Annotated in this window: 84 protein-coding genes (1 of these 84 cut by a window edge); 42 read left to right on the top strand and 42 right to left on the bottom strand. The window is 72.8% G+C overall.

Going from position 1 to position 92,963, the window contains the following annotated elements:
• Positions 1 to 124 precede the first annotated feature (124 nt).
• Positions 125 to 1,048 (bottom strand): type IV toxin-antitoxin system AbiEi family antitoxin domain-containing protein, encoded by a 924-nt coding sequence (locus tag ACVJ1F_RS10700; RefSeq protein WP_456886099.1) that lies wholly within the window; start codon positions 1,046 to 1,048, stop codon positions 125 to 127.
• Positions 1,049 to 1,189: 141 nt separating this feature from the next.
• Complete coding sequence (locus ACVJ1F_RS10695; protein WP_056043756.1) at positions 1,190 to 1,738, bottom strand: NUDIX hydrolase family protein; 549 nt, start codon at positions 1,736 to 1,738, stop codon at positions 1,190 to 1,192.
• A gap of 98 nt (positions 1,739 to 1,836) precedes the next feature.
• Between ACVJ1F_RS10695 and ACVJ1F_RS10690 the strand changes: the two genes are divergently transcribed.
• Complete coding sequence (locus tag ACVJ1F_RS10690) at positions 1,837 to 2,550, top strand: alpha/beta hydrolase (RefSeq protein ID WP_456886097.1); 714 nt, start codon at positions 1,837 to 1,839, stop codon at positions 2,548 to 2,550.
• A 51-nt stretch (positions 2,551 to 2,601) separates the two neighbouring features.
• Positions 2,602 to 3,279 (top strand): SIMPL domain-containing protein, encoded by a 678-nt coding sequence (locus tag ACVJ1F_RS10685; protein ID WP_456886095.1) that lies wholly within the window; start codon positions 2,602 to 2,604, stop codon positions 3,277 to 3,279.
• 41 nt (positions 3,280 to 3,320) lie between these two features.
• Here the strand turns inward: ACVJ1F_RS10685 and ACVJ1F_RS10680 are convergent, their stop codons facing one another.
• A complete protein-coding gene (locus tag ACVJ1F_RS10680; RefSeq protein WP_456886093.1) occupies positions 3,321 to 4,484 on the bottom strand; it encodes a GNAT family N-acetyltransferase in 1,164 nt (387 codons plus the stop codon).
• A gap of 126 nt (positions 4,485 to 4,610) precedes the next feature.
• Between ACVJ1F_RS10680 and ACVJ1F_RS10675 the strand changes: the two genes are divergently transcribed.
• From ACVJ1F_RS10675 to ACVJ1F_RS10665, 3 genes are all read left to right on the top strand, one after another.
• Positions 4,611 to 5,036: a DUF1810 domain-containing protein gene (locus tag ACVJ1F_RS10675; RefSeq protein WP_456886091.1), complete on the top strand. Its 426-nt coding sequence runs from the start codon at positions 4,611 to 4,613 to the stop codon at positions 5,034 to 5,036.
• A 119-nt stretch (positions 5,037 to 5,155) separates the two neighbouring features.
• Complete coding sequence (gene pip, locus ACVJ1F_RS10670; RefSeq protein ID WP_456886089.1) at positions 5,156 to 6,151, top strand: prolyl aminopeptidase; 996 nt, start codon at positions 5,156 to 5,158, stop codon at positions 6,149 to 6,151.
• Positions 6,148 to 7,005: an NAD-dependent epimerase/dehydratase family protein gene (locus tag ACVJ1F_RS10665; protein WP_456886087.1), complete on the top strand. Its 858-nt coding sequence runs from the start codon at positions 6,148 to 6,150 to the stop codon at positions 7,003 to 7,005. Before pip ends, ACVJ1F_RS10665 begins: the two co-directional genes overlap by 4 nt.
• A 237-nt stretch (positions 7,006 to 7,242) precedes the next feature.
• Here ACVJ1F_RS10665 and ACVJ1F_RS10660 read toward each other — a convergent pair whose 3' ends face one another.
• Complete coding sequence (locus tag ACVJ1F_RS10660; RefSeq protein ID WP_123571344.1) at positions 7,243 to 8,136, bottom strand: SDR family oxidoreductase; 894 nt, start codon at positions 8,134 to 8,136, stop codon at positions 7,243 to 7,245.
• Between the two features lie 134 nt (positions 8,137 to 8,270).
• Between ACVJ1F_RS10660 and ACVJ1F_RS10655 the strand changes: the two genes are divergently transcribed.
• A complete protein-coding gene (locus ACVJ1F_RS10655) occupies positions 8,271 to 8,843 on the top strand; it encodes a phosphatase PAP2 family protein (protein ID WP_056043774.1) in 573 nt (190 codons plus the stop codon).
• A gap of 27 nt (positions 8,844 to 8,870) precedes the next feature.
• Here the strand turns inward: ACVJ1F_RS10655 and ACVJ1F_RS10650 are convergent, their stop codons facing one another.
• Genes ACVJ1F_RS10650 through ACVJ1F_RS10640 form a run of 3 tightly spaced genes read right to left on the bottom strand, consistent with a single transcriptional unit; the run spans position 8,871 to position 10,791 of the window.
• Positions 8,871 to 9,869: an aldo/keto reductase gene (locus tag ACVJ1F_RS10650; protein ID WP_056043777.1), complete on the bottom strand. Its 999-nt coding sequence runs from the start codon at positions 9,867 to 9,869 to the stop codon at positions 8,871 to 8,873.
• A 50-nt stretch (positions 9,870 to 9,919) separates the two neighbouring features.
• Positions 9,920 to 10,096, bottom strand: a complete 177-nt coding sequence (locus tag ACVJ1F_RS10645) for a hypothetical protein (RefSeq protein WP_157485182.1) — start codon at positions 10,094 to 10,096, stop codon at positions 9,920 to 9,922.
• Between the two features lie 50 nt (positions 10,097 to 10,146).
• Positions 10,147 to 10,791 carry an FMN-dependent NADH-azoreductase gene (locus ACVJ1F_RS10640; RefSeq protein ID WP_123571490.1) on the bottom strand — a complete coding sequence of 215 codons (645 nt, stop codon included), beginning with the start codon at positions 10,789 to 10,791 and terminating at the stop codon, positions 10,147 to 10,149.
• Positions 10,792 to 10,919: 128 nt separating this feature from the next.
• On the opposite strand from ACVJ1F_RS10640, the gene ACVJ1F_RS10635 reads away from it, so the two are divergent.
• From ACVJ1F_RS10635 to ACVJ1F_RS10625, 3 genes are all read left to right on the top strand, one after another.
• Entirely contained in the window at positions 10,920 to 15,851 is a 4,932-nt protein-coding gene (locus ACVJ1F_RS10635; RefSeq protein ID WP_056043783.1) for an Lhr family ATP-dependent helicase, read from the top strand.
• 3 nt (positions 15,852 to 15,854) lie between these two features.
• A complete protein-coding gene (locus ACVJ1F_RS10630) occupies positions 15,855 to 16,631 on the top strand; it encodes an Fpg/Nei family DNA glycosylase (protein ID WP_123571347.1) in 777 nt (258 codons plus the stop codon).
• 301 nt (positions 16,632 to 16,932) lie between these two features.
• Positions 16,933 to 17,715 (top strand): peroxiredoxin-like family protein, encoded by a 783-nt coding sequence (locus ACVJ1F_RS10625; protein ID WP_456886083.1) that lies wholly within the window; start codon positions 16,933 to 16,935, stop codon positions 17,713 to 17,715.
• Positions 17,716 to 17,845: 130 nt separating this feature from the next.
• Here the strand turns inward: ACVJ1F_RS10625 and ACVJ1F_RS10620 are convergent, their stop codons facing one another.
• Positions 17,846 to 18,310, bottom strand: a complete 465-nt coding sequence (locus ACVJ1F_RS10620) for an MSMEG_6728 family protein (RefSeq protein ID WP_173153596.1) — start codon at positions 18,308 to 18,310, stop codon at positions 17,846 to 17,848.
• A gap of 197 nt (positions 18,311 to 18,507) precedes the next feature.
• Here ACVJ1F_RS10620 and ACVJ1F_RS10615 point away from each other — a divergent pair, with 197 nt between their 5' ends.
• Positions 18,508 to 19,200: a peroxiredoxin-like family protein gene (locus ACVJ1F_RS10615; RefSeq protein ID WP_456886081.1), complete on the top strand. Its 693-nt coding sequence runs from the start codon at positions 18,508 to 18,510 to the stop codon at positions 19,198 to 19,200.
• 230 nt (positions 19,201 to 19,430) lie between these two features.
• Here ACVJ1F_RS10615 and ACVJ1F_RS10610 read toward each other — a convergent pair whose 3' ends face one another.
• Complete coding sequence (locus tag ACVJ1F_RS10610; RefSeq protein WP_456886079.1) at positions 19,431 to 20,978, bottom strand: APC family permease; 1,548 nt, start codon at positions 20,976 to 20,978, stop codon at positions 19,431 to 19,433.
• A 110-nt stretch (positions 20,979 to 21,088) separates the two neighbouring features.
• Here ACVJ1F_RS10610 and ACVJ1F_RS10605 point away from each other — a divergent pair, with 110 nt between their 5' ends.
• Positions 21,089 to 22,897 carry a hypothetical protein gene (locus ACVJ1F_RS10605; RefSeq protein WP_456886077.1) on the top strand — a complete coding sequence of 603 codons (1,809 nt, stop codon included), beginning with the start codon at positions 21,089 to 21,091 and terminating at the stop codon, positions 22,895 to 22,897.
• 232 nt (positions 22,898 to 23,129) lie between these two features.
• Here ACVJ1F_RS10605 and ACVJ1F_RS10600 read toward each other — a convergent pair whose 3' ends face one another.
• Together ACVJ1F_RS10600 and ACVJ1F_RS10595 are read right to left on the bottom strand one after the other, a co-directional pair.
• Positions 23,130 to 24,287, bottom strand: a complete 1,158-nt coding sequence (locus ACVJ1F_RS10600) for a toll/interleukin-1 receptor domain-containing protein (RefSeq protein WP_456886075.1) — start codon at positions 24,285 to 24,287, stop codon at positions 23,130 to 23,132.
• Between the two features lie 433 nt (positions 24,288 to 24,720).
• A complete protein-coding gene (locus ACVJ1F_RS10595) occupies positions 24,721 to 25,521 on the bottom strand; it encodes an SDR family NAD(P)-dependent oxidoreductase (protein ID WP_456886073.1) in 801 nt (266 codons plus the stop codon).
• A 101-nt stretch (positions 25,522 to 25,622) separates the two neighbouring features.
• On the opposite strand from ACVJ1F_RS10595, the gene ACVJ1F_RS10590 reads away from it, so the two are divergent.
• From ACVJ1F_RS10590 to ACVJ1F_RS10570, 5 genes are all read left to right on the top strand, one after another.
• Positions 25,623 to 26,123 (top strand): MarR family winged helix-turn-helix transcriptional regulator, encoded by a 501-nt coding sequence (locus ACVJ1F_RS10590; RefSeq protein ID WP_456886071.1) that lies wholly within the window; start codon positions 25,623 to 25,625, stop codon positions 26,121 to 26,123.
• Positions 26,124 to 26,327: 204 nt separating this feature from the next.
• Positions 26,328 to 27,098 carry a hypothetical protein gene (locus ACVJ1F_RS10585; RefSeq protein WP_456886069.1) on the top strand — a complete coding sequence of 257 codons (771 nt, stop codon included), beginning with the start codon at positions 26,328 to 26,330 and terminating at the stop codon, positions 27,096 to 27,098.
• A 155-nt stretch (positions 27,099 to 27,253) separates the two neighbouring features.
• Positions 27,254 to 28,429 carry an amidoligase family protein gene (locus ACVJ1F_RS10580; protein WP_456886067.1) on the top strand — a complete coding sequence of 392 codons (1,176 nt, stop codon included), beginning with the start codon at positions 27,254 to 27,256 and terminating at the stop codon, positions 28,427 to 28,429.
• 10 nt (positions 28,430 to 28,439) lie between these two features.
• Positions 28,440 to 29,759, top strand: a complete 1,320-nt coding sequence (locus ACVJ1F_RS10575; protein ID WP_456886065.1) for a sensor histidine kinase — start codon at positions 28,440 to 28,442, stop codon at positions 29,757 to 29,759.
• Entirely contained in the window at positions 29,756 to 30,424 is a 669-nt protein-coding gene (locus tag ACVJ1F_RS10570; RefSeq protein WP_456886063.1) for a response regulator, read from the top strand. Before ACVJ1F_RS10575 ends, ACVJ1F_RS10570 begins: the two co-directional genes overlap by 4 nt.
• 9 nt (positions 30,425 to 30,433) lie before the next feature.
• On the opposite strand, the gene ACVJ1F_RS10565 is transcribed toward ACVJ1F_RS10570, so the two are convergent.
• Together ACVJ1F_RS10565 and ACVJ1F_RS10560 are read right to left on the bottom strand one after the other, a co-directional pair.
• Positions 30,434 to 30,910 carry an N-acetyltransferase family protein gene (locus ACVJ1F_RS10565; RefSeq protein WP_456886061.1) on the bottom strand — a complete coding sequence of 159 codons (477 nt, stop codon included), beginning with the start codon at positions 30,908 to 30,910 and terminating at the stop codon, positions 30,434 to 30,436.
• Between the two features lie 3 nt (positions 30,911 to 30,913).
• Positions 30,914 to 31,177, bottom strand: coding sequence for a hypothetical protein (locus ACVJ1F_RS10560; protein ID WP_159827947.1), 264 nt, complete (start codon positions 31,175 to 31,177; stop codon positions 30,914 to 30,916).
• A gap of 123 nt (positions 31,178 to 31,300) precedes the next feature.
• Between ACVJ1F_RS10560 and ACVJ1F_RS10555 the strand changes: the two genes are divergently transcribed.
• On the top strand, positions 31,301 to 32,959 hold the full coding sequence (locus tag ACVJ1F_RS10555) for an outer membrane protein assembly factor BamB family protein (protein ID WP_456886059.1): 1,659 nt from the start codon (positions 31,301 to 31,303) through the stop codon (positions 32,957 to 32,959).
• 42 nt (positions 32,960 to 33,001) lie between these two features.
• Here the strand turns inward: ACVJ1F_RS10555 and ACVJ1F_RS10550 are convergent, their stop codons facing one another.
• The 5 genes from ACVJ1F_RS10550 to ACVJ1F_RS10530 all read right to left on the bottom strand — a co-directional run bounded on the left by ACVJ1F_RS10550 (position 33,002) and on the right by ACVJ1F_RS10530 (position 40,099).
• Positions 33,002 to 35,023, bottom strand: a complete 2,022-nt coding sequence (locus ACVJ1F_RS10550) for a glycosyl hydrolase (protein WP_456886057.1) — start codon at positions 35,021 to 35,023, stop codon at positions 33,002 to 33,004.
• A gap of 179 nt (positions 35,024 to 35,202) precedes the next feature.
• A complete protein-coding gene (locus ACVJ1F_RS10545) occupies positions 35,203 to 35,934 on the bottom strand; it encodes an efflux RND transporter periplasmic adaptor subunit (RefSeq protein WP_056043811.1) in 732 nt (243 codons plus the stop codon).
• A complete protein-coding gene (locus tag ACVJ1F_RS10540) occupies positions 35,931 to 38,006 on the bottom strand; it encodes a glycosyltransferase family 2 protein (protein ID WP_235452281.1) in 2,076 nt (691 codons plus the stop codon). The genes ACVJ1F_RS10545 and ACVJ1F_RS10540 overlap by 4 nt, the downstream gene beginning before the upstream one ends.
• A gap of 538 nt (positions 38,007 to 38,544) precedes the next feature.
• The gene (locus ACVJ1F_RS10535) at positions 38,545 to 39,435 is read right to left on the bottom strand and encodes a hypothetical protein (protein WP_123571355.1); all 891 of its coding nucleotides are present in this window, start codon (positions 39,433 to 39,435) and stop codon (positions 38,545 to 38,547) included.
• Between the two features lie 25 nt (positions 39,436 to 39,460).
• Positions 39,461 to 40,099 (bottom strand): DUF2510 domain-containing protein, encoded by a 639-nt coding sequence (locus tag ACVJ1F_RS10530; RefSeq protein WP_456886054.1) that lies wholly within the window; start codon positions 40,097 to 40,099, stop codon positions 39,461 to 39,463.
• A 178-nt stretch (positions 40,100 to 40,277) separates the two neighbouring features.
• Here ACVJ1F_RS10530 and ACVJ1F_RS10525 point away from each other — a divergent pair, with 178 nt between their 5' ends.
• Positions 40,278 to 40,721 carry a hypothetical protein gene (locus tag ACVJ1F_RS10525; protein ID WP_043596785.1) on the top strand — a complete coding sequence of 148 codons (444 nt, stop codon included), beginning with the start codon at positions 40,278 to 40,280 and terminating at the stop codon, positions 40,719 to 40,721.
• Positions 40,722 to 40,790: 69 nt separating this feature from the next.
• Here the strand turns inward: ACVJ1F_RS10525 and ACVJ1F_RS10520 are convergent, their stop codons facing one another.
• On the bottom strand, positions 40,791 to 41,831 hold the full coding sequence (locus tag ACVJ1F_RS10520) for a glycosyl hydrolase family 18 protein (protein ID WP_123571357.1): 1,041 nt from the start codon (positions 41,829 to 41,831) through the stop codon (positions 40,791 to 40,793).
• 74 nt (positions 41,832 to 41,905) lie between these two features.
• Here ACVJ1F_RS10520 and ACVJ1F_RS10515 point away from each other — a divergent pair, with 74 nt between their 5' ends.
• The gene (locus ACVJ1F_RS10515; protein WP_056043833.1) at positions 41,906 to 42,235 is read left to right on the top strand and encodes a DUF3140 domain-containing protein; all 330 of its coding nucleotides are present in this window, start codon (positions 41,906 to 41,908) and stop codon (positions 42,233 to 42,235) included.
• Between the two features lie 75 nt (positions 42,236 to 42,310).
• On the top strand, positions 42,311 to 42,985 hold the full coding sequence (locus ACVJ1F_RS10510; protein ID WP_123571358.1) for an SDR family oxidoreductase: 675 nt from the start codon (positions 42,311 to 42,313) through the stop codon (positions 42,983 to 42,985).
• A gap of 139 nt (positions 42,986 to 43,124) precedes the next feature.
• Here the strand turns inward: ACVJ1F_RS10510 and ACVJ1F_RS10505 are convergent, their stop codons facing one another.
• Positions 43,125 to 43,337, bottom strand: a complete 213-nt coding sequence (locus tag ACVJ1F_RS10505) for a hypothetical protein (RefSeq protein ID WP_043596779.1) — start codon at positions 43,335 to 43,337, stop codon at positions 43,125 to 43,127.
• A gap of 87 nt (positions 43,338 to 43,424) precedes the next feature.
• On the opposite strand from ACVJ1F_RS10505, the gene ACVJ1F_RS10500 reads away from it, so the two are divergent.
• The gene (locus ACVJ1F_RS10500) at positions 43,425 to 44,873 is read left to right on the top strand and encodes a glucose-6-phosphate dehydrogenase (protein WP_456886051.1); all 1,449 of its coding nucleotides are present in this window, start codon (positions 43,425 to 43,427) and stop codon (positions 44,871 to 44,873) included.
• Positions 44,874 to 45,044: 171 nt separating this feature from the next.
• Here ACVJ1F_RS10500 and ACVJ1F_RS10495 read toward each other — a convergent pair whose 3' ends face one another.
• Entirely contained in the window at positions 45,045 to 45,875 is an 831-nt protein-coding gene (locus ACVJ1F_RS10495; RefSeq protein ID WP_456886049.1) for a transglutaminase-like domain-containing protein, read from the bottom strand.
• A gap of 113 nt (positions 45,876 to 45,988) precedes the next feature.
• Here ACVJ1F_RS10495 and ACVJ1F_RS10490 point away from each other — a divergent pair, with 113 nt between their 5' ends.
• Together ACVJ1F_RS10490 and ACVJ1F_RS10485 are read left to right on the top strand one after the other, a co-directional pair.
• A complete protein-coding gene (locus ACVJ1F_RS10490; protein WP_043596776.1) occupies positions 45,989 to 46,285 on the top strand; it encodes a hypothetical protein in 297 nt (98 codons plus the stop codon).
• Between the two features lie 62 nt (positions 46,286 to 46,347).
• The gene (locus ACVJ1F_RS10485) at positions 46,348 to 46,647 is read left to right on the top strand and encodes a hypothetical protein (RefSeq protein ID WP_456886047.1); all 300 of its coding nucleotides are present in this window, start codon (positions 46,348 to 46,350) and stop codon (positions 46,645 to 46,647) included.
• Between the two features lie 191 nt (positions 46,648 to 46,838).
• Here ACVJ1F_RS10485 and ACVJ1F_RS10480 read toward each other — a convergent pair whose 3' ends face one another.
• From ACVJ1F_RS10480 to ACVJ1F_RS10470, 3 genes are all read right to left on the bottom strand, one after another.
• Complete coding sequence (locus ACVJ1F_RS10480) at positions 46,839 to 47,735, bottom strand: aggregation-promoting factor C-terminal-like domain-containing protein (protein WP_456886045.1); 897 nt, start codon at positions 47,733 to 47,735, stop codon at positions 46,839 to 46,841.
• A 374-nt stretch (positions 47,736 to 48,109) separates the two neighbouring features.
• On the bottom strand, positions 48,110 to 49,318 hold the full coding sequence (locus ACVJ1F_RS10475) for an AI-2E family transporter (RefSeq protein WP_456886043.1): 1,209 nt from the start codon (positions 49,316 to 49,318) through the stop codon (positions 48,110 to 48,112).
• Positions 49,319 to 49,437: 119 nt separating this feature from the next.
• Positions 49,438 to 49,659, bottom strand: a complete 222-nt coding sequence (locus ACVJ1F_RS10470) for a DUF1653 domain-containing protein (RefSeq protein WP_456886041.1) — start codon at positions 49,657 to 49,659, stop codon at positions 49,438 to 49,440.
• A gap of 40 nt (positions 49,660 to 49,699) precedes the next feature.
• Between ACVJ1F_RS10470 and ACVJ1F_RS10465 the strand changes: the two genes are divergently transcribed.
• From ACVJ1F_RS10465 to ACVJ1F_RS10440, 6 genes are all read left to right on the top strand, one after another.
• Positions 49,700 to 51,106: a carboxylesterase family protein gene (locus ACVJ1F_RS10465; protein ID WP_456886039.1), complete on the top strand. Its 1,407-nt coding sequence runs from the start codon at positions 49,700 to 49,702 to the stop codon at positions 51,104 to 51,106.
• Between the two features lie 214 nt (positions 51,107 to 51,320).
• A complete protein-coding gene (locus ACVJ1F_RS10460; RefSeq protein WP_456886037.1) occupies positions 51,321 to 52,058 on the top strand; it encodes a DUF1275 family protein in 738 nt (245 codons plus the stop codon).
• On the top strand, positions 52,051 to 53,466 hold the full coding sequence (allB, locus tag ACVJ1F_RS10455) for an allantoinase AllB (protein ID WP_456886035.1): 1,416 nt from the start codon (positions 52,051 to 52,053) through the stop codon (positions 53,464 to 53,466). Before ACVJ1F_RS10460 ends, allB begins: the two co-directional genes overlap by 8 nt.
• Before the next feature lie 28 nt (positions 53,467 to 53,494).
• On the top strand, positions 53,495 to 54,226 hold the full coding sequence (locus ACVJ1F_RS10450; RefSeq protein ID WP_456886033.1) for an MBL fold metallo-hydrolase: 732 nt from the start codon (positions 53,495 to 53,497) through the stop codon (positions 54,224 to 54,226).
• Between the two features lie 211 nt (positions 54,227 to 54,437).
• A complete protein-coding gene (locus ACVJ1F_RS10445; RefSeq protein WP_173154896.1) occupies positions 54,438 to 55,328 on the top strand; it encodes a carbohydrate ABC transporter permease in 891 nt (296 codons plus the stop codon).
• Entirely contained in the window at positions 55,328 to 56,263 is a 936-nt protein-coding gene (locus ACVJ1F_RS10440; RefSeq protein ID WP_456886031.1) for a carbohydrate ABC transporter permease, read from the top strand. The genes ACVJ1F_RS10445 and ACVJ1F_RS10440 overlap by 1 nt, the downstream gene beginning before the upstream one ends.
• Positions 56,264 to 56,341: 78 nt before the next feature.
• Here the strand turns inward: ACVJ1F_RS10440 and ACVJ1F_RS10435 are convergent, their stop codons facing one another.
• Positions 56,342 to 57,703, bottom strand: a complete 1,362-nt coding sequence (locus ACVJ1F_RS10435; protein ID WP_456886029.1) for an ABC transporter substrate-binding protein — start codon at positions 57,701 to 57,703, stop codon at positions 56,342 to 56,344.
• 229 nt (positions 57,704 to 57,932) lie between these two features.
• Between ACVJ1F_RS10435 and ACVJ1F_RS10430 the strand changes: the two genes are divergently transcribed.
• Positions 57,933 to 58,814 carry a manganese catalase family protein gene (locus ACVJ1F_RS10430; protein ID WP_456886027.1) on the top strand — a complete coding sequence of 294 codons (882 nt, stop codon included), beginning with the start codon at positions 57,933 to 57,935 and terminating at the stop codon, positions 58,812 to 58,814.
• A 111-nt stretch (positions 58,815 to 58,925) separates the two neighbouring features.
• On the opposite strand, the gene ACVJ1F_RS10425 is transcribed toward ACVJ1F_RS10430, so the two are convergent.
• The 5 genes from ACVJ1F_RS10425 to ACVJ1F_RS10405 all read right to left on the bottom strand — a co-directional run bounded on the left by ACVJ1F_RS10425 (position 58,926) and on the right by ACVJ1F_RS10405 (position 65,200).
• Positions 58,926 to 59,774 (bottom strand): MurR/RpiR family transcriptional regulator, encoded by an 849-nt coding sequence (locus ACVJ1F_RS10425; RefSeq protein WP_371740448.1) that lies wholly within the window; start codon positions 59,772 to 59,774, stop codon positions 58,926 to 58,928.
• On the bottom strand, positions 59,771 to 61,093 hold the full coding sequence (locus ACVJ1F_RS10420) for an allantoate amidohydrolase (RefSeq protein ID WP_456886025.1): 1,323 nt from the start codon (positions 61,091 to 61,093) through the stop codon (positions 59,771 to 59,773). The genes ACVJ1F_RS10425 and ACVJ1F_RS10420 overlap by 4 nt, the downstream gene beginning before the upstream one ends.
• The gene (locus ACVJ1F_RS10415; protein ID WP_123571496.1) at positions 61,090 to 62,292 is read right to left on the bottom strand and encodes a pyridoxal-phosphate-dependent aminotransferase family protein; all 1,203 of its coding nucleotides are present in this window, start codon (positions 62,290 to 62,292) and stop codon (positions 61,090 to 61,092) included. The genes ACVJ1F_RS10420 and ACVJ1F_RS10415 overlap by 4 nt, the downstream gene beginning before the upstream one ends.
• A 111-nt stretch (positions 62,293 to 62,403) precedes the next feature.
• Positions 62,404 to 64,062, bottom strand: a complete 1,659-nt coding sequence (locus ACVJ1F_RS10410) for an AtzH-like domain-containing protein (RefSeq protein WP_456886023.1) — start codon at positions 64,060 to 64,062, stop codon at positions 62,404 to 62,406.
• The gene (locus ACVJ1F_RS10405) at positions 64,055 to 65,200 is read right to left on the bottom strand and encodes an acetamidase/formamidase family protein (RefSeq protein ID WP_456886021.1); all 1,146 of its coding nucleotides are present in this window, start codon (positions 65,198 to 65,200) and stop codon (positions 64,055 to 64,057) included. The genes ACVJ1F_RS10410 and ACVJ1F_RS10405 overlap by 8 nt, the downstream gene beginning before the upstream one ends.
• Before the next feature lie 113 nt (positions 65,201 to 65,313).
• Here ACVJ1F_RS10405 and pucL point away from each other — a divergent pair, with 113 nt between their 5' ends.
• Positions 65,314 to 66,207: a factor-independent urate hydroxylase gene (gene pucL, locus ACVJ1F_RS10400; protein ID WP_056043854.1), complete on the top strand. Its 894-nt coding sequence runs from the start codon at positions 65,314 to 65,316 to the stop codon at positions 66,205 to 66,207.
• Between the two features lie 50 nt (positions 66,208 to 66,257).
• Positions 66,258 to 66,734 (top strand): nucleoside deaminase, encoded by a 477-nt coding sequence (locus tag ACVJ1F_RS10395; protein WP_267659226.1) that lies wholly within the window; start codon positions 66,258 to 66,260, stop codon positions 66,732 to 66,734.
• Positions 66,735 to 66,752: 18 nt separating this feature from the next.
• Here ACVJ1F_RS10395 and uraH read toward each other — a convergent pair whose 3' ends face one another.
• Both uraH and uraD read right to left on the bottom strand, forming a co-directional pair.
• Complete coding sequence (uraH, locus tag ACVJ1F_RS10390) at positions 66,753 to 67,079, bottom strand: hydroxyisourate hydrolase (RefSeq protein WP_159827984.1); 327 nt, start codon at positions 67,077 to 67,079, stop codon at positions 66,753 to 66,755.
• Positions 67,076 to 67,729: a 2-oxo-4-hydroxy-4-carboxy-5-ureidoimidazoline decarboxylase gene (gene uraD, locus ACVJ1F_RS10385; RefSeq protein WP_456886019.1), complete on the bottom strand. Its 654-nt coding sequence runs from the start codon at positions 67,727 to 67,729 to the stop codon at positions 67,076 to 67,078. The genes uraH and uraD overlap by 4 nt, the downstream gene beginning before the upstream one ends.
• A gap of 348 nt (positions 67,730 to 68,077) precedes the next feature.
• Between uraD and ACVJ1F_RS10380 the strand changes: the two genes are divergently transcribed.
• Positions 68,078 to 69,013, top strand: a complete 936-nt coding sequence (locus ACVJ1F_RS10380; RefSeq protein WP_456886017.1) for an FAD binding domain-containing protein — start codon at positions 68,078 to 68,080, stop codon at positions 69,011 to 69,013.
• The gene (locus ACVJ1F_RS10375) at positions 69,010 to 71,781 is read left to right on the top strand and encodes a molybdopterin-dependent oxidoreductase (protein ID WP_456886015.1); all 2,772 of its coding nucleotides are present in this window, start codon (positions 69,010 to 69,012) and stop codon (positions 71,779 to 71,781) included. The genes ACVJ1F_RS10380 and ACVJ1F_RS10375 overlap by 4 nt, the downstream gene beginning before the upstream one ends.
• 267 nt (positions 71,782 to 72,048) lie before the next feature.
• On the opposite strand, the gene ACVJ1F_RS10370 is transcribed toward ACVJ1F_RS10375, so the two are convergent.
• The 4 genes from ACVJ1F_RS10370 to ACVJ1F_RS10355 form a co-directional block, all read right to left on the bottom strand.
• Positions 72,049 to 73,503, bottom strand: coding sequence for a nucleobase:cation symporter-2 family protein (locus ACVJ1F_RS10370; protein WP_456886013.1), 1,455 nt, complete (start codon positions 73,501 to 73,503; stop codon positions 72,049 to 72,051).
• A gap of 343 nt (positions 73,504 to 73,846) precedes the next feature.
• Positions 73,847 to 74,686, bottom strand: a complete 840-nt coding sequence (locus tag ACVJ1F_RS10365) for a 5'-methylthioadenosine/S-adenosylhomocysteine nucleosidase (protein WP_456886011.1) — start codon at positions 74,684 to 74,686, stop codon at positions 73,847 to 73,849.
• The gene (locus tag ACVJ1F_RS10360) at positions 74,683 to 75,135 is read right to left on the bottom strand and encodes an S-ribosylhomocysteine lyase (RefSeq protein WP_043597358.1); all 453 of its coding nucleotides are present in this window, start codon (positions 75,133 to 75,135) and stop codon (positions 74,683 to 74,685) included. The genes ACVJ1F_RS10365 and ACVJ1F_RS10360 overlap by 4 nt, the downstream gene beginning before the upstream one ends.
• 326 nt (positions 75,136 to 75,461) lie before the next feature.
• On the bottom strand, positions 75,462 to 76,391 hold the full coding sequence (locus ACVJ1F_RS10355; RefSeq protein ID WP_456886009.1) for an aldo/keto reductase: 930 nt from the start codon (positions 76,389 to 76,391) through the stop codon (positions 75,462 to 75,464).
• A gap of 130 nt (positions 76,392 to 76,521) precedes the next feature.
• Here ACVJ1F_RS10355 and ACVJ1F_RS10350 point away from each other — a divergent pair, with 130 nt between their 5' ends.
• The 6 genes from ACVJ1F_RS10350 (at position 76,522) to ACVJ1F_RS10325 (ending at position 84,044) form a co-directional block, all read left to right on the top strand.
• Positions 76,522 to 77,001: an SRPBCC family protein gene (locus ACVJ1F_RS10350; protein WP_056043870.1), complete on the top strand. Its 480-nt coding sequence runs from the start codon at positions 76,522 to 76,524 to the stop codon at positions 76,999 to 77,001.
• A 104-nt stretch (positions 77,002 to 77,105) separates the two neighbouring features.
• Positions 77,106 to 78,104 carry a LacI family DNA-binding transcriptional regulator gene (locus ACVJ1F_RS10345; protein WP_056043874.1) on the top strand — a complete coding sequence of 333 codons (999 nt, stop codon included), beginning with the start codon at positions 77,106 to 77,108 and terminating at the stop codon, positions 78,102 to 78,104.
• A gap of 248 nt (positions 78,105 to 78,352) precedes the next feature.
• The gene (locus tag ACVJ1F_RS10340) at positions 78,353 to 80,551 is read left to right on the top strand and encodes a beta-galactosidase (protein WP_456886007.1); all 2,199 of its coding nucleotides are present in this window, start codon (positions 78,353 to 78,355) and stop codon (positions 80,549 to 80,551) included.
• Positions 80,552 to 80,708: 157 nt separating this feature from the next.
• Positions 80,709 to 82,064, top strand: coding sequence for an ABC transporter substrate-binding protein (locus ACVJ1F_RS10335; RefSeq protein WP_456886005.1), 1,356 nt, complete (start codon positions 80,709 to 80,711; stop codon positions 82,062 to 82,064).
• A 58-nt stretch (positions 82,065 to 82,122) separates the two neighbouring features.
• Positions 82,123 to 83,082: a carbohydrate ABC transporter permease gene (locus ACVJ1F_RS10330; protein WP_056043881.1), complete on the top strand. Its 960-nt coding sequence runs from the start codon at positions 82,123 to 82,125 to the stop codon at positions 83,080 to 83,082.
• A complete protein-coding gene (locus tag ACVJ1F_RS10325; protein WP_082460077.1) occupies positions 83,079 to 84,044 on the top strand; it encodes a carbohydrate ABC transporter permease in 966 nt (321 codons plus the stop codon). The genes ACVJ1F_RS10330 and ACVJ1F_RS10325 overlap by 4 nt, the downstream gene beginning before the upstream one ends.
• A gap of 135 nt (positions 84,045 to 84,179) precedes the next feature.
• Here ACVJ1F_RS10325 and ACVJ1F_RS10320 read toward each other — a convergent pair whose 3' ends face one another.
• Positions 84,180 to 84,587, bottom strand: coding sequence for an arsenate-mycothiol transferase ArsC (locus ACVJ1F_RS10320; protein ID WP_123571378.1), 408 nt, complete (start codon positions 84,585 to 84,587; stop codon positions 84,180 to 84,182).
• Between the two features lie 126 nt (positions 84,588 to 84,713).
• Here ACVJ1F_RS10320 and ACVJ1F_RS10315 point away from each other — a divergent pair, with 126 nt between their 5' ends.
• The gene (locus ACVJ1F_RS10315; RefSeq protein WP_082460151.1) at positions 84,714 to 85,256 is read left to right on the top strand and encodes an RNA polymerase sigma factor; all 543 of its coding nucleotides are present in this window, start codon (positions 84,714 to 84,716) and stop codon (positions 85,254 to 85,256) included.
• Complete coding sequence (locus tag ACVJ1F_RS10310) at positions 85,246 to 86,523, top strand: hypothetical protein (protein ID WP_456886002.1); 1,278 nt, start codon at positions 85,246 to 85,248, stop codon at positions 86,521 to 86,523. The genes ACVJ1F_RS10315 and ACVJ1F_RS10310 overlap by 11 nt, the downstream gene beginning before the upstream one ends.
• A gap of 65 nt (positions 86,524 to 86,588) precedes the next feature.
• On the opposite strand, the gene nhaA is transcribed toward ACVJ1F_RS10310, so the two are convergent.
• The 5 genes from nhaA to ACVJ1F_RS10285 all read right to left on the bottom strand — a co-directional run.
• Positions 86,589 to 87,956 (bottom strand): Na+/H+ antiporter NhaA, encoded by a 1,368-nt coding sequence (gene nhaA, locus ACVJ1F_RS10305; protein ID WP_456886000.1) that lies wholly within the window; start codon positions 87,954 to 87,956, stop codon positions 86,589 to 86,591.
• Positions 87,957 to 88,029: 73 nt separating this feature from the next.
• Positions 88,030 to 88,203, bottom strand: a complete 174-nt coding sequence (locus ACVJ1F_RS10300; protein WP_157485188.1) for a hypothetical protein — start codon at positions 88,201 to 88,203, stop codon at positions 88,030 to 88,032.
• A gap of 340 nt (positions 88,204 to 88,543) precedes the next feature.
• Positions 88,544 to 89,056, bottom strand: a complete 513-nt coding sequence (locus ACVJ1F_RS10295) for an FBP domain-containing protein (protein WP_456885998.1) — start codon at positions 89,054 to 89,056, stop codon at positions 88,544 to 88,546.
• A gap of 521 nt (positions 89,057 to 89,577) precedes the next feature.
• Positions 89,578 to 92,211 carry an MMPL family transporter gene (locus ACVJ1F_RS10290; protein ID WP_456885996.1) on the bottom strand — a complete coding sequence of 878 codons (2,634 nt, stop codon included), beginning with the start codon at positions 92,209 to 92,211 and terminating at the stop codon, positions 89,578 to 89,580.
• Between the two features lie 111 nt (positions 92,212 to 92,322).
• Positions 92,323 to 92,963, bottom strand: partial view of a TetR/AcrR family transcriptional regulator gene (locus ACVJ1F_RS10285; RefSeq protein ID WP_456885994.1) — the 3' portion only. 52 nt of this gene lie beyond the right edge of the window; the window shows 641 of its 693 coding nt (coding positions 53-693); its start codon lies off the right edge, out of view; it ends in the stop codon at positions 92,323 to 92,325.

Genomic DNA, 92,963 nt, shown 5'->3' with positions numbered 1-92,963 from the left:
CCGGGGGGGGGGGGCGCGGGGGGGGGGCCCCCCCCCCCCCCCCCCCCCCCCCCCCCCCCGGGCCCCCCCCCCCGGGGGGCGGGGGGCCCCCCCCCGGTTCGGGGGTGTTGCGCTGCCAGCACCTTCAGCGCACCCCGGCGCGCGCGAGAGCACGCACCATGGGCTCGGCGCGCAGGGCGTCACCCCAGGTCCATCGGACGACGGTGCGCACGCCGGGCAGCGCCCGCAGATCGTCCTCGCGCCGCTTCTCGTCGATCACGACCTGCTCGGGGCTGCGCCCGGCCCGCATCCGTTCGTCGCGGTACTTCACCTCGCCGTCGAACTCGCCGATGATGCCGAACTGCGGCCACCAGAAGTCCACGAAGCCGATGAGGGGGCCCGTCACCGGGAACCGGGCCTGCAACTCGGGCCCCGTGAGCCCGGCGGCCCTCATGCCCGCCCGGCTCAACGACTCACCCGGTGACTCGGACCGCCCATCGGCGAACGCGACGGCGACCGCCGCCCGACGACGCCCGGGCACCCCGGGCCGTGCGGCCAGGGCGGCCTCGAGCTCGGACCGGTCGTACGCGCCCGCGTGCAGCCCGTGGTCGAGCACGACGGTCGCCCCGCGCAGGTCGCGCCGGCGCACGCTGTCGACTGCCGCGCGGGCGGCACCCACCACCGGCAACCCGTCGACCGTGTCGATCTCGCCGTCGCCGAGGGGCGCCGCGTGCTGGTGGACGGATCCGGTCACCTTGTCGCGAGCGCGCTGACGTGCCACGACGTGCACCCTTCGAGGCCACTCGCCCAGCAGCGGAAACCCCCGGACGGCGAGGGCGGACTCGTGGGAGACGACGGCGTCCGGTCCGAGCCGGGGCAGCACCGCGTGCACGCGGGCGGTGTGCTGCGACGCCGGGCCGAGCGACCGCCAGTCGTCCGTCCGGACGTACACGCCGGCGGCGAGCCTCACCGCGAGGCCACGTCGCGCGTCCCGCTCGATGGACGAGGCATCCACGCCGTCGTCGACGAGCCGGGACCGACGGATGAGCAGGCCTGACGTGTCGCGCATCGGTCCAGCCTGGCCGAGCGCCGTCAGGGACGGGGCCCGCGCCTCCTCGCCTGTGGAGAGGCGCTGGGCGACACCCCCGAACCGGCGAGACACCCCGCGATCCGAGGGTGTCACGCCGCGTCGGGGGTGTTGCGAGCGCCGCTAGTGCAGGGCGCCGACGGAGGCGAGGGCGCTGCGCAGCAGGGTGCCGCGCCCGCCCTCCATCTCGGCGGCGACCTCGTCGGAGGCGGCCTGGTGCGGCGTCAGCCAGGTGAGCTCGAGGGCGTCCTGCCGCGGGTCGCACGTGCCCGTGACGGGCACCACGTACGCGAGCGACACCGCGTGCTGACGCGGGTCGGTGTAGACCGAGGAACCGGGCAGCGGGAAGTACTCGGCGACCTGGAACGGCACCGGAGACGGCGGCAGCTGGGGGAAGGCCATCGGCCCCAGGTCTTTCTCGAGGTGGCGGAACAGCGCGGTGCGCAGGCTCTCGCCGTACATCACCCGGCCCGACACGAGCATGCGCGAGATCGACCCCTCGTCGGAGGCGCGGAGCAGCACCCCGACCTCGGTCACGACCCCGAGGCCGTCGGTCCGCACGGGCACGGCCTCGACGTAGAGGATCGGCAGGTGCTGACGCGCCTGGAAGAGCTCGTCCTCCGAGAGCCAGCCGGGATTGGGGTCGGGGTCGGGTGTCCGCACGGAGCTCATGGGCCATTCTTACCGGCTCGGGGGCCCGATCGCGTGACGTGACGCTACGGGCGAACAGCACCGGCCCCGATGTCGGCACCCGTCGCTAGGCTCGGCCCATGGTGCAGATCGACCCGTCCCTCGTCCAGTGGTCCGCCGTCGAGGCCGAGCGTGACGGGCGTCCCCTGCTCGTGTTGCTGCACGGCGTGGGCTCGCACGAGGGCGACCTGATCGCGCTCGCCCCCTACCTGCCGCAGCAGTTCGTGGTCGCGTCGCTGCGGGCACCACTGCCCCACGGCGACGGGTTCTCGTGGTACCCGCTGTCGACTCCCGGTGCGCCCGACACGGGCGCCGTCGACGACGCGGCCGAGGCCGTGCTCGCCTGGCTCGACTCGCTCGGGGCGCACCATCCGTCCGTCAGCCTGCTCGGGTTCTCGCAGGGCGGGTCGCTCTCGCTGCAGCTGCTCCGTCACGCGCCCGAGCGGTTCGCGTTCGCGGCCGTGCTCGCGGGGTTCGTGGTCCCCGCCGCGGGCGACAACGCCACGCTCGAGCGCGCGGCCGCACGCGACGACGCCGTCACGGCCGCCCGCCCCGCCGTCTTCTACGGTCGCGGCGACGTCGACCAGGTCATCCCGGCCGACGCCGTCGAGCGCACGTCCGCCTGGCTCGAGACGCACGCCGACGCCGAGCAGACCGTCTACCCCGGGCTGGCCCACGGCATCTCGCAAGAAGAACTCGACGACCTCAACGCGTTCATCGGTCGCGTCACCGCCGCGCCCGTGGTCGACGGCGGCGCCTCCGTGGTGGCCGGCGAGGTCGGCTCCGCCGACTGACCACGGGCTCCGCCCGGCCCCGCACCACCCGACGAACGAAGGAGGCGCGCGATGGCGACGCTCTCGGTGTCCGGTTCCGCCACCCACCGCCACCGTGCCGAGCGCGGCGTCGTCCACCTCACCGTGGGCTTCGACGGCGACGACCGCGAGGCGGTCGTCCGCGACACCGCCGCGGTGCACTCCCGCCTCACCGAACAGGCCACGGCCTGGCGCCGCCAGGAGGCCGCCACCTGGTGGAGCGCACAGAGCGTCACGGTCTCGGTCGAGACCGAGGCGACGACCGACCGGGGCGACGGGGCCGACGCGACCCGCGCCTCCTCGGTGGTGCGGTTCCGCACCCGGGCCGCCGTCGACGTGCGGTTCAGCGACTTCGACCGGTTGGCGTCGTGGGTGGGCGAGGTCGCCGTCGAGCCGGGCGTCACCGTCGAATGGATCGAGTGGTCGCTCAGCCACGACCGTCGGCCCGAGGTCGAGAAGGCCGTGCGGGTCGCTGCGATCGCCGACGCGGTCACCCGGGCCGGCGACTACGCCGGGGCGCTCGGGCTCGGTCGGCCGACGCTGCAGTCGGTCTTCGAGCCGGGGTTGCGGCCCGGCGCTCCCGGTGGGGGCAGCCCGTTCGGCCTGGCCCGTGCCGTCGCGACGTTCTCGTCGGGCGGCCCCGTGACGTTCGACCTGCACCCGGACGACATCGAGGTCACCGCCGAGGTCAGCGCCGACTTCGTCGCCTGACCCGTCTCGGGCACGACCGACCGGCAGGCCCGCCTCCCGCCTCACAGCAGCCGGTGCCACACTCCCTCGACGCCGATCGGCACGAACCCGACGGCCTCGTTGACCGCGAGCATGGGCCGGTTCTCCTCGGCGTTGAAGGTCAGCACGGACGGGCGTCCCGGCTTCTCCGCGATCAGTCGGTCGAGGTTGGCGACCTTGACGAGCCAGCCCAGCCGGTGCCCGCGGTGCTCACGCCGCACGAGGGTCATCTGCTGCATCGCGGGCCGCGACGCGTCGTCGGGCACCGCGAGGTCGGAGCACGCGACGAGTCGGCCGGTCGGCACGTGCTCGGCCGCCGCGGTCAGCGAGGCCCGCCCGCTCGCGGCGCGTCGCTGCTCGGCCTCGACCAGGCGGTCGACGGTCCAGACGTCCTCGGGCTCCGGCACGTCACCCATCGGTGCGTCGGTGCTCAACGCGGTCGCCATCGCCGCGACGTCGGACCGCCAGCGCGGAGGCGTGGGGCCGGACCAGGTGTGGACGCGGTACTCGTCCCCCGCCGCGGCGAGCGCCTCGGAGCGGATCGCGGCCAGCGCCTCCTCGTCGACCGGCAGGGGCAGGCGGCTGATGCGCTCGACCTGGCCGAGCGCGTAGCCGCGCGAGAGCGCGAACCGGACCTCCGAGGAGGCGCGGGGCACCCATCCGTGACCGGTCGAGGCCTCGAGGCGGTCGCCCGGGTCGGGGCGCGAGCCCTGGCCGGACGCGACGAAGGAGATCGCGTCGGTCCTGCCCGCCGCGCGGGCGACGGCCTCGACCTGGTCGAGCAGGGCCGTGCCGAGCCCCCGGCGGCGGTGCTCGGCGTCGACGGCGACCCAGAGCCAGCAGGTCGTGACGGTCGGGTCGGCGAGCGTCTCGTAGGTGGCCTGGCCGACGATGCGACCACCGGACCGCACCACGAACAGCCGCCGCGGCGAGAACCGGTCGTGCCACTGCGGCAGCTGTTCGGCCGGGCCGAAGTCTAGGTCGCCGAAGCCGAGCACCTCGGCCTGGACGGCGTTCTCGAGGCCGATGGCCTCGACGTAGGCGGCGACGCGTGCGGTGTGGCCAGCGCGGTCGGCGCGGTCGGCGTCGGCGTCGGCGTCGTGGCCGGCATCGGCGTCGGCTCCGGCGTCGGAACGGGGCTCGAGGGTGTCGGGCACGACGATCTCGTCGATCACGATGTCGGTCACGGGGGCTCCGGGGTCGAGGCGGGGACGTGGTCCGCCGCCCGGCAGGGCAGCCGACCAGGGTAGCGCCGTCCTCGGCCTCCGCGCCAGGGGGGAGACGGCACGACCCGCTGCGCGTAGAACGGGGCGATGAGCGACCCCTTCGACCTCGGACGGTACGTCGACGCGCAGGACGCCAGCGGCACCCACGACCAGGCCCTGGCCGAGCTGCGCCGCGGGCGGAAGACCTCGCACTGGATGTGGTTCGTCTTCCCGCAGATCGCCGGCCTCGGCCGCAGCGGCATGGACCGCACCTACGCGATCCGATCGCTCGACGAGGCGCGGGCCTACCTCGCCCATCCCCTGCTCGGCCCGCGCCTGCGCGAGGCGGCGGGCGTCGCGGCCCGGGCGGACGCCGCGAGCGCCGGCGAGCTGATGGGCGGGATCGACGGCCTCAAGCTGCGCTCGTCGATGACCCTGTTCGCACGGGCCGACCCGGCCGAACCCGAGTTCCGGGCCGTGCTCGATCGCTGGTTCGACGGCGTCGAGGACGACCTGACCGTCGCCCGCCTCTGAGCCCGTCCGCGACCGTCCGTCGGGCGACGGCTCCTCCCCGGACGAGGAGGCGCGGGTCGTCGCCCCCAGGCGCCGCGCCTCCCCTGCCGGTGTCGGCTCCCACGGCTACGCTCGTCCGCATGCGCCAGCTCTACCCCGAGATCGAACCCCACGACTCCGGCCTGCTCGACGTCGGCGACGGCCAGCAGGTCTGGTGGGAAGAATGCGGCGACCCCGACGGCAAGCCGGTGGTCTTCCTGCACGGCGGGCCCGGCAGCGGGTCGTCACCCGCGCACCGCCGCCTGTTCGACCCCGACCGGTACCGCATCGTGCTGCTCGACCAACGTGGGGCGGGTCGCAGCACACCCCACGCCGGCACGTTCGGCACCGACCTCTCGACGAACACGACCCGCCACCTCGTGGCCGACCTCGAGACCCTGCGCGAGCACCTGGGCATCGACCGCTGGCAGGTGTTCGGCGGCTCGTGGGGCTCGACCCTCGCGCTCGCCTACGCCGAGACCCACCCCGACCGCGTCACCGAGCTCGTGCTGCGCGGCATCTTCACCCTGCGCCAGAGCGAGCTCGACTGGTTCTACGAGGGCGCGGCGTCGAACGTCCTGCCCGACCGGTGGCAGGGCTACCTCGCCCCGGTGCCCCCCGACGAGCGGCGCCCCGGCGGGCTGATCGAGGCCTATGCGCGACTCCTCGCCGATCCCGACCCTGCCGTCCACGGGCCCGCCGCCGTGGCCTGGTCGTCGTGGGAGGCCTCGGCGATCACCCTGCTGCCCCGCCCCGACCTGGTCGAGCGGTACTCCGACCCGGCGTTCGCGCTGGCCTTCGCCCGCATCGAGAACCACTACTTCGTCCACCGCGGCTTCCTCGACGAGGGCCAGCTGATCCGCGACGCACACCTCGTCTCGCACATTCCGACGGTGATCGTGCAGGGCCGCTACGACCTGTGCACACCGGCGACGACGGCCTTCGACCTGCACGCCGCCCTGCCCGACGCCGAGTTCGTCCTGGTCGACGACGCCGGCCACTCGTTCGACGAGCCGGGCATCCTCGACGCGCTCATCGCGGCGACCGACCGCTTCGCGTCCGAGTCGACGCCCTCGCCTGACGAGGCGAGCCGATGACCGTCGTCCTCGCCGGCTGCGGCGACCTCGGCACCGAGGCGGCCCTGCGCTTCGCCGCCCTGGGGCACCACGTCCTCGGGCTTCGTCGCTCGGCCGAGAAGCTGCCCGCGTCGATCGACGGCGTGTCGATCGACCTCGGCGCCACCCGGCCCACGCTGCCCGCCGACACCGAGATCGTCGTCGTCGCCCTCTCGGCCGGGTCCCGCGACGTCGACACCTACCGGGCGTCCTACGTCGACGGCCTGCGGAACGTCCTCGACGCGCTCGACGAGGCGGGGGCCTCCGACGCCCGGGTGCTGTTCGTCTCGTCGACCGCCGTGTACGACGTCGACGACGGCAGCGTCGTCGACGAGACCACCCCGGCGACCGGGGCCTCCCCCACGGCCGAGGTCATCCTCGAGGCCGAGGCCCTGCTGCACGCACGTCGTCCCGACGGCATCGTCCTGCGCCTCGGCGGCATCTACGGCCCGGGCCGGGAGCGACTGATCACCCAGGTGCGCGACGGAGAAGCGCGGCTGGCCGAGCCGGCCGGCAGCTCTCCCCACACGAACCGCATCCACCGTGACGACGCGGCGGCCGCGATCGTGCACCTCACCACCACCTCGGCGCCGACCGACGTCCTGTACGTGGGGGTCGACGACGAGCCGTCGAGGCTCGACGACGTGCTGGCGTTCGTGGCCGACGAACTGGGGTCGCCCGTGCCGCCGAGCGCGCCTCCTCGGGGTCGTCAGGCGGGCGGCGACAAGCGGTTGTCGAACGCACGACTACGCGGCACGGGATTCACCTTCGAGTACCCGACCTTCCGCGAGGGGTACCGGGCCGTGATCGCGGGCGAGGGCGTGCGGCACCCCTGAGCCGGGCACGGACGGGCCGGGCGATGCGGGCCTGTCGGACCTGCCCCGCAGGTGCGGGCCGTGTGGACCACGCCCGCCGGTGCGGGCCGGGTAGACCCACGCCCGCCGGTGCGGACTGGGCGGTCACCTCGCCCGCCTCGCCAGCCTCGCGCGCGAGGACGCCGCCCAGCGAACGGGGCACCGCGTGGCGTCGCGGGGCCCCGTCCACTCGACGGCGTCCTCGAGGGCGGAGGGTGATCAGTGGATCGGCGTGCCACCCGTCACGGCGATGGTCTCGCCGCTGATGTAGCTCGACTCCTGGCTCGCCAGGAAGACGAACGACGGGGCGAGCTCGACGGCCTGGCCCGGGCGGCCGTAGGCGGCCTCCGAGCCGAAGCTCTCGATCTTCTCGTTCGGCACGAAGGCGGGCTGCAGCGGCGTCCAGACGGGGCCGGGCGCGACGCCGTTGACGCGGATGCCGCGTTCGGCCAGCTGCTGGGCCATGGCGCGGGTCCAGTTGGCGATGCCGGCCTTCGACACGGCGTACTCGGCGAGGTCGGGCGAGGGCTGGAAGCCCTGGATCGACGAGGTCGTGATGATCGAGGCCCCCGGCTTCAGGTGCGTCGAGGCGGCCTTGGTCAACCAGAACAGCGGGTAGATGTTGGCCTTGAGGACGTGGTCGAGCGTCTCGGTCTCGAAGTCGTCGATGCTGCTGACGGTCGGCATGACGCCGGCGATGATCGCCAGGATGTCGAGGCCGCCGAGCTCGGCGACCGTCTTCTCGACGACGTCGACGTTGGTCTGCTCGACCTGCAGGTCGCCGGGCAACAGCACGGCGGTGCGACCGGCCTCGCGGACGAGTGCGGCGACCTCCTCGGCCTGGGACTGCTCCTCGGCGAGGTAGCTCAGCGCGACGTCGGCACCCTCGCGGGCGAAGGCGATGGCCGTCGCGCGGCCGATGCCGCTGTCGGCACCGGTGACGAGGGCCTTGCGACCGGCGAGGCGACCGCTGCCGACGTAGCTGGTCTCGCCGTGGTCGGGCTCTGGCTTCATGGCGTGGACGTCGCCGGGAGCGCTCTGCTGCTGGTGCTCGAACGGAGGCTGGGGGTACTGGGTGACGGGGTTCTGCGGGGTGTACATGTTGTCTGCCATGCCCCCGGTGTACGCGGCGGAGTGGGCGCGCCGGCCCAGCTTGTACCCCGGTCGGGGGTGACGTCGGCGGCGCGGAGCGACGAGAGGAACCGAGGAGGCGCGGCACCACCCCCGGGGAAAGATACGGTGGTCGCGTGCCCCTGCTGCCACTGCCTTCCGAGACTCCCCGTCAGGTCCTGCCCGCCTGGGTGCTGCGCGCCGACCGACGGGCCGCGAAACGCATCAACTCGGTCAGGGGAGTGCCGGTCGTCGACCGCAACCTCAGCCGCCTCAGCCACTTCGCCGACCACGGACTGTTGTGGGCCGCGGTCGCCGCAGGACTCGCCCTCGTCGGCCAGCGTCGTGCCGCGGTGCGGGGCACCCTGTCGCTCGGTTTCGCCAGTGCCATGGCGAACATCGTCGGCAAGCGCATCTTCGGCGGCAACCGGCCCCTGATCGACGACGTCCCGATCGAGCGACGTCTGCGCAGCCAGCCGCTGTCCGCGTCGTTCCCGTCCGGCCACGCGGCCTGCGCCGCCGGCTTCGTGACGGGCGTCGCGATCGAGTCGCCGGGAGCCGCGGCAGCCCTGTTGCCGCTGGCCGGTGCGGTCTCGTGGTCGCGCCTCCACGTGGGGGCGCACTGGACGTCCGACGTCGTCGGCGGGCTGCTCATCGGGTCGGGCGTCGCACTGCTGGGCCGACTCGTGTCGGCACCGCGCGGGCGCTGACCCCGGGCCGGCCCGCCGGCACCCGCTCTACCAGCGGGGGTGGACGGCCTCGCGGAAGTACTGGTCGTAGATGCGGACGACCTCGCTGTCGAGCCCGTCGTCGAGCTCGCCGACGCTGCCGGCCGCGGCGTTCGCCGTGGCCTGCGCGACGTTGCGCGCTCCCGGGATGACCGTGCTGACGCCCGGCTGCTCGACGATCCAGGCGAGGGCGGCCTGCGGCACGGTGACGCCGTCGGGGACGGCCGCGGCGAACTCCTGCGCGGCGGCGACGCCCTGCTCGAAGTCGACACCGCTGAAGGTCTCGCCCTGGTCGAAGGCCTCGCCGTGACGGTTGTACGTGCGGTGGTCGTTCTCGGCGAACGTCGTCTCGGTCGTGTACTTGCCCGACAGCAGTCCGCTGGCGAGGGGGACGCGCGCGATGATGCCGACGCCGGCCCGTCGTGCGGCCGGCAGCACCTCGTCGAGGGGCTTGAGACGGAACGCGTTGAAGATGATCTGCACGGTCGCGAGGTTCGGTCGGGCGATGGCGGTCAGGGCCTGGGCGGTCTCCTCGACGCTGACGCCGTAGGCACGGATCGCACCGTTCTCGACCAGCTCGTCGAGGGCGTCGTAGACCGCATCGCTCTCGAAGACGGGGGTGGGCGGGCAGTGCAGCTGCACCAGGTCGAGCGTGTCGACGCCGAGGTTGCGACGCGAGCGGTCGGTCCACGCCACGAAGTTGTCGCGGACGTAGTTCGACGGCACCTGGTCGAGCCGACGGCCCATCTTCGTCGCGACCGTGAGGGGCACGTCGGGGTTCGACGCACGGAAGCGCCCGATGATCTGCTCGCTGCGCCCGTCGCCGTACACGTCGGCGGTGTCGAAGAAGGTCACCCCGGACTCGACGGAGGCGCCCAGCACGTCGAGCGCGTCGCTCTCGCTGACGTCGCCCCAGTCGGCACCGAGCTGCCAGGTGCCGAGACCGATGACCGAGACAGGACGGTCGGCGAGGAAGGGTGAACGGGTTCCGAGGGTGCGGCTCTGCATGCCGTCGAGCCTAGCCACGCCGCACGTCGACCCGCCCAGACTGCGAGGGCTCAGCGGCGCGACGCGTTCACGCTGCGGACCAGCGCGTAGGCGACGACGACCGAGACGAACGCCGCGAAGAGGAACGCCGCCCCGAACCCGGCCTGCCCCTGCAGGAGCCGGACGAGCCCGACGATCGCGAGAGCCGCGGCCAGCATGCCGAACACGCGCGCGACGACCGACTTCACGCGGCGTGCGGCCCCGGCCCGACGACCGCCTCGTCGACGCGACGACACGGTCACCCGAGGCGACGAGCCGAGGCGACCGCCGCCTCCTTCGCCTCTCGCAGTTCGCGCGTCGCTCGCTCGCGGGCGGCCTCGGGCATCGGCAGCCGGTCGCTGAGCGTGAGGTTCGTGGCGATCGTCTCGACGCGCATGCCGAGCGTGGCCCCCAGGACGATCTCGAGGACCGGGGTGGCGTGGTCCCAGCCGGCCGTGGGCGTGCCGTCGTCGTAGGCGCCGCCGCGGCTGGTCACCACGACCGCGGGTCGTCCGAGCATCGGCTGCTGGTCGTCGCCGTCGAAGGGCGCGGTGACGCCGGGCAGGTGGACGTTGTCGACCCAGGCCTTGAGCGTCGAGGGCAGCGAGTAGTTGTAGAGCGGGGCACCGATCAGGACGACGTCGGCGGCGACGAGCTCGGCGATCAGGGCCTGCTGCAGGGCCTCGTGGGCGGGATCGGGGGCGTCGCCCGGCTGCCGGAGCCGCGGCGGCCAGTGCAACGAGCTGTCGCTCAGGTGGGGCAGCGGGTCGACGTGCAGGTCGCGCCGGGTGACCGTGTGGTCGGCGCCGAGGTCGCGCCAGGCGTCGGCGAACGCCGCGGTGATCGCGCGTGAGCGGCTCGTCGTGAGGTCGGCGGACGAGTCGAGGTGGAGCAGGTTCGGCATGCGCCCACCGTAGCCGGGGCGACCGACACGGTCGGCGAGACGTCACGACCCGCCTCGCCCCTCCGGTCGTGAGCGGCACGTCGTGACGTCTCGGCGGAATGTCGGTGGTGCAGAGCAGGATGGCAACGATGACCGACGTGCTCGACCGCTTCTCCCCCGCGACCCGTGAGTGGTTCCGGGGGGCGTTCGCCGCGCCGACCAGGGCTCAAGAAGGCGCCTGGACGGCCATCAGCCAGGGCGACCACGCCCTCGTCATCGCGCCGACCGGGTCGGGCAAGACGCTCGCGTCGTTCCTCTGGTCGATCGACTCGTTGGCCTCGTCACCCCCGCCCGACGAGAAGCTGCACCGCACCCGGGTCCTCTACATCTCGCCGCTCAAGGCGCTCGGCGTCGACGTCGAACGCAACCTCCGTTCACCGCTGGTGGGCATCACCCAGACCGCTCGACGCCTGGGCACCGAGGCTCCCGACATCACGGTGGGCGTGCGCTCCGGCGACACGAGTTCGAGCGACCGCGGCCGTCTCGCCCGCACGCCGACCGACATCCTCATCACGACCCCCGAGTCGCTCTACCTCATGCTCACGTCGCAAGCGCGCGAGACCCTCAAGGGCGTGCAGACGGTCATCATCGACGAGGTCCACGCCGTCGCCTCGACGAAGCGCGGTGCCCACCTGGCCCTCTCGCTCGAGCGCCTCGACGCCCTGCTCGAGAAACCCGCCCAGCGCATCGGGCTCAGCGCGACCGTCCGCCCGCCCGAAGAGGTCGCGCGGTTCCTCGCCGGCCCGGCACCGGTCACCATCGTCAACCCCCGCGCCGACAAGAAGTTCGACCTGCGGGTCGTCGTCCCGGTCGACGACATGACCGAGCTCGGCACCGCCGCCCCACTCGAGGGCTCGGCCGCCGGCGCCGCGCCGCAGGGCTCCATCTGGCCCCACGTCGAAGAGGGCATCGTCGACCTGATCGCCGCGCACCGCTCGACCATCGTCTTCTCGAACTCGCGCCGCCTGGCCGAACGCCTCACGGCTCGCCTCAACGACATCTGGATCGAACGCCAGGGCGGCGACCTCGAGGCCGCCGAGCGTGCCACCGAGGAGGCGCGGGGCCAGCTGGTCACCGCCGGCCCGGTCGGCGACGACGCGGCCGCCGACGCCGTCGACCCCTTCGCCCCGGCACCCGCCGCGCAGCGCAACCCGGCCGTCGGCGGCGGGGCGCCGGCCCAGCTCATGGGCGGTTCGGGGCAGACCGCCGGCAGCGATCCCCTGCTCGCCCGGGCCCACCACGGCTCGGTGTCGAAAGACCAACGCGCCCTCATCGAGGACGACCTCAAGAGCGGCCGACTGCGCTGTGTCGTCGCCACGAGCTCGCTCGAGCTCGGCATCGACATGGGTGCGGTCGACCTGGTCATCCAGGTCGAGTCGCCGCCGTCGGTCGCCAGCGGCCTGCAACGCGTCGGCCGTGCCGGGCACCAGGTCGGCGAGACCTCCCGCGGCGTCCTGTTCCCCAAGCACCGGGCCGACCTGATCCACTCCGCCGTCGCCGCCGAGCGCATGGTCGCCGGGCTCATCGAAGAGCTGCGCGTGCCGACCAACCCGCTCGACGTGCTGGCCCAGCAGACCGTCGCGGCCGTCGCGCTCGACGAACTCGACGCCGACGCCTGGTTCGACACCGTGCGCCGCAGCGCCCCCTTCGCCACCCTGCCGCGCTCCGCCTTCGACGCCACCCTCGACCTGCTCAGCGGCAAGTACCCCTCCGACGAGTTCGCCGAGCTGCGACCCCGCATCGTCTGGGACCGCGTGCACGGCACCCTGACCGGGCGCCCCGGGGCCCAACGCCTCGCGGTGACGAGCGGGGGCACCATCCCCGACCGGGGACTGTTCGGCGTCTTCATGGTCGGCGAGAAGGCCGCCCGCGTCGGCGAACTCGACGAAGAGATGGTCTACGAGTCCCGGGTCGGCGACGTGTTCGCCCTCGGGGCCACGAGCTGGCGCATCGAGGACATCACGCACGACCGCGTGCTCGTCTCGCCCGCCTACGGCCAGCCCGGTCGCGTCCCCTTCTGGAAGGGCGACGGCATCGGCCGCCCGGCCGAGCTCGGCAAGGCCATCGGCGGCTACGTCCGCGAGCTGTCGAACTCGAGCGAGGCCGACGCCACCACGCGCGTCGCCGCCGGTGGGCTCGACGAGCGGGCGGCACGCAACCTCATCGCGTTCCTCGGCGAGCAGAAGGCCGCCACGTCGTACGTGCCGACCGACACCACCCTCGTGGTCGAGCGCTTCCGCGACGAGCTCGGCGACTGGCGCCTCATCCTGCACTCCCCCTACGGCATGCAGGTGCACGCGCCGTGGGCACTGGCGGTCTCGGCCCGCATCCGCGACCAGCTCGGGGTCGACGGCGGGGCCATGGCTGCCGACGACGGCATCGTCGTACGCATCCCCGACACCGACGCCGAGCCTCCCGGGGCCGAGCTGTTCTCGTTCGAGCTCGACGACCTCGACGAGATCGTCACCGAAGAGGTCGGCGGCTCCGCCCTGTTCTCGTCACGCTTCCGCGAGTGCGCCGCCCGGGCCCTGCTGCTGCCCCGGTACAACCCCGGCAAGCGGTCGCCGCTCTGGCAGCAGCGTCAGCGCTCGTCGCAGCTGCTCGACGTGGCCCGCAAGTACCCGCAGTTCCCGATCGTGCTCGAGGCCGTGCGCGAGGTGCTGCAGGACGTCTACGACCTGCCGGCCCTGATGAGCCTCACCCGCGACCTCGCCAGCCGCACCGTGCGCATCGTCGAGACCGAGACCGAGGTGCCCTCGCCCTTCGCCCGGTCGCTGCTCTTCGGCTACGTCGCGGCCTTCATGTACGAGGGCGACTCGCCGCTCGCCGAGCGTCGTGCGGCCGCCCTGTCGCTCGACTCGAGCCTGTTGCAAGAGCTGCTCGGCCGGGCCGAGCTGCGCGAGCTGCTCGACGCCGACGTCATCGACCAGCACGAGCTCGAACTGCAGCGCCTCGCCCCCGACCGCCGGGCCCGCGACATCGAGGGTGTCGTCGACCTGTTGCGTCTGCTCGGCCCGCTGACCACCGACGAGATCATCGACCGCAGCTGGCTCGCGGCGACCCTCGTCGCCGGCGACGTGGCCGCCCGCGACGACGCCCACCGCGCGCTCGAGACCGCCCTGACCGACCTCGCCTGGTCGAACCGCGTCCTGCGCTTCACCCACGCCGGCACGGTGCGCTGGGCCGGCATCGAGGACGCCTCGCGCCTCCGGGACGCCCTCGGCGTCGCTCTGCCGATCGGCGTGCCGACCGCCTTCGTCGAACCGGTCGACGACCCGCTGGGCGACCTCATCGGTCGGTTCGCCCGCACCCACGGCCCCTTCACTCCCGCCATGGTGGCCGACCGTCTCGGCCTCGGCACCGCCGTCGTGATGGACACCCTGCGGAAGCTCGCCACCCAGCGTCGCGTCGTCGAGGGCGAGTTCCGCCCCCGGCAGCAGGGCAGCGAGTGGTGCGACTCCGAGGTGCTGCGCCGACTGCGCGGCAAGTCGCTGGCCGCGCTCCGGCACGAGGTCGAGCCCGTCGCCCCCGAGACGCTCGGGCGTTTCCTGCCCGCCTGGCAGCACGTCGCCACCGGGCTCAAGGGGTCGGGGCTGCGCGGCCTCGACGGCGTCGTGCAGGTCGTCGACCAGCTCAGCGGGGTCTCGCTGCCCGCCTCGGCCTGGGAGTCCCTGATCCTGCCGGCGCGCGTGACCGACTACAACCCGTCGATGCTCGACGAGCTCACGGCCACCGGCGACGTCATCTGGTCCGGCACCGGCACCCTGCCCGGCAACGACGGCTGGGTCAGCCTGCACCTCGCCGACGGCGCCCAGGTCACCCTGCCCGAGCCGTCCGGAGCCGAGACCGACGACCTGCAACGCGAGGTGCTGGCGGCCCTGGCCGGTGGCGGGGCGTACTTCTTCCGCCAGTTGTCGGACGCCGTGGGCAGCACCGACGACGACGCCCTGGTCACCGCGATCTGGCAGCTCGTCTGGGCCGGGCAGATCACCAACGACACGTTCGCGCCCCTGCGCACCCAGGTGGGCGGCGGACGCACGCCGAGGCCGCGCACCCCGACGCGGTCGCGCTCGTCGTACCGCAGCCGCGGCCGGGTCGCCATGCCTCGACAGGCGGGCCCGCCCACCGTCGGCGGCCGCTGGTCGCTGCTGCCGCTGGCCGAACCCGACGGCACCGTGCGTGCCGCCGCGACGGCCGAGATCCTCCTCGAACGGCACGGCGTCGTCACCCGCGGCGCGGTCGTCAACGAGGGCGTCCGCGGCGGCTTCTCGACGGCCTACAAGGTGCTCAGCGGCTTCGAAGAGACGGGGCGGGCCCGACGGGGCTACTTCGTCGAGGGCCTCGGGGCGGCCCAGTTCGCGACCGGGCCCACGGTCGACCGCCTGCGGTCGTTCGTGCGCGACGAGGGCGACCGCCGCGACGACGACACCCTCGTCGCCGCGGGTCGTCAGCGCGACGTACCCGTGGTGACCCTGGCCGCCACCGACCCGGCGAACCCCTACGGGGCGGCCCTGCCCTGGCCCGGGCAGACGCTCGACGGCGCCTCCGCCGACGAGGCCGCGGCCGTGGCGAGCGCGGCGGCACGAGCCGCCACCGCGGCGGCGGCGACCACGGCGACCGGAGCCGGGGAGCGCGCCGAGGCGGGCTCCGCCGCCGGCTCGACCCGCGCCTCCTCAGGGGGCGACGACCGTGCGACGAGCGACACCCCAGGAGGCGCGGGCGGCAAGAAGAAGTCCGGTCACCGCCCGGGGCGCAAGGCCGGTTCGCTCGTGGTGCTCGTCGACGGGCGGCTCGTCGTCTACGTGGAGCGCGGCGGCAAGACGGTGCTGACCTTCGGTGAGCCGGACGAGCGCGAGCTCGCCCTGGCCGCGGGTTCGCTGGCCGCCACCGTGCGCAACCGCATCGGCAAGCTCGCGGTCGAACGGGTCGACGGCGAGTTCGTGCTGGGCACCGCGCTCGGCGACGCCCTGCGCGACGCGGGATTCGCACCGACGCCGAGCGGCATCCGGCTGAGGGCCTGACCGATGCCCGAAGGAGACACCGTCTACCGCGCCGCCAAGAACCTCGACGCGGTCCTGCACGGCCAGACGCTCACCGCCAGCGACTTCCGGGTGCCGGCGTTCGCGACCGTCGACCTCAGCGGTGAGGTGATCGACGACGTGATCGCCCGCGGCAAGCACCTGCTGCACCACATCGGCGACCTGACGCTGCACACGCACCTCAAGATGGAGGGCTCGTGGCACGTCTACCGGCACGGCACGAAGTGGAGACGTCCGGCCTACCAGGCGCGCGTCGTGCTCGAGACCGCCGACTGGGTCGCCGTCGGGTTCGACCTCGGCATCGTCGAGCTCGTGGCCCGCGACGACGACGACAGCGTGGTCTCGTACCTCGGCCCCGACCTCCTCGGCCCCGACTGGGACGCCGCGCGCGCCCTCGCCAACCTCGAGGCCGACCCGTCCCGCGAGGTCGGGCTCGCCCTGCTCGACCAGCGGGTGCTGGCGGGTGTCGGCAACGTGTACCGCAACGAGCTCTGCTTCCTGAGGGGCGTGCTCCCGACCCGTCCCGTCGGCGAGGTCGAGAACCGACCCAAGATGATCGACCTCGCGCACCGGCTGATCCAGGCCAACAAAGACCGCGTCGACCGCACGACGACCGGCAACCTCCGCGGCACGACCGACTGGGTCTACGGCCGGGCGGGCAAACCGTGCCTGCGCTGCGGCACCAAGATCAAGAGGGGCGAGCTCGGCGAGAGCGAACTCGAGCTGCGCGACACCTACTGGTGCCCTCACTGCCAGAGCTGACGGTCGCCTGCCCGACCGCCACGCCGGCAGGCCGCCACGCCGCCACGCCGCCACGCCGCCACGATGTAAACATCCCGCCACGCAATCGTGTGGCGGGATGTTTACATCGTGGCGGCTTGGGTCGGCGGCCGAGCAGCGCCGGGATGCAGGGTCGATCGGCAGGACAGGGTCCGAGCGCCCGAGCAGCAGGCCGCGTGTGACGCCCCGTGACGCGGCTCAGCGTCGGTCCGAGGCGACGTGCCTACGATCGGCGACACCCGACGGCCGTACCCGGCGAGCCCGTCAGCGTGAGAGGACGACCATGTCGAACAGCGACACCACCGACACCCGCACCACCACCGACACCGGCAACAGCACCAGCACCAGCACCAGCACCAGCACCAGCAACGACACCCGCAGCACCGCCAGCACCCCTGCTCCCACCACCATCGCCGAGCAGGTGACCGAGTTCAACGAGGGCTTCACCGCGCAGATCGGCCCCGACTTCTCGAAGGTCTTCGACGACGAGCAGAGCACCCTGCGCGAGGCCGGCGTACCCGACGACGCCGTGCGACCCGGCGACACGGTCGTCGAGGCGACGCTGCTGACGCCCCAGGGCACCGAGGTCTCGCTCGCCGAGACCGTCGGCGAGGGGCCCGCCGTGCTCGTCTTCTACCGCGGCGCCTGGTGCCCGTACTGCAACCTGACGCTGAAGACCTACCAGGCCGAGCTGCTGCCGCGCCTGCGGGAGCGCGGCGTCGCGCTCGTCGCGATCAGCCCGCAGACCCCCGAGGGCTCCGAGGCGTCGGTGACGAACGGCAGCCTCGAGTTCCCCGTGCTGTCCGACCCGGGCAACGTGCTGAGCGGCGCGCTCGGCATCCGCACCGAACCGAGCGCCGACGCCCGCACCGTCCACACCCAGCTCGGGTTCGACGTCGCCGACAGCAACGCCGACGCGACGGGCGACATCCCCTTCCCCACCGTGCTCGTCATCGACCACGACGGGGTCGTCGTCTTCGCCGACGTCCACACCGACTACACGACGCGGACCGAGGTCGACGAGATCGTCGCCGCCCTCGACCTGCTGGAGGCGCGCGCGGCCTGACCCCGCCGGTCACCCCGCCCGGTCACCGCGCGCCGCCTGACCCCGCCCGATCACCCCGTCCGGTCACCGCGCGCCGCCTGACCCCGCCCGGTCACCCCGCCCGGTCACCCCACCCGGTGACCCCGCGCGGTCACCGCGACGCGTCGCCCGAGGTCGGCACGGGCCAGACGTAGTCCAGGTCGGCGGGTTCGTCGCCGAACGCCGCGGCGTAGGCCTCGGGTGCCTTCGCCAGCAGCTTCGACCGGTGCGAGCGGTGGACGTCCTCCCGACCGAACCACGGAGGCAGCTCGAACTCGTCCGCGCGGAACGCCGCCGCGTCGGCGGGGACCTCGTCGAGGGTGGCCAGCGTCTTGTCCAGGCAGGTGTCGGCGAAGCCCCGAGCGACCCAGGCCGCGCAGGTCTCGACCTGGTAGGCCATCAGCGCCGGCCGGTACCCCCGCCACATCGCGGTGACCGGATGGCTCTGCCAGCCGTAGCCGGGCACGACGAGCGCCCGCATGACCTGGAGCGTCTCGACCCGCTGCTTGCCGAGCCGTTTGTCGTCGAGCACCTCGGCGCTGGCACGGAAGTCGGCGTAGGGGAGGAAGGTCTGCACCGCACCAGCCAACACGCCCGTGCGGGGCGCCGTGCGGCCGTCGAGGACGAGCGCGCGGCCGGTCCCGAGCCGGGCCGCGGCCGGACGATTGCGAACACCACCCCGCCCCGTGCGGTCCCCCGGGCGCGCATCCGCCTACCCTCGATCGAGGTGACCGGCCCGGACCCGGTGCACCCCGTCACGGTCGAGAGGACCCCATGTCGAACGCCGACTCCCCCATCCCCACCCGCATCGCCGACAAGGTGACCGAGTTCAACGAGGGGTTCACCGCCGAGATCGGCACGGAGGCCACGAAGGTCTTCGACGACGAGCAGTCGGCCCTCCGCGACACGGGCGTCCCCGCGGCCGCCGTCCGGGTGGGCGACACGATCGTGGACGCGACGCTCGTGACGACCGCCGGCGACGAGGTCTCGCTGTCGGAGACCGTCGGTGAGGGCCCGGCCGTCCTGGTCTTCTACCGCGGCGCCTGGTGCCCGTACTGCAACCTGACGCTCAAGACCTACCAGGCCGACCTGCTGCCCGAACTGCGGGAGCGCGGCGTCGCCCTGGTCGCGATCAGCCCCCAGACGCCCGAGGGCAGCGAGCGGTCCGTCGCGAACGGCGGCCTCGAGTTCCCGGTGCTGTCCGACCCGGGCAACGTGTTCGTCCGGGCCCTGGGCATCCAGACCGAGCCGGTCGCGGCCGCCCGTGCGGTGCACTCCGACCTCGGATTCGACGTCGCCGACAGCAACGCCGACGCGACCGCCGACGTTCCGTTCCCGACCGTCCTCGTCGTCGACCGCGACGGCAAGGTCGTCTTCGCCGACGTCCACGTCGACTACACGACCCGCACCGAGGTCGACGAGGTCGTCGCCGCCGTCGACGCGCTCGACACGCCCCCCGCCTCCTGACCGGCGCCGCGCCTCCTGCGCCGCGCCGCGCCTCCTGACCGGCACCGCGCCTCCTGAGCCGCACCGTGCCTCCTGAGGCCGAGGAGGCGCGCCCGGCCCGGCCCCGCCGGCCACGCCCCGCCGGTCACACCCCGGGCACACAGCGAAGGACCCCGTCCCCGACGACGGCCCCCGAACGATCGGGATGCACATCGTCCGGGACGGGGTCCTCCGTCGGTCGGCGGTGCCGCTCAGTGCGGACGGCCACCGGCGTCGACGGCGGGTGCCGGGGCGGCGGCGTCCTCGCCGAGACCGACCCGCGAGTGCCGACGCCCGTAGGCGAAGTACACGACGACGCCGACCACGAGCCAGACGGCGAACCGTGCCCAGGTGAGCGTGGTCAGGTTGAACATCAGCCAGACGCAGAGCACCGCCGACAGGATCGGCAGCACGGGCGACAGCGGCACCCGGAACGCCCGCGGCAGGTCGGGCCGGGTGCGCCGCAGCACGATGACGCCGATGCTGACCAGCACGAAGGCCGACAGCGTGCCGATGTTGATCATCTCCTCCAGGACGCCGACGTCGGTGAACCCGGCGATCAGGGCGACGAGCACACCGGCGATGACCTGGACGCGCACGGGCGTCTTGCGGACGGCCGAGGTCTTCGCGAGCCAGCGGGGCAGCAGGCCGTCGCGTGCCATCGAGAAGACGATGCGGGCGAGGCCGAGCAGCAGCACCATGATGACCGTCGTCAGGCCGATGAGGGCTCCGATGGCGATGACCTGGGCGGCCCAGCCGACGCCGACCAGGTCGAAGGCCGTGGCCAGGGTCGGGGCCTCGACGGCGGCGAGGTCGCGGTACGACACCATGCCGGTGAGCACGATGGACACCATGACGTAGAGCACGGTGACGATGGCCAGGCCCAGGAAGATGCCGCGGGGCATGGTCTTCTGCGGGTTCTTGACCTCTTCGGCGCTGGTCGCGACGACGTCGAACCCGATGAATGCGAAGAAGACGAGCGAGGCGCCGGCGAGCAGGCCGAAGACGCCGTACTGCGCGGGCTCGGCACCCGAGACGAACGAGAAGAGGGACTGCGTCCAGACGTCTCCCTCGCCGGCCGGGCGGGGCTGCGACGCCGGGACGAAGGGCGTGTAGTTCGACGACTTGACGAAGAAGAAGCCGACGACGATGACGAACAGCACGATCGCGACCTTGATCACGGTGAAGACGCTGCCGACGCGCGAGCTGAGCTGCGTGCCCAGGACGAGCAGCACGGTGAAGAACGCGACGATGACGAACGGCGCCCAGCTCAGCTCGAGCGGCCCGATCGACAGGGTGTCGGGCACGTCGAGACCGAAGCCGGAGAACACGGTGCTGAGGTAGATGCCCCAGTACTTGGCCAGCACGGCCGCCCCGGTGAGGGTCTCGAGGATGAGGTCCCACCCGATGATCCAGGCCAGGAACTCGCCGAGGGTGGCGTAGGTGAAGGTGTACGCGCTGCCCGCGACGGGGATGGTCGAGGCGAACTCGGCGTAGCACATGATCGCCAGGCCGCAGGTGACGGCCGCGAGGATGAACGACAGCGTCACGCCCGGGCCCGCGAAGTTCGCGGCGGCGTTGGCGCCCACCGAGAAGATGCCGGCCCCGACCGCGACGGCGATGCCCATGAGGGTCAGGTCGGTGACGCCGAGCGAGCGCTTCAGCCCGTTCTCGGGCCCCGTCGAGTCGGCGAGCGACGACTCGACCGACTTCGTGCGCCACAGGGTGCTGAGACCCCGGGCCTTGGGGACGGTGCTCATGCTGCCTCCTGGGTGGTGCGGGCGATGGGGTCGCCCCGTCTCGGGGGACGACGCGCCAGCATACCGGCGGACCGGCCGCGTCTCGTAGCATGGCGGGCGAGGGGGGCATCGTGGACGGACGACCGTGGCAGCCGACGCGTCCCGAGCGCCCGGCGGCAGCCCGGGAGGCGCGGGCCGGCTCCCCGGCGACGCCCGCCTCCGCGACCGGTCACCCCGACGAGCACGCAGCCGACGTCGATGCGCGCGACGGGTACGACGGGGTGGAGGCCACCGGAGCAGGACGGCGCGCGGGGCGACCCCCGCTGCAGGCGGTCGGACGCCGGACGGGTCGTGCGCTGCGCCGGGGGTGGAGCCGCGCCTCCCGGGCTCGCCGCCTCGGACTGACGGTCGGCGCCGTCGCCGTGGTGACCGCGCTCGTCGCCGGCGCGGGCCTCGCGATGCAGCCGCGGTACGACGAGCCGGTGCGCCCCGCGATGCTCGTCGACGACCTGCGGTCCGAGCCCACGGCGTCCGTCTGGCGGACCGACCTGGCCGGTGCGGCCACGCCCGGCATGCCCTCGGGGTGCGCCTACTACGCGTTCGCCGGGATGGTCGGCGACGACGCGCTCGTCACCGCCCAGTCGGCCGAGCAGTCCGACCGCTGCGGAGGTGCCGGAGGGCGCCTGGCCCGGGTCGACGGCGACACCGGTGACGTGGTGTGGAGCGCGAACGTGGCCACGGCCCTGGGGCGGGTGGTGCGGTCGGTCCGGTTGACGCCGGACGCCGACGGACGAACCGCCACCCTGGTCGTCGAGGTCGACGCGGGTTCGACCCTGGCCCGGCTGGACCTGCGGACGGGCGAGGTCACCGACTGGTCGGCGGCGGTCGAGTCGTCCGATCCCGACCAGGTGACGCGCATCGAGGAGGTCTCGTCGACGACCGTCCTCGTCTCGCACCAGCCCCGGACGAGGTTCGGGCCCGACGGCTCGGGTCCGACCACCGAGGAGGGCGACGTGACGGGGTACGAGCTCCGTGCCCTCGACGCCCCCGACGCCGTGTCGTGGCGAGCCGACGAACCGTCGCAGGCCACCGTGAGGCTCGTCGACGACGAGTTCTACGTGCTGACGACGGCCGGCGACGGATCACGGGTGATCGACGCCGCCACCGGTGACGTGCACCGCCTGCCGATCGACGACGACACCTACGGCTGGCCCGAGGCGGCCGGCGACCACGTCGTCGTGACGCTCGCCGCCCCCTCCGGGCAGCAGCTCGTCGCCTTCTCGCAGGACCGGCCGGGCACCGTGGACTGGTCCGCCGACCTGTCGGGCGACGCCTCGTTGATCGTGTCGGACCGGTGCGTCACGGTCACGGCCCCCGTCGTGAGCGGCGACCCGGTGGTCGCCGGGCCGAGGGGCTCCGACGACGCGGGCGACACCGACGCGGGCGGCACCGCCGACGCGGACGGACCCGTGGGTCGGAGCGCGGTCACCTGCCTGTCGCCCTCGACCGGCGAGACCGTGTGGTCGACCACGGTCCCGGTCGCCCGCGGACAGACGGTGCAGTCGGGGTGGAACCCCTCGCCGAGCTCCGCCTTCGACGACGTGCAGGTCACCGTCTCACCGTCCAGCGACTTCGGCGACGAGACCTCGACCGTGACGACGTTCGACGCGGGCGACGGGCGCGTGGTCTTCGAGGCGACCCTGCCGGGGTACTCGGCACCGTTGGCCCAGGGGCGCACGACCGTCTACCAGCAGACATTCGGGGTCGACGGGCGGTTGGCCGTCGTCGCCCTCGACCGCTCCAGCCACCGAGAGCTGTGGCGGACGTCCGGCGACGACGTGCTGACCTACCAGTTCTGGGGGCAGCACCTGGTCGTCGTGACCCAGGACGGCGTCGTCCGCCGGCTAGGAGACCGCACGGCGGTCGTCGACGGCAGCTGACGCGGCGATAGCTGATGATGCCTGATTGAACACCATCAGGACCCTGTGCGTCCTGCCGTCGCCGCACCCACCCCCGCCCCATCCCCTGGACGCTGACCCGATCCCTGGCAGGAGGCGATGGCTCGAAAAATTCTGTTTTCTGAGACCCAGTAGTCCAGGAGGCGTATGCCTTCCTCTGCCTGTCTGCAGTTTGTCGACATCGACTTTTCGACGCGCCTGCGCTAGCGAATTATTACCGCTGGCTCCGCATGGTTTCGGTTAGTCGAACCGTGTCTCGCACTGCGGTCAGGCCCCGGCGGGCCGGTCGCAAAGAATTCCTGATAGCTGCGGAGAAGGATTCGAGTGGAATAAATTTCGACATCAACTCTTCCATACCGTCGGCAACATTACTGAGATCCCCAAACTTGTCGAGAAGAGTCGAAACGTTATCGTTGACAGTGTTGTTCAGCTCCATTGAACCTGAACTAGCCGCCACCTTTTTCATGCTCTTCAAAAGCTGGTCAAAGTGCTTGAGGTCTTCATACATTGCAAGACCGTGTATTTCGATTTTGTCAGAGGGATTCTGGAAAGCCCTGCTTAGGCGAATGGACCATGCCTGCATACCTTGAGGAGTCGTAGGCGGTGCAACCTCGGGGCTTGCTGCGATTGTCCCGAATTCGGTTAGAGCCGGAGTTAGAGCTTGCGCGTGGACATTTAGCGAATCAATGGTGTCGCCCATATCTGCCATCAGGTCCATGAGACCAGGCTCGTCCAAGCTTAACTCCCCGCCCAGATCCATGCCCGACGTACTCGTGGGCCCCCGTGTCTCCCCTTCACCACGCGATTCGGACTGGACTGGGCCCGGTTCACTACCCGAAGGCTCCCGGGTGGGCTGAGCCAGAATGGCCTCGCTTTTGGCGACAGCGTCAAGAAGTCGATCAGCAATACGCGCCATAACTGTGAGCCATGTTGCGGATTCGAAGCCTGCGAGCAATCCCGCCTCGAGCAGTTCATACTGCTTTTCGGCAGCGTATCTCGCAATTTCATCCTCGCTGTCCTTACTGATGGCAGGCGAGTGGAGCGGAACAACGGGGAGAATTAGGCCGGTCACTCCGAGGGACTTTGCTTCGGCTTGAAAGGTTAAGAACTCATCACGGCAGACTTCCCTTTCGATATACAGAGGCGTGACGAAGGGGAGGAAGACGCTAGCATTTTGCACCTCTTGTTCAAGTCTCTCCCTCCAATCCTCACCCCAACCGATGCCCTCGCGATCAACAAAAACCTCGAGCGGTCGAGCAGATTTCACCTTGGCAAGAGCACGCAGCTTGCTCACGAAAGGGTCAATAAATTTAAAGTCGTCGTCATCACCGTGCGCATAGCTCACGAATACACGAATGGGAATTCCAGTCACGTTTGCCCCCCTGGGAAAGTCGTCTTTGCCTTTGTCGACGTTGACAGGGTCGCACAGCAGTCAGGACTTCTCTAGACCTTCCCTATTTCGGAGGAGAGGGCCTGGCGCTAGGCAGTATCAGCGCACAATGCGGCATTGGACAGATGCCAGCCTCCCCAGGGGTGGGTAAAAACGTCCTTTGCCCTGCCAGATCCTGGCCGCGCGCTTTCTTCCACGTAGAAACGTGCCTCTGAACAGGGTCGCGATGGCCGTTATGGCTCCAGAAGTCCTGCATCGCGAGGGGGACCTTCTCGCCAGAATCGAGTCGGGCTACCGGGTAAGCCGACAACCGGCAACATTCACTATCAATCTCCTAACCGCGTCGCGTTAGGTCGTTCCTCCGGTTCTAGGTCGCAACGTCCTCGGGCGGATGCGGAATGCCGCCCGAAGCGCATCACAGCAGGCCGGGCAGCACCCCGCCGTCGGCACGCAGCGCGGCACCGTTCGTCGCCGACGCCCGCGGGCTCAAGAGGTAGGCGACGAGCGAGGCGATCTCGTCTGGGTCGATGAAGCGCTGGAGCAGGGACGCCCCTCGCTGCGCGACCAGTGCCTCCTTCAGCTGCTCGACGGGGACGCCCTGGGCGGCCGCGACCTTCCCGACGGCCGCGGCGACCCCCTCCGACCAGGTGGGCCCGCCGAGCACGGTGTTGACCGTGACGCCCGTTCCCCGGGTGAGCTTGGCGAGCCCGTTGCCGAGGGCGATCGTCGCGGCCTTGGTCACGCCGTAGGGGATCATGTCGCCCGGCACGTCGACTCCGGACTCGCTGCCGACGAAGACGATGCGACCCCGGCCCCGCTCGAGCATCCCGCCGAGTAGGCGCCTCGACAGGCGCACGCCGCTCATCAGGTTCACCTCGAGGTACCGGGCCCAGTCGGCGTCGGTCGCGGAATCGAACGCGTCCAGTCCGAAGAGGCCCACGTTGTTCACCAGGACGTCGACGCCGCCGCGGCCGTCGAGCGCGTCGAGCAGCCGCGCCAGGTCGGCGGGCTCGGCGAGGTCGGCCGCGAACCCCTCGACGGCACCGCCCGGGTGGGCGGCGCGCAGACGGTCGACGGCGACGACGACCCGCGCCTCGTCCCGCCCGTTCACGATCACGTGGGCACCCTCTTCCGCCAATGCCGCCGCTACGGCGTACCCGATGCCCTGGGTCGAGCCGGTGACGAGGGCTGTCGTGCCGTCGAGACGGAGATCCATGGTTCCTCCTGCTGTTTTGACTTGCTTGAGCAAGTCAATCTAGGCGACGATGCTTGCTCAGGCAAGTCGACCGAGGGCCGGTCGTACCGTAGCCTTGAGCCGTGCCCACCCCTCCTGCGTCCCTCGTCCTGACGGATGAACAGCTCGACGTCTGGGCTGCCGTTGCGACCCTGCTCGAACGGCTGCCCACGGCCCTCGACGCCCAGCTGCTGCACGACAGCGGCGTGACGCACTTCGAGCACGGCGTGCTGACCGCACTCGACGGCGCCCCCGAGCGCACGCTGCGCCTCAGCACCCTCGCCGGCTACGCGAGCTGCACCCTCTCGCGCCTGTCTCGTGCCGTCACGCGACTCGAGGGCAAGGGCTGGGTCCGCCGCGTCGTGGACCCCTCGGACGGCCGGTTCACCCTGGCCGTGCTGACCGACGACGGGCACGCGCAGGTCGAGCGTGCGACCCCCGGGCACCAGACCCTCGTGCACCGGCTCGTCTTCAACAGCCTCACGGCGACCCAGGCGCGCCAGCTCGGCATCGCCGCGAGGCGCGTCTCGGAGGCCGTGGACCCCACGCCCGTCTGGCGGCCGACCGACGGTCGCGGCCGGTGACAACCCGGGCGCACCCCCCGAGACCATCCCTTCGGAGGAGGCCGGGACGCGTCGGGTTCGTCCCGACGGCCATCGTCCGCCGCCGACCGGCCAGACCCCACGCCGAACCCTTGTCGCCCGGTGCCGGTGCCTCCTAGCGTCGGCCGTGGTCGCGAGGTGACGGACCCCGTCACCCCGACCGACCGACCGAACGAGGAGACCGACATGACCGACCTGACCGACACCCACGACACCCACGACACGACCGCGACCGCGACGACCCGGGGCCTCGGCACCGACCGCTCCGGCACCCCGCGCCGCACGGCCGGTTCCGCGTTCCGCCGGGTGGGGGCGACCGCAGCGGTCGCCTGCGCCCTCGCGGGCTCGATCGCCGGGCTCGGGGCACTCGGCGCCCTCGCGGCCCCGGGCAGCTCCCCCGCCGCCCAGGCGGCGTCGGAGCCCACGACGGCGACCGTGCCGAAGGTCACGTACACCCCGGCCGACCTGGCCGCCTTCGCCGCCTCGCCCTACGCCGACGACGCCCTCAACCTCGCGGTCGTCTGGGGAGTGGACCAGACCACGGCGATGGGCAAGGCCGGAGCCGCACTCACGGCCGGCACGACGCTGCCCTTCGCGGCGGGCGCGGCCGCGACGGCGGCCTACACCGACGAGCAGCGCGAGGCCGCCTTCTTCGCCGCGGGCACCGACACGACGTTCCAGGACGACTTCACCCAGGGCCTCGGGCTCGCCGTCGCCTGGGGCAACGACGACGTCGCGACGGCCAAGGCGAAGGTCGGCGGCCTGCTGCTCGCCCACGAGCAGGTGCCCGCCGCGCCGACCTCGTACACCGACGACCAGGACGCCCGGGCCTTCACCCTCGTCGGCTACGGCGACGCCGAGGCGGCCCAGCTGGCGGGCCTGTGGCAGAGCGACACCCGGTCGGCCGTGGTGCGCGCCGGCGCCGCCCTCCTGGCCGGGGACGACCTGCCCCTCTGAGCCCGCCCCGCCCGTCGGACGACCCGATCGGGCGGCCCGACTCGGTGGCAGGACCGTGCGGCAGGACCGTGCGGCAGGACCGGGCGGTGGCGCCGCCGCCCGGTCCGCACGACCAGCAGCACCCGCACCGCACCCGCCCTCGACCCGGAAGCCCCATGACGACCCTCCACTCCCGCATCGGCTTCGAGATCGAACTGTTGGCCCCGCCCGGGTCGAGCCGGCGCACCCTCGCCGACCGTCTCGCGAGCGACCACGACGGCCAGGTCACCCGCATCTTCCACACCGACTCCGAGCCGTCGCTCGTGCCGGGCATGGGCCACTTCTGGCACCTGACGCCGGGCTACGTCGTCCGGGACGCCCGCGGCGGCCCCGTCGCCGAGCTCGTCGACGACGTCACGCTCGTCGACGACCTCCGCCGTGACCACGAGGAGGCGCGGGTCGGGTCGTCGACGGACACGCGCCCCGCCGACGCGGTCCCGCCCGACGACCGGTCGTACCGAGTGCTCTCCGACGACCCGCGCCTCCTGCGTCTCGTGGCCCGGCACTCGTCCCCCGACACGCCCTTCGACCGCGCCCTCGACGACGCGGCCGTGCTCTTCGGCAGCACGGTCGAGACGATCGGCGCGGTGCGTCGTCTGCGCGACGGCGCGGGCTCGAGCATCGCCCTGGCCTCGGCGCTGGCGGCGGGACGCGAACGACCGTGCGAGATCGTCACGCCGCCGCTCGTCGCCGACCACGAGGCCGCCCTCGAGCGCCTGCTCGGGCCGGCCCGCGAACTCGGCTTCACGGTGCCCGTCGAGGCGGCCGTGCACCTGCACCTCGACGGCGCCCCGTTCCGATCGGTCGCCGCGTTCTCCAACCTGGTGCGCCTCTTCTCGTGGTGGCACGAGCCCCTGCGGGCCGCGCTGGGGACGAACCCCGCGTGCACGCGCCTGGCGCCGCTGCCGTCCGCCCTGGTCGAGCTCGTCGGCCGGACCGACCCGCGAGGCGCCGGGCGGGTCGACGACTGGTCGCGGCTGCAGACGGCCGCCGCGGGCACCGGGCTGACGAAGTACGCCGACGTCAACCTGACCGCGCTGGTGACCGACCGGCGCGTGCGGGACACCGTCGAGGTCCGCATCCTGCCGGGCACCCTCGACGCCGCGGACCTCACCCGCCGCGCGAGCCTGGTCGAGCGGCTGCTGGCCCGCTGCCTCGAGACGGAGCCCGTGCCCCGCCCGACGAGCACCGACGCGCGCGAGGCCGCAGCCGAGCTGCTCGACCTCGCCCGCGCGGCCGACCCCGCCGGATTGGTCCTTTCGGCCGAGGCCACGGCACGGGGTCGGCGTTAGCGTGGAGGCCGTGCAGACGAACGGGACCACGACGACCGGGTGGGGGCGCCCCCGACTCGTGGTGCTGGCGCTGGTCGGGGCCGCCTACTTCGGCGGGCTCGCCCTCGCCCTGCGACTCGAGTGGTACCCGCAGGCGCTCCCCGGGTACCTCTACCTCGGCGTCGTGGCGCTGGTCGCGTGCGCGACCCTCGACCGGTGGCCCGTCGAGACGCTGGCCGTCGTCACCGGATTCACGGCCTTCACGACCCTCGCGCCCCTCCCTCCGGCGCTGTACGGCCTGCACCTCGGACCGCCCGTGGCGCTCCTGCCGCTCGCGGTCGTGGTCTTCCTGACCATCTCGGGTCGCGGGCCGGTGGTCGCCAGCGCGGCGACCTTCGCCACCCTCGCCGTGCTCGTCGTGCTGCCCTGGCGCGACGTCGCCGCGGCCGGCGTGCAGGGCGTGCCCCTGTCGCAGGTGCTGCTGTCGGACGTGGGGCAGGACCGCTCGGTCGTGCTCGGTCAGCTCATGGCGTGCGGCCTCGTCGTGGTGGTCGCCCTCCTCCTCCGGCGGCAGCGCGAGGCCACGACCGAGCTCGCGAGGACGAACCGTGAGCTGCTCGTGCTGCGGGCGGGCGAGGTCGCCCGCATCGCCGAGCACGAACGCACCCGCATCGCCCGCGACGTCCACGACGAGGTCGGCCACCACGTCGCCGCCCTGGTCATCCGGGCGCAGGCCGCCCTGCGGGTCGCCGACGAGCACCCCGAGCAGCTGGCCCCGGCCATGAGGGACATCGCCGCGGGCGGGCAGGACGTCCTGGGACGCATCCGCGGGGTGCTGCGGGTGCTCCGGGCGACACCCGGGGGCGCCACCGTGTCGACGTCGGTCGTCGACGAACTGGCGCAGATGACCGGCCGCCTGACGTCACTCGGCTACGAGGTCGACTGCACGGTGCACCTCGACGGCGACGACCTGCCGACCGAGCGTCGCGTCGCGGTCCTCGCCGTGGTGCGCGAGGGACTGACGAACGCGATGCTGCACTCGTCGGCGCACCGGGTGCACGTCACGGTCGACGACACGTCCGGCGTGACGGTCGTCACGGTGACCGACCCGGGCCCCGCCCGCGAACGGTTCCCCGACGTGCCCCGAGGCGGAGCCGGCATCCCCTCTCTGCGCGATCGGGTCGGCGCCCTCGGCGGCTCGCTGGCCGCCGGGCCGGGGCCCGACGGGGCCGGCTGGCAGGTCCGGGCCGAACTACCGGCGTCGGCACCGGCACCGGCAGCGCCGGCCACGACGGCTTCCGCGTCGGCACCGGCACCGGCTTCCGTGTCGACGGCAGGGCGGGCGGCATGACGCTGCGCGTGCTGGTGGTCGACGACCAGGCGATCGCCCGGGCCGGGCTCGCGACGATGCTCGACGCCGAACCGGACGTCGACGTCGTCGGGCAGAGCGCCGACGGCGAGGACGCCGTGGCCGACGCCCTCGCCCTGAGACCCGACGTCGTCGTGATGGACATCCGCATGCCCCGGCTCGACGGCATCTCGGCCACCCGGCGCATCGTGCCGGCCATCGGCTGCGCCGTGGTCCTCATCACGACCTTCGACGACGACGAGCACCTGTTCGACGGCATCGCGGCCGGTGCCTCGGGCTTCCTGCTCAAGGACTCCGGGCCCGATCTCATCGCCGCCGCGGTGCGGTCGGCGGCCCGCGGCGACTCGCTGATCGACCCGGCCATGACGCGGGCCCTCATCGAGCAACGAGTCGCCCCGGCCCCCGCGTCGCCGGACGCCGTCCGCCACCGGGCGGCCCTCGACTCGTTGAGCGACCGCGAGCGGGACGTGCTCGACGCCGTCGCACGCGGCCTCAGCAACGTCGACATCGCCCGAGAGCTCTTCGTCAGCACGGCCACCGTGAAGAGCCACATCTCGAGCCTGCTGGCCAAGACCGACAGCCGCACCCGCGTGCAGGCGGCCGTCTTCGCGTTCCGCTCGGGCTTCGCCCGCCCCGAGGGCGGCTGAGCCACCGGGTCAGAGCAGCCGGTCGAACCGCTGCGTGGGCCGCTTCAGCAGCGAGTGCTCGAACGGGCCGCCCGCGGCCACCCACCCCTCGCTCTCGTACAGTCCGACCGCCGCGACGTTGTCGAGGAGCGCGTGCAACACGGCACGCTCGTGACCGAGCGAGCCCAGCCGTGCGGTCACCTCCCTCAGCAGGGCGCGCCCCAGCCCCCGCGCCTGGGCACCGGGCCTGGTCGCCAGCAGGCCCAGCACCGGGGCGTCGGGCGGGTCTGCGGGCAGGCCGCTGCCCGGGCGCGTCGCGAGCACGAAGCCGTCGACCCCGTCGACACCGTCGGCGACCAGCCAGACGACGCCCGCGTCGAACTTCGGTCGGGCCCGTTCGGCGACCCCGGCGAACGCCTGCCCGTCACGTGCAGCACACGCCGCGACCCAGACGGCCAGGCACGCCTCGAGATCGGCCGTGCCGGCGGGGCGGATCTCGGGCGACACGAGCTACCCCCGCACCAGCAACGGGAACACGAACACCGCGAAGAGGAAGAACGCCGCCATGACGCCGAACACGACGTAGGTGCCCCGACCGACGACTCGCTGACCGGAGGCCTCACGGCGCTGCAGCACGCGGCGACGGTAGATCACCTGGATGACCACGAGCACGACGATCGCCAGGGCGAGGATCGAGATGACGACGGCTTCGATGGCACGGCTCCTTCGGGGGACGGGCGACGAGAGGGCGAACGGGCGGAGCCGCTCGTGCACCGGCGGGCGGGACCGGACGGCCCGCACCAGCCTAACGGCCGACCCCGGGAGCCCAGGAGGCGCGGGTCGCGACCTCGGGACCGCTCACGGCCCGCCTACGCGCCCGCCTCGTACCATGGCCGGGTGACGGACGACGCCCGACCGAGCGACCAGCCGTTCGCGCGCGCCCGCCGCCGCGGGGCCGCCGTCTGGCACCGCGCCTCCCGCCCTCGCCGGCTCGCCCTCGTGGCCGCCGCGGTGGTCGCCGCCGCGGCGCTCGTCACGACCGTCGGCCTGGTCGAGGCCCCGCGGTACTCGTCGGCCGCCGCGCTCGACGGCGTCGTCGGCGACGACCTGCGGCACGAGCCCGTCCCCGGGTCGTGGACGCTGACGCCCGCCGACGTCGGCGTGCCGGCGGACCAGGGTCGGTGCCTGCTCTGGCAGGCGGAGCCCGCGGTGGGCCCCGACCGGCTCGACGGCGACGTCCTCGTCAGCGCCGGCGGTGCCGCGGGCGACGACGGCAGGGGCACGAGCGCCGCCACGGACGTCGGCGCCGACTGCCGCTTCGACGGCGGCTTCGGCAGCACCGCGCAGGCCGTCAGCCGGCTCGCACGCGTCGACCCCGTCGACGGCACCGTCCGCTGGTGGGTCGACCTCGGCACCGAGCTCGACGCCGGCAGCGGCTTCGTCCAGGTCTGGCCCGCCGACGGCGCCACCGACACGGCCCTCGTCTCGACGCTGGGCTTCGGCGGGGACGGGTTCGCCTCGTCGTACGCCCGCCTCGACCTCGGGACCGGCGAACTGACCGACGTGACCACCTCGCCGAACGGGCGTGCGCGCCTGACCGACGCCACCGCCTCCTGGGCCCTCGTCTCGAGCGACCCGCAGTTCTCGTACCAGGACTCCCGCGTCTACTACGACGCGGAGCCCGGCACGGGCGAGTTCTCGCTCTACGCCGCCGACGACCTCGACACCCCCGTGTGGACGGGCGAGACCACCGGCAGCCAGGACGAGGCCCTGACCCCCGACGGCCTGCTCGTCCTCGACGGCGGGACCATCACCGCGGTCGACGGACGCACCGGCGAGAAGCACGACTGGGGGCCCGACCTGCCGACCGCCACGACCCTCGTCGTCGACGGCGACCTCGTCGTGGTGGGCCTCGACCCGGCGATCCCCACCTCGACCGACGACACGGACGGCACGGTGGTGGCGCTCTCGCTCGACGGGCGCGAACTCTGGCGGCACGGCTTCCGCCAGGACCGCGGGGTGCAGGCGACCGGCGACTGCCTCGTCTTCTCGACCACGCCCGGGGTCGTCTGCGTCGACCGCCGCACGGGCGCCGAGCTCTGGACGACCCCGCCCCGCGACCGCCGCCACGGGCTCGCGCGGGTGACCACCGACCCGGCCGGCGACCGGGGGTCGCTCGTCTTCGCCCAGACCTTCGAACCAGGAGGCGCGGCGGCGGTGTCCGGCGACCTCACGTCGGACGAGGCGGCCCAGCGCACCGTCCGCCTGCTCGACGTGGCGTCGGGCCACGAGGTGGCCCGGGCGGTGGTGCCGGGCGAGTCCCAGATCGCGCTCGTCGGCCGCACGACCGGCTACGCCACGACCGCCTCGAGCGGTCGCACCTCGACGGTCACGGCCTTCGACCTGGCCGACGGCCGCCGCCTCTGGCAACTCGACACGGACCGCGACCAGCTCGGCTTCTGGGGCGGCACGCTCGTCGCGAACCACCCCGACGGCAGCGTGCAGCGCCTCGTCGACCCGGTGCGCCTGGTCGAGCCGGTGCGCCTCGTCGGCTGAGCCGGAGCAGCCCTGGCCGACCCGCGCCTCCTGCGTTCGGCCCTACCGCGTGCCGGCGGTCATCACGTAGGCCATCGCGTAGGCCCGCGAGTTGCCGTCGTCGATGCCCGTCTCGGGCAGATCGGCGAGTGCCGTCAGGGCCGCCGCGGCCTGGTCGGGACCCTCGAGGGCCGAGTACATCAGCACGTAGTCGCCGAGCGGCCGGTCGAAGCCCGAGGCGCTCGCCTCGTCGACCACGCGCGCGATCTGCCGGGCGCCTCCGCCCGCCGACGACGTCAGGTACGACACAGAGGTCGGGCTCAGCGGGATCAACTGGATGCCCGCGATCGCCGACGGCTCGGCCGAGAACCACGTGCCGTAGTCGCGCTTGCCACCCCAGGTCAGCGACACGATCGCGTGTCCGTAGCCGGATGACGTCGGGCCGGTCAGGTCGGGGGCGAGCCAGTAGGCCAGCGCCGACGAGGCCTCGCCGCTGAGCATCCACGACGCCTCGTCGCCGAGCGCGTCGTCACCCGTGGCCGCGGCCCAGAGCGACAGGCCCGCGTAGGCGTTGACCGCCTCGGACGACGACTCCTGGTTGTTCCCGTCGGCGAACGGCGAGTAGCCCGAGGCCCAGCTGTGCGACCAGTAGGGGTCGAAGGCGCGCCGGTCGGGGAACGACCCGTTGTCGGCGCCCGAGGCGATGTCGGCGGCGAGCAGGTCCATGACCGGACGCCAGCGCTCGGCCAGTTCGGGGTCGTCGGCCGCGACGACGCCGGCGGCGTAGAGGAAGTAGCCGTAGTGGAAGTAGTGGTCGTTGAACTCGTCCGAGCCGAAGGACGCCGCCTTGCCGACGACGCCCTTCACCGCGGGGTCGTAGACGAAGCACTCCTGCTCGCGCGTCTCGCAGCCCGAGGGGTCGGTCCACCGGTCGAGTCGGTCGACGACCGACGTGCGGAGGGTCTCGGCCGACGCGTCGTCCCCGAGCTGCCGGGCGAGCTGCAGGAGCATCGCCGACCGGTAGAGCGCCTTGCCGCCGTAGTAGGTGTCGACCGGCGTCTCCGCCGTGCGGGCGACGTCGACCTCGACCTGGTCCTCGAGCTCCGTCCTCTGGTCGTCGCTCAGCCCCGAGAGGTCGAGCCCGGTCGAGGCCGTGGTGACCGGTGCGTCGAACGCCAGCGTCGAGCCGATCGACAACGGGACGGTGCCGTAGATCGTGTCGTAGCCCAGCCCGGTGCCGCCACCCGTCGCCGCGTCGCCCATGTGCGGGGCCGGGACGAGCAGGGTGTCTCCCCCGGCCGCCGTCTCGTAGCCGAGCTCGGTGGTCGACACCGCCGACGACCCGGACCCGGAGGCGCGGTGCGCGGTGGTCACCGACGTCAGCGGCGAGGCGGCCGCGTCGAGCACCGTCCGCACCTGCTCGTCGGTGGCCCCGTCGGGCAGCGGCACGAGGACGACCGAGCCGCCCTCGTCGAGCCGGACCGCCGTGCCGTCGAGGCTGCCGTCCGTCACGGCGACGCCCCACGTCGTGCTGCCGACGGTGAACGTGCCGCGCCCGTCGCCGACGGTCGTGACGGCAGTCCCGAGGGTGTCGGTCTGCGCGGTCGCGGCGGTGTACGAGACGACCGGCGAGCCCTCGGCGACGGTCGTGTGACCGAGCACCGCGTCGCCGTCGAGGTGGGCGATCGTCACCGAGACGTCGTCGTAGGCGCTGATCTCGGTCGCCGAGGCCTGGACGTCGAGGGTGACGTCGGGCAGGGCGGGCGACACGATCGCCTTCTCGGAGGCCACCGGCACCGGCAGTCCCGCGGCGAAGCCGGCCTGCGTCAGCTGGAACGAGATCGGGAACGGGAACACGGGCGTCGGCTCGTCACCGAAGACCAGCCCCGAGAACCAGCTGTTGGTCGGCGGGACGAGGCCATCGGCGAGGCGCATGGTCGGGACGGTGCCGACCGACTCGTGGGGCAGGGCGGCGACCAGGGGGTCGACCTGCGAGGAGGGGAACACGTCGCCTCCGGCGTCGGGGCGGCCCGTGGTGTCGCCGTCCGTGTCCGAGCCGCCGGTGCAGCCGGCCAGCACGAGCACGCCGGCCGTGCCGAGGGCGACGCCGGCGAGGACCCGGCGGAGGGTCGGGAGGCGCGGGGCGGGTCGGATCTCGACCCGCGCCTCCCGGGGGTGACGGGCCGGCCCGGAACCGATCGGTGATCCCGAACGATCCCGTCGGCCGGACCGACCCGTCGTCTTTCTCCGTGCGCCGGGGATCGTCAGACCCCGATCTGGCGCAGGAAGTCCTGCATGGTGTCCACGGGCCCGGCGAGGATGCCGTCGTCGCGGAGGTGCATGGTCGCCTCGACCGGCGTGCCGCTCGCGACGAGGCCGTTGTAGGCCCCTTCGCTCAGCTGGTCGCTGACCACGCGGACGGTGGCCGCGGCCGCGCCGTCCTTGGTCTGCACGCTGACCAGGTCGACGCTGCCCTCGACGACCTGCTGGTTGGGCAGCATCACGTCGACGGTCGCGCCGTCCTGGATGCGCTCGTAGTCGCGGGGCGTGAGCGTGAAGTCGGCGTCCACGAAGAGCGTGCCGGCCTTCTCGATGGTCGCGACGGACGTGCCCGAACCGAGGAACCCGCCCTCGCGGACGTCGAGCTGCGACAGCGTGCCGTCGACGGTGGCCATGAAGGTGATGGTGCCGTCGTCGTCCACCGTGTAGGCGTCCGTGTCGGGGACGACGACGTCGTCCGCGAGGTCCTTCTGCAGCGAGGGGCTCTGCAGCGAGAAGAGCACGTCGCCCTTCTTCACCCGGTCGCCGACCTCGGCGTCGGTCGAGGTGACCGTGCCGCTGTAGTCGGTGCCGACGGAGAAGTCCTGGCTCGCGATGGCGGCACTGGTGCTGATGACCTGGGCCTGCCGCTGCGTGAAGATGACGGTGAAGACGGCCACGAGGGCGAGCACCACCAGGATGCCGACGGTCATCTTGATCCTGTTGCCCCAGGTCATGAGACCACCTTCTCTCGGTCGTTCGTGTCGTGTCGGTCGGGTCCGGACACCGGTCCCGCGTGCTGTGTGTGCGACGCCTCGTCGCCGTGCTGCGCCTCGTGGGCGTGCTGGTCGTCGGCCACGGCCAGTCGGGCCTCGAGCAGGTGACGCCGCTCGTCGTCGCGCCGGCGCTGCTCGAGTCGCTGCTCGGACGACAGCTCGAGGAACTCGTCGTGGCTCCGGGGCAGGGGCCGGGCGACCTGGGTGCGGAGGGTCTGCGTGGCCACGGGCCCGGTCGTGATCGGACCGGCGACGGTCGTGCGAGCGCTCGACCCCGAGCGGGCGGCACGCTTGATGGCTCCGGCCTCACGCAGGGCGGCGAGCAGGAAGGCCGAGAGCACGGCGGTGTTGATCAGGTTCCAGACCGTCGCGAGCGTGAGCACCCGGTTGTCCCAGTCCCGCCAGATCGCGACGAGCGAGGTGAGCGACAGGAAGAGCCAGAACAGCACCTGGGGCACGAGCACGTTGAACGGACTCGACGCCTTGCCTCCGCCGGTCACGTGCCAAGCCGTGTCCTTGCCGCTCAGCACGTTCCACAACGCCTTGACGTAGATCGGGAACGACACCGACGCGAGCATCAGCACTTCCCAGCGGAACGACCCGAGGGTGAAGAAGGCGAGCGCGATCTGCAGCAGGTAGAAGCCCGAGTAGAAGAGCAGCCACTGCAGCACCGAGATGTGCAGGTTCATCGGGCGCAGGTCGAAGAAGATCTCCATCGGCGGCACCATGATCAGCAGCAGCGGGGCGATGCCCGTCAGGTAGTGGGTCGCCGTCAGCGTGTACTGGAAGCGCTGGTCCATCGTCAGGGTGCGGCGGGGGCTCAGCGGGTTGTGCCGGAAGAGGATCTCGAAGCCGCCGGTCGCCCAGCGCAGCTGCTGCTTGCTGTACGCCTCGATGGTCTCGGGGGCGTCGCCGATCGCGAGCGTCATCGGGATGTAGATCGAGCGCCACCCGGCCTCGTGCAGGAACAGGCTCGTCCAGACGTCCTCGGACTTCGAGTCGGTGTCGATGCCGCCGACCTCGTCGATCGCCGCACGGCGGAAGATGACGTTGGTGCCGACGCAGAACGCGGCGTTGAACCGGTTGCGGCCAGGCTGGATGTACCGGTAGAAGACGGCCTGCATGTAGCCGGCGCCGCGGCTGACGATGCTCACGAGGTTGCCGTACGACTGCGGGGTCTGGACGAAGGCGACCTTCTCGTCGATGAAGAACGGCACGGTCTCGTGCAGGAACATCGGCTTGGGCACGAAGTCCGCGTCGAAGATGGCGAAGTAGTCGCCCTTGGCCACCGACAGGGCGTAGTTGACGTTGCCCGCCTTGGCGCCGTGGCTGGTCAGCCGGCGGATGTACCGGGCGCCGAGCCTCGCGGTGAGGTCCTTGACCTCGTCGCTCCGACCGTCGTCCAGCACCCAGGTGCGGTGCGCGCCCTGCATCGCGACGGCGGCCTGGACCGTCATCGCGATCTTCGACAGTTCTTCGCCGTAGACCGTGACGAAGACGTCGACGACGACGGTCTTCCCGTCGACGACGATCGGCCACAGGTGCGGCTGGTCGCGGACGCCGAGCCGGTCGATCGCGTCCTCGTCGTAGAGCGTGTCCTGCGTCGAGTGGAAGTCGAAGTCCCGGGGGTTCTGACCGCCCGAGAGGATCGTCCACATGGCCAGGAGGGCCTGCAGCACCAGGACGGCCTCGGCGATGATCACCGCGACGTAGGGCAGCAGGTCACCGCGGTTGGCGGGGTTCAGCAGGAACTGCCCGTAGAGCAGGATGCCCATGGTGCAGGCGAGCACGAGCAGCACCATGAAGGGTGAGTGGGCACGCCCCTCGGTGCGCGAGACGACCGACGCGTGGTGGTCGCTCGTGATGCGCGTCGTGGGGCGTGCCCGCGATCCCCGCTCCTCGTCGTGGTGTGCCAGGCGCCTCAGTTCGCTGCGCGAGCGAGGTGCCACGTCGAGGGCGGGGCCGGTGTCGGGTGCACCGGTGTCGGGTCGGTTTTCGGCGTCGCTGTCGCGGACGCGCATGGTTCGGGACATGCGTGTTCTCTCCGGGTTCGGGTCTGAGAGACGACCGGACGCCGGCGGCGGTGGGTGACCGCCGTCGGACGTCCGGAGGGGCGTCGGCGACGGCGGCGACTCGAGGTGACGCGCCGGGGTGGGCGGCGGTCGGGTGGGAGCCAGGGGCTCCCGTTTCGGGTCCGTCGACTGCGAGCGGTTCGGGCCACTCGATCGACGGGTTCGCCTCCGGTGTGGGCCTTTCGGGGGACCGTTCCGGGGACGTGTCGAAACAGTACAGGGTCGTTCCCGCCGATTCGCGACACCCGTTCGGGGGGTACGCCCCCTCGAAGGGGTCACAGGCCGCATGGACAGCGGGGAGGTGACACCCGTCCCGGCCCGAGGCTCACCCGTCTCACCCGTCCGGGGGGCACGCCGCGGGGCGGGTGGCACCGACCCCGGCGAGCGGGCCGAGGAGGTGCGGGTGGCGTCCTCGAGGACGGCCACGCCCGGGCGTGTCGCAGGCCGGTGCCGTCGTGGGCAGTGCCCGTCGCGGACCCGGACGCGTGGCGGCCGGGCGTCAGACGGTGAGGTCGGCCAGCCAACCGGCCAGGAACTCGGCCCCGGCCTCGTCGTGGATCGCGCCCGTCGAGCTCGTCAGCACCGGGTACGGCGTCGCCGGCACGCCGTCGGCCGGGCGGACGTCGACGTGCGCGACCGCGTGACCCTGCGCGTGGAGCCAGTCGGCCATGGCGTAGTCGCTGCGCGAGTCGCCGACCGTGCGCCAGGCGAGCGGGGGCTCGCCGTCGGCCGCCAGCAGCTCGAGCGCCCGCTCGGCCCCCAGGTCCTTGCCGAGCCGCACCGACTCGATGTCGGTCGAGATGATCGTCGGGTCGACGCGCCACTGCACGGCCCCGGAGGCGTCGGGCCGCACGTCGTCGAGTCGGCGCACGCCGAAGCCCCGGCGGACCAGCGCCTGCATCGCCTTCTCGTCGAGGTCGCGTTGCCGGCCCAGGTAGGTCGACGACTCGACGCTCGTGAGCTGCTCGATCGAGACCATCGCGTGCTTGGTCGTGTCGTAGAACACCAGGTCGGCGAACTCGTCCGCCACCAACGCCTGCATCTCGGCGCCGAAGTCGGCGGGCATGGCGAGCGACGAGTCGACCTCGATCGGGCCGATGCCGTCGACACCGTGCTCGGGGCCGATCGTGAACCAGACGGCACCCTTCTCGCAGACGCCGTGCACCCGCGCCCCCTCGGGCAGGCCGGCCGCGAGCAGCGGACCGACGACCTCCTCACGGATGAACGCGTCCGAGCGCCCCGTGTTGAAGACGATCGGCACGCCGAGGGCGGCGAGCGCCACGAGGTCGCGCGTGATCGCGGGCAGCGCGATGCTGCGGGTCACGGGGCTGGCGATCGGGCCGTCGACGTCGAGGAGCAGGCCGAGTCGGGGTGCGCTGGAGGAGGTCACGGGACCATCCTCGCAGCAGGTCCGGCTACGGGGCGGTCGGCAGGGACGGCATCGTCCGCACGAACTCGGCGAAGGCCACGATGAACACCGAGAACGCGACCACGATCGTGATCAGGTAGACGGCGATGAAGAGCCACAGCGGCGCGAGCCCGCCACCGGTGCGACGCTTCACGACGACCGAGCGACCGACGACGTAGACGACCGTGAGGAACGCCCACGGCCACGGGAACGGCTTCACGATGCCCCGGGCCGTCAACGCCCGGTGGTCGAGCCAGGCGAAGACGACCGTCAGTGCGTAGACGAGCAGGCCGATGCCCATGTAGGCGAGGTAGCCCGGCGTGAACGGCGACTGGTAGACGCCCGGGGTGATCGTGGCGGTGCGCTCGAGGTAGTCGCCGACGTCCCAGAAGGCGAGCCCGATCAGCTGCACCAGCGGCAGCAGGACGAGCACCCAGATGAACGGGGTCGAGGTGCTGACGCCGGGGTTGGTGCCCTTGAGCGGGTCGGCGTACCCACCGGGCCCGGGGTAGGGCTGCTGCCCGGGCTGCTGCGCCTGGGGGTGCTGGCTCTGGTACGGCGGGGAGTACCGGGGGTCCTGCTGGTTCTGGGGGTTCTGCTGGCTCTGGGGGTTCTGCCAGGGCTGCTGGCCGGGGGCGTCGCTCACGGTGTCTCCGTCGTCGTCGTGGGTGGGCAGGTCGGGTCGTCGTCGCGCGTCGGGCCGCTCTCCGGCAGCGTAGTGCGGCGGCTCGACTCGGCGCCCGCTCCGGTTTCCGCCTGTGGACGGACCTGTGAGGGCAGCTCGGGTGGGAGGATGGCGGGAACCCCTCGACAGGAGATCACCCGTGGCGTCGCTCCCCCTTTCCGTCATCACCGCACTCGAGGCCTTCGCCGCGCCCGATCGCAAACAATCCGTGCACGACCTCGCCGTCGACCCTGCCGGCCCCGAAGAGCAGGCCCTCGCCGACCTGACCGGGTCGGTCGAGTGGGTCGACATGGCCGTCGCCCACCCGCTCGGTCCCGACCGCAGCGACCCCGAGGGCATGCGCCGACTGCTGCAGGCGATGGGAGCAGAGGGCCGCTGCGCCGTCCTGTCGGCGTCGGGTTCCGAAGACGACCGCGACCTCGGCGGCGCCCTCGACGGCGTGCTGCACCAAGAAGGCGGCGCGCTCGTCGTCTGCCGTCCGGGTCCGCTCGCGCTGCTGATCACCGGCCGCGGCGAACACTGGCTGCTGAGCGACCGGGACATCCCCCAGCTGACCGGCCCGATCGGCGTCGTCACGCCGTAGGCGGCACCCTTCGGCGGCGATCCGGCACGAGCCGCATCCGTGGCCGCAGGGCGGCGCGTCGCCCGGACGTCAGCCGCGGCGGATCGGGTCGCCCGTCGTCAGCTGCCAGATCGCGACGCCGTGGAGCCCCTTCGACTCGGCCAGATCGGCGCGCGCGGTGATCGAGCGACCGTCCGACCACCAGAGGGTCGAGCCGTCGCCGGGCGAGGCGGTGTACTCGGCCTGGTCGGCGTCCCACGAACCCGTGGACTGCGCAGCGGTGCGGGCCTCGGCGACCGACAGCGCGCCTCCTGCGGTGCCGTCGCCCGTCCACCGGTAGCCGTACCCCGCGACGCCGAGGTCGAGGCGGTCGGCCGGGACGGACTCGAGTGCGGCGTCGAGGACCTCACCGACCCAGGGCAGGCCGCCGACGGGCCCCGGTTCGCTGAACCCGGCGCCGTGCTGGTCGTAGGCCATGAGCACGAACCGGTCGACGGAGTCGGACAGGGCGGCGAGGTCGTAGCCGAGGTCCGCGTACCCCGCCGGGTCGGTGCTGGGCTGCAGGGCCATCGAGATGCTCGCGTCGTCGGGCAGGGCGTCGCGGAGCTCGGCGGCGAAGTCCACCAGTCCCGGGGCGTCCGCGGCGGAGAGCGACTCGAAGTCGATCTGGACGCCGTCCCAGCCGCCGTTGACGACTTCTCCGGTGAGGCCCGACACGACGAACTCGCGGTTGGCCCGGCTCGACAGCAGTTGCGACGCGAGCTCACCGCTGAAGCCGTCCTGGCCCGCGTTGACGACGAGCAACTCGGCCTTCCCGCCCGCCGACTGGGCGGCCTCGCGGAGGGAGTTGGCCGACTCGTCGCTCGGTGCGACCCCGGCCCCGCCGGTCGTGATCGCGACGCCCGAGACGCCGACCGTGTCGATCGCCGACCCGCTGCGGTCGAGCGCCTCGACGGCGGCCGTCGTCGCGTCGGGTGAGGCGATGGCGTAGCCCTCGACCGCGAGCCCTGCCGGGATCTTCGCCTGCGGCGCGACCGTCGGGTTGTTCCCGTCGGCGGAGCACGACGACATCGTGACCGCGAGCGAGGCGGCGAGCAGCAGGGCGGCGGTGCCGGCGGTCAGGGTGCGCACCGTGCCATCTTCGTCGATCCGGCGGAGCGGTGCGGCGCGGGGCGGTGCCGTCCGGGGCGTGCTTGGCTCGTCGCATGGCAGACGACGGACGACAGCAGACCTGGGACGAGTTCCACGACGACGTGAACATGACGGCCTCGACGCTTCGCGAGTGGCTCGACACCGACGAGTCGCGCGAGGTGGGGCAGAAGGACGGCGGCGAGTCCGTCGGGCACGAGAGCGGCCGGCACATCGTGCGCATCCTCGAGAAGAAGAAGGCCGACCTGACCGACGCCGACTGGAAGCACATGGAGAAGGTCCACGGCTACGTCGCGCGGCACTCGAAGCAGCGCCCCTCGGGCGACGTCACCGACACGAAGTGGCGCTGGTCGCTCATGAACTGGGGCCACGACCCGCTGGCCTGACCGGCGACCGGCCCGACCGGGCCGACCGGGCCGACCGGGCCGACCGGCGGCCCGCGGGACCGGCAGACTGGTCGGATGAAGACCGCACTCGTCACCGGGGGCTCGCGGGGCATCGGCCTCGCCGTCGTCCGAGACCTCGCCCGCACCCACCACGTGATCGTCCACGGACGGGACGAGGAGGCGCTGCGGGCGATCACCGCCGACCTCCCGTCCGCGACGGCGTGGGCCGCGGACCTCTCGGGCCCGGCCCTCACGGTGCCGCCGCTCGACGGACTCGACGTGCTGGTGCACGCGGCCGGCGTCATCGGCGGGCGCGCCGTCGCCGACACGGAGCGCGACGACTGGCGGCGCGTCTTCGAGGTGAACGTGTTCGCCGTCGCCGAGGTGACGCGGCAGCTGCTGCCGGCGCTGCGGGCGGCGCAGGGCACGGTCGTGTCGATCAACAGCGGCTCGGGGTTCACGGCAGGGCCCGACGGCAGCACCTACGCGGCGAGCAAGTTCGCCCTGCGCGCGCTGACCGACGCCCTGCGCGAGGAGGAACGTCCGCACGGCGTCCGGGTCAGCTCGGTGCACCCGGGCCGCGTCGACACCGACATGCAGCACGAGTTGGTCACGGCCGAGGGTGGCACGTACGACACGTCGCTCTACCTCGAGCCGCAGTCCGTCGCGGATGCGGTGCGGCTCGTGGTCGACCTGCCGCACGGGGCGACCGCCGAGGTCGTCTCGGTGCGCCCCACCCGCCGCGCCTGACCCGCCGGGCAGCGAGGCCGGACGCATGTCGCACCGCCGACTGAGCATCGCACCGCCCACTTCGGCGGTGCGATGTCCACTGGGCGGTGCGACGCCCATCGGGTGGTGCGGACCGCGGGTGGTGCCGACCGCGGTTGGGTCAGCTGTAGTCGTGGCCCGAGACGCCGAGGGAGCGGTAGACGTACTCGCCGCCCTCGCTGGCGTCGTCGTCGAGCTCCCACATCAGGTCCTCGCCGTCGGAGGCCCCGGGACGCGTGACGCTCTTCTGCGGCAGCCCGTCGATGAGGGTGAGTTCTTCGGTGGTGGTCTCGTCGTGGCCGACGAAGCGGGCGGTGTAGGTCTGGTCGCTCATGGCGTGGACGGTACGCCGGGTGCTCCGAGGCGGCCCGTCGCACCCCCTCCCGGGCGCGGCCGGGCGCGGCCCACTACCGTTCACGGCATGAGCGAGAAGAAGGCCCCCGAGCCGGCGACCCTGTTGATCCTGGGCGCGAGCGGGGACCTCGCCGCGCGCCTCCTGATGCCCGGCCTCGGCGGCCTGTTGTCGATCGAGCCTCCCCGGCGAGTGCAGCTGATCGGCGCCGGCGTCGAGGAGTACACCGATGCCGAGTGGAAGGCACGCGTGAAGACGTCGTTCGACAGCGTCCACGCGAGCGGCCCCGCCGTCGACGCGTTGCTCGAGTCGACCACGTACATCACGGCCGACGTGACCGGGGCCGACGGCCTCCGCGGCCTCCTCGAGGCCTGTGACGCGCCTCCGTCCATCTACTTCGCGCTGCCGCCGGCCATCACCGAGAAGGCCTGTGCCGCCCTCCGCGAGGTCGACCTGCCCGAGGGGACGGCGCTCGCCCTCGAGAAGCCGTTCGGCACCGACCTCGCCAGCGCGAAGAAGCTCAACCGCGAGGTGCTGAAGCTCGTGCACGAGGACCAGGTGCACCGCGTCGACCACTTCCTGGGCCGCTCGACCGTGCTCAACCTGCTCGGCCTGCGGTTCGCGAACCGCCTGATCGAGCCCATGCTCAACAACCAGCACGTCGAGAGCATCGAGATCGTCTACGACGAAGAACTCGGCCTCGAGAACCGCGCGCGCTACTACGACCACGCCGGCGCCATGGTCGACATGATCCAGAGCCACCTGCTGCAGGTGATGGCCGTGCTGACGATGAACGCCCCCGCCACGCTCGGCGCGGCCGACCTGCGCGACGAGAAGGAGTTGGTGCTGCGCGCGACCCACGTCTGGGACGACGACGCCGTCGCGAACTCCCGCCGTGCCCGCTACGGGAAGGGCGAGGTGGACGGCCGCACCCTGCCCGCCTACGTCGACGAGGACGGCGTGGACGCGTCGCTCGAGACCGAGACGCTGGCCGAGGTCGTCGTCGAGGTGGCGAACTGGCGGTGGGCCGGCGTGCCGATCCTGCTGCGCTCGGGCAAGGCCCTGGCCTCGCGTCGCCGCGAGATCGTCATCACGTTCCGGCCGCCCACCCACGTCCCGAAGGAGTTCGTCGGCGGAGGCACCCCCGACCGCCTGCGCATCGCGATCTCACCCGACGAGATGTCGCTCGAGCTGAACGTCAACGGGCCGGGCGACTCGTACGACCTGTCGCGCGCCTCCCTGCACGCCGACTTCGGCGCGGCCGACCTGACGGCCTACGGCGAGGTGCTCGAGGGCATCCTCGACGACGACCCGACGCTCTCGGTGCGCGGCGATTCGGCGGAGGAGGGGTGGCGCATCGTCGCCCCCGTCGTCAAGGCCTGGAAGACCGGCGAGGTCGCGATCGACGAGTACCCGGCGGGGTCGGCCGGACCGACGTCCTGGCCCGCGGGCGTGCACCAGAACGAGCCCGCCGTCCGCGCCCGCGAGGGCGCGAAGCTGGCGCACCGCGAGGACTGAGCCGCGGGGGGCCGGCAGGCGCACGCCGCCCCGCGCACGCCGCCACGAGGTAAACGATCCGCCACGCGATCGTGTGGCGGCGTGTTTACTTCGTAGCGGGGTGGGTCGGGGCCAGGGCGGGGCGGCAGGCAGCGGCGGCGCGAGCGCAGGAGGCGCGGTGCCGGCGGGCGGTCAGCCGAGGCTGACGAAGGTGCTCACGTCGTCGCGCGGCAGCTCGTCGGCGACGGCTCCCACCTGCATCCCCGCGACCGTGACGCGGCCGCCGTGGCTCGAGAGGAACGCTGTGTCGGAGGCGTCCCGTCCGGTCGCGATGCGCACGAGCGTCTGACGCGGGGCCAGGCCGGTCGCGTCGACCACGTGCCAGGCACCGTCGACGAAGGCCTCGGCCACGGCGTGGAAGTCCATCGGAGACAGGCCCGGGGCGTAGACGCTGACGAGCCGCGCAGGAACGTCGAGCCCCCGCAGCAGGGCGATCACGAGGTGCGCGTAGTCGCGGCAGACGCCCTGCCGGTCGAGCAGGGTCTGCACCGCGCCGTCGGTCGGCGCGCTGGCCCCGGGCACGTAGGCGAGGTGCGAGCCGACCCACGTCGCGACCGCGGCCAGCAGCTCGCGCCCCTCGAGCCCGCCGAACTCGGCGCGGGCCGTCGGGCTGAGCGTGTCCGACTCGCAGTAGCGGCTGGGGCGCCGGTAGCGCACGAGGTCGAGGTCGTCGACGGCGGGCTCGTCGAGCCGTCCGTCGACGACGACCCGGTAGTCGACGGTGACCCGGCCGGCCCCGACCTCGCACAGGTGGAGGAGGGTGCCGTGGTGGTCGTGCAGCTCGCGGACCTCGAGGGGTGTGCCGTGCTGGGTGACGGCCAGCGCCTCCTCGGTGATGCGGGCGGTGCCGGCCTGCGCCACCGCGTCGGGAGCGGCGTAGGCGCGGGAGGCGGCGATCGACAGGACGAACTCGGCGGGGCCGTCGACGTCGAACTCGAGCCGGGCGGACGCGGTGCGCTTCATGACCAGAGGGTGGCACGGTCGTGAGTCGAACGTGTTTCGGGGTCCGCCGTGAAGCGGCTGCGACCCTGCTGGGACCGTCGCTCGATGTCGGTGGTGACGGGTTGGATGAGCGCATGCCCTCGTACCGCGTCACGCTCACCGTCGGCACCCTGCGCCCCGGGGTGCGGCCCGACTCGGTGCTGCCCGCGGCCGCCGCGAGTGCGGCCGGGTTGACGACCGTCGAGGCCAGCGACGTCACGCTCGTGCGCGGTGAGCCACGGTTGGTGGTGCGCTACGAATGTGCCGCCGACGAGCCCGCACACCGCATCGGGGCCGTCGTCGAGGCGACCGTGGGCGAGCTGGCCGACGTGGTCCAGGGACGCGTGACGCGCCGCGACGGCGGGGCGTGGACGCTGGTGGGCGCGGTCTGACCCGGGTGACGTCGGGCCGGCATCCCTCGATGCGTGGGACCCGCCGCGCGTAGGCTCCCGACATGGGGACGACGACGCGGACGCTGCTCACGACCACTGCTCGCACGGGGGTGGCCGCGGCGACGGTCCTGCTCGCCTCGGGGCTGCTGACGGCCTGCAGCGACGGCGACGACGACCCCGTGGTGACCGTCAGCCCGAGCGTCACCCCGTCGGCGACGCCCGAGAGCCCGACACCGGCACCCGCGCCTCCCACCGACGGCATCGTGACGCCGTCGCCGGGCCCGACCAGCCCGAGCCCGCGTCCCACGCCGGTCACCACCGACAAGCCCACCGACCGGCAGACGATCCCCCCGCAGAACTAGCGGTCGCGCCCCAGTGGCGCGTCAGTGCGCCCCCGTGGCGCGGCCGTGCGCCCTCGTGGCGCGGCCGTGCGCCCCCGTGGCGCGGCATCGCACCACGAACTGAACGTCGCACCGCGGATCTCCGCGGTGCGACGTTCAGGAGGCGGTGCGACGTCCGGCAGGCGAGGCGACCCGAGCCCGGGCCGATCCGGTCAGTACCAGTTGACGGACTGCGAGTGCGACCAGGCGCCGCACGGGGTGCCGTAGACCGACTTGATGTAGCCGAGCCCCCAGGTGATCTGCGTCTTGGCGCTCGTGGCCCAGTCGCTCCCGGCCGAGGCCATCTTGCTGCCGGGCAGCGCCTGCGGGATGCCGGTCGCGCCGCTGGGGTTGTAGGCCTTGTAGTTCCAGCCCGACTCCTTCGTCCAGAGCGAGACGAGGCACGAGAACTGGTCGCTGCCCCAGCCGTACTGGGACGACGCGAGGGACTGGGCCGTGGCCTTGGCCCCGTCGACCGAGTTGTCGGCGGCGGCGCGGGCGGCCTCGGCGGCGGCCGCGGCGTCGGCGGCGGCCTTCGCCTCGGCGGCTGCCTGGGCCTCGGCGGCGGCCTGCGCGGCAGCGGCGGCGGCAGCGGCCTGTCGGTCGGCCTCGGCGGCGGCGGACTGGACGGTCTGCGCCGAGAGCGCGGTCTTCTCGACGCGGTCGTTCAGCGTCGAGGCGTCGAGCTTCTCGTAGTCGGCCAGGGAGGCGACCTGGGTCTGCAAGTCGCTGGCGTCGGTCCGGCTCGAGGTCGAGGCCACGACCTGGTTCGCGATCTGGATCGTCGAGCGCGCCTTGGCCTGGGCCAACGAGGTGGCGATGTCCGCCTTCTGCTGCTTGACGTCGGCGGCGTGCTGCTCGGCCGTGATGGTGTCGGCACCGGCGGCCGACATCGAGGTGACCGCGAAGCCGGTGCCCGTGACGAGGGCGACCGCGGCGACGCCACCGATCAGCGAGAGGCGACGACGGGCGGTGCGACGGCGTCCGGCGGAGAGCGAGCGGCGCGTGGCGGGAGCCTCGGCGGCGGTCGCGGCGTCCGCGCCGGAGGCAGGGGTGTTCTCGGGGGTCATGTGGTCCTCGTGCTCGGCCGACCCGCGCCTCCGGTCGGGCAGGGCGCACACGGCGGTGCCGCACGGGCGCGGGGCGCACGAGGCGGCGGGGCCCCGCGGCAGAGGCGGGGGAAGCCGTGACAGGTCGGTGTCGGTCTCGCGAGGCCGTGGGGCCTCGACTCGTCCGCCGCAGCTGCCCTTCCGAGTCGGGACTCGATCGGGAGGGGCGCACGCGCCCGGGCGAAGTGACGAGTATGCAGAGACTTCCTGAGTAGAACCACACAATGCACTGTCGAACCGGGCAGTCCGGCGCATCATCCCAGCGGATGACATCGGCCCGCGCCTCGCTCATCCGAGCGAAGGAGGCGCGGGCCGGGCAGGTCAGCGGCTCGCGATCACGACGCCTCGGGCGCCGCCACGAGGTCGTCCGCGACGCGGGTCCGACGCCAGGCCCCCGTCGCCACGTACTTGACCATCACGTTGAGCACGGCGACCGTCGGCACGGCGAAGAGCGCACCCGGGATGCCGGCCACGTACGACCCACCCGCCACGGCGAAGACCACCGCGAGCGGGTGCACGCGGACGGCCGAACCCATGACCAGCGGCTGCAGCACGTGGGCTTCGAGCAGGTGCACGACGAGCACTCCGGCCAGCATGACCACGGCCTGGACCGGCCCCGCGAAGACGAGGGCGACGATCACGGCGAGCGCGCCGGTCACGATGGCCCCGACGACCGGGATGAACGACGCCAGGAAGACGAGGATCGCGATCGGCACGGCGAGCGGCAGTCCTAGGAAGAACGCGATGAGGCCGATGCCGACGGCGTTGACCGCGGCGACGACGATCTGCACGCGGACGAACGAGGTCAGCGTGTGCCAGCCGGCCTGGCCGGCCCCGTCGACGGCGGGGCGCGCCGCCTTCGGGAAGAGGCGGACGGTCCAGGCCCAGACCCCGCGACCGTCGATCATCAGGAAGATCGTGGCGAACAGGGTCAGCAGTCCCCCGGCCAGCAGGTGCCCGGCCGCGGTGCCGATCGACAGCACGCCGCTGAGGATCGCCTTGCTCTCGGTCTGCAGCGCGTTCTGCGCGTCCTTGAGGTAGCCGGTCACGTCGGCGTTCGTCAGGCTCAACGGCGGCCCCTGGAGCAGGGTCGTCAGCTGGTCGTACTGCGCCACGGACTGCTTCTCGATCTGCGGCAGTCCGGCCCGGATCTGCGTCACGGCGAGCAGCACGAGGCCCCCGACGACGACCACCCCGGCCAGCAACGCGGCCACGATGGCGAGCCACCGCGGCCACCGGTGCCGGTGCAGGAACCCCCCGACCGGCACCAGGAACGCCGACACGAGGATCGCGATCAGCAGCGGCACGACGATCTCCTCGAGCGTGGCGATCAGCCAGAAGAGCACGGCCAGCGCGGCGGCGACCGCGAGCAGGCGCCAGGCCCAGGCACCCGCGATCAGCATGCCCGGGGGCAGCACGGCCACGGGCGGCACGGCCGAGGGCGGCGCGGCCTCGGCCGGGTCGGCGGTGCGGGTCGCGTCGTCCGCGACGCCCCCGTCTGTGGCTGCACCCTGGGGGTGCTGGGAGCGACGTGAGAACTTCATGAGCCGAGTGTCCGGCCGCGGGGCTATCAACCGGCTGTGACTTCGCTGACCCGCCCCGCGCCTCCTCGGCTCGCCCTCGACCGCCGCACGGTGGGCGCACCGGCCACCGGGTGGGGCGGTCAGCCCTCGGGCGCGAACCTCGGGCCGTCGTGCCCGTCACGTCGCACGTGCTCGGACCAGGCCGCGAGGGGCCGCGCCCAGAGGCCCTGCTCGCCGTAGAGCGCGCGGTAGACGACGAGCGGCTCGTCGGTCTCGCTGTGGCGGGCGGTGCCGAGCACCTCGTAACGGCCGCCCTTGAAGTGGCGGTAGAACCCGGGGGCGGGAGGGGTGTCGGCGGTCATCCCGCGAGCCTAGACGGGCGGTGAGGGGCACGATGGTCGGGTGACCCAGGACGCCCCCCGCCCCACCGCCAGCACGCCGACCGCCCCCGGCGAACCGGTCGTCGACACCGACGACCGCGCCGCCCGCCGCGAGTTCGACACCCCGTCGGGCCGCATCGTGGGGCGGGTCGACGGAGAGGTCGTGCGGGTGCTCGGCGTGCCCTACGCCGAGGCCGACCGCTTCGAGCCGCCGCGCCCGGTCGCACCCTGGCCCTCCCCGCTGCTCGCCTTCGACCGCGCCCCCGCCTCACCGCAGGTCGCGTCGCCCGGACTCGACGCGCTGATCGAGGGCGCCGCCGTCGGCATGGTCGACGACGAGCACTGCCAGCGCCTCTCGATCACCCTGCCCGCCGACCTGCTCGCCGACGAGCGCGTGCCGGTCATGGTGTGGATCCACGGCGGCTCGTACGTCTCGGGGGCGGGCGACCTGCGCGTCTACGACCCGCGCGCCCTCGTCGCCGAGCAGCGCGTGATCGTCGTCACCGTGACCTACCGGCTGGGCATGCTCGGTTTCTTCGGCGTCGGCGACGAGGTGCCCGCCAACCTCGGGCTGCTCGACCAGCTCGCGGCCGTCCGCTGGGTGCACGAGACGATCGAGGCGTTCGGGGGCGACTCGAGCCGCATCACCCTGTTCGGCCAGTCGGCCGGCGGTGACGCGATCGCGCACCTGATGATCAGCGAGGGCGCCCGGGGGCTCTTCGCCCGGGCCATCGTGCAGAGCGCCCCGCTCGGCATCGCGCGCGGCCGCAGCCGCATGGTGAAGGCGATGACGGAGGCGGTGGGCACGCCCCGCAAGGACGCTCCGCTCGACGAGCTGCTCGCCGGGCAGTCCGTGGCCGAGCGGGCGGCGAAGCGCTTCGGCCTGCGCGGCGGCATGGCCTTCGGGCTGCAGTACGGGCGGGCACCGCTGCCGACCGAGTCCGCCGCCGACGCCGCGTGGCGCGAGGTCGCGCCCGAGATCGACCTGCTGATCGGCGCGACGGCCGACGAGACCGCGGTGTTCGCCGAGTTCTCCCCCCTGCTGCAGCGGATGTTCGGTCTGCCCGTGGTCGGCCGGGCGATCCGACGCCTGATGATCGACGCCACGACGAAGGCCGTCTACCACCGGGCCGGTCGGGCCTTCGCCGAGCGGCACCGCGCCGCGGGCGGACGCGTCTCGACGTTCGAGTTCACCTGGGAGCCCGAGGGCACGGCGTTCGGCGCCGCCCACATCACCGAGCTGCCGCTGCTGCTCGGCGGCCGCGAGGCCTGGGCGCACACCCGCCTGGTCGGCACCACCGACTGGGAGGACGTCGACCGCCGCGGCCGCAAGGTGCGCCAGGTCTGGGCCGACTTCGCCCGCACCGGCACGGTGGCCGCCGACGCGACGGCCGGCCTCGCCGACACCCTGGTCGTCCACCGCCGCTGAGCCGGTCCGTCCTGGGGGCCCGCGCCCGCGCCTCCTCTCGTCCACAGGAACGGCCCCTCTCGTCCACAGGCCCGCCGGCTCTCGTCCACAGGCGCGGCCCGGGGTTCGCGTGCGAGCGAGCCGCGACAATACGATCGACGGCAGAACCGATGCGCCGACGTCGCCGTAGTCGCCCGCCCCGCCGTGCCCCGGCGCCGAGCACCTGAGGACCCCCGTGAAGAAGTTCCGCCGCAACCAGGCGCGCATGCACCTCGTCATGATGCTGACGCTGACGTTCACCACCGGCATCATCGACGCCGTCGGCTACCTCGGCCTCGACCGGGTGTTCACCGCGAACATGACCGGCAACGTGGTCATCCTCGGCATGGCCATCGCCCAGGCCGACGGTCTGCCGATCGTGGGCCCGATCGTGGCCCTGGCCGCGTTCCTGCTCGGAGCGGCGATCGGCGGTCGGGTGCTGCGCGGCGGCCGTGCCGGGTGGTCGGGCCGCAGCACGACCTCGTTCGGCGTGACCGGCGGCGTGCTGCTCGGGCTCGGCATCTCGACCTTCTTCGTCGTGCCCGAAGAGAACACGCCGTGGGCCTTCACGATCACCGGCCTGCTGGGCGCCGCGATGGGGCTGCAGGCCGCCGCCGCGCGCAAGATCGCCGTGGCCGACGTCACGACCGTGGTGGTCACGTCGACCATCGTCGGGCTCGCGTCCGAGTCGAAGCTCGCCGGCGGCACGGGCAAGAACTTCCCCCGGCGGGTGCTCGCCGTGGTGCTCATCCTCGCCGGTGCGGGCGTCGGGGCCCTGCTGCTGCAGGTGCACATCGGCGTGGGCATGGGCGTCGCCGGCGGGCTGACGCTGCTGGTCGCACTGACCGGGCACCTCCTGCGCGAGCGACGCAGGGAGCTCGAGGCGCGCGAGGCCGAGGCGGCCGCGGCGGCGGCCGGGGCGACCCGTGGCTGACGCCGTGCGGCACGACCTGGTCGTCCGGGCCCGTCGCGCCTGGGTCGACGGTGTCTGGCGCGAGGCGAGCGTCTCCGTCCGTGACGGCCGCGTCGTCGCGATCGGCGGCCTCACCGACGAGGTCGGCGCCACCGTCGACGTGACCCTCCCCGACGACCAGGTGCTGCTGCCCGGCGTCGTCGACAGCCACGTTCACGTCAACGAGCCCGGACGCACCGAGTGGGAGGGCTTCGCGACGGCGACCCGTGCCGCCGCCGCCGGGGGCGTCACGACGATCGTCGACATGCCCCTCAACAGCATCCCGCCGACGACGACCGTCGAGGCCCTCGAGCAGAAGCGCGCCGCCGCGGGCCCCCAGTCGGTCGTCGACGTCGGGTTCTGGGGCGGGGCGATCCCGGCGAACCTCGGCACGGGCGACCTGCGGGCGCTGCACGAGGCCGGCGTCTTCGGGTTCAAGGCCTTCCTCTCGCCGTCGGGGGTCGACGAGTTCCCGCACCTGTCGACCGAGCAGCTGCACCAGGCGATGGCCGAACTGGCGGTCTTCGACGGTCTGCTGATCGTGCACGCCGAGGACCCCGACGGCCTCGACGCCGCCGCGGCCTCGCCGACCGAGGCGCCCGCGGTGCCCGGGGCGCCCGGAGGAGGCGCGGCCTACGACGCGTTCGTCCGCTCGCGTCCCGACGTGGTCGAGCGCACGGCGATCCAGCACGTGGTCGACGCCCTGCGCGCCACGGGTGGACGCGCCCACGTGCTGCACCTCTCGTCGGCGACGGCGCTCGACACCATCCGGGCGGCCAAGGCCGAGGGGCTGCGGCTCACGGTCGAGACCTGCCCGCACTACCTGACCTTCGACGCCGAGCACATCGGCGACGGGGCGACGCAGTTCAAGTGCTGCCCGCCGATCCGCGGCGAGGCCAACCGCGAACTGCTCTGGCAGGCGCTGGTCGACGGCACGATCGACGTCGTCGCGAGCGACCACTCGCCGTCGACCCGCGAGCTCAAGTTCGCCGGCGGCCCCGACGCCGCACACGGCGACTTCGACGTGGCGTGGGGCGGCATCTCGGGCCTCGAGCTGAGCTTCCGCGCCGTGTGGACCGGGGCACGGCAGCGCGGCATCCCCCTCGAGGCCGTCGTCGGATGGATGTCCCGGGGCACGGCGGCGCTCGTCGGCCTGCCGACGAAGGGGCGGATCTCGGTCGGCGCCGACGCCGACCTCGTCGCCTTCGCCCCCGAGACGCCCGTGACGATCGACGTCGACGACCTCTCGCACCGCAACCCCGTGACCGCGTACGACGACGCACGCCTGTTCGGCGAGGTCGCGGCGACGTGGGTGGGCGGCCGATTGGCGGGGCCGAGTGCGCCTCCTGCACGGTTGCTCGTCCGCCCCGACACCGGGGTCGCCTCGTGAGGGGCGGCACCGGCGCCGGGGGCGCGGCGTGAGCCCGAAGAAGGCGGCGGCTCCGGTCGAGGTCGCACCGGGCGTGCACTTCGTCCAGGGTCCCGCGTCGAACTGGACGATCCTCGGGGGCGACGGCACCCTGACATTGGTCGACGCGGGGTACCCGGCCGACCACGAACTGGTCGAGTCGTCCCTGCGTGCCGTGGCCACGGCGACGGGACACGGCGACGCCCGTCTCACGTCGGTGCTCGTGACGCACGGGCACAGCGACCACATCGGCACGATCACGGCCCTGCGCCGGCGACACCGGTTCGAGGTCCTCGCGGCACCCGCCGAGGTGCCGAACGTGACGCGCGAACAGCTGCACCAGGTCGGCGTCCGTGACGTGCTGCCGCACCTGTACAAGCCCCGGTTCGCCCGGTGGGTGCTGCACGCCGTGCGCGCGGGTGGGCTGGGCGACGTGGCGGTGCTCGACGTCCTGCCGCTCGAGCTCGGGGTGGCCCGCACGTTCAGCGGTCATCGCGTCGTCCCCACGACGGCCGTGGGCCACACCCCCGGGCACACCGTCTTCGCGCTGCCCGACGACGACGTGCTCGTCACGGGCGACGCCCTCGTCACCGGCCACCCGACCTCGCGGCTCGACGGCGTGCAGATGCTGCACCCGATCTTCCACTCCGACCTGGCCGAGGCGGGGCGCACCTACGGTCGGCTCGTCGACCGCCGCGCGCGCGTGGTGCTGCCGGGTCACGGGCCGGCCCTCGTGCACTGACGACCCCGAGAAGCGGTCCTCCCGAGGCGAACGGTGCTGTTCTGGTCCTGAGAAGGACGCACCCGAGGCGCGCGACGGCGCTCGCCCGTGCTGCCGGAGGGGACCCACCATGACGAACGCCCACGCGGTCGACACCGCGAGGCCCGAACGCCCACCGGGCCGACGCCCACGAGGCCGGACGCCGGGGACCGGCCCGACCCGCGCCTCCTCGATGCGACGCCGCGAGGCGATCGCGGGCTACCTGTTCATCAGCCCCTGGATCGTCGGGTTCTGCGTGTTCACCCTCGGGGCGATGCTCTACAGCCTGGTCATCTCGTTCAGCGACTACCGGCTGGCGACGGACACGGCGACGCCCGTCGGCTTCGACAACTACGCCGAGCTGTTCCGTGATCCGCGAGTCATGGGTTCCCTGGGCAACACGTTGTTCTACGCGGTGCTGGCCGTGCCCCTCGAGATCGTGGTGGCGATGGCGTTGGCCCTGCTCCTCGCGAGGTCGGGTCGGGCCGGTGGGTTCTTCCGCACGGTCTTCTACCTGCCCAAGATGACGCCGGCGGTCGCGACCGCCGCGGTCTTCCTGCTGTTGCTGAACGGCAACACGGGAGCGATCAACGAGGGCCTGGCGGTGATCGGCATCGACGGACCGCAGTGGCTGATCGACCCGACCTGGGTGAAGCCGTCCATCGTGATCATGACGCTGTGGGGTGTCAGCGGCACGATGGTGATCTTCCTCGCCGCGCTGGCGAACGTGCCCCGCGAGCTCTACGAGGCCGCGTCGCTCGACGGCGCCGGCCGGGTCCGTCAGTTCTTCTCGATCACGGTCCCGATGATCTCGGGCTCGCTCTTCTTCGCCACGGTGGTGCTGACGATCGCCGCCCTGCAGGTGTTCGACCAGGCGTACCTGCTGTTCTGGCGCGACCAGACGAACGCGTCGCCCGAGTCCTCGCTGTTCTACGGCGTCTACCTGTTCCAGCAGGCGTTCCGTCAGTTCGACTTCGGCTTCGCGTCGGCGATGGCCTGGCTGCTCTTCGTCATCATCCTGCTCATCACGCTCGTCCAGGTGCGGCTGAGCAACCGCTTCGTCTACTACGAGGGAGACCGCTGATGGCCGTCCTGCCCGCCGAGACCGCCGACCGTCTCGTCCAGCCCGTCACCACCGACCCTGTGTCGCTCGACCCCGCCCCGGGGCGGAGGCGACCGCGGACGACCGTCGGCCGCGTCGTCGTCTGGCTGCTGCTCGGCGTCTGCACCCTGGCGTTCGTCTACCCGTTCGCCTGGCTCCTCGCCGCGAGCCTGAAGCCCCGCTCGCAGGTGTTCGACAACCTGCTCTGGCCCCGCGACGTCCAGTGGAGCAACTACGCCGAGGTCTGGGAGCGCCTGCCGCTCGCCGCCTGGATGGTCAACAGCGTCGCGATCGCCCTTATCGCCGCCCTGCTGGTGACGGTGTCGAGCTCGCTGGTCGCGTTCGGCTTCGCGTACTTCCGGTTCCCTGGGAGGTCGTTCCTCTTCGGGCTTGTCCTCGCGACGATGATGCTGCCCGGTGCCGTGACCATGGTGCCGCAGTACCTGATCTGGAAACAGCTCGACCTGATCGGCACGTGGGTGCCCCTGTTCGGCATGAACCTCTTCGGCTCGGCATTCTACATCTTCCTGCAGCGTCAGTTCTTCCGGGGCCTGCCCCGTGAGCTGTTCGAGGCGGCACGACTCGACGGGGTCGGCTACCTCGGGCTGTTCCGGCACATCGCGATGCCGCTCGCCGTGCCCTCGTTCGTCATCGTCTTCCTCTTCGAGTTCCAGTCGAGCTGGAACAACCTGCAGTCCGCCCTGATCTACCTCAACAGCGGCGGGGTCGAGGGCTACACGGTGCCGCTCGGCCTGTCGTACGCGATGACGACGTTCAGCCCGACGAACGGGGGCCAGGGCGACTACCAGCTCGTCATGGTCGCCGCCTTGCTCGTGACGCTGCCCATGCTGGTGTTGTTCGCCTTCGGCCAGCGGTACTTCATCGAGGGCGTCTCGACCCAGGCCCGCAAGGGCTGAGCGTCCGGCCGGGCAAGGGTCAGGGGGTCACGTCGGTCGAGGACGTGACCCCCTGACGGTGCGACGAGGAGGCGCGGGTCAGCCCACGGCGCGCTCGTACGCCCGCAGCGACGAGCGCTGGGCGTCGGCCAGCGCCTCCTCGGCCGACTTGTCGCCGAGCAGGTAGCTCGTGACGGCGTTCTGCAGGTCGCTCTGGATCTGCTGCCCGGCGGGCGACGCGCCCACGGTCGTCCCGGACGACACGGCGTCGTAGTAGGTCGCGATCGTCTCGTCGAACCCCTGGTCGCCGCTCGGGGTGACGTACTGCTGGCGGATGGCGTCGTCGGCGGCGGGCGACCCGGTGAACAGTCCGGCGTTGACGGCGCCCGGCGTCTCGGCGAGGGAGTCCGCCCGGGCCTTCGCCGCGGCCAGCCAGGCGTCCTGCTCGGTCAGGGCGAGCGCCCACGCGCAGGCGGCGTCCGGGTTCTCGGCGGCGACCGGGACGACGTAGGCCGTGCCGCCGGCGACGGCGAACGGGTCGCCGTCGGCGTCGCGGAACGGGACGGCCGTGATGTCGACCTCGTCGCGGTACGGCGACAGGACGCTCACGTACCACTGGGCGGCGATCTGGGCGCCGACCTGGTCGGCCACGAACTGGTTGCGGTCACCGAAGGTGTCGAAGGTGTCCGAGAAGCTCTTGCCCACCGCGTAGCCGCCCTGGGCGTCGGCCAGGCGCTTCTCGAGTTCGAGTCCGGCCACGTTGCGGGGGTCGTCGAGGGTCGGCTTCCCGTCGTCGTCGACGATCTGCCCGCCCTGACCGAGGATGAACAGGGCCGCCTGACTCGCCCACACGCCGTCGAAGCCGAGGCGGGTCGGGTCGCCGCCCGACTCCTGGTACATCGCCTCGGCCGCGGCGACGAGCCGGTCGGGGTCGCTCGTGTCGATGTCGTCGGTGCCGAGGCCGGCCTCCTGCAGCACGCGCCGGTCGACGATGATCGCCGGGGGCTGGAAGAACTGCGGCACGGCCCAGATCTGGTCGTCGTAGGTGACGTCCGCCGCGACGGACTCGTAGAACCGCTCGCCGGGGTCGACGTCGTTCGCCGCGTAACAGGCGTCGAGGGGCTGGATCAGGTCCTGGGCCGCGTAGGTCGCGACGAAGTTGCGGTCCATCTGCACGACGTCGGGCACGTCACCGCTGGCCACGCGCGTCGTGAACTTCTGGGCGTCGAAGGTGGTCTGGTCGAGCTGGACGTCGACGTCGGGCAGGGCGTCCGCCGCGTACGCGATGCGGGCCTCGCCGACGTCGTCGGCGTTGTCGAACGCCCAGGCCTCGAGCGGACCCGAGGCCGAGGTCGAGAAATCGGTCGCCTCCCCCTGCCCGCCGCCGCTGCAGCCCGTCGCCACCAGGGCGAACGCGAGCCCCGTCGCGGCCGCCACCCCCGTCTTCTTCTTCGAGGTCATGTCCCACTCCCGTCGACTCGGCCCCGCGTCGTCGCAGGGGCACTCGTCGCCATACAACCCGAGGAGGCGCACCCGGGTCCGCCCCTTGACGGCGACCCCAGGTCGTGCTCGTCACTTGCGCATCCGGACGGCCGTTGTCAACCGGTCTCGAGACTTCGGACGCCCGTCGCGGGACGGAGAGAGCCTGGACCGACACCGGGGTCACGGCCCCCGAAGGAATAGGAGTCCCATGTTCTTCCACAAGCAAGAGCTCCAGTACAAAGCAGAACCCACCAAGCCCGACGCGGTCCTCGCCCACAAGATGCAGGAGATCCTCGGCGGCCAGTACGGCGAGATCACCGTCGCGATGCAGTACGGCTTCCAGGCCTGGAACAGCAAGTTGCCCGGCAAGTACCGCGACATGATCTTCGGCATCGGAGCCGAGGAGTTCGGCCACGTCGAGATGATCGCCACGATGATCTCGCAGCTGCTCGCGAAGGCGCCCGTCGGCGCCACCGAGAAAGCCGTGCAGGACGACCCGGTCATCGCGGCCGTCGTCGGCGGCACCGACATCCAGGCCGCCATCGTCGCGGGCGCGGGCGCCCGCCCCGTCGACTCGAACGGGAACCCCTGGTCGGGCAGCTACATCACGGCCTCCGGCAACCTGCTGGCCGACGTCATCGCGAACGCGAACGCCGAGATGCAGGGCCGCCTCCAGGTCGCCCGGCTCTACCACATGACCGAGGACAAGGGAGTGCGGGACATGCTCGGCTTCCTGCTGGCCCGCGACACGGCGCACCAGAACCAGTGGGTCGCCGCCGCCCGTGAGCTGATGGCCGAGGGCCACGAGGAGCTGCCGATCCCGAGCAACTTCCCGATGAGCGAAGAGATCCAGACCGAGGAGTACAAGTTCTACAACTTCTCGGACGGCGCCGCGGCGTCCGAGGGCACCTGGGCCCAGGGGCCCTCGCCCGACGGCAAGGGCCAGTTCACCTACGAGGAGGCCCCCACGAGCGGCGTGCCCTTCCCCGCCCCGACCAAGCCCGACGAGCGCCTGTACGGGACGACCCCCGTGCCGAACATCGTCGAGAAGACGGTCGGTGCCGTCAAGGACAAGCTCGCCAAGAGCTGATCCGGCCGGCTCGCCACGAGCTGACCCGGTCGTCCGACACCCTGACGCCCCCTCGGCCTGCGGGCCGTGGGGGCGTCGGTGCGTTCTTGTCGCGGGCCGGTGCGGCGCGCGTCACTCGAGTTCGGACAGCTCGGCGTAGAGCCCCGTGATCTCGGCCACGCGGCTCCGCCCCCCCTCGGGCCGGGCGGCCGACACGGTCTCGGCCAGGACGGCCCCGGCCAGCAGGGCGGCCAGGCTCATGGCGCTCGCGTAGCTGTCGAACGGGGCCGGGGTCTCGACCGGGCAGTCGAGCCTCACGGTCACGTCGACTCCCCGCAACGACGGATCGGCCACGAGCACGACCGGCACGCCGCGGGCGGCCAGCGCCGACAGGACGCCGGCGAACCCGGCCGGACGGCGGCGGAACCCCACCAGCACGACGACGTCCCGTGCTCCGAGCCCGACGAGTTCTTCGCCGATCGACTGGCCGGGCTGCGGCGCGACGCGCACGTCGTCCCGTGCCTGGACCAGCTGCTGGCGCAGGTGGAGGGCCACCGGGTAGCTGTTGCGGAACCCCGCCACGACGACCCGCTCGGCGCCGGCGACCAGCGCGGCCGCCCGCTCGAGTCGGCCGTCGCCGAGCCCCGAGAGCATCACGTCGAGGTTGCGACGTTCGGCCTCGGCGTGCTCGGCGATGCCGCCGGAGGCGCGGGCCGGGCCGACCGGGACGCCCCGGCTCCGCGACGCCCTCGCCTGGTCGCGCACCTCTTGGGCGTCGGTGAAGCCGAGCCGCCGGAACAAGCGCGACACCGTCGCCTTCGAGACGCCGCTCTGCTCGGCGATCTCGGTCGCCGTGTAGACGGCGAGGTCGTCCAGGTGGTCGAGGATGAAGTCGGCGGCCCGCTGTTCACGCGGCGAGAGGCGGCCGTAGCCCGAGTCGATCCGGTCACGGATGCCCGCCCCTTCGACCTGGTCGCTCACGCGGGCTCCTGCGTCTGGGTCTGGGCACGCGCCTGGGCCTGGGCCTGCGCCTGCGCCTGCGCCTGCGCCTGCGCCTGCGCCTGCGCCGGGTGCGCCGCCGCGACCGCGTGCACGGCGGCCTCGAAGGCGTCGAGAGCGACGGCCACGTCGTCGATCGAGACGATCTCGTCGGGGTGGTGGCTGATGCCGCCGTTGCCGCAGCGGACGAACAGCATGGCCCACCCGGTCAGCTCGGCGACGGCCATGGCGTCGTGCCCGGCCTTCGAGAACAGGACCATCGGGTCGGTGTCGCCGGTGGCGGCGATGCCGTCGCGGACGAACTCACGGAGGCGCGGTGAGGCCACCACGGCCGGCGCGCGGTGGGTCTCGTCCACCGCGAGGGTCAGCCCTCGACGCTCGCCGACCTCGGCCGCGACGGCCTGGATGCCGGCCCAGACCTCGTCGCGTCGGTCGTCGTGCTCGCCGCGGAGGTCGAGGCTGAACTCGACGAGACCGGGGATGACGTTGACGCCGCCGGGGAACGCCTGCAGGCGACCCACCGTGGCGATGCAGTCGGCCTCTCGGGCCAGTCGCTCGACCGCGAGGACGATCTCGCTGGCCCCGGCGAGCGCGTCGTGCCGACGGTGGAACGGGACGCCCCCCGCGTGGCCGGCGACCCCGGTCAGCGTCAGCTCGAAACGTCGTGCCCCGGCGATCGACGAGACGACGGCGAGCGCCCGGTCGGCCTCCTCGAGGTAGGGGCCCTGCTCGATGTGGGTCTCGAGGTAGCCGATCACTTCGGCCGGTTCGTAGGCGGCGTCGCCGACCCGGTCGGGGTCGAGGCCGAACGCCACGAAGGCCTCGCGCAGCGTCGTGCCGGACGCGTCGGCCAGGGACCACCACTCGGGCAGCCAGGTGCCGGCGACCGCGCGGGAACCGAGCAGGGCGGTGCCGAAACGGGTGCCCTCTTCGTCGCCGAAGGCGAGGACCTCGATCGCGAACGGCAGACGGGTGCCGGACGCCTCGAGCCGCGCGACCAGGGCGATGCCGAGCAGCACGCCGAGGATGCCGTCGTAGCGGCCGGCGTCGGGCACCGTGTCGAGGTGCGAGCCGAGCAGCAGGGCGGGCAGGCCGGGCTCGGTGCCCTCGTAGCGGCCGCGCTGGTTGCCGGCCGCGTCCCGCCAGGTGGTCATGCCGGCCCGTCGCATCCACTCGCCGGCCATCGCGTTCACCCGGGCGTGCTCGGGCGAGAGGTACACGCGCTCGATGCCGGTGGGGCTGCTCGAGACCGCGGCCAGGGCGTCGCAGCGTTCGAGGACGAGGCGAGCCTCGTCGCTCACGCCGCGCCTCCTGCCCGGTCGGCGTCGAGGTAGACGTCGTACGCGGCCCCGACGCCGCCCCCGCTCGTGATCGGTGCGCCCTCGCGGCGGAGCACGGCCTCGAGCGCGGCGAGCGTCGTGAGCACGGTGTCGCGACGGGCGTTGTAGCCCATCGTGCCGATGCGCCAGACCTTGCCGTGCAGCGGGCCGAACGAGGTGCCGATCTCGATGCCGAAGTCGGTGAGCAGGGCACCGCGCACCCGGTCGCCGTCGACCCCGTCGGGGATGACCACGGCGACCACGTTGTTCATCTTGTGCGCGAGGTCGCCGAACGTCTCGAGGCCGAGCCCCTGCACCCCGGCGAGCATCGCACGGCCGTGCAGCTCGTGTCGTGCCACCACGGCGTCGACGCCCTCGTCGACGACGAGGCGGGCACACTCGCGGGCGCCCCAGAGCATGGTGGTCGCCTCGGTGTGGTGGTTGAGGCGCTGAGGACCCCAGTAGTCGAAGATCATCGCGAGGTCGAAGTAGTTCGACGCGATGCGTCGGCTGCTGGTCGTGTCGCCGTCGGTGCGGATGCCCGCCTCGATCGACGTGCGAGCCCGGATGACCTCGACCGCCCGTTCGCCGTAGGTGACGGGAGACGAGCCCGAGGGACCGCCGAGGCACTTCTGCAGGCCGGCGCTCACGGCATCGAGGCCGAGCTCGTCGGTGCGGAAGGCGTTGCCGACGATCGACGCCGTGACGTCGGTGTAGAACAGCACGCCGTGACGGGCGCAGACCTCGCCGAGCCCCTCGAGGGGCTGGGCGACCGTCGTCGAGGTGTCGCCGTGCACGACCGCGAGCAACTTCGGCTGGACGCGCTCGATCGCCTCGACGATGGTCTCGAGCGGGAAGACCTGGCCCCAGGGCACCTCGATGACGTGCACCTCGGCCCCGCAGCGCTCCGCGATCTCGCGCAGGAGGTGCCCAAAGCGACCGAAGACGGGCACGAGCACCTTGTCGCCCGGTTCGATCAACGACACGAGCGAGGCCTCGATGCCGGCGCGCGAGGTGCCGTCGACGAGCAGGGTCTGCTCGTTCGAGGTCTGGAACACCTCGCGGTAGAGCGCCTGGGTCTCGTCCATGTAGGCGGTCATGGCCGGGTCGTACTGCCCCACGAGCTGCGCCGACATCGCGCGGAGCACCCGGGGATCGGCGTTGATCGGGCCGGGGCCCATCAGGAGGCGGGCGGGAGGGTCGATCGGCTGGAAGACGCGTTTCACCCGTCCCACCCTACGCAACCCGTGTTTCAGCCAGGTGAACTCGTCGGGCACAGGCCGGGGCGGGCATCAGGTCGCCCAGGTCGCCGCGAGATCGAGCAGGGACAGGTCCGCCCCGCGAGGGCCCACGAGGCACAGCCCGACGGGCGCTCTCCGTCCGGAGGCGAGCGGCACCTCGAGGACCGGCGCCGAGACGGCGGGGGCGCCGAGCACGCCGGCGATGCAGGTCAGCCCGAGGGTCGCCGAGCGCACGGCGTCCACCTCGGCGGCGGTCGCACCGAGCGCGGGCGCGGCCGAGGACGCGCTGGGCAGGAGCAGCACCCGGCCGTCGAGCAGGGCCTCGAGACGACGACGTTCGTGGCCGAGGGCGACCCGCGCCTCCTCGGCCTGCCCAGGCGAGACCGTCGCGCCGAACGCGAAGCGGGCCGACACGTCGGCGGCGAGCTCGCCCGGGTGCTCGGTGATCCAGTCGCCGTCGGACTGCCAGGCCTCGAAGGCCTGCAGCACGCGGAACAGCTCGAAGAGGTGGGCGACGTCGCCCAGCACGACCTCCTCGGGACGCTCGACCCGCCCCGCGGCGGTCGCCTCGTCGAGAGCCCTCACGAACTCGGCGCGCACGCCGGGCTCGACCGACGCGAGCACCCGCGGATCGACGACGTACGACGGCTCGACCGACACCTGGTCGGCCAGGGGCACCGACGCCCGGGCCGCCCGACGGAGGGTGTCGACCTCGCGGGTCAGCCAGCCGACCGTGTCGAAGCTCGGCGCGAGCGGGAGCAACCCGGCTCGATCGACCGCCCCGTGGGTGGTGCGGATGCCCCAGAGCCCCTGGTAGGACGCGGGCACGCGGAGCGATCCGCCGGTGTCGGTGCCCAGGGCGATGCTCACCTGCCCGAGGGCCACGGCCGCCGCCGGGCCACTGGTCGAGCCGCCCGGGATAGCACCCGGCACGGCCGGGTTGGGAGGGGTGCCGTACGCCGAGTTGCGTCCGGCGATGCTGTACGCGAACTCGTCGGTCTGCGCGATGCCGCGCAGGTCGGCCCCGGCGTCGAGCAGGTGCTGCACCGCGGCCGCGTGCCGAGGCTCGGGGGCCGCACCCGCGAGCCGGGCAGGCACGCCGGCCCCGATCGCGTGGCCTGCGACCGCGAACAAGTCCTTCACGGCGACCGTCTCGCCCGAGAGGGCAGGAGGCGCCGTGCCGGTCGGGTCGTCCCCTCGGCTTCCCGAGACGAGCGGCTCGCCCACGACCCGCCAGACCCGGCGGTCGATCGCCGGCGGCGACGCCTGTACCTGGGCCGAGGCGATCCGCCAGGAGCGGGCACCCCCCGGGCCCGCATCCGGATCGCGGCGCCAGAGCTGCGTGACGACACCACGACCCCCGGCGGCCGGGGCGTTGACCGACACGACGATCGCCACGTCGGCGGTGACGACCCGCACGTGGCACTCGACCACCCGTCGGACCGGGCCGGACCCGCGCCTCGCCCGGAAGGCCGTGATCGCGTCGTGCCCCACCAGCAGCCCACCGGCGTCGGCGCGCATGACGGTGGCGGTCGGTTCGAAGGCCGCGGCGAGCGCGGCCTGGTCGTCGGCGGCGAGTGCGCGCTCGTAGGCGTCGAACGCCTCGAGCAGGCCGTCAGGCAGCTCGCCTTCGACCGAGGTGGGGACGGTGCCCGAGCCGACCCGTGCCTCCTCGGGGTGGCCCGGCGGTGTACGGGTCGCGTCAGCCACCGAAGTCCGCCTTGCGGATGCGGGCGTGGACGCCCTTGACGAGGTCGACGACCTGCGAGATGTCGAAGTCGGTCGCGGCCGAGAGGTAGGCGTAGGCGAGGCTGCGGTCCATGCCGTAGCGGGCCTCGAGCAAGTCGATCGCCGCTCGGACGCAGGCGCGGACCGCCTCGTCGAGGTCTTCGTCGAGACCGGTCGGCACCAGCGACTCGGCGGTCTCGGCCAGCGGCCCGGAGATCTCGCCGAACAGCGCCACGGCCTCGGCGCGCGGCACCAGGTCGAACCGGACGGTCACGCGCAGGCTGGCCTCCATCGCGGTGAGCGCGACCTCGCCGTCGCCCTGGGCGAAGTGCGGGTCGCCGACGTAGGCGAGCGCCCCGGGCACCTGGACCGGCAGGTGCAGGGACGCGCCCTCGGTCAGGAGGGCGATGTCGACGTTGCCCCCGTGCGGACCCGGTGGCACCGAGTGCGGTCGCTCGTCGCCCGCGACGGCGACCCCCATGATGCCGAGGAACGGGTGCAGCGGGAACCGCACCGTGTGACCGGCACCGGGCACGAGCGGCAACGTGCCGACCAGGGAGCCGTCGGGTTCGTGGTCGACGGCCGCGAAGACGCTGACCGGATCGGCGCCGAGCGGGAACTCGCCGGCGAGGGCCCCGCGACCGTGGCGGTTGGAGATGACGCCGTACGGCACGCGAGGTGTCGCGTCGAGCAGGGTCATCGTGACGACGTCGCCAGGCTGGGCGCCGCGGATCGCGATGGGGCCCGTCACGACGTGCGGGCCGTCGGCACCCGGATCGCGACCGTGCTGGTCGTCGCTCGCGGCGGCCAGGGCGACCGCGTCGTCGAGCACGTGCTCGGGGGGCACCCCGTGACGAGCGAAGAAGGCTCGGGGGTCACGCCCCTGGTCGTCGAGCACGCCTTCGTGGCTGAGGGTGTCGATGAGGACGGCCGTGCCCGGGTCGATGGTGAGCACGGGCTCGTCGGAGGCACAGGGCAGGCGCCCCCACAGGGTCGTGGCGAGGGTCGCCGGCACGTAGGGGAGGGCAGCGCCACGGTCGCCGGGCGACAGGGGTTGCAGGATCGGGGTCGCGGGAACGGGGCCCGACGGGGGTGCGGGGGTCGCCTCGGAGATCGCCATGCCCAGCACAGTAGCGAGTGGACGCCTCGTCCCGATAAGCCCTCTGAAACGAGTTGTTCACAAATCGCCGATCGTGAAACAAGTCGTTCACACGGTTGTGTGATCATCGCCGCATGGCGATCATCCTCGGCGACAACCAGTACGGCAAGGCGGAGTCGCGACTCGTGCGCTTCTACCGCGACGGGCCCCGACACGAGATCCGCGACGTCAACGTCACGACGGCACTGCGGGGCCCCTTCGACGCGGCGTACCTCCGCGGCGACCAGAGTGCCGTCCTGCCGACCGACACCCAGAAGAACACCGCGTTCGCGTTCGCGAAGTCGAAGGGCGTCGAAGCCGTCGAGCGCTTCGGGCTCGAGCTCGCCCGCCACTTCGTGCACGACGTCGAACCCGTGACGGGTGCCCGCATCGAGATCGAGCAGTACGACTGGCAGCGGGCCGTGGTCGACGGCAGCGAGCACGACCACACCTGGCTGCGTTCGGGTCAAGAGGTGCGCACCGCCGCCGTCACGGTCGACGGCACCGGCGAGTACGTCGTGGGCGGGCTGAAAGACCTGGTCCTGCTCAAGTCGACCGGCTCCGAGTTCGCCGGGTTCCTGACCGACGAGTTCACGACCCTGCCCGAGACGCACGACCGGGTCATGGCGACGGCGCTCGACGCGAAGTGGCGCTTCGGCACGACCGACGTCGACTGGGAGGCCACGTACGCCGAGGTCAAGCGCCTGATGGTCCGCGAGTTCGCCACCCTGCAGTCGCTCGCCCTGCAGCAGACCCTGTGGCACATGGGCACGGCCGTCCTCGAGGCGATCCCCTCGATCGTCGAGGTGCGCCTGAAGGCACCGAACAAGCACCACTTCGCCTACGACCTGTCGCCCTTCGGCCTCGAGAACCCGGGCGAGGTCTTCTGGGCCGCCGATCGCCCGTACGGTCTGATCGAGGCGACCGTGCTGCGCGACGACGCCCCGCCGGCCCACGATGCGTGGCGCGCCTCCGCGGGTCTCGCATGAGCCTCGTCGAGCCGAACCGCCCCACCCCCGCCCCACCCCGAGGAGCCACCGTGACCGACGCCGACGACGCCCGCTGGCTGGCCCGCACCATCGAACTGGCCGTCGAGAACGTCGCGAACGGGGGCGGACCGTTCGGGGCCGTCATCGTGCGGGGCGACGAACTCGTGGCCGAGGGTCGGAACCGCGTGACGGCCGACCTCGACCCCACGGCACACGCCGAGGTGACCGCGATCCGGGCGGCGTGCCGGGCGGTCGGCGACTTCTCCCTCGCCGGCACGACCCTCTACACCTCGTGCGAACCGTGCCCGCTGTGCCTCTCGGCGTCGCTCTGGGCCAGGGTCGACCGGGTCGTGTACGCCGCGGACCGGCACGACGCCGCGCGAGGCGGTTTCGACGACCTCGAGTTCTACGAACTGTTCGCGCGCGACCGGTCGACCTGGGACCTCCCCGTCGACGAGGTGCGCCCGGCGAACGCACCGGCGCCGTTCGAGGCGTGGGCGAGCCACGACCACCGCACCGACTACTGAGCCGTCGTGCGAGGGGGGTCAGCTGCCGCGGTAGGTCGAGTACGCGAACGGGCTGAGCAGCACGGGCACGTGGTAGTGGCTCGACTCGTCGGCGAGGGTGAAGTCGATGGTCACCCGCGGGTAGAACGTGTCACGCCCGGCCGCCGCGAAGTAGGCGGCGGTCTCGAAGACCAGTCGGTAGTCGGCGGCGGGCAGGGCGTCCGGGCCGAGTTCGGGCACGCGCCCGTCGGCGTTCGTGACGCCCGTGGCGAGTTCGGTGCCCCGCGCGTCGTAGAGGGCGACGGGGACGTCGGCGGCCGGGCGGCCCAGTGCGGCGTCGAGGACGTGCGTCGTGACGTGGCTCATGCTCGGGCCTGGTCGTGGCCGGCGGACGCCGGCTCGGCGGGTGCCGACTCGGCGGACGTCGACCCGCCGGGTGCCGACCCGGCGGGTGCCGATCCGGCGGGTGCCGACTCGGCGGACGCCGACCCGGCAGGTGCCGACCCGGCAGGTGCCGACCCGGCAGGCGCCGACTCGGCGAAGGTCGACTGCAACCGCAGCAGGGCGATGTCGCGCAGCTCGGCTCCGACGATGCGCAGCTCGGTGTCGTCGTCGAGCCCGAGCCGGCGGTGCAGCTCACCCACGATCTCGGCCCGGCTCCGACCCGCGGCCCGGATCAGGAACACCCGGTCGAAGCGCTGCTCGTACGCGGCGTTGCCCTGGGCCAGCAGCTGCGCGAGCGTCTCGTCGTCGGCGTCGACCGCCGAGCCCTGCTCGCGCCGGCTGAACGCCTGGGCGGCGCCGTCGCCGACCGGCTTCTCACCGATGCGCGGGTGGTGCGCCATCGCCTCGTCGATCTCGGCGGCGCTGAGCGGCGTGGCGGCGGCGGCCGCGACCGTGACCAGGGCGTCGGAGTCGGCGAACGGCGCCTGCGCCGCGACGTCGTCGACCCACCGCTCGACGGCGAGGGCGGCCAGCAGGTGCGAACGCAGGGTGGCGTCGTCGAGCTCGATCATGACGCACACCCTAGCGACGGTGCCCCGAGGCGACGGGCACGGCTGGCCGACCCGCGCCTCCCGGGCGTCGGGCGACGCGGCACCCAGGCGCGCCCCGGCGGGTGGCCGCTCGCACCACGTCCGCTGCCGCTCGCACCACGTCCGCGTCGTGGAACCACCCGCGAGCGTTGCTCGACGACACGACGGTGGTGCGACCACGTCCCCGGCCCTCGCCGCGGCCCCGGCTCCCGTCCCGGCCCTTGACCCGACGCGGCTGCGGTGTCGGCGGCTCCGCGCCGGGGCCGGTCGTTCGACGCCGAGCGAGCCGACACATGCTCGAAACCCCGGTCGTGCAGAGTGGGGTCTCCCATGGACCTGACCACCGTTCGCGAGATCCGCACCCCGTCACGCCGCGACGAGATCGTCTTCGCGCCCGGCGAGCGTCCCCTCGGCGGCGGCACGTGGCTGTTCTCGGAGCGGCAGCCCGGGCTGACCGGCCTCGTCGACCTGACCTCGCTCGGGTGGATGCCGGTCGAGCGCGGAGTCGACGTCGACGGCGGTGGCGACGTCCTCCGCGTCGCCGCCACCTGCACCATCGCCGAGCTGCTGCGGCTGCCCGCCGACGACGACTGGGTCGCCCACCCGCTCGTCGACCAGTGCGCGAACTCGCTGCTCGCCTCGTTCAAGATCTGGAACGTCGCGACGGTCGGCGGCAACGTCGCCCTCGGGCTGCCTGCCGGGGCCATGACGTCGCTCATGGCCACGCTCGACGCCACGGCCCTCGTCTGGACGACCGACGGCGGCGAGCGCCGCGAGCCCGTGTCCACCTTCGTCACCGGAGTGGTGCAGACCACCCTCGAGCCGGGTGAGGTGCTGCGCGCCCTCGAGGTGCCGCTCGGGTCCCTGCGCTCCCGCACCGGGTTCCGGCGCATCTCGCTGAGCCCCCTGGGCCGCTCGGGCGCGCTGGTCACGGCCCGACTCGGCCTCGACGGCGAGTTCGTGGTCACGATCACGGCGGGGACGACCCGTCCCGTCCAGCTGCGCTTCGACGAGGTGCCCGCCGAGCGGGCCCTGGCGGACGCTCTCGGCCGCATCGACTGCTGGTACTCCGACCCCCACGGCGACCCCGACTGGCGCCGCGCGATGAGCGCCCGCTTCGCCGACGAGCTGCGGGTCGAGCTCGGACGGCCCGCCACCGACGCACCGGTGCGACCCGTGCGCGAGTCGACCCACGACCCTCGCAGCGCGGCAGCCCGCGCGAGGCGGACGCCGCCCACCACCACGACCCCCGGAGGCGCGCGATGACCCCGAGACACGTCACGTTCGAGGTCGACGGCCTCCCGCTCGACGCCGACGTCGACCCCGGCCAGGTGCTGCGGACGGTGCTGCGCGAGCACGGCGTCCACTCGGTCAAGAAGGGCTGCGACGCGGGCGACTGCGGCGCGTGCTCGGTGCTGGTCGACGGCGAACCCGTGCACTCGTGCATCTATCCCGCGCACCGGCTCGAGGGCCGGGCGGTGACGACGGCGGCCGGTCTCGGCACCCCCGAGCACCCCCACCCCGTGCAGCAGGCGTTCGCCGACGCGGCCGGGTTCCAGTGCGGCTTCTGCACGGCCGGCATGGTGGTGACGGCCTCGACGTTCACCGAGGCCGACGCGGACGACCTCCCGCGCCTCCTGAAGGGCAACCTGTGCCGGTGCACGGGGTACCGGGCGATCGGCGACGCGATCTGCGGCGTCTCGAACACGGTGGCCCCGGCCGACGGCGAGGCGGCCGGTCGGTCGGTGAAGGCCCCGGCGGCCCTGCGCGTGGCGTCCGGCAGCGAGCCGTACACGCTCGACTTCCGCAGCACGACGAAGCTGCTGCACCTCGCCGTGCTCGGCAGCCCGCACCCCCACGCCCGCATCACCTCGATCGACACGAGTGCCGCCGAGGCGCTGCCCGGCGTGCACCTGGTGTTGACCCACCGCGACTCCCCCGCGACGTTGTTCTCGACCGGTCGCCACGAAGACCGCGAGGACGACCCGGACGACGGCCTCGTCCTCGACCCCGTGCTGCGGTTCCGAGGGCAGCGCGTCGCCGCGGTCGTCGCGGACGACGTCCGCACGGCGACGAACGCCCTGGCCGCGATCGTGGTCGAGTACGAACCGTTGCCCGCCGTGTTCGACCCCGAGACGGCGCGGTCCCCCGGGGCCCCGCTGCTGCACGGCGAGAAGACCGTCGAGGCGTCGCGGATCGCGTTCCCCGAGCGCAACACCGTGGCCGCCATGCACGACGAGACGGGCGACGTCGAGGCCGGCCTGGCGCAGGCCGACGCCGTCGTCGAGGGCACCTGGCGCACGCAGCGCGTCTCGCACGGCGCGCTCGAGACGCACGCCTCGCGCGGCTGGCTCGACGACGACGGACGCCTCGTGATCCGCACGGCGAGCCAGGTGCCGTTCCTCGTGCGGGACGAGCTGGCCCACGTCTTCGGGCTGCCGCAGGAGCAGGTCCGGGTCTTCGCCGCCCGCGTGGGCGGCGGTTTCGGGGGCAAGCAAGAGCTCATCACCGAAGACCTCGTCGCCCTCGCCGTGCTGCGCACCGGTCGACCCGTGCAGTACGAGTTCACCCGCGAGGACGAGTTCACGATCGCGCCGACCCGCCACCCGATGCGCGTCCGCGTGCGCGTCGGCGCGACGAGCGACGGGGTGCTGACCGCGCTGCACGTCGACCAGCTGATGGACACGGGCGCCTACGGCAACCACGGCGTCGGCGTGATGTACCACTCGGTGCACGAGTCGACGAGCGTCTACCGCTGCCCGAACAAGCGCGTGGACGCCGAGTCGGTCTACACGAACAACCTGCCCTCGGGGGCGTTCCGCGGGTACGGGCTGGGGCAGGTCGTCTTCGCCGTCGAGTCCGCGATGGACGAACTGGCCCGCGAGCTCGGCATCGACCCGTTCGAGCTGCGCCGCCGCAACGTGATCGTCCCCGGTGACCCGATGGTGGTCACCGACCCCGACGAAGAGAGCGATCTGCTGATCGGCAGCTACGGACTCGACCAGTGCCTCGACCTGGTCGAGCAGGCGCTGGAGTCCCCTGCCCCCGAGGGCGCGCCTCCTGCCCCCGTCGGACAGACCTGGGTCACCGGGCGCGGCATGGCGCTGGCCATGATCGCCACGATCCCGCCACGCGGTCACTTCGCCGACACCTCGATCGAGCTGCTGCCCGACGGCCGCTACGACATCGGCGTCGGCACGGCCGAGTTCGGCAACGGGACGACGACCGTGCACACCCAGCTCGTCGCCTCGGCGCTCGGCACCACGCCCGACCGGGTCGTCGTCCGGCAGTCCGACACCGACGTGGCCCGGTACGACACGGGCGCGTACGGGTCGGCCGGCGTCGTCGTCGCCGGCAAGGCCCTGCTCGCCGCCGCCCACAAGCTGCGCGCGGCGATGGTCGACCGCGCGCTGGCGATCGCCGGAGGTGCGGGTCACGCCGTCGACACCGGCACCGCCCCCGAGGTGGTCGCGGGCGGCGTCGTGGTGCGGGTCGGCCCCGGTGTCGACGCGACCGTCCTGGTGTCCGGCGAACGGCTGCTGGCCGACGGTCCGCTCACCGCCGACGGTTCCCACGACGGCACCCCACGCTCGGTGGCGTTCAACGTCCACGGCTTCGAGGTCGCCGTCGACCGGGCGAGCGGCGAGGTGCGCCTGCTGCGCTCCGTTCAGGCGGCGGACGCCGGCGTCGTGCTGAACCCCGAGCAGCTGAGCGGGCAGGTCGAGGGCGGCACGGCGCAGGCGATCGGCACGGCCCTCTACGAAGAGATGATGCTCGACGACGAGGGTCGCGTGCTGACGACGGCGTTCCGCAACTACCGGATGCCCAAGTTCGGCGACGTGCCCCAGACCGAGGTGCACTTCGCGACCACGCACGACGACCTCGGTCCACTCGGCGCCAAGTCGATGAGCGAGGCGCCGTACAACCCGGTGGCACCCGCCCTGGCCAACGCGATCCGCGACGCCCTCGGCGTGCGGCCGCACGAACTGCCGATGTCGCGCGACCGCCTCTGGCGCCTCGCCGGCGGTCGCTGAGCCGGGCAGAGCGGGGCGGGGCCGGGCCGGCCGGGCCGGGTCGGGGCCGGCCGGGCCGGGTCGGGGCCGGCCGGGCCGGGTCGGGGCCGGCTGGGCCGGGTCGGGGCCGGCTGGGCCGGGCCTGGCATGGCCGGGCCTGGCATGGCCGGGCCCGGCCGGGCCCGGACCACGCGTCGCACCACCGAGTGAACGTCGCACCGCCGACATGCGCGGTGCGACGTTCAGTCGTCGGTGCGACGCGAGCGCGGGCTGGACCGGGGCCCGGGCTCAGCCCTCGCGCTCGCTCGCTCCGGCCGGTGCCGCGGGCCCGCGCACGGCGTCGTGCGCCGACACGTCACGGTCCGCACCCTCGTCGCGCGCCTGCATCCGCGGCGAGTTGAGCAGCAGGTTCAGCAGAACGGCGACGATCGCGCCGGCGCTGATGCCCGAGTCGAAGACGATCGTGAACCAGGTCGGGAACTGCGCGTAGATCTCGGGGCTGACCGTCGGCAGCAGGCTCACGCCCAGCGCGACCGCCACGATCAGGATGTTCGAGTTCGTGAACCGCACCTTCGACAGCGTCCGGATGCCGCTCGCGGCGACCATGCCGAACAGCGCGACGCCCGCCCCGCCGAGCACCGCCACGGGCACGCCCTCGACGACGGCTCCGAGCGCGGGCACCAACCCGAGCACCACGAGGATGCCCCCCGCCAGCGTCGCCACGTACCGCGACTTCACGCCGGTGATGCTGACCAGGCCGACGTTCTGCGCGAACGCGGTGTACGGGAACGTGTTGAAGACGCCGCCGATGACGGTCGACAGGCCGTCGGCCCGCAGCCCGTCGGCCAGTCGTCGCGGCGTCACCGGGCGGTCGACGATCTCGCCCACCGCGATGATGTCGCCGGTGGTCTCGGTCATGATCACCAGGCCGACGATGCACATCGACACGATCGCGCTCACCGGGAAGGTCGGCAGCCCGAAGTGGAACGGCAGGGCGAGCCCGAACCAGGCGCTCTCGCCCACTCCGCTCCAGTCGGTCAGCCCGAACGGCCAGGCGACGAGGGTGCCGACGACGAGCCCCAGCAGGATCGACAGGCGGCGGAGCGCAGGAGGCGCGAACCGCTCGATCAGGATGATCAGCAGCAGGGTGCCCGCGGCGAAGGCGACGTCGAGCGGGCGTCCGAAGTCGTCGGAACCCGCGCCTCCTCCGACCCAGCCGGCGGCGACGTCCATGAGCGAGACGCCGATGATCAGGATGACCGTGCCCGTGACGATCGGCGGGAAGAACCGCACCAGCTTCGAGAAGAACGGGGCGAGCAGCATCATGAAGACGCCGCTCGCGATGACCGAGCCGTAGATGGCCGTGATGCCGTACTCGCCACCGATCACGATCATCGGTCCGACGGCGGCGAAGGTGCAGCCCTGCATCAGGGGCAGCCGCACCCCGAAGCGCCAGAACCCGACGGACTGCACGATCGTCGCGATGCCGGCCACGAACAGGTCGGCGCTGATCAGGTAGGCGATGTCGCCGGGCTCGAGCTGGCCCATGCCGACCAGGGCTCCGCCGACGATGAGGGGCACGGCGACCGCCCCGGCGTACATCGCGAGCACGTGCTGCAGGCCGAGTGGGAAGAGCCTCCGCAGCGGGGGGACGCGGTCGACGGGGTGTGTCGTCTCGGGCGGCCCGGCGGTCGCGACCGGGGAAGCGGGCGGCTCGGGCGACTCGGGCGGGGACTGTGACATCGGGACTCCTGATCGTGGGGATGTCGGGTGGTCGCCGCCAGCGTACGAAACGCGCGTTTCGTCGCGGCGGCACGCGTGTTTCAGGCTCGTGTCGTCGGCGGGGTCGATGCGCTCGGTGCCGCTCGTGCCGATGCACCCGCTGTCGAACGATGCACCCACGAGCAAGCGGGTGCATCGTTCGACACCGGGTGCATCGAGAAGGAGGCGCGGGCTGGCGGCCGAGGAGCGCGGCGGCAGCCGGCGCCGTCACCAGGCGACGCGGGCGCGAACCGGTGCGGCGCGGTGACGCGCGGCGCCGCACCGCACCGCACCGCGCAGCAGCCAGCGCAGCGCAGCCCGTCGCTCAGCGCGCGGTGATCGCCCGCACGAGGTGCATCGTGACGTCCGCCGATCGCCCCGCCGTCAGGGCGAGGTTCTCGTCGTGCACGTCGTGGGCGTCCGGACCGGCGAGGTCGCTGATGCCGCGCACCGAGACGAACGGCACGTGGTGGACGTGGCAGGTCTGCGCGATCGCCATCGACTCCATGTCGACGGCGTCCACGTCGACGACGTCGGCGAAGGCGCTGCGCACGCCGATCACGCGCTCGGCGGTCATGAACGCGTCGCTCGACGCGATCAACCCCGGGCGCACGGCCCACGGACCACCCGACGTGCCGTCCGACCCGGCCGACGGCTCGCCCGAGCCGGCCGACGCGGCGGACGGGACGGACGTGTCGTACGCGACCGCCGCCTCCATCAGGGCCTCGTCGGTGTGGAAGCTGGCCGGCATCCCGGGGACCTGCCCCAGCCGGTAGCCGAACACGCGCGCGTCGGCGTCGAGGTTGACGTATTCCGAGCCCGCGACGACGTCGCCGATCTCGATGCCGGCGCCCATGCCCGCGGCGGTGCCGGCGCTGATCACGGTCGGCACGACACCCTCGAGCGAGCCGGCCCGCACGATGGCCGACGTGGCCGCTCCGGCGGCGTTGACGAACCCGATGCCGCTCTGCACGAGCAGCAGCTCGACCCCGTCGATCTCGACGACCCGCTGCAGCGACCCGCCGACGGCGACCGGCTCGTCGACGCGCGACGCCCGGGAGACGAACGGCGCCGCCTCGTCGGCCATCGCCACGACGACGATGATCGGGGGGACGGCGACCACCGCGACCCCGTCGGCCGGAGGCGCGGCGTGCGTCCCGCTCATCGGGTGACGGTCGACCACTCGTCGCGGGCCGCGAGGAAGTCGCGGGCGACGCCCTGGGCACCCTCGAGCGTGTGGTTGGCGCCCCAGCCGCACTGGACCTCGTTGGCCGCGGGGACCTCGGTCGCGGTGGTGATGTCGGTGAGGGTGCCCTCGATCAGCGACAGGACGTCGTCCATCGCGGGATCGCCCTGCAGGATCAGGTAGAAACCGGTCTGGCAGCCCATCGGCGAGAAGTCGATGACGTCGCCGGAGCGGTTGCGGGAGTGCTCGGCGAAGAGGTGCTCGAGCGAGTGGACCGACGCCATGTCGAGGTGAGCCTCGTTCGGCTGGGTGAACCGGACGTCGAACTTGGTGATGACGTCGCCGTGCGGCAACGTCTTCTGGTCGGCGACGCGCACGTAGGGCGCGGCGACGGTGCGGTGGTCGAGGTTGAACGACTCGACGTTCATCTTGGGCTGGGTCACGATGGTCCCTTCGGGGTGCGGACGGGGCACGGGAGGCACCTCGGTCTCTGCACCGATCTGTGCGTCCCAACGCCCTGTCGACCCTAGGACATTCCCTCCGCGCCGGTCGGAGTGTGACCCCGCATGCGGCCCGCCGCTCGGCCGCTCGGCGGCGCGGCCCGCCACCCCGCCACGGAGTAAACAACCCGCCACGCAAAAAGATGGCGGTGTGTTTACTTCGTGGCGGCGAGCGGGAGGAAAGGGATGGGGGCGGACCGACGGGCGCCGCGCAACCCAGCCCAGCACAGCCCAGCACAGCCCAGCGCAGCGCGCTACGGCAGCGTGTGGCCGGCGGCCGTGAAGAGCCGGTACCACTCGGGCCGGGTCAGGGGCACGTCCGACCCCGCGGCGCTGTCGCGGAGGTGCGCGACGCTCGTGGTGCCGAGCACGACCTGCATCCGGGCCGGGTGCCGGGTGATCCAGGCCACGGGGATCGCCGACGGCGGGACGTCGTACTTCGTGGCGAGCTCGTCGATGACGTCGTTGAGCTCGGGGTAGCCGTCGCGGTCGCCGAGGAACACGCCGTCGAAGAACCCCTTCTGGAACGGCGACCAGGCCTGCAAGGTCATGTCGTTGAGGCGGCTGTAGTCGAGGATGCCGTTGTCGCGGTCGACGGACTGGTCGAGCCCGGCCATGTTGGCCGCGACGCCCGTCGCGATCAGCGGCGCGTGGGTGATGCTGAGCTGCACCTGGTTGACGATCAGCGGCTGCGTCACGCTGCGCTTGAGCAGCTCGACCTGGGCGGGCGTGTGGTTCGAGACGCCGAAGTGGCGCACCTTGCCGGCGGCGTGCAGCTGGTCGAAGGCGGCGGCCACCTCGTCGGGCTCGACGAGGGCGTCGGGGCGGTGCAGCAGCAGCACGTCGAGGCGGTCGGTGTGCAGGGCGGCGAGCGAGGCGTCGACCGACTCGAGGATGTGCTCGGTCGAGAAGTCCCAGAAGCCGTCACGGATGCCGACCTTGCTCTGCAGCTGGATCGCGTCGCGCTCGGACGAGGTCATGGTGACGGCGTCGCCGAAGCGCTGCTCGCAGTGGTGGGGGTGGTCGCCGTACACGTCGGCGTGGTCGAAGAAGTCGATGCCGAGGTCTCGGGCCTCGGCCACGAGTTCACGGATCGCGTCGTCGGTCATGCCCGAGATGCGCATGAGCCCGAGGACGATGGTCGAGGCGGGGCGGTCGGTGGTGGGTAACGTCGTCGTCTTCACGCGGCCAGTCTGCTCTCGTCCGGCGTCCCCGGGAGCCGATCCGCGCCTCCTGGGGGCACGGTCAGGAGGCGCGGGGCGCCTGGGGAGGACCCGTCCCGTCGTTCGCGCCCTCCGTTCCGAACCCCTCGGCATGACCGTCACCGCGAGCGCGAGCACCGCGCGCGTCGCCGCCGCTCCGCTCGACCGGGCGTGGAGCATCGCGACGCCGCTGACCCCCGTCGGGTTCTATCCGCGGGCGGGGGTGATCCCGGCCGTCGTGGCCGTCCACGACCAGACCGGCCCGTGGGACGCCGTGGGGCGCACCCGCCGGCTCGAGCTGTCGGACGGCAGCAGCGTCGTCGAGAGCCTCGTGCGCGTGGAGCCCGACGGGGTCTTCGTCTACGAGCTCAGCGAGTTCACCGGGCTGCTCGGGCGGCTGGTGACGGGCGGCCGCGCCGACTGGAGCTACCGGGCGACCCCGAGCGGGCGCACGCGGGTCGACTGGACCTACTCGTTCTTCGCCCGACCGGGGCGCGGGGCGATCGTGCGCGGCATCGTGCGCTTCGCCTGGGCGCCGTACATGCGCCGCGTGCTCGTCGGCATCACCCGCGAGATCGAGCGCACCGCCTAACCGGGCGCGTCCACGTCCCGAGTCCGTCCACACCCCGGGTCCGTCCACGTCCCGGGCTCGCCCCCGGCGGGGCACGGGCCTCCGGGCACCGCTACCCTCGGGGCATGAAGGACGCCACGATCTACGACGTGGCGAAGCGCGCGGGCGTCTCGCACCAGACCGTCAGCAGGTTCCTGCGGGGGTTCGAGGGCATCCGTCCCGCCACCCGCGAGAAGGTCGAGCAGGCCCTCGCCGAGCTCGAGTACCGCCCCAACTCGGCGGCCCGGTACCTGCGCCTGCAGCGGACGAACCGCATCGGGTTGCTCGCCGACAACATGCACCAGTCGGGGCCCGCCCGCACGATCGCCGGGGCCACGGAGGCCGCGCGTTCGCTCGGCTACGTCACCGACATCGTCTCGATGGACGGCGGCGACGAACGCTCGGTCGACGACGCCCTCGACCTGATGCTCGGGCAGCAGATCGCCGGCATCGTCGTGACCGCGCAGACCGCCGTCGCCCGGTCGGCGCTCGAACGCCGGGCGATCTCGGTGCCCGTGGCGCGTGACTTCGGGCTGATGGTCGAGGGCACCACCGAGTCGATCAACGAACACGCCGGCCGGGTCGCGGCCGAGCACCTCGTGGGCCTCGGCCACCGCCGTGTGGCCTACGTCGCCGGGCCGGACCAGTGGCTGGCCGCCCGCGAGCGCGCCGACGGGTTCCGCCAGGCGGTGACCGGGTCCGGAGGCGCGGTGACGGTCACCGACGTCGGCGACTGGTCCGCGGCGGCCGGCTACGACATCGGGCTGCGACTGGCCGCCCGGACGGACGACTTCACCGCCATCGCCGTCGCGAACGACGCCATGGCGATGGGGCTGCTCGCCGCCCTCGCCGCCGAGGGCGTCTCGGTGCCGCACGAGGTCAGCGTGGTCGGCAACGACGACACTCCCGAGGCGCGGTTCATGGTGCCGTCGCTGTCCACCGTGGCACTCGACTTCGGCTTCGAGGGGGCACACGTGATGACGTCGCTGATCGCCCACATCGAGGGACGCAGCCCCGACACGGCCAGCCGCCTGCCGGTGCCGTCCCTCGTCGCGCGCGCGTCGACCGCACCCGCGCGCGGCTGACTCCACCGGGCGCGGGCCCATCGGCGCAGGCCCACCGGCGCAGGCCGAGCCGCGCGGGCCGACCCGCGCCTCCCCCATCGGGGACCCGTCGACGACGGGGTCTTGCGCGGGTGGCGGCTCGTGGGTTACGTTCTCCGCAGACGCCGATGTTATCGACAACATCCACCGAACATCGATCGACGTCCCGAGCACGCGCGGGACGACGTCGGCGGTCGCCACCGCAGCCGACACACACGAACGGGTCAACGATGACTTCTGCTCCACGCCACTCCGGGGTCCTCTTCGGAGCCGCCTACTACGCCGAGTACCAGCAGGCGGGCACCCTCGACCGCGACCTCGACCTGATGGTCGAGGCGGGCTTCACGGTGATCCGCGTGGGCGAGTCGGTCTGGTCGACGTGGGAGCCGCGCGAGGGTGAGTTCGACCTCGACTGGCTCCAGCCCGTGCTCGACGGCGCCCACGCCCGCGGCATCGCGGTGGTGCTCGGCACCCCGACCTACGCGGTGCCGCCGTGGCTGCAGGTGCGCCACCCCGAGATCGCCGCCGAGCGGATCACCGGCGTCCGCGCCGGCTGGGGCGCCCGACAGGAGATGGACCAGAGCCACCCCGCCTACCGCTTCTACGCCGAGCGCGTCGTCCGCAAGGTCGCCGAGCGCTACGCGCAGCACCCCGCCGTGATCGGTTGGCAGGTCGACAACGAGCCCGGCAACGAGCGCCCGCGCAACGACCAGGTCTTCGACCGCTTCGTGGCCTGGCTGCAGCGCAAGTACGGCAGCGTCGAGCGCCTCGACGAGGAGTGGGGCCTGGTCTACTGGTCGCACCGGCTGACCGAGTGGTCGCAGCTCTGGCGTCCCGACGGCAACGTGCAGCCGCAGTACGACCTCGAATGGCGGCGCTTCCAGGGAGAGCTGGCCGACGAGCTGATCGCCTGGCAGGCCGACGTCGTCCGTGAGTACGCCCGCGACGACCAGTTCGTCACCACCTGCATCTCGTACTCGCGCCCGCAGGTCGCCGACGAGCGGCTCGTCGAGAGCCTCGACGTCACCGCCGGGAACCCGTACTACAAGATGCAGGACGGCCTGACGCTCGGCGTCGAGGTGCCCCGCGAGGCCGGCTGGTGGCACACCGGCGTCTGGGCCCTGCAGCAGTGGGGCGACCGGGCGTTCTCGTCGGCGCAGGCCCCCTTCCTCGTGACCGAGACCAACGCGCAGTCGATCGGCGGCCCCTGGCAGAACCACCCGCCGTTCGACGGGCAGATCAAGCAGGCCGCGCTCGCGCTCGTCTCCCGCGGTGCCCGCATGGTCGAGTACTGGCACTGGCACACGCTGCACTTCGGCGTCGAGACGTACTGGGGCGGCGTGCTGCCGCACAGCCAGCGTCCCGGTCGCATCCACCGCGAGGTCTCGGCCCTGGGCGCCACGCTCAAGGCGGTCGGCGGCGCGGTCGACGGCCTCGAGCCCGACGCCGACGTGCTGATGCTCTGGTCGACCGAGACCAAGTGGTCGTTCGAGACGTACCCGCCGCTGGCCCTGCCCGACGGCACCCCCGACCCGGAGTCGTACCTCCACCTGTTCGACGCGCACTACCGCGGGCTCGCCGAGGCGGGCGTGCAGGTGCGCATCCAGCACGTGACGCAGTTCCTCGCCGCCGACCCGGCCGAGCTGGCCGCGACGCACCCCGTGCTCGTCGTGCCGGCGCTGTACGTCGTCGACGACGCCACGCTCACCGCGCTCACCGCGTACGCCGAGGCGGGCGGCCACCTGGTGGTCGGCATCCGCACGGCCTACGGCGACGAGCTCGCCCGGGCCCGCCGCGACCCGGCACCCGCCCGGCTCTCGGGCCCCGCGGGGGTCTGGTACGAGGAGTACACGAACCTCGACCATCCCCTCGCCGTCCACGTCGCGGACGCCGACACCGCCGAGCGCACCGACGGCACGACCGCAGGAGGCGCGGGCGCGGCCACCGAGGACGTCACCGCCCCGGCCTCCCCCGCCGACGCACCCTTCGTCCTCGAGCCGGGCTCCGCCGGCACCCGCTGGGCCGACGTCCTGCACGTCGAGGACGCCACCGTCGTGCTGCGGGCCGCGCCGACCGAGATCGGGGCCGACGCGATGCTGACGACCCGCGCCTCCGGAGCCGGCCGCGTCAGCTACGTCGCGACCGTGCCCAACCCCGAGCTCTCGCGCTCGATCGCCCGGTGGCTCGTGCCCGCCACGGCGGCGGGCACGTGGGCGGCGACCGAGACGGTCACGGTCACCACCGGTTCACGGGCCGGAGCCCCCGGGCTCGCGTTCGTGTCGAACTGGTCGGCCCACGAGGGAACGGTCACCACGCCCTCCGCGGTGCGCGACCTCGAGACCCGGGAGGTCGTCGCCGCCGGCACCACCCTGACCCTCGCCCCGCGCGCGGCCCACGTGTACGAGCTCGTCGAAGCCGACGCCTCGTAGGCGGCCCGACCCGGCCTCCCCGACCCGGCCGCCCGACCCGCACGACGTCCCCCGCGGCACCCGGCCCGCACCACCCCACCCCACCGACCCGCACCATGTCCCCCTGCACCACCCGATCCCCCGCACCACTCCCCCACCCCCTCGAGGAAGAACCACCATGAAGAGAAAGACCACAGCAAAGGCGCTCGTGTCACTCGCCGTCGTGTCGGCGTTCGTGCTGACCGGCTGCGCCCCGTCCGGCGGAGGCGCGGGTGGTGGTGGCGACACCGCGCCCGTCTCGCAGGCCGACATCGACAAGGCCATGGACACCGACACGACCCTCACCTTCTGGACCTGGGTGCCCGACGTCCAGAAGGAGGTCGACCTGTTCGAGGCCGAGTACCCGAAGATCAAGGTCGACGTCGTCAACGTGGGCACCGGCACCGCGCAGTACCCGAAGCTGCGGACGGCCCTGAAGGCCGGCAAGGGCGCACCCGACGTCGCCCAGATCGAGTACCAGTACATCCCGTCCTTCCGCCAGACCGGCAGCCTCGTCGACCTGACCCCCTACGGAGGCGCGGACCTCGAGTCGAAGTACGTCCCGTGGGTCTGGAACCAGGTCGCGGACGACACCGGCGTCTGGTCGGTGCCGCAGGACTCCGGCCCCCTCGGCAACCTCTACCGCTCGGACATCTACGAGCAGGCGGGGCTGACCGAGGCGCCCGAGACCTGGGCCGACTTCGCGACCGACGCGCAGACGATCAAGGACAAGACGGACTCGTACATCTCGAACCTGCCCGGCAACGACCCCGGCCAGATCGTCGGGCTGTTCTGGCAGGCCGGCGCCAAGCCGTTCTCGTACGACGAAGACAAAACCGTCGGCATCGACCTCGACTCGACCGAGACGCAGAAGGTCGTCACGTTCTGGCAGGACCTGATCGACAAGGACCTCGTCTCGACCGACGCCGACTTCAACGACGCCTGGTACCAGGGCTTCTCGTCGGGCAAGTACGCCAGCTGGCAGACCGCCGCCTGGGGCCCCGTCTTCCTGCAGGGCACGGCCGCGAACACCAGCGGCAAGTGGACCGCCGCGAAGATCCCGCAGTGGAAGGCCGGCGAGGACGTCTCGGGCAACTGGGGCGGATCGAGCGACGCCGTCATCACGGGCACGCAGAACCCGATCGCCGCGGCCGAGTTCAGCAAGTTCCTGAACAGCGACCCCGAGTCGACCCTCGCCTTCGCGAACGAGCAGTTCCTGTTCCCGACGACGACCGACACCCTCTCGAGCAGCGACTTCACCGACACCGCCTCGGACTTCTACGGCGGCCAGAAGGTCAACGAGCTCTTCGCCGGCGTCTCGGACACGGTCAGCACCGACTTCCAGTGGCTGCCGTTCATGGACTACGTCTACTCGAGCTTCAACGACACGCTCGGCAAGGCGATCGCCGACCACTCCGACCTCTCCGCCGCCCTCACGGCGTGGCAGGACGACGTCACCGCCTACGCGAAGCAGCAGGGCTTCACCGTCAAGTAGCGCTCACGGGGTGCCGCCCGCCCTCGGGCGGCACCCCCTCGGCCCGGCAAGGAGCCCCATGTCCACCTCCGTCACCCCTCGTCGAGACGCGACCCGCGCCTCCTCGTCCCGTCAGCCCGCCACCCCGAGGCGCACGAGCTCGCTGCACCGACCGCAGCTCGTCGCGGCCTGGGCCCTGGCGATCCCGTTCCTGCTCGTCTTCGCGGCGATGTTCCTCGTGCCGCTCGGCTACGCGGGCTACCTGAGCACCTTCACCTCGCAGCTCGTCGGCGGGCAGGTCTTCTCGGGCCTCGCCAACTACAGCCGCGCACTGAACGACCCGAGCTTCTGGGCCGGCCTCGGGCGGGTCGCGCTGTTCCTCTTCGTGCAGGTGCCGATCATGCTCGTGATCGCCCTGTTCGTCGCCCTCGCCCTCGACACCGGCCGGGTGGCCGGCAGCAAGTTCGTCCGCCTCGCGATCTTCGTGCCGTACGCCGTGCCCGGCGTCGTCGCGACGCTGATGTGGGGCTACCTCTACGGCCGCGAGTCCGGCCTGATCGCCCAGGTGATCAGCGGTGTCGGCCTCACCCCGCCCGACCTGCTGTCGCCGCAGAACGTGCTCGGCAGCACGATGAACATCGTCAGCTGGGAGTTCATCGGCTACAACATGATCGTGCTGTACGCCGCCCTGCGCAGCGTGCCGACCGAGATGTACGAGGCCGCCGAGATCGACGGCGCCGGGCCCTGGCGGGTGGCGTGGAGCATCAAGATCCCGGCGATCCGCTCGGCGATCCTGCTGACCGTGATCTTCTCGGTGATCGGGTCGTTCCAGCTCTTCAACGAGCCCAACCTGCTCTACAGCATCGCGCCCAACGCGATCGGGTCGGACTTCACCCCGAACCTCTACGCGTACAACGTCGCGTTCAAGAACCAGGACGTCAACTACGCCGCGGCCATCGCCTTCCTGCTCGGATTCCTCATCATGATCATCAGCTACGTGGTGCAGCTCGCCACCTCACGCAAGGAGCGACTGTCGTGACGATCGCACCCGCCCCCGTCGACACCGCCGGGGCCACGTCCGTCGACCGTCCCGTCCGCCGCCTCGAGGGCTCCGGAGGCGCGGGCAATCGCCGTCCGCGACGTCGCGTCGAGCGGTCCAAGCGCAAGACGCCGATCCTCACCGTGATCCTCTGGATCACGCTGGCGTACTTCCTGCTGCCGCTGGTCTGGCTGGCGATCCAGGCGACGAAGACCAACGGCGACATCTTCTCGACGTTCGGCCTGGCCTTCGGCCGCACCTTCGCCCTGGGCGACAACCTGGCGCAGCTGTTCACGTTCCAGGACGGCATCTTCGTGCAGTGGATGGGCAACACGGTGCTCTACGCGGTGGTCAGCTCGGTCGGTGCGGCGGTGCTCGCCACGATGTGCGGCTACTCGCTGGCCAAGTACGTCTTCAAGGGCAGGTCGTTCGTCTTCGGGCTGATCCTCGGGGCGGTCATGGTGCCGCTGACGGCGCTGGCGATCCCGACCTACCTCCTGTTCAGCGCGGCGAACCTCGTCGACACCCCGTGGGCGATCATCCTGCCGTCGCTGGTCAGCCCGTTCGGCGTCTACCTGATGCGCGTCTACGCGAGCGAGGCGGTCGACGACAGCCTGCTCGAGGCCGCCCGCATCGACGGGGCCGGCGAACTGCGGATCTTCCTGACGATCGCGTCCCGGCTGCTCGCACCGGGCATCGTCACGGTGCTGCTGTTCGCCCTGGTCTCGACCTGGAACAACTACTTCCTGCCATTGATCATGCTGAACGACCCGTCGCTGTTCCCGGCGACGGTCGGCCTGGCGCAGTGGCAGCAGGCGGCCACCGGCGGCGGCGGCGCCCAGGTGCTGTTCTCGACCGTGCTGACCGGGTCGTTCGTGTCGATCCTGCCGCTGGTCGTGGCGTTCCTGTTCCTCCAGCGCTTCTGGCAGTCCGGCCTGAGCGCAGGCGGCGTCAAGGGGTAGCCGGTCCGACTCCCGCCCCGGCCCCCGGTTCACGGTGGAGGTCGGAGCGGGTGGGCCGTGGCCGTGGCAGCGGCGGCCCGGGAGGCGGTGGTGACGTTGAGAGGTCACCACCGCCTCCGTTCGTTCGTCCCGGCGTCAGAGGCGGGCGTGCAGGTCGGCGACGCGGGCGCGGATGTCGTCTCGGACGAGGCGCATGCGCTCCATGCCCTCGACGCCCCGCTCGGACGGTTCGTCGGTGATCCAGGTCTCGAAGCGGGTGCCGGGGACCTCGTCGACCCGCGCCTCCCGACCGAGGACGACGACCACGTCGGCGTCGCGCACCATCTGCTCGGTGAGGGCCTTGGGGTGCTCGTCGCCGAGGTCGATGCCGAGCTCGGCGAGCGACTCGACCGACTGCGCGTTGAGGTCGGTGCCGGGCGTCGTGCCGGCCGACACGACCGTGACCTCGTCGCCGGCGAGGTCACGCATCAGCCCGGCGGCCATCTGCGACTTGCCCCCGTTCTTCTGGCAGACGAACAGGACGGAGGCGCGGGTCGGGGTCATGCGGACACCGTACCGACCCCGGGTGGCCGGGTCCCGTGCCGTCGGGACGCGCCGCCCGCCGATCCGTCGGGGGTCCCGTGTCAGGTTCGCCGGTTCCGCGACACTCCTCTAGTGAAGGGGGTGGACGTGGATCACGACACGGAAGGCGACGACGAGCTCGTCAGACGCACGGTCGGGGGTGACCAGAGGGCACTGTCGGCCTTGTTCGACCGGCACGCCGCGACGGTGACCCGCTACGCGTGGGCGCTGGCCGCCACCCGGATGGACGTCGAGGAGATCGTGCAGGACACGTTCGTGACCCTCTGGAAGAAGGTCGACCAGATCGACCTGCCCGAGGACTCGCTGCTGCCCTGGTTGCTGGTCGTCTGCCGCAACCACGCCGCCAACCTGCGCCGCAAGCAGGCCCGCGCCGCCACCGACGAACTGCCCGACGACCTCGTCGCCCCGGACCACGGCGAGGAGGCGCGCGATCGGCTGCGCTGGGTCCGCGACGAGATCGACGCCCTCGGCCCGGTCGACCGGCAGATCGTCGAGCTCTGCCTCATCGAGGGGCGCCCCTACGGCGAGGCCGCCGCCCAGGTCGGCCTGAGCATCGGCGCCGTCACCCAACGCGTGTCGCGCACCCGATCGCGACTGAAGAAGAAGGCGGTGATGAACGATGAACTCTGAGCCCCCCACCGGAGACGAGCTGAACCGCATGCTCGTCACGATGAAGCAGAACGTCCTCGAACGCACCACGGAGTCCCCGCGCCGAAAGCGCAACCGGAACCTCGGCCTCGGCCTCGGCCTGGCCGCCCTGCTGGCGATCGGCGGCGGCTCGGGAGCGCTGGCGCTCGGCATGCTGCCCTCGCCGTTCCAGGCGTCGGCTCCGGCCACGCCGACGAGCACGCCCACCCCGACGCCGACGGTCCGGCCGACGGCGACGCCGCGGCCGACGCCGACGGTGGCACCGGTGGTGGCACCGGTGCCGTCGGCGCCGATCGACTGCGCGACGCTGACGAACGGCATCGATCTCACGGCGTTCATCCCCGACCCCGTCTACGCTCCGGAACTGCTGCCGAAGAACTACGACCGCACGACGGAGGCCGGTCTGGCCCAGCAGGGCGTGCTCTCCTGCGTCTGGAGGTCCGAAGCCGGCTCGTACTCGAACGTCGTCGTCCGGGTGTCGAACGACGTGACGACCGGAACACGGTGGACGAGCGAGCGCCACGACGCCGGCGACTCCTCGCTGGGCCTCGGACGGTCGTCCGTGATCTCGTGCGGCACGGAAGGGAATTCGTCCTGCCGCGCCTCCGTCGTCGCGGACCCGTGGTGGATCTCGTTCTCGTTCTACGACGACTCGTCCTGGTCGTTCGATCCGTCACCCGACGCCTGGAGCGAGGACACGGCACGGGCCGACGTCTCGTCAGCCCTGCGGTCCCTCTCGACCGCTCTCGTCGGGCTGACGCCGACGGCCGCCTGGCAGCCGCCCGCCACCGACTGGGCCGACGCCACCTGCTCCGTGCTCAGCGGCGCGGACGTCCCCACCATCGTCGGTTCACCGGAACTGGTCGGCCCGGCGGAGCACACATGGACGGAGGTCGGCGACGGCATCTCCGACACGAAGGACTCGTCGGTCGACTGCCGATGGGTGTTGCCCCTCGAGGCCGGTGACCAGCCCGTGGCGGACGGCTCCTTCGGCGAGTTCCGGGTCACCATCGTCCCCGGCGGCGAATGGGCCTATGAGCCGGTCGACGACAGCGAACCCGTGTCGGTCGCCGGCGCGGACGCGGCGACCTTCGTCTGCGTCAGCTTGGAGGGCAGCTCGTGCTACGTCGACCTCCTGAGCGACGGATCGTGGCTGCAGGTCGGCTACGCGAGCGGTGCCACGCCCGAGATGAAGGGCCTGCTGGTCGCGGCCGCCGAGGCGATCGTCGCGACGCGTCCCGCGAGCTGACCCGCGCCTCCTGCGCTGCCGTGACCGAGGCACGCGACCGCAGGAGGCGCGGGTCGGCGGACCCGTCAGGCGTCGAGGCGGCCGCGGGCCCGGCCGCGCACGGCCAGGATCGCGCCGCCGACCAGGGCCGAGAGGAGCGAGCCGACGAGGACGCCGACCTTGACCACGTCGTCCTGCTCGCTGCCGGCCCCGTAGGCGAGCTCGCCGACCAGGAGCGACACGGTGAACCCGATGCCGGCCACGAACGACAGCCCGAGCACGTCGCCCCAGCGCAGGCTCGGATCGAGCCGGATGCCGGGCAGTCGCGTCACGAGCAGGGACGCCCCGGTGATGCCGATCGACTTGCCGAGCACGAGCGCCACGACGATGCCGATCGCGACGCTGTCGCTCAGCGACTCGACCAGCCCGCCGAAGCCGCCGACCGTCACCCCGGCCGAGAAGAACGCGAAGACGGGCACCGCCACGCCCGACGAGACCGGGCTCCAGCGCTCGGCGAAGTGGTGGGTCAGCGGGTGCCGCACCTCGTGGCCGTCGGGTCCGACGTGCGTGACGCCGGCCCGGGCCGTCGCCACCGCGGGCACGAGCAGGCCGAGCAGCACGCCGGCGATCGTGGCGTGCACCCCCGAGGCGTGCACGAGGGCCCAGGCGAGGACGCCCAGCGGGATCAGCAGCCACCACGCCCGCACCCCACGCCGGACGAGCACGGCGAACGCCGCGAGCGGCAGCAGCGCCAGCAGCAAGGGGACGAAGGCGATGCCCGCCGTGTAGAACACCGCGATGATCGTGATCGCGATCAGGTCGTCGACCACGGCGAGGGTCAACAGGAAGGTGCGCAGGGCCGGGGGCAGCCGCTTGCCGACGACGGCGATCACGGCGACGGCGAACGCGATGTCGGTCGCGGCCGGGATCGCCCACCCCTGGAGCGCGTCGGGGCCGGCTCCGAGGTTGATCAGCGTGAAGAGCAGCGCCGGCAGGGCGACCCCGCCGACCGCCGCGGCGATGGGCAGCACGGCGACCCGGGGGTCGCGCAGCGAGCCGGCGACGAACTCCTGCTTCAGCTCGAGGCCGACCACGAAGAAGAAGATCGCGAGGAGCCCGTCGGCCGCCCAACTGCCCATGCTGAGGTCCAGGTGCAGGGCCTCGGGGCCGAACGACACGTCGCGCACGGCCGAGTAGAACGACCCGGCCGGGCTGTTCGCCAGGACGAGCGCGAGCACGGTCGCCGCGAGCAGCAGCAGTCCGCCGGTCGTGTCGCGGCTGAGGAACCGCGAGAGGCGTGCGCCCCGGCCCTCGGCACGGGGCGCGTGGGCGGGGGCAGGAGGGGCGGGGGTCGGGTCGGTGGCGGGGGCGGGGGGCGTGGGGTCGGTGGCGGGAGCGGGGGCGGCCGGAGTGGGGTCGGCGGGCGTGGGGTCGGCGGGCGTGCGGTCGGTCATGGTCGTCGTCCTTCGGGAGCGTCGGCGGGCAGGGCGGGGCGTCCGCTCGACCCGTCGACGACGAGGAGCGGTGCTAGGCCACGGGCGGCGGGCACCCGGCGATCTCGCCGTGGGCGTTGCTGCCCCACAGGCTCATCCAGCCGTTCGTGCCGCAGGTGCGCTTCGTCAGCACGAGCCGCTTCGGGAACGCCTGCTGCGCCGTGCGCGCCCGGCGCGGGGCGCGGGACGGGCAGGCGGGTGACGACATGCCCACCAGGGTACCGCCGGGCCCCGGGGAGCGGGCCGGGACGCCGCCCACCCGCGGGTCCCACGGTGCCGACCCGTGCCTCCTGCGCTCTCGGCCCGCGCCTCCTGCGCTCTCGGGGCGGGATGCACCGCCGACCGAGCGTCGCACCGCGTGTTTCGGCGGTGCGGCGTTCAGTCGGCGGTGCGACCCGCGCGTCCTGCGGTCAGGCGACCGGGCCGCCGCCGCGCCCGCCCGGTCGAGGTCGCACCACGCCCGCGTCGTCCAACCACGCACGAGGGTGGTTCGACGACCCGGGCGTGGTGCCACCCGGTTCTCGTCGGACCAGGAGGTGCGGCGACCGTCAGGAGGCGCGGCGCACGTTCTCGACGAAGCCCGCGGCCCGCGCGCGCAGGCTCGCGATGCGTTCGAGTCGGGCCGCCTCGGCGTCGAACCCGAGGTAGGCCTCGGGCGGCAGCACGTGCACGTTGGCCGAGCACTCGAACCCGCCGCAGACGAGCGTGCCCACGGTGTCGCCGTTGCGTCCGGCCGCGCCGGCACGCTTGGCGCCGTAGAACAGCACGTCGGCCGGCAGGCGGACGTCCTGGCACCAGGTGCACTGCGCACGCTGCCGGGGCGAGGCCTCGGCCTGTCGCAGCACGACGCCGGCGACCGCGGGGCCCGGCTCGCCGTCCGCGTCGAGCGTCGGCACGACGACGTAGGCCCGGCGGACGAGCCTGGGGTCTCGCCAACCGAGGTACTCGAGGTCGGTCCAGTCGAGGTCGGCGAAGTCGGGCGGCAGGGTCAGGTCGGCTGCTTCTCGGCGGCTCGCGTTGACGAACGAGGCGCGGACGGTCTTCTCGGTCAGGGGGATCATGTGGTTCTCCGGTCGTCGGGCCCAGGGCACGGTGACGTCGACGCGCACACCCGCGCGATCGGCGACCGCGCGGGTGCCCGCCGTCGACGCGTCGGCCGACCCGGGTGTTCTCGTGGGATCGTGCCGGGGCTCCAGCCCACGCGGCACGGGTGCGCGGTCGGACCTCGACGGTCGATCCGCAGCGGAGACGCGACTACCTGCAGCCGGCGCACGCGGCGCCGACGACCCCCTCACGCCCGGTGGGCGTCGCAGGTGCGGACGGGATGAACACCCGGCCACCCTATGACCGTGAGCGCTCCTCGGCAACGACGCCCGCGCCTCCTCGTCCAGGCCGGGTCGCACCACGCCCGCATCGTCGAACCACGCTCGAGGGCGGTTCGACGACGCGACGATGGTGCGTCCCGACCAGGAGGCGCGGGTCGCGTCCCCGAGGCCGGCGACGGCCACAACGCACCACGAAATGGACGTCGCACCGCCGAGTTCGGCGGTGCGACATCCAGTCGGTGGTGCGACGTGCGGGATCAGCCCGCGTGGCGCCCGTGGTGGTCGGGGTCGCTGCCGTCGGGGACGGCGTCCACGGGGGCGGTCGGGTCGACGTGCGAGACGTGCCCGTCACCGGAACCCGAGCCCGCGGCCGAGCCCGAGCCCGACGCGTCGCCGGCCGAGGCGTGCGGCCGCGACCGCTCGAGGGAGGCGCCCTCGACGTCGACGTCGGGCAGGATGCGGTCGAGCCACTTCGGCAGCCACCACGCGGCGTCGCCGAGCAGGTGCATCACGGCCGGGATCAGCAGCAGGCGCACGACGAACGCGTCGACCAGCACGCCGAGGGCGAGGCCCAGGCCGATCGACTGGATCATCACCGAGTTCGAGAACACGAAGCCCGAGAAGACCGCCGTCATGATCAGCGCCGCGGCGGTGACCACCGTGCGACCGGCGTGGACGCCGCGCTGCACGGCCAGGCGGGCCGGCGAGCCGTGGGCGTACGCCTCGCGCATGCCGCTGACCAGGAACAGCTGGTAGTCCATCGCGAGCCCGAACAGCACGCCGACCATCAGGATCGGCAGGAAGCTCAGGATCGGCCCCGGGTCGTGCACGCCGAAGACCGGGCCGAGCCAGCCCCACTGGAACACCGCGGTGACGCCGCCGAACGCGGCGAACAGCGACAGCACGAAGCCGATGGTGGCGGTGATCGGCACGAGGATCGAGCGGAACACGAAGATCAGGATGATCAACGACAGTCCGACCACTACCAGCAGGTAGAGGGGCAGGGCACCGGCCAGCTTCTCGCTGACGTCGATGTTGCCCGAGGCGTTGCCGGCCACGCCGAGCGACGAGACGTCGTCGATGTCGAGGCCGCGCAGGTCGCGGACGAGCTGCTCGGTCGACTCGGCGGTCGGACCGCCCTTCGGCACGACCTGGAACGCCAGCAGGGTGTCGTCGTCCGAGGCGCCGATGGGGGCGACCGCGGCGACGTCGTCCTGGTCCTTGAGGATCGTGCCGATGCGCACCTGCTCGGAGACGAGGTCGTCGTCCGAGATCGCGGTCGGCAGGTCGGCCACGACGACCAGGGGGCCGTTGACGCCGGCGCCGAACTTCTCGTCGATCAGCTTGTAGGCCTTGTAGGCGCTCGAGTCGACCGGCTCGGACGACCCGGCGGGCAGGCCGAGGCGCATCGAGAGCGCGGGGATGGCGACGATCAGCAGCACGGCGACGCCGGCCACGAGGGTCAGCACGGCACGGGTGGTGCTCATCGGCTTGGTCGGCACCCGGACGGCACCCGTGTTGCCGACGTTCTTCCGAGCCTTCTTGGTGAGGATGCGCAGGCCGACGAGGCGCAGCAGCGCCGGGGTGAGCGTGATGGCGATCAGGATCGCCACGAACACGCAGACGGCGCCGACGGTGCCCATCAGGCCGAGGAAGGGGATGCCGGTCAGGTTGAGCGCGAGCAGGGCGATCAGCACGGTCGAGCCGGCGAAGACGACGGCGTTGCCGGACGTGCCGTTGGCCAGGCCGATCGACTCGTGCAGCGGCACCCCTTCTTTCAGCTGGGTGCGGTGCCGGTTCAGGATGAACAGCGAGTAGTCGATGCCGACCGCGAGGCCGAGCATCACGCCCAGCACGGGCGTGACCGACAGCATCTCGACGGCGCCCGAGAGCGACAGCGAGGCGAGCACGCCGACGCCGACGCCGATCAGGGCGTTGACGAGGGGCAGGCCGGCACCGATGAGCGTGCCCAGCATGACGAACAGCACGATGGCCGCGATGACCACGCCGGCCACCTCTCCCGGGCCGAGGATCTCGGGGATGCTGGCCGCGATGTCGTTCGACACCTCGACCTGGACGCCGTCGATGTCGGCGTCGTTCATCGCCTCGACGACGGCCTCTTTATTCTCGCTGGTGACGAGGTTGAGGGCCTTGTCGAACTGGATGCTGGCCACGGCCGTGGTGCCGTCGGTCGACACCTGACGGATGCCGTCGGTCAGTTCGAGCAACGAGGCACCCTGCTCGAGCGTGGTGCTCTGCGTCTCGAGTTCGGCCTTGCCCGCGTCGAGGGTGGACTGCTGCGTGGCGATCTGCTGCGTGCCCGCGTCGAGCTGGGCCTGTTGAGCCTCGAGCTGCGGCGTGGCGGCGGCGAGGGCGGCCCCTCCGGCGGCCTGCGCCTGGGCCTTGGCGGCGTCGAGCTGCTGCTGACCGGCGGTGATCTGGGCCTTCGCGGCGTCGATCTGGGCCTGGCCCGAGGTGATCTGGGCCTCGCCCGCGGTGATCTGCGCGCGGCCGTCGGTGATCTTCTGCGCCTGGTCGTCGATCTGCTGCTGGGTCGCGAAGGGGTCGGTCGTGCCCTTGACGTCGTCCAGGTCCTTCGCGTCGGTCAGCAGGGCGGCGATGTCGGACTTCTGCTGGTCGGTGAAGGCCGCGTCGTCGGCGGTCGTGAAGACGACCGTTCCGGTGCCGCCGCTCGCCTGGGGGAACTTCTCGGCGAGTTCGTCGCTGACCTTCTGGGTCGCCGTGCCGGGGATGCTGACGGCGGTGGTCAGCGTGCCGCCGAACAGCGCGAAGGCGCCGCCGGCGAGGCCGAGCACGACCAGCCAGGCCACGATGACGAGCCAGGCCCGTCGGGCCGAGAACCGGCCGAGTCGATAGAGCAGGGATGCCATGGGTGTCTGTTCCTCCAGGGGTGGTGCGGGGTGATGCGGGTTGCGGGGGTGGGCCTCACGTCGCGTCGTCGAGAAGGAGGTGCGGGTCGGCCGGGCGTGCCGGCCGACGGGTCAGGGGGTGGTCGGGTCGGGCTCCGCCGAGGCGGCTGCTGCAGGGGTGGCCGTCGGCGGCGGCCCGTAGCCGGTGCGGACGCTCGTCGTCATCCGGTCGAGCAGGTCGGCCCAGACGTCGCGGCTGTCGGCGTCGACGATCGCACCGGTCCGCGTGATCCAGTGCCGGGCGACGACGGCGATGCCGTTCATCAGCGAGCTCACCAGCACCTCGGCCTCGAGCGGGTCGGTCGCGGGGCTGCGCTCGGCCATCTCGATCGAGAGCTGCTCGGTGACGCGGGCGAAGACGTCCTGCATCAGGCCGTGCGACCGGGGGTCGCTGCCGTCGCCGAGGACGCCCCAGAGGTACGAGACGACGGCCGGCAGGTCGATGCTCTGCATGGCCTGGATCATCTCGACGAACAAGGAGGCGCGACTGCCGTCACCGACGGGCGTCGCGGCGGTCGCGGCCCGGAACTCGTCGACGGCGCCGGTGAGCACGCGGGCGCAGGCCGTCATGACGACGTCGTCGAGCGACGAGAAGTGGTTGAAGACCGTGCGACGCGAGACGTCGGCGCGCTCGGCGAGCTCGTCGACGCTGAACCGCGGCGCCCCGCGCTCGGCGATGAGCGCGTCCGCGGCGTCGACGATGGCCTGACGGT

Source organism: Frigoribacterium sp. 2355 (genome assembly GCF_054060695.1).
Note: the sequence above shows the minus strand (reverse complement) of the source record. Positions and strands in the feature narration are given on the sequence as shown.

Bases quoted from the DNA above. Each gene is read 5' to 3' on its own strand.
- ACVJ1F_RS10700 (WP_456886099.1), bottom strand. From the start codon at position 1,048: ATGCGCGACACGTCAGGCCTGCTCATCCGTCGGTCCCGGCTCGTCGAC.
- ACVJ1F_RS10695 (WP_056043756.1), bottom strand. From the start codon at position 1,738: ATGAGCTCCGTGCGGACACCCGACCCCGACCCCAATCCCGGCTGGCTC.
- ACVJ1F_RS10690 (WP_456886097.1), top strand. From the start codon at position 1,837: ATGGTGCAGATCGACCCGTCCCTCGTCCAGTGGTCCGCCGTCGAGGCC.
- ACVJ1F_RS10685 (WP_456886095.1), top strand. From the start codon at position 2,602: ATGGCGACGCTCTCGGTGTCCGGTTCCGCCACCCACCGCCACCGTGCC.
- ACVJ1F_RS10675 (WP_456886091.1), top strand. From the start codon at position 4,611: ATGAGCGACCCCTTCGACCTCGGACGGTACGTCGACGCGCAGGACGCC.
- pip (WP_456886089.1), top strand. From the start codon at position 5,156: ATGCGCCAGCTCTACCCCGAGATCGAACCCCACGACTCCGGCCTGCTC.
- ACVJ1F_RS10665 (WP_456886087.1), top strand. From the start codon at position 6,148: ATGACCGTCGTCCTCGCCGGCTGCGGCGACCTCGGCACCGAGGCGGCC.
- ACVJ1F_RS10660 (WP_123571344.1), bottom strand. From the start codon at position 8,136: ATGGCAGACAACATGTACACCCCGCAGAACCCCGTCACCCAGTACCCC.
- ACVJ1F_RS10650 (WP_056043777.1), bottom strand. From the start codon at position 9,869: ATGCAGAGCCGCACCCTCGGAACCCGTTCACCCTTCCTCGCCGACCGT.
- ACVJ1F_RS10640 (WP_123571490.1), bottom strand. From the start codon at position 10,791: ATGCCGAACCTGCTCCACCTCGACTCGTCCGCCGACCTCACGACGAGC.
- ACVJ1F_RS10635 (WP_056043783.1), top strand. From the start codon at position 10,920: ATGACCGACGTGCTCGACCGCTTCTCCCCCGCGACCCGTGAGTGGTTC.
- ACVJ1F_RS10630 (WP_123571347.1), top strand. From the start codon at position 15,855: ATGCCCGAAGGAGACACCGTCTACCGCGCCGCCAAGAACCTCGACGCG.
- ACVJ1F_RS10625 (WP_456886083.1), top strand. From the start codon at position 16,933: ATGTCGAACAGCGACACCACCGACACCCGCACCACCACCGACACCGGC.
- ACVJ1F_RS10615 (WP_456886081.1), top strand. From the start codon at position 18,508: ATGTCGAACGCCGACTCCCCCATCCCCACCCGCATCGCCGACAAGGTG.
- ACVJ1F_RS10610 (WP_456886079.1), bottom strand. From the start codon at position 20,978: ATGAGCACCGTCCCCAAGGCCCGGGGTCTCAGCACCCTGTGGCGCACG.
- ACVJ1F_RS10595 (WP_456886073.1), bottom strand. From the start codon at position 25,521: ATGGATCTCCGTCTCGACGGCACGACAGCCCTCGTCACCGGCTCGACC.
- ACVJ1F_RS10585 (WP_456886069.1), top strand. From the start codon at position 26,328: ATGACCGACCTGACCGACACCCACGACACCCACGACACGACCGCGACC.
- ACVJ1F_RS10580 (WP_456886067.1), top strand. From the start codon at position 27,254: ATGACGACCCTCCACTCCCGCATCGGCTTCGAGATCGAACTGTTGGCC.
- ACVJ1F_RS10570 (WP_456886063.1), top strand. From the start codon at position 29,756: ATGACGCTGCGCGTGCTGGTGGTCGACGACCAGGCGATCGCCCGGGCC.
- ACVJ1F_RS10545 (WP_056043811.1), bottom strand. From the start codon at position 35,934: ATGACCTGGGGCAACAGGATCAAGATGACCGTCGGCATCCTGGTGGTG.
- ACVJ1F_RS10540 (WP_235452281.1), bottom strand. From the start codon at position 38,006: ATGTCCCGAACCATGCGCGTCCGCGACAGCGACGCCGAAAACCGACCC.
- ACVJ1F_RS10515 (WP_056043833.1), top strand. From the start codon at position 41,906: ATGGCAGACGACGGACGACAGCAGACCTGGGACGAGTTCCACGACGAC.
- ACVJ1F_RS10510 (WP_123571358.1), top strand. From the start codon at position 42,311: ATGAAGACCGCACTCGTCACCGGGGGCTCGCGGGGCATCGGCCTCGCC.
- ACVJ1F_RS10505 (WP_043596779.1), bottom strand. From the start codon at position 43,337: ATGAGCGACCAGACCTACACCGCCCGCTTCGTCGGCCACGACGAGACC.
- ACVJ1F_RS10500 (WP_456886051.1), top strand. From the start codon at position 43,425: ATGAGCGAGAAGAAGGCCCCCGAGCCGGCGACCCTGTTGATCCTGGGC.
- ACVJ1F_RS10495 (WP_456886049.1), bottom strand. From the start codon at position 45,875: ATGAAGCGCACCGCGTCCGCCCGGCTCGAGTTCGACGTCGACGGCCCC.
- ACVJ1F_RS10490 (WP_043596776.1), top strand. From the start codon at position 45,989: ATGCCCTCGTACCGCGTCACGCTCACCGTCGGCACCCTGCGCCCCGGG.
- ACVJ1F_RS10485 (WP_456886047.1), top strand. From the start codon at position 46,348: ATGGGGACGACGACGCGGACGCTGCTCACGACCACTGCTCGCACGGGG.
- ACVJ1F_RS10480 (WP_456886045.1), bottom strand. From the start codon at position 47,735: ATGACCCCCGAGAACACCCCTGCCTCCGGCGCGGACGCCGCGACCGCC.
- ACVJ1F_RS10475 (WP_456886043.1), bottom strand. From the start codon at position 49,318: ATGAAGTTCTCACGTCGCTCCCAGCACCCCCAGGGTGCAGCCACAGAC.
- ACVJ1F_RS10470 (WP_456886041.1), bottom strand. From the start codon at position 49,659: ATGACCGCCGACACCCCTCCCGCCCCCGGGTTCTACCGCCACTTCAAG.
- ACVJ1F_RS10445 (WP_173154896.1), top strand. From the start codon at position 54,438: ATGCGACGCCGCGAGGCGATCGCGGGCTACCTGTTCATCAGCCCCTGG.
- ACVJ1F_RS10440 (WP_456886031.1), top strand. From the start codon at position 55,328: ATGGCCGTCCTGCCCGCCGAGACCGCCGACCGTCTCGTCCAGCCCGTC.
- ACVJ1F_RS10435 (WP_456886029.1), bottom strand. From the start codon at position 57,703: ATGACCTCGAAGAAGAAGACGGGGGTGGCGGCCGCGACGGGGCTCGCG.
- ACVJ1F_RS10430 (WP_456886027.1), top strand. From the start codon at position 57,933: ATGTTCTTCCACAAGCAAGAGCTCCAGTACAAAGCAGAACCCACCAAG.
- ACVJ1F_RS10415 (WP_123571496.1), bottom strand. From the start codon at position 62,292: ATGGGCCCCGGCCCGATCAACGCCGATCCCCGGGTGCTCCGCGCGATG.
- ACVJ1F_RS10405 (WP_456886021.1), bottom strand. From the start codon at position 65,200: ATGGCGATCTCCGAGGCGACCCCCGCACCCCCGTCGGGCCCCGTTCCC.
- pucL (WP_056043854.1), top strand. From the start codon at position 65,314: ATGGCGATCATCCTCGGCGACAACCAGTACGGCAAGGCGGAGTCGCGA.
- uraH (WP_159827984.1), bottom strand. From the start codon at position 67,079: ATGAGCCACGTCACGACGCACGTCCTCGACGCCGCACTGGGCCGCCCG.
- uraD (WP_456886019.1), bottom strand. From the start codon at position 67,729: ATGATCGAGCTCGACGACGCCACCCTGCGTTCGCACCTGCTGGCCGCC.
- ACVJ1F_RS10380 (WP_456886017.1), top strand. From the start codon at position 68,078: ATGGACCTGACCACCGTTCGCGAGATCCGCACCCCGTCACGCCGCGAC.
- ACVJ1F_RS10375 (WP_456886015.1), top strand. From the start codon at position 69,010: ATGACCCCGAGACACGTCACGTTCGAGGTCGACGGCCTCCCGCTCGAC.
- ACVJ1F_RS10370 (WP_456886013.1), bottom strand. From the start codon at position 73,503: ATGTCACAGTCCCCGCCCGAGTCGCCCGAGCCGCCCGCTTCCCCGGTC.
- ACVJ1F_RS10365 (WP_456886011.1), bottom strand. From the start codon at position 74,686: ATGAGCGGGACGCACGCCGCGCCTCCGGCCGACGGGGTCGCGGTGGTC.
- ACVJ1F_RS10360 (WP_043597358.1), bottom strand. From the start codon at position 75,135: ATGAACGTCGAGTCGTTCAACCTCGACCACCGCACCGTCGCCGCGCCC.
- ACVJ1F_RS10350 (WP_056043870.1), top strand. From the start codon at position 76,522: ATGACCGTCACCGCGAGCGCGAGCACCGCGCGCGTCGCCGCCGCTCCG.
- ACVJ1F_RS10345 (WP_056043874.1), top strand. From the start codon at position 77,106: ATGAAGGACGCCACGATCTACGACGTGGCGAAGCGCGCGGGCGTCTCG.
- ACVJ1F_RS10340 (WP_456886007.1), top strand. From the start codon at position 78,353: ATGACTTCTGCTCCACGCCACTCCGGGGTCCTCTTCGGAGCCGCCTAC.
- ACVJ1F_RS10335 (WP_456886005.1), top strand. From the start codon at position 80,709: ATGAAGAGAAAGACCACAGCAAAGGCGCTCGTGTCACTCGCCGTCGTG.
- ACVJ1F_RS10330 (WP_056043881.1), top strand. From the start codon at position 82,123: ATGTCCACCTCCGTCACCCCTCGTCGAGACGCGACCCGCGCCTCCTCG.
- ACVJ1F_RS10320 (WP_123571378.1), bottom strand. From the start codon at position 84,587: ATGACCCCGACCCGCGCCTCCGTCCTGTTCGTCTGCCAGAAGAACGGG.
- ACVJ1F_RS10310 (WP_456886002.1), top strand. From the start codon at position 85,246: ATGAACTCTGAGCCCCCCACCGGAGACGAGCTGAACCGCATGCTCGTC.
- nhaA (WP_456886000.1), bottom strand. From the start codon at position 87,956: ATGACCGACCGCACGCCCGCCGACCCCACGCCCGCCGACCCCACTCCG.
- ACVJ1F_RS10300 (WP_157485188.1), bottom strand. From the start codon at position 88,203: ATGTCGTCACCCGCCTGCCCGTCCCGCGCCCCGCGCCGGGCGCGCACG.
- ACVJ1F_RS10295 (WP_456885998.1), bottom strand. From the start codon at position 89,056: ATGATCCCCCTGACCGAGAAGACCGTCCGCGCCTCGTTCGTCAACGCG.
- ACVJ1F_RS10290 (WP_456885996.1), bottom strand. From the start codon at position 92,211: ATGGCATCCCTGCTCTATCGACTCGGCCGGTTCTCGGCCCGACGGGCC.